The sequence below is a fragment of the Gardnerella sp. DNF01189 genome (assembly GCF_049244195.1).
GTDB classification, from domain to species: Bacteria; Actinomycetota; Actinomycetes; order Actinomycetales; family Bifidobacteriaceae; genus Bifidobacterium; species Bifidobacterium swidsinskii.
Map to the genome: position 1 here is coordinate 576716 of NZ_CP058385.1, position 115343 is coordinate 692058.

Consider the following 115343-nt stretch of genomic DNA (forward strand, 5'->3'; position numbering starts at 1 on the left):
AATATCGCGCAAAGACAAGTCTTCCAACTGTTCAGCGCGCTCTTCTGCTGTCATATCGTCAATATCGCTCACAGTATCTTTAGTACCGTGTTCACGCTTCTTCAAAGCACTAAAACCTTCAGCCATTGCGCGTGAAACAATCAAAAATCCAGTGTGACCAATCATCGCGTGATCCGGGCGCACAGCCAAACCTTGAGCTTTCCAAGTGCGCTCCAATGTTTCTTGAATTTCTGGCTCAGTCCACATGCCACTTTCTCGCAAAGCTTCAGCCATGCGAGACATTTGCGTAGTAGTCGTAACATACGCAATAAGCACGCCTCCAGGCACAATAACGCGATGTGCTTGTTCAAGGCGATTCCAAGGGTCAAGCATGTCTAGCATAATGCGATCCACGCTGTGCGCATCTAAGGTTTTTGCAACAGAATCAAAATCGCCAGTAAGCAAATTCCACCATTCTGGTCGCTTTCCGTAGTACAAAGTTGCGTTAGATTCAGCAATTCGTGCAAAATCCGGGCGAAGCTCAATCGTAGTAAGCTTTCCGCACTCCCCAACTGCGTCCAAAAGGCTTAAGCTCATCGCGCCAGAGCCTGCCCCCGACTCCAAAACGCGCATGCCAGAACGAATATCTCCTAAAGCGATTACTTGCGCAATATCTTTCGGATACATAATTTGCGCACCCCTAGGCATAGAAAGCACGTAGTCAACCATGCGCGGCCGCATAACTACATAATCCCAGCCACCAATAGCGCGCGCCGCCTTCCAAGGTTTGTTGGACGATTTAGAAGGATCAACAATAGTTTGTTGCGTTTCGCGCTTTGCGCTAACAGTAGTAATTACAACGCCTTCGCTTTGACCAATCACGTCGTCGTGACAAATAAGACCGTGCTCAGTTTGCGTAACCCCGCCTGCAACAAGCTGTGCAGTAATTCGCTTACCTTTACGATCGGTGAACTGAATCTTCTCACCTACTCGTAACACTCCACTACGCGAATTAACTGACTGCACAAAACACCTCACTTATTTTTAGAGCACGATTTCTTAGCGCGACTTTTATTATTTCTACTATTATAAGCTCACCGTCGTAAGCGGCATAGCAGAATCGATTGCAAAATCAGGAGCAGAAGGACGAACCCCTGCTTCTACCAAATTCACGCCTAGCATTGCAACCATCGCACCGTTATCCGTGCAAAGCTTAAGCTCTGGCAAACGCACTTCAATTCCATGCTCCTTGCCGCAAGCCAACAAATGCTCGCGAAGCTGCGAATTAGCGGAGAATCCGCCACCAATCATAAGCGTTTTAGAACCGTACTGCTCGCAGCCCATCATAGCTTTTCTAGAAAGCACTTCCGCCACAGAATTAGCCAAAGAAGCACACACGTCATCAACTGGAATTTCAAGACCCTGAGCTTCACGCGCTTCAACCCAACGAGCAACAGCAGTTTTTACACCCGAGAAGCTGAAATCGTACGGATGCTCTTTGCCGGAACGACCTTGCGTTAAACCTTGCGGAACTTTCAAAGTATTCGGATTTCCAAGCCTTCCATGCCTATCAATATGAGGACCACCCGGGTATGGGAATCCAAGCAATCGCGCAACCTTATCAAAGCACTCGCCGGCAGCATCGTCCAAAGTTGTGCCAACAACGTCAATACTTTTAGCAATATCGTTCACGTGAAGAAGCGAAGTGTGACCGCCGGAAACAATTAAAGCAAGTACATCTTCCGGCACATCGCCGAATTGCAATTGCGTTACTGCAATATGCCCAATTACATGATTAATACCATAAATCGGCTTATTTGCAGCCCAAGCTAATGCTTTAGCTCCCGAAACTCCCACAGCTAAGCAGCCAGCAAGACCAGGACCTGCGCTTACTGCAATCGCGTCAACATCGCTTAAATCCATGTTTGCGTCTGCTAAAGCTTTAGAAACAACCGGCACAAAAGCTTCAGCGTGCGCACGAGAAGCAATTTCTGGAATCACACCGCCGTAGCGCGCATGCTCTTGCATTGAAGATGCCACCACATTTGACACCAGCGTGCGTCCGCGCACAATAGCTGCGGCAGTTTCGTCACAAGTTGATTCAATTCCCAATACGATTGCTTCGCTCATTTTATTCCTCGTTATTCCTCGTTATTCCTCAGTTCCGTTATTTTTTGCGGTTAGATCAGCACACATTGTGTACGCATCCACACCTTCCGGCTGATAGTAACGTTTTCGCAAACCCATTTTCTTAAAACCAAAACGTTCATACAACGCGAGCGCAGGAACATTGTCAACTCGCACTTCTAGCAGCATGCGTTTAGCACCAATTTGTTTTGCAGTTTTAATCATTATCAACAAAAGCTTAGAGGCTATGCTTTTTCGTTGATATTGTTTTGCAACGCCAATTGTCATTATTTGCGCGTCATCGCCGTCAAACCAGTAGCCAGCATACCCGCATAATGTATGCGTATTTTCGTCGATTTGAGCGTAATACGCGCGCATAGGAGCTTGCAATTCTTGCGAAATCATGCTCTCATTCCATGAGCCTTTGCCAAACAAGTCAGCTTCAATAGGCGCTATTTTTTGCGCTAACTCATCGCAAGTAAAATCGCACTTTGGAACTATATTGCAATTCTCGGCTACTGCTGGAAATTGAGAACGCGTTATATCAACAATCATAATTACTCAAATCGTTAAAACGCTTCTATTTCTCTTTTGCCTTATTCGCTTCACCAGAGCCAAGCACATGCTTAAGCGGATTTGGCACAGACACGTCCGGACGGCGCAAATACAGCGGTTCAACAGCTTTTACGTGCTCATCTTTATTTGCACATTCCAAAGAGCATTGCTCGAAAATTTGCAAGCCTTGCACACCCAAGTCAAGCGCGCAAACTTCTGCAATAACGCCAACATGCGCAATATTTCGCCAGTCTTCAACGTATTTTTTAGCACCGTGTCCGAGCACATCCACGCAATAATTTTCGTTAGTTTGTCTTGCTAAATACTCGTTTACGCGAGATACAACATTTTGCGGATAGTCAATATCCATATCTATTAGCGCATTTCCTTCGTCGTCGTACAAGGACATGTACACTTGACGACGGCGTGCATCATTTAGTGAAAGCACGTAGTGACGAATATTAGAGTCGCAAGAATCAGCATCATTCGGAAGATTTAGTAGAAAACCCTTCTCTATACTGCCATTTTTGCGAGCTTCTTCGAACGCGCCAGAACGCATCATCAAACTTTGAGGAAGAAGACTATCACACCCCAAAATTTCAGCATTATTTGCAAACGCAATCGCTTTTGCTGCAACTAATCCTGCGCGAAGTCCTGTAAAAGGAGCAGGACCTACTCCCACAACCACGCGTTTAATATCGGAAGGCTTAAACCCAGCGTCCTCCACAACTTTTGCAATATTTACTTGTAAACGCTCCACGTGAGTGCGAGAGTCGGTTTCAACAATCGGCTCATGGTCCACAATTCCAACAGTAGAGCCAAATGATGTGTCAATAATCAGCGTATTACTCATGTTCATTCCTCGAAGTCACGTACCAGACTAGCTTACTCGCTTAGCACAACTTGCGTTATTTACTGCGTTATTTACTTATGTATTACTCGCGTATTACTCTGCCTATTTCTTAATTACAATTTTGCAAGTCGATTAAGCCAATCCTTGCCAGCAGCTTTCAAAGTTACGATTCGCTCGCCATCGCTAGTAAAATCGTCTACTTGCGAAGAGTCAATAGGTCTTGCAATATGAACTTCTAAGCGCTCAGCAGCAAGCACTCCTGCCATTTGCTCACCCCACTCCATAAGCACAACAGTGCCGTCTCCTGGCTCTTCCAAAGCTTCGTCAAGTCCCAAAGATTCAAGCTCGTCAAGCAAACGCGAAACAGTATCTTGCCCCGGAGCAAAATCTTCGCCACCCAAACGGTAAGCGTCAACGTGAATTAGCGTCGCCGGCTTACCATCCGCAAAAGTGCCATGCAATTCGCGCGCAATCGTAAAAGTTGGAGACACAATCGGCTCACTAATTGAAAGCCCTGCGCCAAAACCTTGAGCGAACGTTGTTTTACCAGCTCCAAGAGGGCCAGAAAGCAGCAAAACGTCGCCTTCTTTAACTAGCTTTGCAACAGCTTTACCAAGCTCGCGCATATCAGTATCCGTAGGCACAGTACAAACTTTTTGCTGTTCTGACACCGTTTCTTCTTTCATACTTAACACAATCTTTCTAATTTGCAGTTCTTAATTTACGTTTCTTATTCACGATTCTTAATTTACGCTTTCTAATTTCCTCGAGACGCAATGAGCATAATACATTTTTCAAGCGCATAATTCGCGTCACTAGATCCGCCTTTGCACTGCTCATCCGCCCAAGCTAAAGATTGCAAACATTGAGAAACACCTGCACTATTCCATCCAGCAAGCTGACGCATTGCCATTTTCAGAGCCCACGGGTTTACTTTCGCTTCAGCACTAGAAATCGTGCCGTTGCGAATTGCCATTGCGAGCGCAATTACGCGTACTTTTGCAGCCAAAGCACCTATTAATGCTATGGCGTCAACTCCTTGAGCAATTGCAGTTCTTGCTGCAAGCACAGCAGAACCTGCATGACCTGCAACAGCTTTATCTGCAACAAAAAAGCCGGTAACTTGCGGATCTGCAACCAAGTATCGATCGACAATATCAAGCGTTATTGGATTATCGTCATAGTCGAAGCATAATTGCGAGCATAATGCTGCAAGCTCTCCCGTTTTACTTCCCAAAACTGACACAAGACGTTGTGCTGCTTGAGGCTCAACGCTTCGATTGTGACGCTCAAATATGCTCATAACGAAGTTGAGCTTGGCATCGTCTTTTTTAAGATCCGGCACTGTAATTGTGTTTGCGCCAGCTTTCGTAAGGCGCGTAATAATAGACTTTCCTTTAAGCCCACCTTCGTGACGTGCAATAACCCAAGTTGCAGAAGAGTCTACAAAATTATTTTCGCTATTTTCACTATTTTGCGCTTGTTTGCAGAAATTTTCGATTGCTTCCACTAAAGACTCGTCTGCTTGTTGCAAATTATTTATTATTACAATCGTTCCGTCACCGAAAAGCGAAGGACCTACAGCTTCGTCAAATGCGTACTGATCCGCAGTTGACGCATCAAGTTCAATAATTTCAGCATCCGGAGCACTTTTTTGAACTTTTTCACGCACATTTCGAGCATTTAGCTCGTTTAAGTAAGCGTCACCTCCAACTACCAGCGTAACTGGCATAACGCGTTGCGCGCGCTTATTATTTGCTGCCATAATGCTCCTTAAACCAACCAACTCTTAACCATCATAATATTGCATTCGAATATGCGTGCGTGTTTAGTATTACTCGAAGATTTGCGCGGCTTCACTTATGGTTCGCTTTGCAGAAGATTCCCATAATTGCCCGATTATGCTCATACGCTGAACGCAAGCTCGATTGTGAAAGACACGAAAAGCAAGCATAAAAACAGCAAATATTGCAACTTCTACCCCTGCCATCATCCACGCTCCAGCAGCACCCTTCATCCAAGGAAACACACCAAAAGCTGCTTCGTCACACCAATACGCGCACTTTTCCATAAAGCTTGTTCCAATTGATGAAGCTTTCGCAAAAATAAGCGATAATCCATCGTTAAAGCTCGCACAAACTAGCGAAATTAAGCCGAACACTGTTGCCCAATCCATAAGAGGCGCAACTATTAAGTTAGCTGGCACAGACATAAAAGACACTTCCGGTTGCATAAGAATTTGCACTGGCATAGTCCAAAATTGTGCAGAAAGCGTTATAGCTAGCGCAGAAGCAACACAAGATGGCATATATTTTGCAAACGTTTTAGAAATCGGCACTCCCATAACAACAATTCCCAAAGTTGCTGCGGAAGAAAGAGCAAAAGCATAGTCCCAAGCGTATGAGGGATTTACCACAAGCACGCCTATAACAGTCCAACTTAAAGCACTAGCTGACTGGTATGGTCGTTTACAACACCATACAACAGCGGATATTATTCCCATAATTAACGCTCGAAGCACAGATGCAGAAGGGTAAACTATTGCAGCCAAAGCAATTTGCAACGTAATTTGTATTAAAGATGTAGACCAACGAGGCAACAGTAATCGTGCGCAAAACTTGCGAATAATCATACTAAGTAGCAAAAAGTGCCCACCTGAAACTGCCATAACATGCATGATTCCAGCATGTTGAAAATGTTGACGCGTCATATTCGCATAAGTTTCGTCGACCGGCTCAAGTGAACTTGCATCCTCTACTGGCACATATTCTTGTCCAAGCATGCCAACAGTTACTCCAGGAACCAACATTCTGCCTTGCATATCGAGCTTATTTGTTACGTCATAAAACGATTTCCACAAATTACTAACAGCTTTATGCCAAAAGTCTGAGTCTTGTACAACATGCAAGTTTCGTTGAGTTTTTTCTACATGCAATTCAGGCTTACTACTATCAAATCTCGAAGCTTTCACGCTAACAGGAACGCTTAGGCTCGAACCATAGCTAAGTTGCTTGCATATTGGCGAATACGCATACAGTCGCGCTTGAACGTAACTTTTTTGCGCATCAAACTTATGCACTTGAACATTAGCTTGGCAATCTCCTTTAAAACTTCTAGACGAGCGCACAGGAGCAACTACTGTAAATTCTGCAAATCGCGCGCGCTCGGCATTATTTCCTTGAAAATACAGTGCTTTAGTAGGATTATTGCCGCGTATTTCTCGCATAATAACGTCACCAGATATCACATATTGAGTTATGTACGAAAGCATGCACGCAGCTACAAAAACGTTTATTATTACTAAAACTGTTCTGCGCCATATAAAAAACTTAAATTTTTTGCAAAATATAAAAATCGAAACTATAGTTGCATTGAATAAAACTATTGAAATGCAATAAATTATAGTAAAATTGCATAAGAATTTTCCAATTAAGCACCCAGCCCAGCACGCTGCAGCAACAGGAATCATACGAAAGTCACGACTTCCAGAAACGTTTTCTACTTTTTCTACGTTTTCTCGCATAATTCACCTATTTGACGTCAACATTCCCACGGAATTTATTCAAGGTTTTAGGTCCAATTCCTTTAATTTGCATCAAATCTTCTAAACTGCGAAAATAACCAACTCTTTTACGCTGAGCAATAATGCGCGCAGCAGTTTTGGGGCCGATTCCTTTTAAGGTTTGTAGTTGATCAAGCGTTGCAGTGTTTATATTGATTCTGCCAGTGTTACTTTGATGAGAAGCAGTATTCTCGTTGCTTTTGTCGCTTTTGTTATTACTGTCGCTTTTGTCGTTACTGTCACCTTTACTTCCTCTGTTGCCTTTACTGCCGCCGTTGCCTTTGCTTACGTCATCTCCGTCACTTCCGTCACCTCCGCTGTTTTCGTCGCTTTCATTACTTACGCTTTTTTCTTCATCATCATTTTTATTCTTATCTTTTACATTATTAAAAGAATACTTTTCGCGACTAGTATCGTCGTTTTCTATTGCAAACGCGCCTGCTTTTTCGTTCTGAACTCGTTGATATGTTAAGGATTGAGAAATGAGCATTGTCAGGCTTGCACAAAGAGCTGCAACTAGTATCAGCATTAAAGCAAGCGTATGTACAGGCTTCATGTGAAATCTAGGAGAAGTTTTGCTACTTATAATTTCTTCATCAAAAGAATTACAAGCTTTTTCGCAATAGTCGTCACTAAAATTTTTACCAAAATTGCTGTTAGAAAATTCTTCTAAAGACGTTGCAATTCGTCTCCGAGGCAAATCAGACGCAGGCTTATTAAACCTAAAATTATGCGCATAATTCTGCCCAAAATTCTGCCCAAAGTCTTCCATAAATCCCCCAACTCTTAAAGTTCTTAACTTAACTATTGGGCAACTTACTAACACTTCGCAACAAAAATACGCGCCTGTGGTTAAAACCTTTAACAGCCAAAGCGACTGAAGGAACGCTCGCGCGGTTAACGCGCTCGCTACGAAACTCGCGTTGGAAGTCCACTGGACTTCCAACTTAAGCGAGTTTCCGCATTGAAATGCCTACGCGCGCTACGCTTTGAGCGCTCCGGCAAGTCAATGCGCAGCTTAATTAAGCGACTTTAGTTGCACTTAGTAAAACCACGCACTTTACGTAACTTTCTGCACGAGTCTATGAGTTTTGTGTTGACGGTTAGCGTGTTGAGAGGCTGGAAAAATTGTGTTCAGTGCTAAAAGAGGACTGAGAAGCTACATTCTTTAAATATAGGCGAACACAATAAGCGTCTTTAACAACCAGAGCGCACGAAGGACGGAACGCACGCAAACACAAATTTTCCAGCCTCGTCAAAACCAAAAAACTAAATCAGTTACAAAACTCATAGACGAAACCCAAGAATAACAAAAAATGCTGTAAAGCGCGAAAAATCGCGCAATACAGCATTAATTAAGCCGAATCTTACCTCTCGTCTGGCACAATAGACACAATCTTCGGAGCCTTCACAATCACCTTGCGCGGAGCCTTACCGCCCAAGCGATCAGCTACAGCTTCTAGCGCAAGCTTTTCAAGCTCAGAAGCGTCAATATTTGGATCAACTTCAAGCTTTGCACGAACCTTGCCCTTTATTTGCACAACGGCAGTAACAGTATCCTCACCAACGTAACGAGCATCTGCAACAGGCCAATCTGCGTGAGCAATAGACTTATCATGCCCAAGCTTGCTCCACATTTCTTCGCAAATATGCGGCGCAATTGGAGCCAACATAAGAACCAGCGGCTCAACAGCTGCTCTCGGCACGTGAGGAAGCGAAGTCAAGTGGTTGTTAAGCACAATCAGCTTAGCAATTGCAGTATTTGGACGCATTGCTTCCATTTCCACAGTCACTTCTGCAATTGTGTTGTTAAGAATCTTCAACGTCTTCTCATCCAAAGCGTCGTCAGTTACCACGCAAGCTCCGGTTTCTTCGTTCACAACGTTACGCCACAAGCGCTGCAAGAATCGCATGCCACCAACAACGTTACGCGTGTTCCACGGACGAGACTCAGAAAGCGGACCCATGCTCATTTCGTACAAGCGGAACGTATCTGCACCGTAGTTTTCGTACATGTAGTCTGGGGTCACAATATTCTTTAAGCTCTTGCCCATTTTGCCGAACTCGCGGTTCACAGTTTCGCCATGCCACGTAAAGGTTGGCTCGCCAGTGCCGTTTGAAGCACCTTCTTCAACCTCGTCAGCAGGAACGTACTGTCCGCGCTCATCCGTATAAGCGTAAGCCTGAATCATGCCCTGGTTAAACAAGCGGTGGAATGGCTCAGCAGAATCCACGTAACCCAAGTCGTAAAGCGCCTTATGCCAGAATCTGGAGTAAAGCAAGTGCAAAACTGCGTGCTCTACACCACCAACATAAAGGTCAACGCCGCCAGAAACATGCTCTTTGCCTGGACGGTTTGTGCCCATCCAGTAGTCATATTCATCGCTGTCAACCATATGCTCAGCGTCGTTTGGATCCAAGTAGCGCATGTAATACCAGCAAGAACCAGCCCAGTTTGGCATAGTGTTGGTGTCGCGATAGTAGGTTTTTACGCCGTCACCAAGGTCGAGCTGAACTTTTACCCAATCCTCGTTTCGGCTCAAAGGTGCTTCAGGCTCAGAATTTGCGTCGTCTGGAGCGTAAGTTTTTGGCTGATAATCAGGAACGTCCGGCAATGCAATTGGAAGCTCGCTATCTGGCACTAAGTGAGCAACACCGTCCTCATCGTAAACGATTGGGAATGGTTCACCCCAGTAGCGCTGACGAGAGAACAGCCAGTCGCGAAGTCGGTAAGAAACTCTACCTTTTCCTACGCCTGCAGCTTCAAGCCAAGTCGTCACCTTTTTAATAGCTTCATCTACACGCAAACCGTTAATAGACAAAGCATCGCCAAGCTTATGAGTATGTTCTACTGCTGAATTAATAACAATTCCGTCGTGAGAAACAAACGGAGCTTTACCCTCGTAATCCTCCAACTTTTCTTCGGAATCAGGCAAAGGCTCAACAGTGTAAATTACTGGCAAACCGAATGCTTTTGCGAAATCATAATCGCGCTGGTCGCCGCCAGGAACTGCCATAATTGCACCTGTGCCGTAGCCCATAAGCACGTAGTCAGCAGCAAACAGTGGAAGCTTTGCTCCAGTTACAGGATTAATTGCATAAAGACCCGTAAACAAGCCTGTTTTTGCTCCTGCGTCTTCCGTGCGATCTTTAGCAGTCTTCGCGCGAGCTTGAGCTTGATACTCTGCCAAGCCTTCTTTAAGACTTGCGTAACCGCCCTTCCAGCCTTCTGGAACGTCCGCACCCCAAGCTTCTGGAACATGCTCAAGAATTGGGTGATCCACAGAAACAACAGCAAAAGTTGTGCCAAAAAGCGTGTCTGGACGAGTAGTGTACACTTCCAAATCGCGCGTTTCGTCATCCGCACATGGCACTTCAAAGTGCACAGATGCACCGTGAGATTCGCCAATCCAGTTTCGCTGCATAAGCTTAACTTTTTCTGGCCAATCAATAGTGTTCAAATCTTCCACCAAGCGGTGTCCATAATCGGTAATTCGCATGGACCACTGGCGAAGGTTGCGCTGGAATACTGGGAAGTTTCCGCGTTCAGACTTACCTTCTGCAGTAACTTCTTCGTTTGCGAGCACAGTTCCCAAGCCTGGGCACCAATTTACAGGAGATTTAGAAATATAAGCAATACGGAAATTGTTTAATACATCCGCTTGCTCTACTTTATTAAGCTCTTCCCACTTTTTGCCTGCAAAACCAGGAATTTCGCGCTTTCCGCTCTTAAACTCATCAACAAGCTCAGCAATTGGTCGAGCAGAACCTTTTCCGCCGTCTTTGCGCACAAAATCAGGGTTGTACCAAGCGTCATAAAGCTTGGAGAAAATCCACTGCGTCCAACGCACATAATTCGTATCAATAGTTGCAAAAGACCTACGATCATCAAAGCTCAAGCCCATGCGGTGCAGCTGCCTGCGCATATTAGCAATATTCGCCTCAGTGGTGATGCGCGGATGCTGACCAGTTTGCACAGCGTACTGTTCAGCCGGCAAACCAAAAGCGTCATAACCCATTGCATGAAGAACATTCTCACCCTTCATGCGATGGTAGCGGCTTACAACATCCGTTGCCAAATATCCAAGAGGATGTCCAACGTGTAAGCCTTTGCCGGAAGGATACGGGAACATATCCATTGCAAAGAAAGAAGGACGACCGTCAGCATTCCTGCCTTCGCCATCCTTCAAATTGCCCTTAACATTAGCGGCCCAAAATGTGCCCTGCTCGTCCCAGGTTTTTTGCCAGCGCTGCTCAATATCTTGTGCGAGCTGCGCGTTGTAACGAAAAGCTGGCTCAGCAATAGTAGCTTTGTTGTCAGCTGTTGCATACTGTTGATCGTTGTCGTTCATACCCTAGGACTATAGCGTCTAATATCGTCATTACGCAACACTTTTTACAAGTTTTGTTAAGAAAAATATGCTTTTTACGAAAGTTTTACTGTTTAATGCAATAAATTTATGCAAACAAGCTTTTTCATAAAATCCATTATTACAATAGTAAACAAAACAATAGTAAACAAATTATTATTAAATAACTTTTTAATACAAGAGGTTAAGAATTGAAAGTACCGAAGAATACACTACTACTTATTGCTTGTTTAGTTTGGGCAGCAGCAGGCTTTAATATTCTCAATATTGGGTTGTTAGCATACCAAAATTATTTGCAACCACTTAATTATGCTTTGTCTATTCTTGTTTTTGGCATATTCCAATTCCTAATTTTTGGCAAACTTGTAAAAAAGCATACTCAAAGAATTAACAGCTATGCGGAAGAAAAGCAGTTTTTCCTAAAATTCTTTGACGTAAAATCCTTCATAATTATGGCTTTTATGATGACAGGCGGAATTGCTTTGCGCGCAACTAACGCAGCTCCAGAACAGTTTATTGCAGTGTTCTACACAGGCTTAGGAACTGCACTATTTTTAGCAGGATTACTTTTTGGTTATCAATTTGCAAAAACGCTCTGCCCTGCACTTAAACACAAAGCATCTGATTGTGCTAATACTTCAGTAAAATAGTGAGCTTGGGAATAATTTAATTTATTAATAAATATTTTATTAAGTATGTAGCGCATGTTTCGTATGCGCTACTACGTTAAGAAGGCTTCTATGAACAACGCTGTATATAAGAAAAGTAGATTATACACGCCTGAGCGTTTCTTTGAATGCGAAGGTAAAGGCTTAAAATGGCTTTCTGAAGCTCACAAATATGGCGGTCCTAGAGTGGCTGAAGTATTTGATTGGGGAAACAGTTACCTTAATATTGAGCGCATTGACACTCACTCAGCAACACCAATGGCTGCATTTGAGTTTGGTGCATCGCTCGCTCATATGCACGATTACGGTGCAAAATATTTTGGTGAAGCACCAGCAAATTACGATGGCACATGCTATTTTGGACCTTTAAGTGATCCAGTTGAAATGCCAACTGGCACTTGGAGTAACGTTATTGACTACCTTGCGGACGGACGATTGCGTCCTATGGTTGAGCTTGGTATTGCTCGCGGAGAGCTTACTCAAAGCGATTTAGATCTTACAAACGAAGTTATTGATGCGCTGCCTGATTTATTAGGAAAAGCTGCAGAAGATAAGCCTGCTCGAGTTCACGGAGACTTGTGGAGTGGAAACGTGTTATGGACTAAAAGTTCAGACGGCGAACACACTGAAGCTGTTCTTATCGACCCTGCAGCACATGGTGGACACCGCGAAGAAGATTTAGCTATGCTTCATCTGTTTGGAATCAGCTATTTTAAGCAGATTTTAGACGGCTATCAGTCTGTTCATCCACTTAAAGCAGGTTTTGAGCAGCGCATGATTATTTGGCAGCTCTACCCTATTGCAGGACATTGCGTGTTCTTTGGTGGAGGTTACGTGAGCGAATACCGTAATATGTGCGAAAGTCTTATAAAAAGTTCTATAAGATAATTTTGCTCACTAAAATAGCAATGTAAGTATTTAGCACATGGCTATATACAATGTTAGAAGATAGTTACAAGTAGATCACATATAGACAGCAACAGATAGACCACGAAACGAGAGGTCACTACTATGATTCGTTTGTGCAACAGAACTATGCATCGTTCTTTAGTTATGCTGACAGCATTAGTTACGATGCTTTTTGTTGTTAGCTCGTGCGCAAGTTCAACAAAAACTTCTTTAAAATCTGAAAATAAAGAACAAGCGAATCACGGTAACGTTATTGTTTTTACTCCATCAGACGGATTAGCAATAACACGCAATAAGCCTCTAAGCACGTGGGACATATTGGTTCCAGAATTAATAAAATCGTTAAAAGATAAGGGATTTGACGATAATTCTATTACTACTAAAACTTCTTCTAGCCTTTCAGAACAAAGCCGCGATGTGCAAGATTATGTAGTAAATTTGCTAAGCTCATTGAACAATGCAAAACAGAATAATTCAGGAAAGCACAATTCTGTTTCTGAAAATTCAAAAATCAAAAAACAATTAAGTAAAACGACAATTGTTATAGCTCCATGGACTAGCAAAAACGGCAATAATAACTATGGAGATTATGCAACGTTGCCTGCGTCTAATTCTGAAAATACACAAAAATCAAATACTCAGGACTTAAATTTACAAAACGACGATAACTCTCAATCATCTAAAGATGAGCTTAATGCAGAAAAACGATTGGCATCCTCACTTCGCCTAGCAAAAAAGGCGGGAATCCACGTTGTTATGCTCTCACGACGTGTTAGCGGTTTCAAACCTGATGTGATGTTCCATTTATCTGACGCAAGAACCATTGGCGAAATTCAAGCAACAACTCTGATACAAAAAATCGCTCTAGATCGTGCAACTAAAGAAAATCCACGCTATATTGAAGTTCTTTTGCCATGTCACAATCAAAAAAATATTAATGCAAACAATAATAATCAACAAAATAACAGCGACGAAGCAAGCGAAGATGATGATTCTAACAACAATACGCATGCAAATAGCGAAACAGCATTCCATGATGATTTTGCTGAAGAAGCATTCGCTGGCATTTGGAAAGTTTTGAGACCATATTTTGCTTCTGGGACATTAATAAGCACTTCTGGAAGATTGAATGTGAATAGTAGCGAAAAAGACTGGACCAATGTTGCTTTCGACGCAGATGTAGCTGACTCTGTGAAAAATGAGTTAACAAAACGAATTACGAAAAGTACAAGTCTTTTTTCACACTCAAAGCATCGCGTTGATGGAATTATTGCGCTCGATGATCAAATTGCTTTACAAGCCGTACAAGTACTAAACAATCTCGGTTATGAAGGAAGCGCAGCAGATATAAACCCATCTTTCAATTTGCCGGACGTTATCGGAAACTTCATAGGGAAACGAGATCTTAATAAAAGACCAGTTCCTGCTCCAAAAGATTCTGCAAAGAAATCCGAAAAAGAATTACAACAACAGCAGAAAAAAGATGAGGAAGAAGAATCAGAAGCAAAGAAATGGCCAGTAATAACTGGTTATGGCGCGTACAAAAATATTATGCCAAACATTGTGAGCGGAAAGCAATGGATGACAACTATAGAAAATCATAAGCAGATTGTTCAAGATCTTACTGCTACTTGTTATTCTTTGAACAGAAACGGTAAACTTGACAAAAAAATCGCTACAGTGCAAATAAAAATTGAACACGGGGAAACTGTACCTACTGTTAACGAGCAATTAGTGGCAGTAAGCGCAACAAATCTAAAGTCACGTTTAATTGACCCAGGTTACGTATCATTAGCAGACGCAGGCTTGTAAATACAATTTTTGAACGCAAGTTATGGAACGCAAGTTGTGAAATATAAGTTGTGGAACGCAATCTGCAGCTTCAAGCTAACTTCAAGCTATATTCCCCACGAATTTACACACAGCTAACGTTTGCGTGGAGCATAAATAACGTGTTCGATAAGGTCGTTATAACGCTCTACAACAACTTGACGACGCGCCTTTAAACTTGGCGTAATCAAACCGTTTGCTTGAGTAAACTCATCTGGAACTATTTCGAACTTGCGAATAGACTCAGCTCTAGAAACTAGCTCATTTGCTTTGCTAACAGCACGTTCAACTTCTGCTCGCACAATACCGTTATGTGAAGCTTCTTTTAAAGACCGTACGGGGCATGCACCACGCGAAGAAAGCCAAGTATTTACTTCTGATAAATCGAGCGCAATAATTGCTGAAACAAACGGCTTCCTGTCTCCGATAACAACAGCTTGAGAAATAATAGGTGAAGACATTAATGAAGCTTCTAACGCATTTGGAGATAAGTTCTTACCGCCAGCAGTAATAATAAGATCTTTCTTTCTGCCTGTAATACGCACAAAACCGTCATCGTCTAAAGATCCAAAATCTCCAGTATGCAACCAGCCATTTACAATCTGCTGTTTGGTAAGCTCAGGATTATTATGGTAGCCTCTGCACACTGCAGGACTTTTAATACACAATTCACCATCATCAGCAATAGCAACAGATACACCCTTTACAGGCAAACCAACGGTACCAATGCGATAACCTGTCGTAGGATTCACCATAGAAGGAGCACAAGTTTCTGTCATTCCATAGCCTTCTAGAAGAGGCAAACCAATGCCATTAAAGAAGTGTGCAATCGACAAATCTAAAGGAGCACCGCCCGAAATAGCGTATGAAACAGAGCCTCCAAATACGTGTAGTAGTGGAGCATACACTAATTTTTTACATATTGAATGGCTAAGAGCGAGCATTGGAGGAACCATTGAACTAGACTGTTGAGCGCGAGACCATTCGCGAGCAACCTTAGATGCATAAGCAAAAATAAAACCTTTTACTCCTCTGCCTGCTTTTTGAGAAGCAGCATTGTAAATCTTCTCAAAAATGCGTGGAACCCCAAGAATAAATGTTGGTTTAAAAGTTTGAAAATCAGACAATACAGTTTTCAAATTACTCGTCAAACCAAGAGTTATATTTCCAGCAAAGCAGAACAATTGCATAAACCTAGCAAAAACGTGCGCAAGAGGCAAGAACAGCAAAAGACGCGGGCTGCCTTTTAACGCAATGTCTGGCATAGAAATAACACCTGATTTAGCAATAAAGACAAAATTGCTATGAGTAAGTTCAATTCCTTTTGGCTCACCAGTTGAACCTGAAGTGTACACAATTGTTGCTATGTCACTTCCATTAACAGCGTGCACTCGCTCATAAAATTCAGCATCAGTTACTGCTTTACCGTATTCAATGCACGCGTCGATAGCACCACGATTCATCACATATACGTCGTGAAGAGTAGGACATTCTTCTTGAACAGCCTCTACTTTCGGCAACATTTCAGGAGACTCCACAAATATTGAACATACTTGAGAATCTTGAACAATATGTTGTATTTGCAACGAAGAGCTTGTTTCATAAATTGGCACTGTCAATGCGCCTATAGACATAATAGCCATATCAAGAATTGTCCATTGCCATGAAGTGTGAGCAATAATTGACACAGCGTCACCAGGCATTACCCCTCTAGCAATAAAGCCTTTAGCGACAGCTATTACTTTATCTCTAAATTCTTGAGCAGTATATGACTTCCAAACGCCGTCAGCTCCAACGTATTCAACCAAAGAACCATTAGGATTGCGCTCTGCTCGCTCTTCTAGCAGTGAGAAAACATTAACATCTGTATCAATAGACTCATCAAGTGGACGAGAATATTCTTGCATATTAGCTCCTCTATCTGCTGAATTGATGTATATCTTTACTATACGCGATTTGCAAGCCCTCGCATATGCGAATATCTACAAGATTGTAATAAATTTTGTTCATTTATCTACAAATATCTACGATACAAATATAGTATTTTGCTTATTCCACAGGCTTAAGCACAATGCGACGCTTAACAGTCATTCTTTCAGGATTAGCATATGTACGATTTTTACGTTTTAAACCCCACTGCACACAAGTTGTGCCGCAATGGTCCGAACCTCCTTCGACATGTGCAAAATTCTGGCCTCTTTTCACAAAAACACCAACGCTAAACTTTGTTACAGCAGGCTCAAAAGTGGATGTCAGTTCACCATGCCTAATAGTCACAACTGATTTACCAGCGACTTTACCAGCAAAACTAATAACGCCATCTGCAGGCGCAAATAAAGGAGTCCCTGTGCTTGCAGCTAAATCTACGCCGCGATGCCCAGCCATCCAAGGTTTAGGCGGAGGATTAAAAGCTTTTACTATTCGTGCAGGTTTTACAGGCCATTGCATAGCTGACTTGCATGTTTTTTCGCTATAAGAGCCTTTAGAAAGAGCACACTTGTGGCAACATGTCACAGCAGATTCTACAACATAATATTTAAGATGATGACTATTTTGCGAAATTTCGGGTTGTAAAAACAGCGTATCTAATAAAATAACTGAGATTATAAAAATCCCCAAACAGGCAGATATTTTGTAATATAATTCATAATTTTTGCGAATACACATATATTCCCCATCCATATTTTTATAAAACGACTTTTATAAAAGTTTTGCAGCTAATTTGCGAAAATCATAAGCTTTTAAAGCATTGTGGATAAAACATATGCTTATAATCACTGTTTCGACACGCCAAAACACGCCATATTTGCATCTTTGAAAATTACGTGTAATATAAATGTCTTGTGCACAGCGCTTAGTTGAGTACAAGATATTCCTGCGTAGCTCAGTTGGCAGAGCGTTCGACTGTTAATCGAATGGTCGCTGGTTCAAGCCCAGCCGCAGGAGCCATGAAGCCACTGGTTTTCCAGTGGCTTTTTGCGTTAAATATTACGACTTGTATCCACAAGCAAAATCTTGATTGTTTAGCGCTCATGAGCGTGGCTAACATAAACATTTTGGCGTATTATATAAACAAGTTGCGTATTTAAATGCGCTAATGTTGAGCAGCAATAGATAACAGAGGACAAATATGAATCAACATAGCTCCGATAGTGTTGAAAAGAGTCAAAAGAAAAAGCTCATTATTCTCATTGTGGGAATTGTTGTGCTAGCTTTAGCTCTTGGCGCAGTTGGCACACTTTGGTATATGAAGCAGACTGAACGCACTAAAGCAGCTCGCAAACAGTGCGAAATAAAAGTTGCACAAGTTTCTAAAGCCAAAGCCGTATGGAAAAGTTTAGTACACAACAGCATAATAACAGATCTCACAAAAGGTGACTCTGATAACGCAAAAGAACTTGCTAAAATCATGAGCGAAAAGGTTCCTGACGCAGTATCTTGCACAGCAAACTCTCCTGAAGAACTTGGTTCCCAAAGCGTAGAAGCTTTAGCTGCTTCTGAATGGTATGCAGTCAAAGCAAAAAGAGTGCGCGAGTTGGCTGTTACATTAATCGATGAAAATAACAAAAAAGATAAAGACAAAGACAAGCAAGACAAAGAAACAAAGAAGCAAGAGATAAATGAGTCAACTGGAATTGTAATTCAGCGTTCAAATGTTGTCCCACCAAAGCCAAAGCCAACACCAGCGCCGAAGACAAATACTCAAGACACTAAGAAACAGAAAACTGAGAAGAATAAGAATAAAGACAAAGACAAGGAAAAAGACAAGAAGAAGGAGCAGGAACAGGAAAAGGAAAAAGACAAAGACAAGAACAAGGAACAGGAAAAGAACAAAGAAAAAGATAAGGATACAAAAGGCAGCGAAGACGGATCTGGCGACGGAAACCATAAAGGAAATGATGGTCAAGAAGATCCGAATGATAAAGCAAAAAAGGGCGACCAAGATCCCTCTGCTAAAGCGGACCTAATAGGACCGCCACCATCTCCAGAATCTCCACAAAAACCATAAAACATATTCCTCTGTTATCTGACTCAATGTAAAAGCTCCCAGTGATATACGCTGGGAGCTTTTACATTATCTAACTCTACATCGTAAACGATGTTGAACTTTATAAACTATTCGTTCATTTTGCTACTCGAACATGAGTTAAATCGACTTCTTCAAGAGGAATTACTCGAGTATGATTTTTAATCTTGTAGCCAATGTATAGAACGATAAATAGCGGCACGGACATGTACGTGATTCCAATAGCCTGCCAGTTAAGCGTTGCAAATGAATGCAAATCCTGACCAACAATAACAAGAATACATAAGAAGAACGCAACAATAGGACCAAACGGATACCACTTTGCTCGATAAACTAATTCATCTAAGGAATGACCTTGAGCCAAGTATGCTTTACGGAAGCGATAATGAGCTGCAGCAATACCAGCCCAAGCAATAAAACCAGTCAAACCACTTGCAGCAACCAGGAACATGTAAATTTGCGAACCAAAAATACTCATAAAGAAAGTAAATAAAGCAACTACAAATGTAGCAATCAACGCAGGAACAGGAATACCACGAAGACTTACCTTGCCAAATACTTTTGGAGCATTATCTTCTTTTGCGAGCGAATAAAGCATTCTTGTTGAAGCATACATGCCGGAATTTGCTGCAGAAATAACAGAAGTCAGAATCACTGCATTCATAACTGCCGCTGCAGCTGCAAGCCCTGCACGTTGGAACACAAGCGTAAACGGACTAATAGCAATATCAGTTACATCAGAACCAAGTAAGTTCTTGTCAGTATAAGGAATAATGCAAGCAATAACAAAAATTGCAAGAATGTAGAAGAGAAGAATACGCCAGAACACTTGCTTTACAGCTTTTGGAATACTCTTTTCAGGAGTTGCAGACTCTCCAGCAGTAATACCAATAAGCTCAGTTCCTTGGAAAGAGAAGCCTGCAATAGCGAACGCACACAACACTGCAGGAACACCGCCTGCAAATGGAGCGTCCTTATGAGTGAAGTTTTGCAAGAATGGCGCTTTGCCGCCAACAATGCCAACAATCGTAAGCGAACCGATAACAAGAAATACGATTACTGCCAACACTTTAATAATAGAAAGCCAATACTCAGTTTCTCCAAAGCACTTAACTGTAAGCACATTGATAACCAAAATAAGCATAAGAACCGACAGCGAGAAAATCCATATTGGCACTGTTGGGAACCAATATTGCAGAACTATTGCTGCAGTACTAACGTCCACCGCAACCGTAATAGCCCAATTAAACCAATAGTTCCAGCCCATTGCGAAACCTAGTGCAGGATCAATAAAACGTCCAGAATACGATGCAAACGATCCACTAATAGGCATAAATGTTGCCATTTCACCAAGGGAAGTCATAAGGAAGTACACCATAATGCCAATCGCACCATAAGCAAGCAAAGCACCACCAGGACCAGCCATATGGATTGTTGCACCACTAGCAACAAATAAGCCGGTGCCAATGCTGCCACCTAAAGCAATCATGGAAATATGTCGGGTTTTTAATCCTCGATGGACATCGTTATTTTGATGAGTATTCTGCTGAGTATTCTGTGCAGCAGTAGATGATAATGAGCTACTCATTTTTCCTCCTTTCATGACAATCAGAGGCAAAACAAGCAAGCAAAAGCAAGCGTGTCGATAGCTCTCCGCAGCGGATGCCAAATCACTGCGACAGTCCTTGGTATATTAAGCCAAGTCCCAGCTCACTACTTTTGGGATTAAGCAGTAAACTTCGGCGCTCTCCCCTTTTGTAAGCAATTAACGCTTTCCCTGGCTCATGCTTACTACTCTTGTCGAGCGCGACCTCTGGTCGATGGTGTTCATTATTAGTACGACTTGCAGACAAACAGTAAAAAATACGGCGTGGCGCATAAAAATTAAAAAATAATAACAAAAAACGCCACCCCAAAAAGAGGTGACGTTTAAAATTTGTGGAGCTAGGGGGATTCGAACTTGTTGGGATTCCGCCATTTCTTGTTTTCGTTGGTATTGCAACGATTATCGTTGATATTCCGCCATTCTTACGGCGTGTCACAAGCTTTCTGACTCCGGAAAACACGCGCGGATTGGGTATAATTGGTGTGTCGTTTGGTGTGTCGTTTGTGTTTCGTCGACTCATCAGTGATTAAAAGCAAGGAGCATAAAAATGGTACAAGAATTTGGGACGCTGAGCTATCGTCCCACGAAAGAGAATCCGACTAGAATAGTCGCACGATACCGTACACCAATGTACGCATTCAGCCTGTGGCAAAACTTACCTAAAGTGCAATCCAAGAGTTTCCCTATCCATCAGAAGCGCGCCGCAGAGGACTGGCTGAGAAAAGCAGAGTATGAGATAGAAGAACGAATATGGGTGCCACCTCAAGAGGTAAAAAGACGCGAAATAGCAGAACACACAACGCTAGACGCGTACTTTCCTGAATGGCTTGAAAAACGGCGCGTGCGCGGCAAACCGCTTAAAGATAGCACAAAATACGCGACAACGAAAACGTATGAGAATCATATTAAACCGGTGCTTGGTAGTGTTGCGCTCGCAGACTTGAGTACGCAAATGGTAAACGATTTTAGAGACGGCTTGGACGCGGCGCAACCGGACATGGTACGCAACACTATGAAAGTATTGCGCGCTATTGTAAACAGTGCGCTGCGACCGGATATTAACGGCAATCCGCCAATCTTGAAGAATAATCCGTTTACTGTTAGTGAAGCTAAAGTTGAGCGTCGCCATGAGATAACAATCGCAACACCTGAAGAAGTTAAAACAATATACAGTATGATGCCTGACTCTTACGCGCCTACTGTTCTGCTAGCTTCGCTTGGAGCGTTTCGTATTGGTGAGATTTGCGCGCTCAAGGTCAGTGATATTGATTTCAAGCATAATACGGTTACGATCAGTAGGACGCGCGCGACTACCCCTAACTCGACTGTGCTGACGACCGCACCGAAAACTGAGCATAGTAATCGTAGTGAGGTGATACCAGTCTCGCTGGTTGATGGTTTAAAAGAGTTCGTGAAAAAGCAAGAGTTAAGCAAGGATGATTGGCTGTTTCCTATGAGAACAGATAGGACAACGCCTATCCGTACGAATACGCTACGAGATTACTATGATAAGGCTAGGCTTGCTGCGAACCGTCCTGACTTGCATTTCCATGATTTACGCCATACGTGCTTGACGTGGCTTGCACAAAGCGGAGCGACTGTTAAAGAGCTAATGGATATGGCTGGTCATGCTGACCCGAAGATTGCAATGATTTACCAGCATGCGGCGGATGAGAGACGGCGCTCGCAAGCTGAAACGCTTGGCGGCAGGCTATTTGGAGAGTAATTATGTGTAGCTCGTCTACCGTGTGTAGAAGGAGTTTCCTACATCGTTGCGGCGATGTTTGTTAACTCGCTTGCCATGTGTAAGTGGAGACTCTAGGGTACGGCGTTAAAAACCGTGCCCTATTTTTATAAGTAAAGCGCGCTGGTAGAAAATGGGATAAAAACTACTAGCGCGCTTTGCTTGGTTTGAGAACCTATTCAATTATGCAGAGAGAAAGAGATAGATAAAAAAGATTTATCAGTTTCTATTATAGCATGTTTCGTGGTTTTGTTGTTGTGTTTCTTTGCGAGTGTCTGGAGCGTTGTGCCCGTATTTTACGAAGTATTGGCGTGGTGTGAGTCCTTCGTGTTTGCGTTTGAATTGTTCAATTTCTGGGTTGATTGGCTTACCGTACATTTCGTCCTCGGTTTCTTCTTGTAGCGGTGTGGTTTCTTCTTCTATTTTATCGTGTTCAATGGCTTGCTGCATTGTTTTTGTTTGTGTTTTGAAGAGTGCTAGTAGTGTTTCGTTTGGCGTGCTGTTCCCGGTTGGTGCCGTTGGTGCGGTTGGAGTAACCGTGCGCGCCGTATGTTTAGGCATACCGTTGTTGGGTTGCGGTTGAGCGTCCGGTGGCTTGTTGTCTAGGTTGAGCGCATACCGCACGTATTTTTCACACTCCCGGTTCTCGTCCTCGTCCCCTATGGTTAAAAGCCACACGGCACTACTACGCTTGCTGTACCTACTGGTTTTTAAACACTTCACAAGACCTTTAGCTTGTAGTTTTTTCATAACTCTACCAATGCGAATGCGCGCGGTTTCCTCTTTTCTCAAGTCGCGTGGCTCATTGCTTATAACGCTTACATTCTCAAGAGAATCAGCAATAGTCATGCCTAAAGATTTTGAGAGTTCACGCCATCCGTACATGTAAATTCTAGGCATCAGCTTTTTCTTTTTAGCCTTAGCATCAAGAGGATAATCAGCGGACGATAATGCTAATTCCATTAAGACCGTGTTTTCGATAGAGTTAAAAGAGGTTACTGATCCTCTTTTTGAATTAAAGATGCCTTGCCGCGTCAAAGTTCTGACGATTTGAGCGTTTCTTATTCCCATTATTGCTACGCTTTCCGCTTCCCCATGGCGTGTGGTAGACTACATGAGGAAACTTGTTGAGAGTTTCTTTTGCCCTATCGCAAAGGTGGTTTGATTTTGCGATAGGGTTTTATTTTTCCCGTACATTGATGTTACATATACTTAGTAAAAGAGCGCGTGAAATCCGTACATTGATGTACGAAATCCGTACATTGATGTTACATCAAGATGTAACTTTGATGTAACACCTTTGGGGTTACATTGATGTAACACCTTACATATATACATAACTATTACATATACTTTCATATACGCGTTTTCGCGCTTTTTAATTTTTCTCATCAATATTCTCCAACGCGTCTTCTGTTAGGTAAAGCTCGGCTTTGTCGGCAATATCGTTGATTGTTGTTCCTAACGCAGTCGCGATTTGGTATAGCTGAGAAACGTTTATATCACGCCTACCGTGGACTACTCTATCAAGCGTTGTAGGGGGTATGCCTGCTTTTTTAGAAAGCTCTTTAAGGGTCATGCCCTTTTTTAAGCGCTCATCTGTAATTGCTTTCGCAATCATTATATTTATTCTGTTCATGCTTTATATGTTACATCAATGTACGTGTTTAACACCCCCATTTGGGGGATATTTTTTAACAAAACACCACAAACGGCGGAATATCAACAATTAAATCAAGTATATAAAATTGTTGCTCTTCGTTTTAACACCCCCATTTGGGTGTGTCGTAACTTGACACACCCCCATTTGGGGGTATTATGAAAGTATGACAAACGAAGAAACAAACACATACATTGCACTTAATGTGCAAAAAGCATTAGAGAGAGCCGGCTACACCATTGCTGAAGCATCAAGGCAAACAGGCATTGCTGCTACCACATTGAGCCGCAGACTCCAAACACCAACAGAAAGCTCATTCAGAATGAACGAACTCATTGCGCTCGCAAATCTTACGAACCGTTCCCCAATAAGCTTTCTCAAAACACCAGCAAAGGAATAACAATGAGCGCGAAAGAAACAACCACAACAATAATCAACCAACACGCTAAAAACATCATCTACATAACAAACGTCAAAAACATAAACGAACTGGAAAACGAACCAAACGAGGAACAACAATGAACAACAAAATCAAAGAACTAAGAGAAAAGCGCGCCGCCGCTAATTTTGAAAAACATGTAGCGCTTTTTGCTAAACAAAACGCCGACGCAGATTACCGCGAAAAATTAGAAACCTTCAACAAAATAAACGAAGAACTAGAACAAGCCAAAGAAGAAGCCAACAATGACACCAGAAATTGAAAAAGCCACACAAGACTGGATAACAGCCGAACGCGAATACAACGAAGCCGAACAAGGCTTCATGGACATAAAAGACCAACTAACAAAACAAAACCTAGACGACGCCAAAGCAGAACAAAAGATAGAACAACTCAACAAACAGCTCGAAGAACTAAAAACAAAAGAATACAAACTCGCAGAACAAATAAGCATCGAACAGCGCAAAGCCTACAAAATCTTCGGAAACCTAGAAAGCAACTGGGACTACAAAATGGCGAAAAACAACCTCATAGGCGCAAGAGACAAACTCGACATCGCGCGAAACTACCTAGAACGCCTAATCGCAAAAGAAGCAGAAAATGACGCCACAAAACATTAACCACCTAATCGACGCAATAACCGCGGTTGTTGCCGGGCTAGGCATCTCAGGAATCTTCGCATACGTACTCTACCTAATCCTTAAAAACATAGACTAACCATGACACCGAAACAAACCCTCGCACGCGCAAAACAAATCGACCAACTCGCACAAAAAGAATACGAAAAAGCCGACAACCACTGGCTAACAGCAATAACAAAATACGCGCAAACCAAAAAACAATACGAAAACTACCCAAACTTCACAAACAAGAAAAAACTACAACAAGCCGAACACAAAAAACAGCAAGCACTAGACGAAAGAGAATACGCGATCAACAACGCGTATGAAGTAAGACAAAACCTACTACAAGCAGAAAAGGAAAACCAAAAATGAAACACCCATACACCAAACTACTAGCAAACACGATCGCATACGCTGCAAGCATCATCCTATACGCGCTCAACGCAGGCGGTAGTATCAACGGCTTAACAATCCTAAGCATCACACTCGCAACCATAGCAAGCATCAACCTAGTGCGCGCAATAACAACCATCACAGAAAGAACACAACAATGAGCAAAACCACGGCAACAATCAGCATTATCATCAGCATACTAATCGCCTTGAGCGGCATCACACTCGTATACGAAACCGTACACGATCAAATAGACAGTATCAACCTACCCATCGGCTTCTTCCTCATCCTCATAGGCGTTACCGCCAGCTTAAGCGTTTACAACGAATACATAGAACAGAAAGACATTCAATGTGTGAAAAACAGTACACAATCAAAGACATCATCCATCGTTTTGACAAACTTGAACAACGATTCGACAAACTCGAGCAACAAATCAAACAGCGAACAGTAGTTAAAAAAGCGTACACCATCAGCGAATTCGCCAAAGCCTACAACATGACCGAGTTGAAAACGCGTGAACTAATTCAGCGCGGAAAAATCAAAGCCACAAGCGATACAAACGGGCGCGGCACACGCTACCTAATAGACGCAAAAAGCATAGAAGACTGGTGGAGTAAACAACTCGGCAAACCAATCAAATAACAATTTTAAGCGCGTAAACGGCACTCTAGAAAAGACAGCAACCAGTTTTTTGTACCGTTTCTGGTTACTCAAGCCGCTAGAGGTGCGAAGTTCGACTCTTCGCACGCGCACAAAGGGCATGATGAATGGGGGACGCTCCATGTACTTAAACTCGTCAAGCTGCATCATGCCCCCATTATGAAAGGAAAACTAATGCTCATAACACCACAAGAAGTCCGAGACGCGCAAATAAGCACGCGCTTCTTCGGCACAGGATACGACATTGAAGAAACCGACCGGTTGCTCGACAACTGCGCGCGCACTATCGAAGTTGTTGGCGCGCACTGCGTCGAACTGCAGTCGGCACTGCTTACTATGAAACGCTTGCTTGAAGCGCATAACATTCCAATCCCACAAACAATCTGAGGTATAAAAAATGAGCAACAAACCAACATACGAGAAAATTCTCGCACACATAATTTTCGCGCTTATTCCTACTATTTTCTGCGCCATAGTATGCATTAGCACCGCGTTCACTCACGCTTTAGACGGCTGGTTACTCCCATGCGGAATATACATGGTATTCACGGCTATTCTTGAGCTAATTAGCGTGATTCTTAGTGCTGTTGTTGCTTATGTCAATAGTTAGGCATGGTGGTGAAAGTGAGCAACATCATGACAACGGACGAAGCATTAAAAGCATTCGTAGAAACATGTGACACGCCTGGCAAAACACTAGGCGAGATGACAAACGCATTCAAAGAACTAGAAGCAACCATTCCCCACCCTCTACAATGCAACTCAGAATTCGCTTACGCAACATTAAGCAAAAAAATCAGAATGTTTGCCGACTACATGAAAATGGAACGCGTTAAAAAATTCGTTAAATTTATCAACCTAAAACCGGACGAAACAGACGCGCGCGCTGAAACATTGCAAGAGATAAAAGAAACTTGCAAAACCTATCAAATAGCCTTAACGCTGGAAGCGAGTGTTAATCCGAATGAAAAATAAGAAACGCGTTCTCAAAGCGGCGAAGAAAATGCGTAAAGCATTAAAACAGCAGCACCAAAACCAGATAGGCGAAAGCGGCGTAATCGAATACTACACGCAGAAATACCAGAAAGCCTACAACAAACTACTCGACCTACTAATCGACTAAAGGAGGGAACGATGATTAGCACAGAGCTAGATGAAGCGTTAGCACAGCTTAAAAAAACAGACGGAAAACACGCGCAATTACAGAAAGAATACGATTCCGCACGAGCAAAATGTCAGCCACTCACACATGCCCAAGCTGAACTCGACAAAGCCAAACGCAAATACGAAGACGCACTCGACAAGTGGCACGAACTCGATAAACAATTCGATGATGAGCACGCTTGGCTTATAGATGCGATAGATGACGCGCTCAACAAGTGGTACGAAGTAAAACAACGCGTCAACGGAATAATCCGCAAACTAACTGGAGCAAACAATGACTAAAGAAATCACAGACTTGGAAGAACAATTAAGCAACCTCAGCGACCACGACTTATACGCGTTAATCGCCACACTAACCAAGTGGGAAAAACGAATCAAAGAAACACTAGACAAAGCCAAAGATGAGTACAAGCGGCAAAGAAACTCAGGCGACAGTGACGAACTACGATTCAACAACAAAACCGTAGGAACAATCAGCATAAGCAAAGGCAGTGAAGGTTACTACATTGTGAAAGACCCGAAAGCCTACGCCGCAATCCTCAAACAAATTCAATGGACTTTAGATGACGGGCGCGACGCATGGTACACAACAATAATGCCATGCCCCGAAGCTTGTACGCCAGACTTTCTCGACGAACTAATTCGCGCTCACGATGGAGAGATCCCTAAAGGTGTCGAATACAAGAATGGTAGAGGCTCAGTCACGACAGTGAAATTAGACCGTGACTATGCTAACTCACCACTCGAACTCAAGGGCATCATAAACCCAGTCACACTACAACTCGAAGCAGGCAAAAATGAGTAGTGAACTTACTATTACTCAAGACCAAACCGACTGGACGCAGCAGCAGGTTGCCGCGCTCAAGACGCTTGGCGTATCAAACGATGTTACGCAGGCTGACCTTGCTATTTTCCTCACGCAGTCCAAGCGCACCGGTTTAGACCCGTTCAGCCGCCAAATCTACATGATAGGGCGCAAACAGAAAACAGCTAACGGTTACGAGACCAAGCAGACGATTCAAGTCGGCATTGACGGTTTGCGTGCAATCGCGCACAGAGTAGCGCAACAATGCCACGAAGTTTTCAGCATGAGTGACACACTGTGGGCTGATAAAACCGGCGTATGGCATGACGTGTGGTTATCCCCCGAACCACCATCAGCCGCAAAAGTAAGCGTCAAGCGCGGCGGCGGAGTATTCAGTGCCGTAGCAATCTTCAAAGAATACGCGCCAATATACAACGGCAAACTCAGCGGCATGTGGTCATCAAAGCCAGCCTTAATGATAGCGAAATGCGCTGAAGCGTTAGCGTTGCGTAAAGCGTTCCCATCAGATATGAGTGGCATTTACACGGACGACGAAATGAGCAGAGCTGAGGATGTGTCCGCGCCAACAGTTGTTGAAACGTCCGCGCAACAGCAAGCAGAAACAATAAGCCACAGAAGACCGCAAATATCGACACAAGAGCAGAGAGAACAGATTTTCGCAATGCTTGCAGAAGCCGGAATCCGCGACAAGCTCAAAGCAATAAACTATTTGAAACACGCAGCTCACATTCCACCGACAAAACAGGAAGCAGAATTCCTAATCGCAAACCGTGAGACTGTAATTAAAAAAGCTAGTGCGTGGGTACGTGAGCAAAGCACGAAACGCACTCAAGAACTAGCCGAACAACAACAAAAAGAAAAGGAACAGTAATGGCTGGAGAAACCACAATAACAATCGTAGGCAACCTAACTTCAGACCCTGAGTTGCGCATGATCCAATCAACCGGCGCATCCGTCGCCACATTCTCAATCGCATCCACCCCACGCACATTCGATAAAAATCAGAATCAGTGGGTAGACGGTGCCGCATTGTTCATGCGATGCCAAGCATGGCGAGACTTGGCAGAACACATTGCCACAAGCCTAGCCAAAGGCATGCGAGTAGTCGCAACCGGTAGGCTCAGTCAGCGCACTTACGATGACCAAACAGGTACGAAGCACACGGTAGTGGAAATGACCGTCGACGAAATCGGAGCAAGCCTACGATACGCCACATGCCAAGTCACAAAAACAAGCACAAGCACAGGCTTTACAGGCTCAACCCCCCAAACGGCACAAGCATCAGCCGCACCACAAGCCAACGCGTGGACGCAAGCCGCACCAAGCAAAGACCCATGGGGGAACCCAGAACCCGACCCGGAATTCTAGGATGCAAAAAATGAAACTCACACTAGGTCAACGATTCAAAATCCTCTTCACCGGCAAAATATCCGTAACGCAACCAACTTTGACACATGATCGTAAGAGTACGAGAGTAAAACGCGCGTGCGGCAAATACGCAGAATTAGCTAAAAAAAGCCGTCAAACACCAACCGAATGGGTTCAAATCGCTGTAATGCCTTTAGGTAGTGCGCGCACACTCGCATCAAGAGTAAGACGCGGCGGAGTCGCAGCATTTCGCAAGCCACGCGGAGGAGTTTACGAAGCGCGCATAACACCATGCATGAGCGAATACGTCGTAGAAATGCGTTTTATACCAAACAAAAAGGAGAACAAGAAATGAAAGTAAACGAATACTATATCGATGCCATTAACGCTGACAAAGTACTGGACATACTAAAAACCAGCATAGAGCCAAAAGACAATCCACGACTCAACCTAACAAAAATTCGCTCACCATACAACGTCGCATACAAAATTGACTACACGGCGTACGTTTCAAAAGAAGAGTATAAGCAGATAAAAGCAATCGCAACAAACGAAACCTCCACCGACAACGAAACCAATTCGCCTAACTTTGCCGGGCTGCCAGAAAACGTGAAAGATGCTTTAGAAAAACAGTGCGCAATTTTTTTCGCTATCGCTAATCATGAGGACTGCGAAGAATGAGCAGGCAGAAACAGAAAGGCACGGCGTTTGAAAGCGCAATCGTAGAATACTTGCAAAACAATCTCTGCGATGACACTATCGAACGTCGCGCTTTAAACGGTACGTGCGACCGTGGCGACATCAGCGGCGTAACATTCTGCGGCAGCCGCATGGTACTCGAATGCAAAAACGAAAACCGCATGCGACTAGCCGAATACATGCGCGAAGCTGAAACCGAAGCCACCAACGATAACGCACCCTACTATGCGGTAATACACAAGAAACGCGGCGTAGGCATAAGCACAGCGCAAACCGTCGGGCAACAGTACGTGACAATGCCACTACACATGCTAGTAAGCATCATTTACGAAGCAAACTACTGGTGCGAAGAAGCACACGAAAACAAGGAAAACAAGAAATGAAAAAACAACACCTAACACAAGTAATCACCGGAGGGCACAACACAACCGCAATCCCAATATGGGCAAGGTACGGGCAACCTCACGCAATACCTACAATACCAATGCAAACCTACTTGTGTCAGCGTTTAAGCACAAGTAACGACTTGTACTCAAGCAATGACTTAAAACAGTACATGAACAAATTAACAGGCAGCACACAGCGAGCGAAGGCGAGCAAATGGTAGTAAAAAAGATGACTGATCTAATACGCAAATGGTATGCGGACGGAATGTCACTCAGCTACATATGCAAACAAACAAGATTAACAGAGCAGCAGATAAAAGCAATAATTAAAAACACGACAACCGCAGAAGAATGGAAAAGAACAATATTCAGCAACCACCGCTAGACCTAACGCGAGCATTGCGCGCGCTAGGATACACGCACCCGAGCGACCTAGACGGCGCGAGCGTAATCGCCATACGCACCAACGGTGAAATCGTCCACGACTACCTGCAAGGCGTGACAAACGCGCGCGCACAAGTAGTCACATGGCGGTTGCGCGGCAACGGCGAGCGCATCATGGAAAGCATACGCACAACAAGCGCATGGCGAACCATGCTGGATAGTAGTTGGAAAACAATAAACATACTGGAGAAATGATGAACGCAGTACAAGCTAAATTAACGGACTATGATGGATTTGTTGAAAAATTCAAGCCTAAACTAACCACAGACGACTGTTACACGCCGCCGCAAATCTATGAGATTATTAAGAATTGGGCGGTTGAAAGATACGGTTTGCAGGGGCGTACTATTTTGCGACCTTTTAAGCCCGGTGGTGACTATGAGGCGGAAGAGTATCCGGAAGGTTGTGTGGTTATTGATAATCCGCCGTTTAGTATTCTGAGGAAGATTAAAGATTTTTATATCACGCATAATGTTGATTTTGTGCTTTTCGCGCCAACGCTGACGCTTTTCAGCTCAACGGACAATGTGGTGAACTATGTTGTTGCTGATGCGCGCATTAAGTACCATAATGGCGCAGTTGTGAACACGAGCCTTGTGACTAATCTTGGCGATAATCTTATCGAAACCGCGCCAGACTTAAGACGCAGAATTATGGAGACTCAAAAAAAGTCAGGCACCAAATTAAAGCAGCTTATTAAATACGAGTACCCAGAAAATGTTGCATATACAGCCAGAATAAACATGTGCGTGCGCCATCGTAAAACATTTACATTAAAACGCAGTGAAGCGTGGCATATTAAAACACTAGACGCTCAAGCCACAACTAAAAAAGGTATTTACGGTGGGGGCTTTTTCATTAGCAGTAAAGCCGCGGAAAGACTCAAGCAATGCGAACAAAGCCCTCTAACAGAAGGCTGCACAAGCTCAGAGCACCCAACAAAATGGGAGCTAAGCGAGCGTGAAAAACAAATAATCAAAGTACTAGACGAACAGTCAGAAAAGAAACAACAATAATGGTAGTAAACGTAAGTCAGAAAGATAAGACAATTGAGCGCGTGCGTGAGCGCTTAAGTCAAGCGTACTGTGAGATAGCGCCACGCACGCCAGACAGTGCAATCCAATACTTGGACGCGTACGATGCGCTAATCCGCAAATACCTTACACAAGACTACGGATACAGTAACCCGAACATGCCACTGGAAGAACCAAACCACACGAAATAAGGAGAAGAATTATGACCACGCCAGATTATTACAAGTATGATGACGGTGAAACACATTTTGAATGCTTTGACATTAGCCGCTATTATTCAGGCGACTGGGCGCAAGTCATACAATACGTGTTCCGTTGGCAGAAAAAAGACGGCATCAAAGACCTAGAAAAAGCGTTAGCATGCGCAAAAGACGCACAAGCCAATGGCATAATTCCCAAGCCAATCACAAAAAGCCACATACTTCGCCGAACAATAAAAAGAAAACTTATAATTCTCAGTAAACAAGATTTTAGCAATGCCCACAAAGTGTGGGAAGGCATTATAATGCGCTACGACGCCACAGATGAGATTATTGCCGCGTTAGAAGAAATGATAAGGGACGCAAAAAATGTTGGATGACGATAGGCTGAAAATGCTCAGGGAAGCCATTCAAATCGACCAAAATATTCCCACAATTCTACACAACGAAGCAACAAGCGAATACATAAGCATTCCACTATGCTTAATCTACGGCAATAGCTACGAGAAAGCACTCGATAATCCATGGTGTTGGACATCGCACGCGCTAAAACAATGGCAAGATACAGTAAATAAAAGCATCGAAGAGTACAATAAGAAGAGCATCAATAAACAGAAAGAAAGGAACAGCTCATGATGGGCACAATAATGGTAATCAGCATAATACTATTCATCGCAGTGATGATATTTGGATTCGTTGCTTGGATCTACGACTTGCTCCATTGCAAACCACACAGCGAACTCGGGCAACGTATTCTACGACTCGATGAAAACAATAATCCAATCGAAGATAAGAAAAAATAGTAAAGGAAACGAATGCACGATAGTAGTGAACGCAGACTATGCCGCGAATGCCGCCACACTTACGCGAAAATAATCCGCGCGTTGCCAGCGCAGACTACTATCGTGCGTCAAATCGCTTATAAGCAGGTTAGGCTCACGCACCTTGGTCATACTCCGTCGCGTGGTATTCCACCAATGCCGTTGAACACTCGCGCGTTGAATCTCATTGACCGTATCCATGCACAGTGTTGTGTTGTGCTTGGTCAGATTGATGCGCGTTACGCGCAGTTGCCGCTTAACCCGGTGTTACGGTTGATGGTGCAAAACGTGAAAAAAATTCCGCAGTTGCCGGCGGCAGTCTACGACTTGAAAGAATGGCAAGCCATTGAGCGTGATTATGATACGCTCACGACCCCGGACGAAATTAAACACCCTATAGGGGTATGCCCGAAATGTAACATGCCAGCCGCGGCGCACACATGGGATAGAACCTACACGTGCGCACATTGCGGTTGTAGTAGTATTGTGACGGACATGGTAACAAAAGCTAAAAAAGCACTCAAAAACAATAGGGGGGGTCTTGGAATAAGTCCAAAAAAAGTCAAGAAAAACCCCGGTCATATATACAAGCCATCGAACAATTCACAGTGCTAACACACTACAAACAGCACAAAAACGTTTAAACAACAACCCATTATCAAAACATTAGAAAACTTTAGTCAAAACAATCCTAAACAAACTACTGAATTTTAAACATTCAAAAAATTACATAATTCGCCCACATCACACTCTAAAACAGTGCGCCAATCAGCCAGTAAGCCTTTAACGTATGCGCCACTAGCTTCTAAATGCCACACCAACGCGCCAATACCACCAACGCACCCAACCGTTGGAAACATTAGGGGTTCACTACACCCCACACTCTCCCCCCACCGTCCCCAGCCTTAACATGCGAACGTAGCTTATGATCCCAACAACAAGCAATACTAGAAAACACTTAACAAATACTCTAACTGTTAAAAATGCAACAACTTTTCACGCAAACAAACCAAAGCCATACAAGACAAGACACAATAGTAAAAACAGTACGCTTACCCTAAACTCGCTCGTTTATCAAAAGTACAGCACGACACAGAACGCAGCCATAATAACCAGTCAAAGCATTACGTGGCAAAAGAAAAAGCAAATCAAAATCCAAAATTTTCGCACAAAAATTCGTGAGATTATGCCATATATTTTTTTAATAAATTATGAAGCCCTTCAAAACCCCAAATCCGCCTTATTGTTAATGAGAATCATTATCAATAACTGAAAACGTTTGCAAAAAACATGATTATTGAGAAGATTCTCATTATCAATAAAAGCGAAAAGAGCCATCGGAAAGTCCCCTAATCCTTCGCGTCCTCACTAAGCTCACGCAGCAATGCTAAGCCCTCAACCTCAGACACGGGCAAGCACACGGGCGCATACGGACGGCGCGCCAGCCACTCGCGGATAGTATCATAACGCCATAGTGGTGTCTGACGTTTAAACCCTGCTAAAGCATCTGGTAGCGGCATGTCTGACGGCTTCACCGCGCCGCGCCTGTAATTCATGCGCGCATCAGTCAAATACTGACCAGCAACACGCTGCTTGACATCCATAAAGATAGCAATGTCACGCACGGTTAAATAGCAAGGTGCGTCCTTTTTTGCTCTAAAATCGTAGTTACTCATCGCACATTGGCTCCCAGTACTCTAGCGCGTCCGTCTCTACTTGTGCTTGTATCGCTTTGCGCGCCTTTCTAGCTCTTCTTGCGCCTTATAGCATCGCTCAAAAGCCGCGCGATTTTCTTCTATGATGCGCTTTTTTATGATCCGCATTTTTGCTCTAGCAGACCGCTGCGCGCTCTCTACCTATAGGCAAAATATAAAACGCTACCTCTTTACGACCAAAGACACAATCCCTCCATTCTTGCCGTACGCGCGACATGTCGCTCGTCTCTAAAATCCTTTTGAGTCCTTCCTTATAAGCTGCATTTATCCGCATTTTTTGTCCTTTCTTTTGATATGCTAAAGTGCCGCACGCCTACACGTGCAGCACTTACACTATTTTGCTATTTTAAAAGTTTTTGTAATTCTTCGGCTAGGCTTGTGCGAAAAGCCTTATCAAAAGCGAGCGCGCTATTTTCAGCAAGGCGCGTTTTAAGACTTTGCAAAGTGCTATTGTCTTGCTCTTGCTCTTGTGCCCACTTAATAAAGCTATCAAGCGCGTAGCCTAGTACTTGCGCGGCGTTATCTTCTAAAGAGTGCTTTTCAAGGTCAGCTTTACTGTATACGCGCTCAAAATCATCACCTTGTAAGAAAGACACAAAAGAAGGCAGATTGCCTTTTTTATCGTCCAAATCGTCTACGTCGTCTGCCCACTCGCAATCCTCAAGCCAGTAATATACAATTCTGCGCAGCTCATCGCCCCAGTCGGTCATGTAAAGCACAGGCATGTCATCCCCAGTGTACTTCGTAAAGTACCAGTAGTTACTAAAGCGCATCGCGGCGTTCCACACTTCCTCTTCTGTATATTTGCTCACGAGCTTAATGTCATTTAAAGCCACTGTAATAGTGGTGTCTGCGGATTCCTCACCTAAAGGCAAGGGCGCTAAACGCTCAATTGCGTACCCGACCTCGCGAAGAGCGTTTTTAGTAGTCTTAACTCCAGCTTTTTCCATTTCTTCGTACGTTGCAGGCTTGATATAGCGCAAGTGTTTAGTGTCATCTTCTTCTGCGTAAAGGTGGGACTCTTTGAAAATATCACGAGTCTCACTGATAATCTCATCACGCGCAAGCCAGCAGACGCGCGCGTCAACCTCATCCTCGCGCATCTGATACGCGTCGCTCAAGTCGTTTTGCAACGCCGCGCGCTCCTCGCTGTCGTCGCCATACGCGCTAATATCAACCCCTAAGAAAGCTGCTAAATCCTCTTCACTCAAGCCCTCAGCAGTATAATCAATATTTTCAAGATAAAGACCGTCGGTCGCATTGGTAAGCTTCCAGCTATCTTTAATGACTTTGTAAAAAGCCTTTTCATCAGGTGCGGACTCCAAATCCTTAAGGTCATCTAAAGTAACCATTTTTACTTTAATGCTTGTATCAATCATTTTATGCTCCTTTTTGCTTTACTTTTATACTACTCTGTTAAAAAAGTGCCTTAGCTTCCGCAGCCAGCTCTTCCTCGTCGCCTTCTTCATTAGAAAAAAGACTATCTCCCTTATCTTGTAGCTTCTTATAAAAAGCCTCCACTGCTGCGAGCGCTGCTTTCTCTTCGTCTAATCTTTCGCCTTTTTGTAAAACAACGCCATTGTCTAAAGTAAGGCAATCAGGCGCTACAAAATGGCTACGATGATACAAGCCATGCGCTGCGATTATGTCGCGTAACTCTGCGCACGCTGCTAGTGCGAGTTGTGGCATGATAGCAGCCCATGCGTTGCACACTTGCTCTCTGAGTAAATAACTATAGCCATTGAAGCTGAAGCCGTCCTCAGTCGCGAGCCAATGCTCACCACCGCTACACCTGATATACTCAGGCGGAACATCTACAGGCAACCACTCCGTGACCCTACGTGCAAAGCCTAGCATCTCATAGCCGAATCCATTATGCTCATCGCTCCACGCAAGAGGAAGGCAAGTTTTCATTGGAGGTGCGCCAAGCCATAGAGTATTCTCTAGCTCGTCCTTCATAATATAAGCGTATTCGTATTTGTTCATTAATATCTCCTTGTTTTGAGCTTTCGCTCTTTGTGTTGACGCTTTATACTATACGCACACCCTTGACTATAGTCAACCTCAGCGTGTCGCGTGATAAGGTAGAAAAGCCGTGACGCGAAGGGCGAGCTTTCCTTGTCGTCCTTGTTGACAATGACGCGCCACGGCACTTCTTACATAAGCTCCCACTCGATAGCTTGATACACTTGCGCAACCGCAAAAAGAATCGTGCCCCTTACCTCTTCATCAGCTACACTCTCCGGATGCCTCAAAACCCACCGAGAAAGAAAGAAAAGCTTTTCCCAAATCGGGCGAATCTGCGAATTACGTGAATTTTTTGAAGTCTTAAGAGCGCGCGCCAGCCTTTCCGCATACACGCTCACGCCACTAGCCATCCATTCCAAGCTGTCCGCATCGGTCTCAAATTCACCTTCCATGTAGCGCTCTAAGTCACTGCAATAATCTTCAATCCCTTGCATCTCGCACCCCCTAGCACACAACAGGGCAGTTAACAAAAGCAACAGCCAGAAGAACCATCATCGGCAAATAACGAGCGCAGAAAAGAGAAACAACGCCACGCAAGGCTTTGCGCCAATCGCTCCAGTCTGTCTTAAAAGCATCTGCCATAAAATAAGCAACATTCATCGCAAAAAGAATAGCGCAGAAATCCTGAGCCTGAATCATCAAAACCATTTTTATCTCCTTGTTTTGAGCTTTCGCTCTTTGTGTTGACGCTTTATACTATACGCACACCCTTGACTATAGTCAACCTCAGCGTGTCGCGTTCAAACCCGCCACATGATAGCATAGAGCAAAGCGATAATCATACCTATAACGAACCAACAAAGGGGACGGCTTTTATGCCGTCCCCTTTCTTATACCCATCGCCACCCCTAAAAAAGAAAAAGCAGAGCAACGCCGCGCACTACCCACCTATTACAACTCCACTAGCCCCCTAGCCCCCCCCTAGCACCACACCCACACACACAAAGCAAAGCAAAGCAAAGCGCACACAAGCCACAAAGAAAAAGCTTTATCACCCCAACCCCACTCACTCACACACCCTATATATAGAAAGAGGCACGCCCATGCTCAAGCCATGCCCTACCCCAGGCTGCCCCACCCTCATCCCCCCCACCACCCGAGCATGCCCCAAATGCCTAAAGAAGCTAAGACACACCACCAACGCAAAGCCCTACACTAGTGCAGGACATCGCAAAGCAAGAGCCAAGCTCCTCGCACTTCATCCTTACTGTCAATGCGAAGGATGCAAAGCACACAAAGGATTATGCACACAAGAAGCCACAATCGCTGATCACTATCCTTTAGAGCGTTTCGAGCTTATCGCAGAAGGCAAAAATCCTAATTCTTTGCGCTACATGCGTGCATTGTGCAAAAGATGTCACGACATCAAAACCGCGCGCACAAGACCAGCAGGAGCCGTGCTACAGAGATACCAATAAACACCCCATAAGACATTGCAAACGTTTGCAAAAAACACCCCCCAAATACCCCAAAAATCGGTAGGGGATAGGGGTATTGGGTATCGATTTCCAAAAGCGCTGCCTAACTCTCTTTTTGTTGCGCCGGGTTCAAAAGATTTGGCAAGAATGGCTTATTTTCAACGTTTTCAGCATTTAAGAGAGTGTTACTTTAATAATTACCCCTACCTTTTCTCTAAAAATCCCGGGAGTGTCGCCATCCGGCAAAAATCGTTGGAAACGTTAGCATTTTTGGAGGTTTTATGAGTTCTGGACGTGGTGGAGCTAGAGTTCGCAGTGGTCCCGCGCCTGACCCACATTCGCGCAATAGTTTGCGAAAAGGAGTTAAAGCTCTAGTACTTTCCGCTGATGGTTTTGCTGGCGAAATCCCTAAATTCCCCTTGCCGCAGTTTCGTGTTGTTGATTCTGAAGGAGTTAGGGATACTAATGGAGAAAAGCGTTTTGCTAGTCGCGAGAAGACTGTTTGGAGACATTTGTGGAGTTTGCCACAAGCTGAAGCTTGGAGTATGCCTGAGTATTCTTACATGTTTTTTGAGATTGCTTTATATGCGCGTCAGCTTGTGATTTGTGAGCAGGCTGGCGCGAGTGCTGCTGACCGTGGCTTGTTGCCGCGTTTTGCTGATCGCATTGGTCTTAGTGAAGCTGCTATGGCTGGTTTTGGTTGGAGTATTCGCCGTGATTCCGTTGTTGATTCTGCTCGCGATTTGAGTGTGATTGATGGTGTTCGCGTGTTACCTCGTCGTATGCGTGGTGGTGATGATGCTTAGTTCTGATAATTGGCATGTTGATTTTCCTACTCTTGCTGATGTTATTGATGCGTGGATTCAAGCGCATTGCAAACAACCTGATGGCTTTAATCGCGGTAAGCCATTTGTGCTTGCTGACTGGCAGTTTTGGTTGGCAGCGAACCGTTGGCGTATTCGCGAGGATGCTAAATTCGTGCCGCCTGAAGAGGTCACGACTGATAATCCTATGGTTTTGAATCAAGCGTTTACGTATCGCCAAACATTGTGTGTTGCTCCTCAGAAGACTGGTAAAGGTCCATGCGCAGCGGCATTTGTTGCTGCTGAAGCTGTTGGCCCTACTGTTTTTAACGGTTGGGCGAAAAAGGGAGATGTTTACCGTTGCTCTGATTGGGGTTGTTCTTGTGGTTTTGAGTATGCGTACTTGCCGGGCGAACCTATGGGTAGACCTCAACCATCACCTCTTATTCAGTTGACTGCTAACAGTGAAGACCAGGTACTTAACATGTATCGTCCTTTGAAAGCTATGGTTTTGCTTGGCTCTTTGAAGGAACGTTTGCGTGTGCGTGAGGGTTTTATTCGTGTGCTTAATGGTGATAGTGATGTGAGTGATGCGGCTGACCTTGACCGTATTGATATTGTTACTTCTTCTGCTCGTAGTCGTTTGGGTAATCCTATTACTGACGCTGAACAGGATGAAGCTGGCTTATATACGTCTTCTAATGGCATGGTGCAGGTTGCTCAGACTCAGCGGCGCGGCGCGGCTGGTATGGGTGGGCGCACTCACGCGTGGACGAACGCTTATGACCCTACTGAGAATAGCTACGCTCAGCAGATTGTCGAGAGTGGTGACCCTGACGTTTTTGTGTTTTATCGTAATCCGGATTTGGCTCCTGAGTTGAGACGTGAAGATGGTTCTTTGATGTCTTTTTTGAAGCGTAGTGAACGCCGCAAAATCCTTGAATACGTATATAAGGGTTCGCCTTGGGTTGATTTGGACAGTATTGAAGCTGAAGCAGCTAGCTTGCTTAAGACTGACCCATCGCAAGCGGAACGCTTTTTTGGCAATCGTCTTGTTCAAGGTGCTGGAGCTTGGATTGAGGAAGCACAGTGGGCTGAAGCTTATGGGGGGTATCAAGATTGAGTAAAAAACATGAGTTATGGCTTGAGAACCCCCCAGCAGGCACTAGCGTGTGTGGTGGTTTTGATGGTTCTGAAAATGATGATTTTACGTGTTTTAAGCTCGAAACGTTGAGTGGTTTTATTTTCACACCTCGCTATGGGTATGATCAGCGTCCTACGATTTGGAATCCTAAAGAGTGGGGTGGGCGTATTCCTCGTGGTGAAGTTATTGCTGCTATGGATGAGCTTGCTCACAAGTATAAGTTTGTGCGTATTTATTGTGACCCGGGGTTTAAGGATGAGATGAGTTGGGAATCTCAAATTGATGCTTGGGCGCGCGCGTATGGTGAGCGTGTTTTTGTTCCGTGGGTTATGAACGGTAGTAATCGTATCACGGCTGTTTATAAGGCGTTGCGGCGGTTTGAGGAAGATTTAAGCACACACCGTATTACGCATGATGGTTGTCCTATTACTAACGCTCATATTGTGAACGCGCGGCGTATCCCTAAGACAGCTGAAAGATACGGTCTTGGTAAACCTCAGCAGGATAGAAAGATTGATGCTGCTGTTGCAACGATTCTTGCACATGAAGCAGCGTGTGACGCGCGCATGGATGGTTGGGGTGAAGAAAAGCCGAATCTTATTTATTCGCCGTCTAATATGAGGAGACTTAGATGACACTTAATATTGATGATGTAAATGTGCTTCTTCGTAGGTTGTTGATGCAGGTTATTGGTCGTCAAGCAGATATTACAAAGCATGTTGAGTATTTTCGCGGACGCCGCGGTAAACTGCCGTTTACTAGCCGTGAGTTTAAGAAGTATATGGAGAATCGTTTTAACTCGTTCTCTGATAACTGGTGCTCTACCGTGGCGCAAGCGCCGGTTGAGCGTATTCATTTTCAAGGGTTTATTACGCCTGATAGTAGTGTTGCTCCTGATTCTTTGCATCGCGTGTGGCAGGATTCTGATGCTGACCGTGGTCTTAGTGAAGCGGCACTTATGATGATGGTTGCGCGCCGCTCATATGGGTTGGTTACTCAAATGGCTGACGGTCATGCGCGTATTACTTTTGAGAATCCTGATTCTTGCGCTATGGAGTTTGACCCACGTACAGGCGCGCCTACTGTAGGCTTAACTCTTGGTGGCGAAGGCTCTGACACTGGCGTACTGTATTTTCCTGACTGGTATGTGCTTGTTCGTAAAAATGCTGATATGGCGTTTGGTTCTACTGGCGTGGAGGATTGGGCGATAGACGAGTCTACGATTCAGCCTAATCCGCTTGGTGTTGTTCCTATGGTTGAGTTTCGCAATCAGTGTATGTTGGATCGTTCTCCTATTTCTGATATTGAGCAGGTTGAAGCTATGCAGGATACTGTGAATGTTATTTGGGCTTATCTGCTTAATGCTCTTGATTATGCTTCTATGCCGGCGCGTGTGATTCTTGGTGGGGAACGCTTGCAGGAGGCTGTTTATGATACTGATGGCAATCTTGTTGGTAGTCGCCCGGCTGACCTTGAAAAGCAGATGATGGATAGGATTTATCAGATTACTGGCGAGAATGTGAAGATTGCGGAGTGGCAGCCGGCTAATTTGGACGCGTTTTTGCCGGTTATTAAGAAGGCTGTTGAGCATATTGCGGCTGAGACGCGCACGCCGTCACATTATTTGCTTACGTCTACTGAGGTGCCAGCGACTGGCTATGAGGTTGCTGAAGCAGGTTTAGTCAATAAAATTCTTGACCGTATTTCTTATTTGCGCGCTGGCGTGAAGCAGTTATGTTGGCTCGCAATGCTTACTGAAGGAGATAATGATACTGCTTTGCTTGTGCGTAATAGTACTGTGAAGTTTGCTAATCCTCAGTATCGCAGTGAAGCGCAAATGATGGACGGGCTTATTAAGATGCGCCAAGCTGGTTTCCCGTTTGAATACGTTGCTGAATATGCTGGTTTGAGTCCTCGTGATGTTGAGCGCGTACTTATGATGCGCGAGAAAGAGATGAGTGACCCTACCCTTGAGAAGATTGCAGGTCAGTTGAAGCATGGTGCGTAATCTTCAAGCAGTGGACACGTTCCATAGGCGTGTGGCTGCGCGTGAAGCTGCTGCAGTGCGCGCAGCACGTCACGCGTGGAAGCGTGTGGATAAGAATGATATTCGTGGCTCTTGGGCGCGCATTAAGCAGCCTTTAGTGGACGTGTTAAGCAATGTGCAGGAACAGGCTGTTGATGCTGGCTTGGATGCGAATGTTGACGTAATGGCGGAGATTGCCCAATATTCAACGCCTGAAGCTCTTGTAAATTCTCACGCGTTTTCGAAGTACAGTGCTAGCGGCGTGGCTTTAGACGAGTGGGTTGATCGTCCGGCTATACGCACTCTTGAACTCATTAAAGAGGGTGTCAATGCTGAGGAAGCATTAGAGCGCGTTGGTGGCTTGTTTAGTTCTAGTGTTGCCACGAATCTAGCTGACGTAATAAGGCAAGCTCAGCAAGCGGATATTACTACTCGCAGGCATATGGGGTTTATTCGTTGCTGCAATGCTGATGCGTGTAAATGGTGCATCATACTGAGTGGCAAAATATACCGTTATAACACTGGGTTTGAGCGTCATATGAATTGTCACTGCTATCACTTGCCAGTCAACTTGAATGATGTCGGTTCTGTCATGGATATTGCGCCTACCCCGATAGAAATGTTTAACAGGCTTAGCGAAGAAGAGCAGAATAAAAGATTCGGCATTCTTGGTGCTAAGAGTATTCGTGCTGGTGCTGATATTGGTCAGATTGTTAATAGCAAGCTTGATAAAACTAGTATCACTAGATCCAGTCGGTCTTATTTCGCATTACAACTTAAAGACAAAGGTTTTACTCTCCCCTCTGCTAAAGACAAGTCGCGCAAAGCATTTAGAAGACTAACCGTTGATGAATGTTGGGCATCTGGGAGTCGTAAAGAAGCCATACAGCGACTTAAGGATAACGGTTACATTCTCCCCCGCGATTTTAGGTATGAGCACAGGAAAAACATTGGCGGATTGTGGGAGTTAAACCCAGCTGTTAGACGTGCTGAGCAGATTTATCAAGAAGCTGTTAAGAGTGAAGATTTAGCGCGTATTGCGCAGGCTGAAAAAGGGTTGCGTGAAGCGTATGAAAAGATTTCCGATTCCATGTCAAACGGCATGGGTTATAGGTGACGAAAGGTCAAGGAAAGGAGAAAACCATGCCAGATGGTGAAAATAATAACGATAATAATTCTCAGCAAGATGAGGAGTTGAAGCAGAATCCTCAATTGCTTTCTCAAGAAGAAGCTAATGAGAAATACAGGGCACAACAGCATGTCAATCGTGACCTTGAGCGCAAACTTAAAGATGCGTTGAAGCAAAACGATAAGTACAAGGGCATGGAAGAGCAGTTAGCAAAACTGCAAGGTCGTGAAGCTGAGTATCAGAAGGCTGAAGAGCTTGCGAAACTTCAGCAACAAGCTATTGTAAACGCTAATCAGCGTGTTCTTAAGAGTGAAATTCGTGCCGCCGCTGCTAGTGTGCTAGAGAACCCGGCGGATGCAACACTTTTCCTTGACTTATCAAAATTCACTGTTTCCGATGATGGAGAAACCAACTCAGAGGAAATTAATAATGCTTTGGGCGCGCTTGTTAAAGAGCGTCCATATTTGGCGAAACGCCAACCAAACACTGGTGTCGTGAGTACGCCTCCTAGTGGCGCGCGTGCTCAGACTGTTCAGCAGCTTACGCGTGAGCAGCTTAAAGGCATGACACCAAGTGAGATTGTGAAAGCTGAAGCGGAAGGCAGGCTTGACAACATTCTAGAAGGCAAATAATTACTTAAGGAGAAGATATGGCTATTGATCATTTTGTCCCAGAAATATGGAGTGCTAAGATTCTTAACACTCTTAATAATTCTCTTGTGTTTGCAAACCTTGCAAACCATGATTACGAGGGGGAAATCCGCGCCTACGGCGACACCGTACATATCACTGGTGTTGGTGATATCCAGATTCAGGATTATAAAAAGTATGGCGAGTTGACGATTCAGCCTGTTACTGATGTTGACGCTGGTGTGCTTAAGATTGACCAATCTAAGGCGTTTGCTTTTGAAGTAGACGACTTGGATACTGTTCAGTCACGCAAAGATTTGCGAGGTAAGTTCCAGGAGCGTGCCGCCTATAATCTTGCAGCAGAGGTTGATAAGTATGTTGGCAGCCTTATGGTTACGGCGGCGGCTGGTAAGGCTTTGAAGAAGACTTATACAAAGCCTGAAGACGTGTATGAAAGCATTGTTTCCCTTGGTGCAAGACTGAGCAAGCAGAATATTCCAACCACTGGCAGGTTCCTTGTGGTTGACCCAGATGTTTATGGAATGCTGCTCTTGGATGACCGTTTCGTTAAGAATACTGCTGTTGAGTCTGCAACATTACACAATGGTTTCGTTGGTAATGTGAACGGTTTCACCGTGTATCAGACTAATCTTATGCCAGGCAATACTGATACGAAGCATACTATGCTTGCAGGTTCTACTATTGCTACTACTTTCGCGCAGCAAATCTCTGAGCTTGAGCCAGCGCGTAGAGAGAAAGGCTTTAGTGACATTGTTAAAGGCTTGCTTGTATACGGTTCTAAGGTGATTCGTCCTGAAGCTTTGGCAACATGCGAACTCACTACAACTGGCTCCGTTTCTAGGACTGCCTGATTATGAGTTTGGCGACAGTTGACGATTGCCGCCGTTTCAAAGTGCAGGTTGACGGGCGAGAAGCCGAAGCTGAAGCACTATTAGAGGTTGCCAGTAGCAGTATTACAGCCGCTGCTGGCTCTCCTATTGTGCGCGGCACTCACACGGTTATATTGCCGGGTGTTGACCGCAAACGCCTACCATTACCGTTCCGTCCGGTTGTTCAAGTTGAATCAGTTCTCATTGATGGCGCGCTTGACACTAATTGGAAGCTTATTGGGGATTCCTTATACCGTGACAATGATTGGGCATCCCCTAATGAGCCAACTAGCGTACAAGTAACATTCACAGCTGGCTTTACGAACATTCCAGAGGATATTAAACGCCTTTGTTGTTCCATGGTTGCAGCAGGCTTAGCTCAAACTGAGAACGGCGGATTGCAAACACACACAGGCGTAGCGTATGAGCGCATTGACGACTATCAGATTGGTTACACGCAAGGTGAAAACGCTCTAATAGACGCAATGCAACTACCTGAAGCAACATGCAAAATGTTGCGCTCGCGGTTTGGTTCTCCCGGTTTGGCGGTGAGGATTATATGAGTGCTCTTAGCGTTGTACGTCGTGCTCAACAGGCAGCTGAGTGTCTTATGGTTGATACTGTGCTAGTGAAACGGGTAACGGGTTATGTGTTAGATGAGCAGACTGCTTTGCAGAAGCCATCGTATATGAAAGTGTATGAGGGCAAGTGTAAGTTGCAAGCTTACGATTCTAATGGTGCGAATAGTGCTAATAGTGCGAACGGCGTGAGGTTGAGCGATAAGGTGAATTATGGTTCTCCTATGCTTTCTTCTACGCAAGGTATTCACTTTCCTATGAGTGTGTCCGGGCTTGCCCCGGGTGACATTGTGGAAGTCATACATAGTGTCAATAAGGCTCTTGAGAATCGCGTGTTTAAGCTGGCTTTGAATACTAGTGCTAAAACGTTTACTTCAGCGCAACGCTGGGTATTGAACGCGAATCTTGAGACTGTAGAGGCGGTGGAGAATAATGTTTCGTCTTGAATCTTCTGAGCTTTCACGGTTCGCAGGTGCTTTGCATACGGCTTTTCGTGTGAAAGATGAGCAGGTTGAAAAAATTGTTGCTCACGCAGCACTCAATGTGAAGAAAGCTGTTAAAGCTGATTTAGCAAAATCAGACTACTGGTATTTTCGCGAAACGCCTATCACGTATGAGATTGAGAAAAAGTTTCATGAAGTTACAGCTACTGTAGCACCGTCAAAAGGCAGACCGGGTAGTGTTATTAACTTCGCTTTTTTTGGCTCTGAGCGTGGTGGTGGCACTCACAAATTCTATGAGTATGCTCAGCCTGAGTTTGACACGATGATTGAAGAAATGAGAAAGGTTGGTGTTGAAATATGACAACTTTTCTTGAAGCTCGAAAAGAGGTTTTAAGCATCATAAAACTACCCGACGGGTGGAAACGTTACGAGGACGGGCAAGCACCGTTGTCAAAAACCACTCTCCCACCGTGGGTAATTTTTACCGTCAAACCGCAAAACAGATTCCACTGTGAAGCTGGCGAAACGCGATTGCGATACGCGCTCATAGAAGCACGCATTGTAAACGCTTCACAGTTGAGCGTTGATTTGCTCGCTGAAAAACTCATAGACATGGTTGAAGCTGCAAAACTACAAAACATTGAGGGTATGAGCGTCTACAGGGATTCTGGCTCATACCCGGGAGATATGAAGAATCTCAGTCAGAATATGAATTATGTTGTGCGAGTCGTCGAATGGCGGTTCGCATTTAATATTTAGGAGACATTATGACAGTTGAAATTGCTAAAGTTCCAACACATCTTGCTGCTGGCTTACACCGTACTATTTGGGTGCCAGCTTCTAATGGTATTGCTGATATTCATAAGCCTACTGTGGCTGAATTGGAGAAAGCTGGCAATATTGATTTGAGTATTTACTTGGGTTCTCATGATGCGTTTAGTCTTGATCACTCGCAGGAAACTTTTAACGATGAGCGTGAAGCTTATGCTGTAGCTGGCAAGATTAACGGCATGGAAAAGTATGAGAACGGCAAGCTGCACGTTATTGATAACACTAACACTAAGGATGCTGAGAAGTACAACGAAGCTATTAAAACGCTCACTAAGGGTGCTCGTGGTTTCTTTGTGCGCAGGCGTGGTAAGAAAGCGTCTGAAGAGTTCGTGGCAGGCGATGTTGTTAGCGTGTTCCCGGCAACTATTGGTTTGAAAACTGCGTTTAAGGATAATCGACAAATGAGTTTGATTAACTTTGCCGCTGACCCATCTTCTTCTGATGAGGAAAGTGTTGTTGTGGATTCTGCTAGTGCTGTGCCTGCATCTTCTACTGTAGTGTCGAACTCAGCACAGTAGTAATAATTCTTTCTTGCCGGTTTTTGTGGTGGATTGGCAAGAAGTATAGGGGAAGCGCGTGCGAGTTTTTGTTCCTTTCCTCGCACGCGCCTTTACTTTCTAACACCACAACATACCCCACCCCCCTATTAATTGGAGTTTTATTATGCCTATTAAATACATTCAACCACAATTAACTGTTGATATCGTAACTGACCTTGTATCATTGCAAAAAACGCTCATGCTTACTCAAGAGCTTGTACTTATGCAGCAGGACGAAACGAACGCTATTCGCGATGGACGCTCAGCTGACGAAGTACTGGAAGAAATACATAAGACAAAAGAACTCGCAGACCGTAGCGTTATTACTATCACTTTACAGGGCTTAAACCACTCTAAGTGGAGTGAATACGTTATTAAAAACACAGAAAACAAAGAGGACGAAGATACTCCAACAATCAACGTTAAACAGGCTGCGCTTGAAGCGTTCCCGGCAATGATTGTTAAAGCGCAATACAAACTGAGTAAACGCAGTGTGAGTAATGATGATGTGAAAGAGTTATTGCCAAAGCTTGCTGACTCGCAGATTACAGACATTGTTACAACTATTCAAAATCTTAACGAACCAACAACCGCATTCCCAAAAGAATTAACGCAGCTTATTTAGAATATTTCCCTAGTCTCGTAGCGCAATTAAAAACTGCACGTAGGCTAGGGATTTCTTATAAGCGATTCTGCGGATGGCAGCCAACTGATGACGATCCTATCGAGTGGGATGAAACAGAACGCGCATGGATGCTCGCACTGGATGAGTATGAGAACACAGTTCTTTGCCCACTGTGCGGAATGCCGTCTAAGTTCTGCCATGATTATTTGAAAGTAAATGACACGTTTGAGCGCGCAAAAATCGAAACATGTTTCGTAAGTGCTATGCGTGAGCAGGCGATGGAAAAGTATTTGAAAGATGACCGTCCGGGCACTACGCGCTCGCAAACTACTAAGCTAGTGCCGTTTGGAGTTGAGGAGGAGTAAATGGCGCAAAACGAGAATATTACTATTCGCATGACCGCGGATATTGCTGACTACTCGGCAAAACTCCAAACGGCAGCACACTTGACTGGAAAGTTTGACAGTTTTGTAAAGAGTGCTGGTACTACTGGGGAAAAGACCGGTCGCATAATGAGGGCACTTGCTATTGGTGCTGGTGCAGTTGCTGTTGCTATTGGTGTTGATGCTACGCGTCGCTTTGCCGAGTTTGACCAAGCTATGGCGGCTGTTAGGGCTAACGTCACTGAGAATGTTGGAGAGTTAAAGAAGCTTGAGACAGCAGCGTTGGATGCTGGGCGCAGTGGCATGTTTTCTGCAACTAAAGCTGCTAATGCTATCAATGAGCTTGGTAAAGCCGGTGTGAGCGTTAAGGATATTATTGGCGGCGGTTTGAAGGGTGCTCTTGATTTGGCAGCTGCTGGTGAGATGAACGCTGCTGATGCTGCTGAATTGACGGCTTCTGCATTGAATCAGTTCGGGCTTGCTGGTTCTAAAGCGTCTCATGTTGCAGATTTGCTTGCAGCTGGCGCAAACATGGCACAGGGTGGTGTGCAAGATATGGGCGAGGCATTGAAGAACGTTGGTGTTAACGCTCACATTCTCGGAATGAGCGTTGAGGAAACTGTTGGCGCTCTAACACTGTTTGCATCTAAAGGTTTGGTTGGTTCTGACGCTGGTACAAAGTTTAATGCTATGCTTCAGAATCTTGTTGCACCGTCTATTCGAGCGCAGGGTACTATTAAGAAGCTTGGATTGCAGATTTATGATTCTCAAGGCAGATTTGTTGGCTTAGCGAGTGTTGCTCAACAGTTGCATGATAAGCTTGGGCATTTAACTCAGGCGCAACGAAATGCTGCTCTTGGACGTATTTTCTCTAACGCAGCATTGACAACCGCTAACACTTTGTATGAGCAGGGCGCAAAGGGTGTTGAAAAGTATACGAAGATGATTAACCAACAGGGGTTCGCGTCAAAAGTTGCTAACACTCAGATGGATAATCTCAAAGGTCAGCTCACTCGCCTTGGCAATGCGTGGGATACCATGCTTATTAAAATCGGCAGCGGCGGCAAAGGTATTATAAGCGGCATGATTGGGGCTGTTACCGGGCTTGTTAACGCATTCGCAGCCTTACCTCCTGAAGTTCAGCAAGCCGTCATTGCAATAACCGCGCTAGTCGGTATTGGTGCTGGACTGTATGACATGTATCGTAAAAGTTCTAGATATGGTGGCGTTGTTGCTAAGAGTTTTGACTTTATAGGCAGTAAAGCAAAGCGGCTATTTACGCTGTTGAAGAGCACAAAACTTGGTGCAGGACTTGAATCAGCCTTTAGGAGCTTAAGCAGTACTGCAACTGATACTTTTTCAAGTATTGGGTACAAGATTGCTGGGGCTAGTTCTGGGTTGAGTGTTTTTAAGGCTGGCGTTCTCGGATTAACTGCTGTCACAACAGGAGTTCTTGTTGCTGCATTAGCGGCAGCAGCGATTGGTTTTGTGATGTGGCAAGCTAAAGCTGATGCTGCCAAAAAGCAGACTGATGCACTAAAAGATACTGTGCGTAATAGTGGTGACGTATATCGTAAGCTTGCTGATGAATTAAAAAACGGCAATGATGGAGTCAGCTGGTTTACAAAAGGCACTCAGAATTTTACTGACGCTCTTAAAACTTGCGGCGTAAGCATGGACACGTTTGTTAGCGCAGTCAAAGGCAGCAAAACCGCTGTCACGTCTTTCAATAAAGCCTTAGATAAGACTTGGAAAAACTCTACTCCAGACAGGTTCGGCGGAATCACAAAACAATCTGTCAACATTCTTAAGGAAGCGTTTGATCAAGCAAAAAAGAGCGTTAAAGACGCACAAAACGCGATGAAAGAGGAACAAGCGCAGCAGAAAGCAAATGCGCTAGCTTCTTCGCAGCACGCGGACGCGCTCATGAAGGGCGCGGAAGCCGCAGCCAAAAACAGTGGTGAAATATTAAAAGTCGCTAAAGTAGAAGACATTCTTATAGCAAAATTCGGTGCTAGTAAAAACGCTATCAACGCTCAAGCAGAAGCCATCAACAATAATGTTGAAGCAATGCAAAAATACTACGGTTTCGCAATGGACGCTGACCAAGCACTCACAAACTTGGATAAAACAATACGCGAAAGTAGTAAAAGCGTTGCAGAAGCCGGTAAACATTGGATGGATAACACTGATGCTGCCGATAAAAACATGAGCGCGCTCACAAGCCTTGCTAAGCAAACATTCGAAACCGCTGAAGCGATGGCTAAAAACGGTGAAAGCGTTGAAAATGTAACCAAAGCATTCGACAAAGGCAGTGCCGCGTTCGTTGACCTTGCTCAAAAAACAGGCATGAGCAAGGATAGAGCAATTGCGCTCGCAAAAGCTTGGGGTATTAGTCATGATGCGCTCATGAAGCTGATTGGGGCTGCGAAACAGTCTAATGTTGAAGCAAAAGTTACCGCAAAAGACAACTTTAGTGAAGTGTTTAAAAAACAGAATCTATCTGTAAAAAACCTTAAAGGCGGTAAGTTTGAGATTACTGGCAACAACAAGAAGGCTCTTGATGCTATTGCTAAAGTATCAAAAGCAAAGCTTGACCCTAAAAAGCTGACTCTTACTCTTGATAAGAAACAGCTTCAGACCGCTCTTGATGCGGTTAAAAAAATGAAGCCGGTTGAAGTTAAGGCAAAAGTTAAAGCTGACACTAAGCAGGCTAAAAAAGCTATTGCGGATGTTAGTAAGGCTAAAGTGCCGGACAAGACTGTCAAACTCAAAGGTGATAAGCGTAATCTTGACTCGACTATGTCTAAAGCTAAAGCAGCTAAAGTGCCGGACAAGACTGTCAAACTCAAAGGTGATAAGCGTAATCTTGACTCGACTATGTCTAAAGCTAAAGCAGCTAAAGTGCCGGACAAGACTGTCAAACTCAAAGGTAATAAAACTGATTTCCAAAACAAGTTTAACAGCGCACAAAGCGCACGGTTAAGAGATAAAACTGTGTATTTTAGAGCGAACGCCAATGAGGTTTGGAGTGCTATAAATGCGATTAATAACGCTAGCGTACACGTCAATGCTCGAGTTCATCGCGCGAATGGTGGTGTCGTGTATGGTGCTGGTACTGGTACATCAGATAGTATTCCAGCGATGCTTTCTAACGGTGAGTACGTTATGACAGCCGCCGCGGTTCAGCGCATTGGCGTGAACATGCTTGACCGTTTAAACTACGGGAACTCTATTGCAGGATCTGAGAAACCAGCATCTAATACTGGTGGGGATATGCTCGTGAACGCTGTGAATGGGTTACGAAACGATATGCGCGCGTTAAACGACAGGCTGGTCGCGTCAGGGTGTGTGGCTAATTCTAACGTTGCTGAAGCAATGCGCAGCGTTTTTGACGATGGAGTAAAACTCAAGCTTGATGCTAACGGTCGTGAAGTAATGGCTGGGCTGCTTGCTACGCCTATGAGCCGAGAACTTTCTCACATGATAGATTTAGGAAGGTGAAAAATGAGTTTTGAAGGCGCAGTTAGAATTAACGGCTCCCCTATTGAAGAACTAGGCTTTTCAGTATGTTATCCGGGCATGCGTGTAAGCGCGCCTGAGCCTATAGTTAAATTTCAGCGCGTACCCGGCAGCAGTATTGCCGTGGACACGACGCTTCGCGACGAGGATGGTAACGCTCCGTTAAAAGAGCGTACTGTTACGCTAACAATGTGCACTATTGGGCATGTTGAAGATATTGCACGTATGCAAGCTAATCTTGCAGCGTTAACCGGAAGTCTTATGACTGTTCAGTGTGGGAGTTCTCCAACTTGGCGAGGGTATGCGACTTTTAAAAACTGGCAGCCAGTGTTCGCATTCGGCAATACGGCAAAGTATAAGTGTGATCTAGTTTTAACGGCTGAGCCGTTCGCGTACGGAGTTCCAACGACTGTGAGTGTTAGTGGTGATGTTCACATTGCTGTTGATGGTGACCGTCCTTGTTTCCCTCATTTTAAGCTCAAAGCAGCTAGTGACGAGGTTATTATTAACTGTTCTAGCTCGTCAAAACTTCTAACGTTTGAGGGGCTTTCTGACGGTGCAACACTAGAGATTGAGTCAACTCCGCAAGCACGAGTTGCAAGAATGAATGGGACTATTGTTGTTCCGACTTTGCAAAGTGACTTTTTCCCCCTCATACCGGGGATTGTGGATTTAAGTGTTACTGGTGCTAGTGGCGTGATGAGTTTCACGCCACTTTTTGTTTATGGAGTGTGATGTATGGAATTTTTCTGCAGCAAGTGTGACGGTACGCTGGTTGGTGTTCTTAATGGTGTAACTATGGCAAAACGGTGTCGTAGTGTTGACGGTTCTGACACTCTTGACATTACTTGCTCTAATTGTCCTGTTACAAAAGGTGACAGGATTGTTTTTACTGACGGTCAAGGCATTGGAGCTGAGTATTTAGTGCAGTCTGTGCAAGCTATTAGGGGTGAAGAACAGCCTACTATTACAATTCAATGCGCGAACAGTATTGCTGAACTTAACAGTGTTTATGTTGAGGATTTGCGTGGAACTGCGGCAACTGCTGAAGGTCGTTTTAAAGATTTATTAGCTGGCACACGGTGGGATGTTAAATATGTTGAAAATGGTGCGACTGAAACCGCTCAGGGGAACTACGCGTTTTATCACACTAATGTTCTTAAAGCATTACAAGCTACTTGTAAGACTTTTAACCTTGAGTTGTATACGAGTGTAGAGCTTGATGGAAATCATGTTGTTTCACGTAGCATTAATGCTGTTGAGCATCGTGGCGGTAAAACACCGGTGAAACGTTTTGAGTATTCGCGCGATTTGAAAAGCATTAAACGCACTATTAATTCTGCGAATGTTATTACACGCTTGTACGTGTGGGGCAAGAGTGTTAGTCAGGTGGAACAGAAAACAGAGAATAGTAAAACAGGTTTTGAGGACAATGAGGGGGTTGAATTATGAGTGGGTTTGATAATTGGAATCCGAATTACGTTCCTTATACTCCTCCAGCACAAGGTGGCGGCAGGAAAGCTAATGGTAGTGGTAAGAATTTTGATGCCGCTAAACGCAGGTCGGCACGGAAAGCACTGATAGCTCAGAATAAGGCTGAGCGTGCAGCACGTAAAGCTGAGAGACAACGGCGCGCTGCAGAACGTAAGGCTGCAGCAATTGTACGACGGCAGCAGGCTGCTATCAGGCGCGCTGAAAGGAAGCGCATATCAGAGCAGAAACGTTTAGAACGTTTACAAAACGCACAAATACGTAAACAAAGGGTTGAGGAGCAGCGGGAAGCTCGGCAGCAAAAACATCAGCTTGTTTTAGAACATAAGATTGAGCGCGAAAAAGCTCATCGCCTTGAGCAGGAGCGCCGCGCCGCATGTAAAGCGTTATCAGAGTTGCGTAAAAAAACTATGGGTGGCGGCGATACTCAATCTCGTGTGAGTATTGTTGATGTTAATAATGATTTACCATACGTTGAAGATGTTGCAGCTACTCGGCTATGGGGAGTTCCTGACGGGCTTGGAGGTATGCTGCCTCTTGATGGTGAAGTTATTTTTGATGATATTTCTGACGCTAACTTGTTATTTAAAAAAGGCAAAGAATGTTTAGATAAGCTGTCAAAACCTCAATTAACTTATGAAGCAGATGTGGTTTCGCTTGGTAAAATTGGGTTTAGTTCTGATGCTGTTGGCGTTGGTGACACAGTGCAAATTGTTGATGCTACGTTCACTCCTCCTATTCGTGTTGAAGGGCGCGTGTTGAAGATTGAGGAAGATTTACTTGATTCGGTTGATGCTACGCGTATTACGCTTGGTAATATTCACGAGTCTTACACACAGAAGCGGCGCGCTCAGGAGCAGAAGCTCGATGCGCTTATCGCTCAATCTGACGAGTGGAATGCGGTTGCTGATGGTAACAGTTTGTATGTTCGTGATCTTATTGGGCGTTTGAATGAGGTTCTTAATGCTCGTGGCGGTTATACGTATTTTACTCCTGATGAGGGTATTTTTGTTTATGATAAGAGCGAGGACGCTCATCCCACTACTGTTACTCATATTGGTGGCGGTTTTTGGCGTATAGCGGATTCTTTGAAACCTAATGGCGATTGGGATTGGAAGAATGTTTGTGATGGTCATGGACTGTTTGCTGACCGTATTTACACTGGTATTTTGAGTGACGCTGTAGGGCGTAATTTTTGGAATTTGGACACCGGTGAGTTCTCATTGCAAGCGTCGGTGAAGATTGGTGGCAAGACGGTTCAGCAGATTGTTGATGATAGTTCTGCTGGTGTAATTTCGAAGATGAACGAGTCACTAACCCAGGAAGCTATTTTCAACAAACTCACGAATGGCGGGCAAACGCAGGGTATTTATTTGAGTGGTGGCCACGTGTATTTGAACGCGTCTTATTTGAAAACTGGCTCGCTCAACGCGGGTTTGATTAAAGCTGGGCGCATTCAGGATTATGTGAATTCGAACTGGTGGGATTTGACAACGTCTACTATTCACATATCTCGTGGTGAGATTGGTGGCATGACGATTGCCAATAATAAGATTCACAATCGCACGCTATCTTTAGAAGAAAATGGCATGCATTTCATATCAGGCAATGACAAGTATGGTCGAATTGGCATTATTGATTACACGGATTCTCGGCGTAAAGTGCTTTTCTTTGGGTCGCAGCGCGATGACTGTTTGATTGGTTTTGGCATACAGTCTAATGGAGTCGGCAACTACAACGCAGCTTTAACTTACTCACCAACGTCTTTCGACACCTTGGAACAAGGGTTTAACTTCGGCACGGATTGTAATTTTGAGTATCATAAGGTTAGTAGAGCCGGGCTTGCTAGTGACTGTGTTTATGAGGATGGCGCGAATATGGATAGTCGAACTTTTTATTTGCCTACTAGCATGGACAAAGACGGTACAGCTAGAGAATGGGTACCGGTTACTTTTGGCTTTAGAAATGGCTTCGTCATTTAGAAAGGAGGTTGAGTGGTGGATATAAAAATTGTTCCTTCAGAGCCGGCTCCGGTGTTAGCGACACGAACTATTAAGACGGAGACGCATTATGCTATAGCGTCTACGGACGAGAGTCCTTGGCAAAAAGAAATGAATTTGAAGCTTGATGTGATTATGCGCGCGTTGGGCGTTGGGTTAAATGATAAAGAGAAAGGTAAGTCTGATGAATCCTGAAGTGAAACAAACTATTACGAATTTGCAGTTGATGATTGCGAATTTGAGTTTGGATAATGCGCGCTTACAGGCGCGCGTTTCTATTTTAGAGACTCAAGTTAAAGAAGTGAAAGCTGAGGAGACTGATCATGAGTGATTTTCAGAATGCGACTTGGAATGTGATTCAGCTTGATTATGCGAACGCGTTTATTCCTGACGTTAGGCTGAATGGCGGTGATGAGAATGGGCGTATTATCCGCGTGCAACTTCTTGATAATGGTGTGCCGGTTGATGATTCGACTGTTGAAGTGCTCTTATGCTGGAACAGGCAGCCGGGTGTGCTTATTGGTGACCGCGTGAAAATGGAAGCGAAGGATTCTGATGATGGTCGTATTTGGCAGGTGGCGGTGCCGGTTGCGGCTTGTCGTATGCCGGGCGTGGTGACTCTTGGTTTTGAAGTGAAACGTGATAAGACGATCGTTTGCTCGCGTAGTTTTACTGCTATTGTCGAGCAGCCGGTTTTTGATGCTGGTTCGCCTGAGGGTAAGTCTTACAGGCAGGAGCTTGAAGACGCGGCACAACAAGCAAAGGACGCTACTGGTAAAGCTAACGCTTTAACTGATAAAGTTTCACACCTGATTGAACAGAATGAAACAGTATCGCGGAATGCTCAAAATGCGGCTGATGCCGCTAATAATGCTATTAGCGCGGCACAACAGGCGGCACAACAAGCAAAGGACGCGGCAAGTGAAGCATCACAAGCTGCTCAAAACACTCAAAACGTGATTAGTCACGCTACTGAAGTTGTTCAACAGTGTGACGCTAGTAAACAGACTGCTGACCAAGCAGCGAAGCGCGCTGATGATGCTGTGAGTGGGTTAAAGCAAACTGTGCAGGATGCGGCAAGTGATGCGGCTAGTAAAGTGCAGCAGGCTGTTGAGCGCGCTAACAGTGCGACTCAAGCCGTGGACGCGGTTCGTGAGAAAACAGAAGCTGCAAACAAACAGACTGAAACCGATTTAGCAGCATTAAGAGAAGAGGTTGTTAAAGCTCAGCGCGCCGGGTTTAACGCGTCGTCTAGCGCGCAAAAGTGTGATGAAGCAGCACAAGCTTATAGGAACGTGTCCGGTGAGGCAGCTCAAGCTAAGCAGACTAGCGAACAGGCGGTTGAAGCGGCGAACAGCGCGCTTCATACGGCTCAGGAGTCTGCTACTGCTGTGGCTCAAGCTCAGAGCGTTCTTGACCAAGTAAAGGATGCTAGCGAGACTGCTAAGCGTGTGGTGAGTGCTGTTGAAGAGTTGAAGCAGACAAATAACGCGGCACTTGAAGCTACTCGTACGGCTAACGCTCAAGCGTCTGCAGCCGCTGATGCGGCTGGCAAGGCTAATAATGCTACTAGCACAGCCAACAGCGCAGCGCAAGCGGCGAATGATGCGGCTGGCAAGGCTACGCAGACTTTGCAAGAGTCTGAAACACGTTTTAAAGCTGTTGAACAGGCAGCGAATGATGCTAAAAGCGTGGCTGGTACGGCGAATAGTACAGCTGAAGCGGCGCGCTCTACAGCTGAGCAGGCTCAGAGCAAAGCTAACGACGCGGCGGGATCAGCTCAACGCGCTCAAAACACAGCTAACAGTGCTATTGAAGCTACTGATAACAATAAAAATCGCATTGACTCTATGGAGTCGGAGGTTAGTTCGTTAAAAAACTCTTGTAGCGCAGCACAGAGTAAGGCGAATGATGCGGCTCAGACTGCTAGTAAAGCACAGTCGGTAGCGGATAGTGCTAATAGTGCGGCGCAAGCAGCTGCTAGTAAAGCTGATAGCGCACAACAAGCAGTAAACAACATTCGCACACCAATAGTAAAACCCCAATCATTGACCGGTTACACAACCCCAAGTTCTTGGGATTGTACTCTAACAGATTTAAAAGAATTACCACATGGGGGGCATATTCTCATCTACCCACAAGCTGATGGTATTAAAGAGTACATGCGCCAGCAGCCAGAGTTCAAGATCGAAGAACAGAATGGTGTGCGAACAGGAAAAATAACTATAACAACTCACCAGAAGAATGATAACGGTTCTGCTCTCAAGCTTGTTTTTGTTTGGTTTGCGGACTAGGAGACTGGGATGACTGTTTTTCAAATGCCGTTTTATTCTGCGTATGAGAATAAGCTCATCACACCGGATTTTGAACCAATACCCGGGTGGAAGCCGTTCGCAAACTATGGTTCAAGCCCGGCGCAGATTATTGCTAATTGTGTGCGTAATAAGGATTTTAGTGTTCTACACGCTGATGATTACTTTGATGAGACTGTGAATGGTACGACTTACCGTTGGACTATTGCTGAGTTTAACCACTACGGGCGCGGTGAAGCGTTGCTTGTGCCGGATAAGCTGATGCCAGACAATATGAAGTTCTCAGACGTAGATAATCTTTATATTGACTCTACATTGGATTGGAAGCTTAAAGATTTTTATCGTGTGATGCCTGATTCTTTGAAGCCTTACGTGCTTAAAATGAGCTTGCCATGCACGAACGTTAAGGGCACAGTAGACTACTTTGATGAGCATGTATTCCCACCGTCTGAGATTGAAGCGTTCGGCAAAGCGAAGTATTCTAACGAGTCCTCTAGAGTTTACACGCAGTGGGCTTGCTTTACTGATAATCGCAGTCGCATACGCTCAAACCGATGGTATTGGTTGCGAAGCACGCACGCCAATAGTAGAACCGCGATTCCGGCTGTCAACACTGATGGTTCATACGCGCCCGCTAGAATCAGCGCAGCAGGCGGCATGCTCCCGTGCTTCTGCATCGGGTAGCCGTAGGCTATGCGCATCTTTAATTCTAGGGGTCGCCTTCGTGCGACTCCGAAGCATGAACGCGTATTATAAGCAGCTCAAAGCGAAAAATGAGACACTTTAGGACAAACTGGACAAAAACTGGACAAACTGGGACTTTTGGTACTAATTAAGGTACTAATTTCAGAAACTACGGTAAAAGTACAGTAAGAGTCCAATAAGGACAAAAACTGGAAAGTATGATACGTTCCGTCCGAATCCGTCCGAAACCGTCCGAAGAATCCGAATTTATCCGAAACCACTCGACTACAATACGCACGATTAACTCACGATTAATCGAAGTAGAAACCGCGGAAAACCAACGTTCAATAGAATTTTTCGCACGATTAACTCACGATTAGATTTTGAACATGTCGGAATTTTTGACAAGTTCACTTTTTAGCCACGCAAACAGCGTGGCTTTTTCAATATCCAAAGGAGGAAGAATATGGCATTAAACGGCATTGATGTATCCTGGTATCAGCGCGGCATTAATATCGCAGCAGTACCAGCTGATTTTGTCATCGTTAAAGCCACCGAAGGCGCATGGTATACGAACCCGTGTTTTCATGCTCAAGCAGACGCAACGCTAAACAGTGGCAAACTGTTGGGCATTTACCACTATATTAGTGGCGGCAACGCTCAGGCTGAGATGCAATACTTTGTGAACGCGGTAAAGCCTTATATTGGGCGCGCAATACTCGCACTCGACTTTGAAAGCGGCAGCAACAGCGCTTACGGCGATACAGCGTACTTACAACAGTGTGCGCAAACAGTTTACAATCTTACTGGCGTGCGTCCTCTTCTTTACGGCAGCCAATGTGACTACGGTAGGTTAGCTCGAGTAAGCAAAGCAACAAACTGCGGACTGTGGATAGCACAATACGCTAACTCCGCTCACACAGGATATCAGAGCGAGCCTTGGAACGAAGGATCTTATAGTTGTGCAATACGCCAATATTCTAGTGCTGGAGCGTTGCCAAACTACGGCGGCAACCTTGACCTTAACAAGTTCTACGGTGACCGCACGGCGTGGAATAAATACGCTCAATCAGACCATGCAACTCCTCCACCGGCACCGAAACCAGCACCAAAACCGGACGTGTCACCGATAGAGCACGACGGGGACATTAGCAGCTTTACTATGCACATTCCATGGGGTACGAACCAAGACCAGCGCATGGGGATCACACGATGCGGCAACGTTGTCACAGTGAATGGGTGCGGTTGCGTGGTTTGCGGCGGCGGCTCATGGATACACGCGAGAGAGCAAGTCCCTGAAGGTTTCCGACCAGTTTCTCTAGCAACAATCCACTTATCCGGCAATGGTACAGGAAGCATCATGGTAAAGCCAGACGGAAGCATCTGCTGGGATGGCGACGGTAAAAACTGTTTCACACACATCAACGCGACGTGGATAACCAAAGACAACCAGCCAAAATAACAAATAGGAGAAGAAAAGAATGAATGACGTTGAAATATTTTTCCTCGAGCTCGCAGGCGCAGTAGTGTTGCTCGATTTTATCAGCGGATTTGCAAAAGCAGTCTATACTCACAGCGTGGCTAGTAGCAAAATGCGCGACGGATTGTTCCATAAGTTCGCGTACGTGCTAGTTATTGCCGTTTGCATCCTGTTTGACTATGCACAAGCTAAAGTTGACCTCGGTACGCACGTTCCACTTGTGCTGATCGCATGTGCGTATATCGTCATTACAGACACTGTTAGTTTCTTCGAGAATGTTACAGCGTTCAACGTGCAGATTGCGAACATGCGAGTCGTAAAAGTTATCTTATCTGTTCTTGATTGTGTAAAAACTTATGTTGATGGGCAGGCAGACAATGCTATCAACAATGGGAAGCATGCAGCCGCAACCGAAACTGACACCGAGTTGGACGGGCGCGGCAAAGAGATGAACGACACGCCTACTGAAAATAAATAGCGTGCAGTATACTCAAAGTATTCTCTAATTGAGAATACAAGTTGAAAATTAGCAATTACCCCTCGCTTCATGCGGGGGGTAATTTTTTATACTTTTAAAGAATGGTATAATAGTAGTAAGCGTGTTGAAGCTCATTGCTGAGTGGTTTAACTCGCGCTAATTGCCTATAACTATGGTGATTTGGTGTGTCGTTTGGTGTGTCGTCACTGTAAGACACACGCTGAAAACGTTGGAATAAAGCCATTCTTAACAATATTGTGGAGCTAGGGGGATTCGAACCCCCGACCCCCTCCATGCCATGGAGATGCGCTACCAGCTGCGCCATAGCCCCGTTTTTACTTATGCCGTTCAAACGAACCTTTGATAGGTTACAACAAATAGCCGTTCTATCCAAATGCGGCGTGTCGAATTCAACTTACAAATTCCAAAAATCCTGCGAATTCTACTAACAATTTAGTCGCCAATTCGGCAAACCAATTCAAGAACCAATTCGAAAATTAGTTACCATTGGCACTTCCAGATTGATCACCATTACCAGGAGAAGTTACATTGTTTGAAGAACCAGTAGATCCCGAAGATCCAGCAGATCCAGCACCTGCATCAGAACTATCAGCACCCGATCCACTATTCCCACTAGCAGCATCACCTGAATTCGTTCCTGAATCATTGTTAGTATCACTACCTAAATCATTATCGGAATGACCACCTGTCGAACTATCTGCATTTTCATTGCCATGTTCATCATTTTCATCTTCATTACCATCTTTACTATCAGAATCATCATGAGATTTCTTATGGTCTTGATTAGTATTCGTATTAAGACGTTGCTTAGGTTGTGGTTGATTTTGCTGTTGCTCATGACTAATTTCTTCAGGCTTATCAATATTGTCTGTGCCTTTTCCTTGTGTAAACAAAAGAACAGCACCTGCAGTAACAATAACAGCCATAAGAGCACTTATAACAGCAACAACAATTGTTGTACGATGATCGTTTCTATTTTGGTAAGATCTAGAAGAGTAACCGTAGTTTTCACTAACAACCTTAGATAACGGCACCGGCTCTGGAATTGTGCCTTCCGACAGTTCCATGTCTTCTTCATGCTGTTCACGTAATTTCGACAATTCCAAAATACGCGTATTTTCTAATTCTGGATTACGGACTTGCGAACTAACAGTGCGTCCAAATCTTGCATCTTGAACAGCCATATTTTTGTCATCTGAAGGATCAGTATTACATTGCAACGAATTTGATGAATATTGCATATGAATATCATCTCCAATTCTTTTAGAATCAACATTCTCTAAACCATTTGAACGCACGCTAGAATCTGACACATTACTAAAATTAGACTGTTCTGTAGAAGTATTCGGATTTACTTCCGAAAGTTTACGCGATGAAGCGTGAATAACATTCTGATACAACTGTGATGCTACTGCTGAGACAATAGAACCAATAGCTACGCCAATAACTGAACCAGCAATACCAATTTTCGAAGCAAGTAAAAACGAAGTCACTGCAGCGAGCGATCCAGCTAATACTTGCGTAAACGATATGCCTTTGAAGAAATTCTTCACTTATGCACCTTAACTATTTATGCGAATATAATGCCAAAATGCATGGCAAATATGCAAATTCCACTACCAACATTATTACAACAATGATGGTATCACTCTACGCAAAAATTGCACAGTATTGCCAGAGCATTCTTACAACAAAATCACAAGTCTTATATACATAAAACTTAGCTACACAAAACTGAAATGCCTAAGACTTAGCAACCTCAAAATCTCTATCTTTATAAGAAAGCTCACAATTCGCTTTTTTATCACAATAATGCTCACCTAAGCTTGCAGTAATAATTGCAGCAAATATTAAAGCAAATCCCACAAAAGCCATGTTAGAAACATGCTCATGAAAAAGAACAGTAGAGAATAAAAGCGTGAACAAACTTTCAGTGCACATAATCACAGAAGCGTTTGCAGTAGAAAGATTCACCAAACTATAGTTTTGCATAATTTGTGCAACTACTGTTACTACTACTGTAAGGTAGAACATATTAGCAAAAATAGAGAAATGATCAGCAGCGTTAAAGTTTGGCAAAGGCTCACAAATAAGCGCACCAGCTACAAAAAGTACGCCTGAAACAACAAATTGCCCAAAAGTTAACGTAACTGGATTATATTTACGAGAATAATACGCAAGGAACGTAAGATTAAAAGCAAAAATTGCAGCACATAATAGAGTAAGAAAATCTCCATAAGACAATGTGAGCACAAGCATCCCAGGTTTTAATGCCACAAAACCTACTCCAGCAACGCACATAACTGCAGCAACTAATCCTAAAAGAGTTGGCTTTTTCTTGACGATTAACCAAGCAGAAAATGGCGTAATTACGCAATATGCTGCTGTCAAAAACGCGCTACGACCTGGATCAATTGAACGTAACCCTTCAGTTTGCAAAATTAAAGTAGCATAATACGTAATTCCAGTTAGTAAAGAAGGAACAATAAGCTTTTTTGTAAAAGTTTTACGAAGCGTACCGAAAAAAATAACAGCCATAATCGTGCAAGCGCCAACCATACGAACGCCCATAAGCCATTGCACAGGAAACACTTCAAGAGCATATTTTGAAGAAACATAGCTGCCACCCCAAATAGCAGCACAAATCAACAACATAATCTGAGCAGTATGAACACTTTTGCCTTGAGGCATGCCCGATTTATCCGAAAGCGGTTCAGCTATAGATTTAGCTGTTTCATATTTCACCTTCATAATATTCCCCTTCAACTATAAAAGTTGATTCTTTAAAATTTTTCTTTTATAAAGCGTTTTAGCTTATAAAATAGACAGAATAACCGTAAAATCGTGAAAAGTACAACTTTCTGGCGTTCCTTCGTAAAATTTCCGATATACGCTTCAGAAAACAGTGGCAATCAAGTATTTTGCTGTATAAATTTCGCCCACGAAACTATTGAAGAATTGGGTGATTTATATCACAACTTACAATTTTTTTACGCTACACGCTCGTATACACTTTTAAATCAGCGTAATGTAGCAATGTAGGCTTATAAATTGCGTACGAAGAAAGTGCGCAATCTTGTTAGGAAAGGAATATTATGGCAACTCTTAGCGCAGATATGAAAGAATTTATTGCGAATAATTTGGCTTGGATTGCAACAGTGAGCAAAGATGGCGAGCTTGATTTGGGACCAAAAATGTCTATGTTCGTACTCGACGACAACCACCTTGCCTACCACGAGCGCACTGCAGGTCAGCATTATAAGAACTTGCAAGACGGCAGCCAGCTGGTTGTAGCAGTTGCTAATTTGGCAGAAAAGAAGGGCTATCGCTTCCGCGGAACCGTTACCCTTCACACTGATGACGCGATTTACGAAGAGCAAGTGCGTGTGGCTGAAGAAAAAGGTACGAAGAAGCCGGCTGCAGTTCCAGTTATGGAAATCACTGAGATTCAGGACTTGACTTCTGGAGCTACTGCCGGCAAAACTATTGCAAAAGATTAGTGCATAGTTATTCAGTCGTGTGGATATTAGTGTGGTAGAGATTTGAGATTTTTCGCACTGAACGAAGGACGCTCGCTCGGTTAACGCGCTCGCTACGCTCTGAGCGCGAAAGCAGGTCGGAGCGCAAAACGCCGAATTAGTACGTCTATAGTAGGCGTCATACAATATCGAGTGGCGTTCGTCCTCAACGGCGAAGATGAACACCACTCAATTCTTTACTTGATTATTTAGTTGTAACTATTTTACTTGCTTTCTTTACGCAATGCTTGCAGTCTAGTGTTCATTTCTTCCGCTTTCTTCTTCTCGAAGTAATAAATTATTGCAGCAATCGCAATCGGGAAAATAACAGTGAACGCAATCCATCCGCAAATCACAGCTGGCTCATCTTTGAACGAAATCCACCCAACAATCACCGATACAATAAATTGAATAGCAATTGGTGGTACTAGTGCAAAAACGAACTTTGCAAGATTTGACATACGCTCATTCGACCAAAAAATAGCGAATACTCCATAGCTTATGCCTATAACAAACGTTGCTACAGCATAAGATGCAATTCTGTTTCCAACCGCAGTATTTGCTAACAAGCTCGACACAAAACTGATTGCAGTAAAAATAGTGCACCCTATGCCAATGCCATTAACAATGTTTTTTACCATTGTTTTACCAAAAGTTGTAACTTGCTTTTCCATAATAATCGTTTCCTTTTTAAGTATTAAAATCTTGTATTAAAAATTAGTATTAAAAAATTTTGATAGTTTTATATTCGACTACGCTTAAAACTACATTCCTAAGCGCTTTTTGAACCCTGCTAAGCATCTGCGACTAATCCACTCAACGCTTCCGTCGTCCATTTTTACGCTCATACTTCCGCCGAATCCTGGATCGACTCGAACAATGCGATTCAAGTTCACGATTGCGGATTTAGATATGCGCACAAACGACGCGAATTGCGGATTGTCGAAATCCATTAGGCGCTTGTAAGAAACGCACTCACCTTTATCACTGTGAATGATTACGCGCGAATTTTCAACGCAAATCATAATCACATCCGGCTCGTGCATAACAATAATCGAATCGTTAATATAACCGTATATGAATGGATTATTATTGCTTAATTTATCTGAAGTATTAATTTCAGTATTATTTTCAGCACTTCTTACATTTGCATCATTTGAGTCAATGCTTTGTAACTGAGCGATAATGCGCTTAAGCTCATCGTCAATATTGTGAATTGACAACTGAACTGACTGCTCTTCCTCAGGCGGAACAATAGCAATAGTTACTTTCATCAAGCCTCCTTTCCGTGCACTACTGTTAGCGTTTGTTAGCTTTTTGTTTTGTAATTTTGACTATACGGCACTGTAAATAGTCTGTCTTTACAAAATCGCTAAACGGTAGCTTTCGGTAATTAAGCGGTAAAAAGGAGATATTACGCAGATTAAGCCGCTCCCCAAATGCGAATAAGACGCTGGCTTGTAGGGTCAGCTGCAGGACCTTGATCATAAGCATCCAAACGCCAATGAATCGAACCATCCGCGTTAAGACTTGGAATTAAGCGCGCCCAGCGACCATTTCCCATGCCACCAATCGTTTTGTAAGAAGGATCTACTTTATCTAATCCAAGCAGCTTATGAACAGTTTGCGAAAGGCAAGAGCCATGCGAAAACACTAGCAAATCGCGGTCTGCGCCAGTTTTGCGAGTCCAATCTTCTACTGCAGTAGCAGCGCGCTCTCCTACTTCCTGCTTAGCTTCAGCACCATGACGAAGCTCCCCGCCTTTACCTTCGACCCAAGCTTTGAAATCTTCCGGCCACTGTTCGCTAATCTGCTGGCGATTCAAACCTTCCCACTCGCCAAAGAAACGCTCGCGCACACCATTTTCAACTTGCACATGAAGCCCAATCTTATCTGCAAAAGCATGAGCTGTCTGCTGCGCGCGAATAAGCGGAGAAGCAATCGCCACAAAACTCGCGTCCGCTTCTTCCGCTGTAATGCGCACATGCTCAGCGCTGTTCGGATCCTTTGGATCTTCTAAGTCAGAAGCACCAAAAAGCACGCGCAAAGCTTTTCCAGAGCGAGTTACCTGATCCATTCCAGACTCATCCAAAGCAATATCAATCATGCCTTGCAAACGGAACTGTGCATTATACGGAGTTTGACCGTGGCGAATAAGCATAACAGAGCGAGCAATTCCTTCGTGCGCACTATTAATGGAATTATTTACGTTACTCGCAACATTTTCTACGAAATCAACCATGGTTCGTACCGTACTTTCTTCTTATTATTCAGTTTTGCTAGAATCTTCAGTTTCGATAGCATCTCCAGTTTCGCTAGCATGCTCTGGCAGTTGCAAATCGATTGCTGGGCAATCATTCCACAGGCGTTCCAAGCGGTAAAATGCTCGTGCTTCCTCATGCATTACATGAACCACAAAATCGCCAAAATCAAGCAAAATCCACTGTGCTAATTCCAAGCCTTCACGAGATAAAGCCTTGCGCTTGTTGTCTTTCAAGTACAAGTCTTTTTCGATTTCTTCTGCAACAGCCAATACTTGACGCTCGTTTGAAGCAGAAACAACTAACATAGCATCCGTAATACCAAGCAAATCGCTTACATCAAAAGCCTGCTCGTTCGTTGCTTTCAAACGGTCTGCAGCAGCGGCAGCAATACGAATTGCACTAATTGAGCTTTCTAAAGCTGTCATAACGTTACTACTCCTTAATTCTCCAACAAACGCTTTTTAGCGTTCCCAAGCTGGCTTCCAATTTTCGACTACATACTGAGTATTTTCAGAGTACACCATAGAATCAGCCGGAACATCGTGACGTACCACCGATCCAGCGCCGGTAGTAACATCATCTCCCACAGTAACCGGTGCTACAAACAGGTTTCCTGCACCGACGTGAGCACCAGAACCAATCGTAGTATGATTCTTATGCACTCCGTCATAATTTGCAGTAATCGTACCGCCGCCAATATTCGTATGCTCACCCAAATCAGCATCGCCAATATAGCTTAAATGAGGTACTTTAGTGCCATTTCCAATATGAGCTTTCTTCATTTCTACGAAAGCTCCTGCCTTACTTTCCTCACCAAGTACGTTTCCTGCACGCAAATACGTCCAAGGACCAATGTTTGCAGCTCTACAAATATGCGATTCCTGTACGCGCGAACGTTCAACCACAGCATCCTCATCAATTTGCGCATCAATAAGAGTCGTGTAAGGACCAACTACAGCACCACTTGCAACCGTAGTACGACCTTGAAGGAAGCATCCAGGAAGCACAGTAACATCTTGTGCGAGCGTAACACTATCTTCAATCCAAGTAGTATCAGGATCGAGAATAGTTACACCTTCAAGCATCCATTTTTCGCACACACGCTTATTATGTGCTTTTGCGAGCGCAGCTAATTGCACACGATTATTTACGCCCTCTACAGTAAGCGGATCTGGAGCAGACATTGCACCAACATGACCAAACTTTCGAGCATGTTCCAAAGCATCAGTCAAATAGAACTCACCTTGAGCATTTTGAGAGTTAAGATCTGCAATTGCGTCACATAATACAGTCGCATCGAATACATATACAGAAGTGTTCACTTCATGAATAGCAAGCTCTCCAGCATTTGCATCCTTATGCTCAACAATACGCAAAACGTCACCGTTTGCTTCGCGCACAATACGACCGTATCCAGTTGCATCGTCTAATACTGCTGTAAGAACTGTTGCCACATTGTTATTATTATTGTGAAAATCAACTAAAGACTGCAAAGTTTGCGTATCAAGTAGCGGCATATCGCTTGCGGCAATCAGCACAGCTCCTTTTAATGCTTCACCAGTTTCGTTTTTAGCAATTTCGTTAAGATCTTTAATAGCACATTGCACTGCTCTGCCGGTTCCAGGAGTTTCGTCCTGATTTACAATATGCACATTTTCGTTATAGCTAATAGCAGCAGCAGCTACGCGTTCAGCTTGAGCATGCACAACTACAGCTAGTTTTTTAGGATTTACGCCATTCATGGCATCCATAACACGATTGAGAAATGTTTTACCAGCAAATGGATGTAGTACTTTCGGAGTTTCTGAACGCATACGCGTCCCATCGCCTGCTGCCAAAATTATTGCCGCAGTTACATCATGCTTTTCCACGCATACGCTCCTTATACTATTTTAATAAATTTCGCTGTATGTAATTCTATTACTTATTAGCAGCGTTCAAAACAAAAAACGCCACTCGATTCAACGAGTAGCGCTTCAAGTAAGCTCCCTCACCTGGATTCGAACCAAGACAAAGGGTTCCAAAGACCCGTGTGCTGCCATTACACCATGAGGGAACGGCGGAAAAACCGCCAAGTCACTATTATGCCATAATATCGAAAAACGTCAAATTGGCGTGCCGAAAAGCAAACCGTACGAAATCAATACTTAAGCAAATAAGAATCCTTGTCCGTGATGCTCAGGATAAGTGTCGAAAAGCTTAGCAACCGAACCATCCTCAAACACTGCTTTAATAGCGCTTGCAAGAAGCGGAGCAATTGAAAGAACAGTCAAACCATCCCAACGCTTCTCTTCTGGAATTGGCACAGTATCAGTCAAAACAACTTCCCTAGCACCACAAGACTTCAAACGCTCGACTGCGGGACCAGAAAGCACGCCGTGAGTTGCAACAACTGTAACAGACTTAGCTCCAGCTTCCTTCAACACATTGCAAGCTCCTGCAATAGTTCCTGCAGTATCGATCAAGTCGTCAACCATAACGCAATCGCGTCCAGCAACGTCACCAACGACGCGATTTGCAACCGTCTTATTAGGGCAAGTGATATCGCGAGTTTTGTGCACAAAAGCCAAAGGACCGCCACCTAAGCGCTGAGCCCACTGTTCTGCTACGCGAATACGACCAGCATCAGGAGACACAACAGTTACGTTTGCAAGATCATCGCGGAAACGATCACGTACGTAATCAACCAAAACTGGCATAGCAATCAAGTGATCAACAGGACCGTCGAAGAATCCTTGAGACTGAGCTGCATGCAAATCGACGCTCATAATGCGATCAGCACCAGCAGTCTTTAGCAAATCAAACATCAAGCGGCAAGAAATAGGTTCGCGACCGCGATGCTTTTTATCTTGTCGAGAATAACCAAGCAACGGGCATACTGCAGTAATTGAACGAGCAGAAGCCCTCTTCAAAGCGTCAATCATAATTAACTGTTCCATAATGGACTTGTTAACAGGATCACTGTGGCTTTGAAGCACGAATACATCTGTACCACGCACAGATTGCGTATAGCGAACATACATTTCACCATTAGCAAAATCGTATGCCGTAGTTTCAAGTACATCAATTCCAAGCTGATCAGCTACATCACGAGCAAGCTTCGGATGTGCGCGACCGGTAACGAGAACAAGGTTTTTATCTGGCTTTCCTTCAAGGACGATGCTCACCATATCTCCAAACATTAGTTCGCTTTAATTCGCGAAATGAACATAATCAATACTAACTTTTTGCACAGACGATAAACGACAAGCCTACAAAATCAATAATTACGCACGATATAAACCATGCTTAACTATGTATTGAACTACTCCATCTGGAACTAAATACCACACCGGCTCACCATGCTCAGCTCGACGACGAACATCAGTAGAAGAAATAGACAACGCTGGAATCTCTAAAATATCAACCGGCAAATGCGTAGAATCACAATGAACCATATCGTCACGATTCGCCGCAATACCAGTATCATTCGTATGCATTTGGCGAGGCATTAACGGAGAATTAGAATCTGCTAGCTTTTCTGGTCTCGAATAGCCAGGACGAGTAACAGCCACAAATCGAGCCAAATTCCACATTTCGCGCGCATTTTTCCATTGCATTATTTCAGCAATAGCGTCAGCTCCAGTAATAAAGAAAAGCTCAGCATCCGGATGCTGCGCGTGAATATCTTTCAAAGTATCAATAGTATAAGTAACTCCAGGGCGATCAATATCAACCCTAGAAACAGTGAACTTTGGATTTGATGCTGTTGCAATAACAGTCATTAAATAACGATCTTCTGCATTCGTAACTTTTTTATCAAGCTTAAAAACAGGCCTACCGGTAGGAACGAAAATAACTTCGTCAAGATCATAAACCCAAGCAACTTCTGAAGCAGCAACCAAGTGGCCATTGTGTATTGGATCGAATGTGCCGCCCATAATTCCAATGCGCTGACGCTCGTGCACATTGCCACGAGTAGAAGTACGTTTATGAACTGAATTCACAACCGCAGGAGGAGCCGCTTCTTTACCAGTAAACGCGCCATGAAATAGGTCAGACATGCGACGTTCTGCATCTTCGTGAATTTCAGGACTCATTCGCCTCAGATTCCTTGTCTTCCACTTGAGTTTCATTCACTAACCCAGATGCAACATTTGCGCTATCCGGATTAATATTGCCCATTTCTTCATCCCACTCATCTTTTACGACACGCTGGATTTCGGCAAAAGTTGGAAGAGGGAAATCTGGTTGATACGCACCACGAATTTTCGCTACAGATTCCGAAATTTTAGCAAGCATGGATGTCATGCCATCAATATCATGATCACGTTCTAATTCGCTAAACTTAATAATATTCTTTTCCATATTGCGAACATTTTTAAGAACATTATTAAACGAAGTTTCATCAGGAATAGTCACATCATTCGAATCAGAATCTGGCCAGCCCATCAACACTGCGTCAGCATACTCAAGCGATGAACGTTGCGATGCAGAAGCAATACCATCTTCAATTTGCACCAAAAAAACATATCGCACAATGGACAAACGTTCAGCAGCAACATCAAGCGCCTCAGCTGTACTCAAATTCACGTCATTATTAGGCATACTCTTACCTTACCGCCACGTAACTATTAAAACCAGTACTACTCGCGTATCTGCCCATCTCCGTAGCCGATCCATTTGGTTGTTGTCATTTCAAGCAAACCCATAGGGCCTCTCGCATGCAATTTTTGCGTAGAAATACCAAGTTCTGCGCCGAAACCAAATTCGCCACCATCCGTAAAGCGCGTTGAAGCATTTACCATAACTACAGCGGAATCAACACTTGCAATAAAACTTTGAATAGTTGAATAATCTTCAGCAATAATGGTTTCAGTATGGCCAGTAGAATATTTCGCAATATGAGAAGCTGCATCAGTATAATCATCTACAACTTTCACACCCATATTCAGCGACAAATATTCTCGCTTCCAATCTTCCTCAGTGGCACACTCAAGCTGCAATCTTTGAATATTAGCGGATTGCAAAATATCGTAAGATTTATCGTCTGCATGTAAAATTACATTATGCTCAGCTAAAGCAGCAGCGATTTTTGGCAAAAATTCTTGCGCAACAGCTTTATGCACTAATAATTTTTCAGCAGTATTGCACACGCCCACTCGTTGCGTTTTTGCATTAATAATAATAGGTATAGCTTTTTTAATATCAGCGCTTTTATCTACATAAATATGTACGTTTCCAGCTCCAGTCTCAATAACAGGGACCGTAGATTCTTGAACAACTGCTGCAATAAGATTTGCGCTACCTCTAGGCACAAGCACATCAATATGACCGTGAGCATGCATCATTGACGTAGCTCCGTCTCTTCCTAAATCATCAACAGACTGAATCAAATCAGCACTAAAGTTAGAATTTTTAAGAACCGATTGTATAACTTCAATACTCGCCTGATTCGTATGGAGAGCCGCGCTTCCACCACGCAAAATCGCAGCATTTCCAGATTTAATACACAAAGCAGCTACATCAATAGTTACGTTTGGACGAGCTTCGTAAATCATTCCCATAACGCCCATTGGAACTCGAATTTGCGAAAGTTTAATGCCATTAGGAAGAGTGTATCCGCGAACAACCTCTCCTACAGGATCTTGCAATTGTGCAATTTTTCGCACGCTTTTTGCAGAAGCTTGGATTCGCTCTTCGTCAAATTTAAGCCTGTCGAGCTTTCCAGCATCCATTCCTTTAGCTTCAGCTTCTTTAAGATCTTTTTTGTTAGCCTCAGCAATATTTGAAGCTGAAGATTCTAAGGCATCTGCCATTTTTTCGAGAAGCGCATTTTTTGCGCGAGTGTCTGCATGAGCAAAATTACGCCACGCTTTGCGCGCACAATCCGCACGAGCATTCACTAAATCATCAACAGACAACGTTTCCCCCCTATAGATTATTTGCCTAATCGCCAATTAATTAATAGTAAAACAAAAGCATTTATACATATGAGATTAGCACACGCCCATTCGCCCAGCACTTCAGGTACCATAATTTGATATAAGTTGTGTAAATAATTTACATAAATAATCTATGTAAGTAAAAAATATTCTCTATAAACAGACGGTTACGGAGTTATTATGGCATCAGATACAACTATTTTCCATAGCACTCGTTCGCTTAAGCCAACATGCACTTCAAAAGAAGCAATACGTAAAGGAATTGCTGAAGATGGCGGATTATTTGTAGCCGATAGCCTTGGTAGCGAGCGTTACGATATTTCTAAATTGCAAGGCAAATCGTATCAAGAAATTGCGCAAGATATTTTACAACTGTTACTGCCAGATTATACTTCAGAAGAGCTTTCTTCTTGCATTAAACTGGCATACGGCAATCAATGGGCTAATAACGCTATTACTCCACTCCAGCAGCTTGGAAACACTCGCGATTTTGTGATGGAACTTTTCCATGGTCCTACATGCGCGTTTAAAGACGTTGCTTTGCAAATGTTGCCACAATTAATGTCTCGCACTAAAACTCAACACGAAAACGAATCTGATATTGAAAAAAGCGTTATGATTCTAACTGCAACTTCTGGAGATACAGGTAAAGCTGCTTTGGCTGGTTTTGCTGATGTTCCAGGCACTTCTATGGTTACTTTTTATCCAGAAGGAAAAGTTAGCCGCGTTCAAGAATTGCAAATGACTACGCAGGTGGGCGAAAATGTGAAAGTTTGCGCAGTTCGAGGCAATTTTGACGATGCTCAAACTGGCGTAAAACAGATTTTCACCAATAGTGAGCTTAATAAAAATATTGAAGAATCTGCGAATACTGAATTGTCTTCTGCTAATTCAATAAATGTTGGACGACTCGTGCCGCAAGTCGTGTACTATTTTGCGGCTTATAAGCAACTTGTTGAGCGTAAAGCAATAGCTCTTGGAGACGAAGTTGAGTTTTGCGTACCAACCGGCAATTTTGGCGATATTCTTGCTGGATATTACGCAAAAATGCTTGGTCTTCCTGTAAAACATCTTATTGTTGCAAGCAATAGCAATAATGTTTTGTTTGATTTTTTGGTAAGCGGCACTTATAACCGTCAGCGCTCATTCCATCACACTGTTGCTCCTTCTATGGATATTTTGGTTTCTTCTAATTTGGAACGAATGCTTTATTACATGTGCGATAAAGACACGCGTTTAATACAAATGCTTATGAACGATTTACAGCAGTGGGGCGCTTTTGAGATTCCAGAAAATGTGCTTGCAAAGATTCGCTCACTGTTTGGCTGCGGTTGGGCAAATGAAGATCAAATTCGCGAAGCTATTTATGACTGCTGGAACAAGTACAAGTATGTGATCGACCCACATACTGCTTGCGGATTCTTCGTTATGCAAAATATTCCACATGACGAAAGCACACCTAGAGTATTGCTAAGCACTGCAAGCCCATACAAATTCCCTCGCGTTGTTGCTGAAGCTTTGAATATTGAGCATGTGCAAGATATGAATGATTTCAAATGCATGGACGCTCTTAGTAAAGCTACAGGAACTAAAGCTCCAAGCATGCTTAGAAATCTTGAAAATAAAACTCCACGCTTTAATGATGTTATTAATGTTGAAGATATGCCTGAGTATGTTTTAGCTCAAGCGCATAATTTCGCAAAATAATCATAAAGTTTTAAGCGAAAGAGGCTGGTTTACTTGTATAATCCAGCCTCTTTTACTATTCATTCGTTATTACTTTCGAATAAAGCTGCATACACTTCGTTAATAACGTTTAAATCATGACCTTTTCTTGCAGCTGCTGCGAAAAATCTTCGTCTTCGAACTAAAGGCTCAAGATTTCTCGTGCGCGAAGCCGTTTTGCGACCGAGTTCCCACGCTGCTTCAGTGAATACTCCAGAGTTTTGAGCAGAAGCTACATTTTGTGAAATAGCAGCAGGATCAACATTTTTACGCTGCAATTCCATTCGAGTAGCTCTAGCACCAAGAAGCCTCACTGCGCAAGAGCGAATCACCATTTGAGCGTATTGATTGTCATCAAGAAGATGCAATTCAAGCAAGCGATGAATAACCGCGTCAACAGCAACTTCCGTGTAACCTTTTTCTTTAAGCCTTTTGCGCATGTTCATCACAGAGCTAGGAGCATAATCTAAAAGCCTTAAAGCAGCTTCCCTGCAATCATCTTCACTACTATTGCAAAGTTCGTCGCTTAAATCACTTACTTTAGCGTTTTTTACATACGGCATGTTTTTTGTATTATTTTTTGCGCTTAAAAGTACTGACTTATGCGATATTTTTTTGCGAGTATGTGTCACTACACTATTACTTTCGTCATTTTCTTCAGCACGCTCTACTGGATGATCGCGAAGAAAATTCTCTACACTAATAGGCATATTGCATTCGCTTTACACTGTAATCTTATTATTACTTCGATTCGGATGACTTTTGTGCAGAATTTTTAGCTACAGAATCATCATCGAATTGATCTAGTTCAGAATCTTCAGCGAATTGATCTTCAGGATGCATTAAACCTAACGAAGCTTTGACTTTTTCGCTAATTTCTTCAGTAATAGCTGGATTATCTTTCAAGAATTTACGGACGTTTTCACGACCTTGTCCAAGCTGCTCACCTTCATAAGTAAACCAAGAACCAGATTTCTTAATAACTTCAGCTTGCAGTCCCATATCGATAACAGAACCTTCAGTCGAGATACCTTCTCCGTAAAGAACATCAAACTCAGCAGTTTTGAAAGGCGGAGCCATTTTATTCTTGACAATCTTAACTTTAGTTCGGTTGCCAACAGCTTCTTCGCCCTCTTTAATAGTAGAAACTCTGCGAATATCCATACGCACAGACGCATAGAACTTCAAAGCTTTACCACCAGTGGTAGTTTCAGGATTACCAAAGAATACGCCAATTTTTTCACGAAGCTGATTAATAAAAATAGCAGTAGTGCCAGCTTGTGAAAGAGCACCAGTCATCTTACGCAACGCCTGACTCATTAAGCGAGCTTGTAAGCCCACATGACTATCTCCCATATCGCCATCGATTTCAGCTTTAGGAACTAATGCCGCTACAGAATCAACAACAATAACATCTAACGCACCAGAACGAATAAGCATATCAGCAATTTCCAATGCCTGCTCACCATTATCTGGCTGAGAAACAATAAGAGCATCCGTGTCTACTCCAAGCTTTCGCGCATAGACAGGATCCAACGCATGCTCAGCATCAATAAATGCCGCTACCCCACCATTTTTTTGAGCATTTGCAACAATATGCAAAGCAAGAGTTGTTTTACCAGAAGACTCAGGACCGTAGACTTCAACTATTCGCCCTCTAGGAACACCGCCAATCCCCAAAGCAGTGTCCAACGCTAATGAACCAGTAGAAATAACTTCTACATCTTGCATAGGTCTATCACCTAAGCGCATTGCAGAACCTTTTCCATATTGTCGTTCAACATTGGCTAAAGCAGTTTCTAACGCTGCTTGGCGACGTGGATCTGTTTTATCCGCATCAATAAGGCGATTAATACTGCCTTTACTTTTTGTTTGCGCCATGTATGCTACTCCTTTCGCATGCCGTTATGTATCGAACGACCTTAGTTCCATACTAGATTCAAGTACAAGCATTTTTGTGCAATGTGGATAAAACATTTAATCCAAGCACTTAAACACTTAACTCAGCTTAAATCATCTCGACAAACATAAGTATACTACATATGCGAACATTTGTTCGATAGCGCGTGTCTTGATTACAACCCAACTACTTACAATCTTCGACATAAGCAATCAAGTCATTAGCTATTCTCAACAACTGAAATACAGTAGATTCGCGAACTTCTTGACGACTGCCAGATAATCTCAATTCAAAAACAAAAGCAGCACTTGATGGCGCAATTTTAGTTACGCTTTGACTTTCAATTTGAGCAAAATCATAATCATAGACGTTACTCACACAGCCATTTTCAAGTTCTTTACGAGCTACATCTTTAACAGAATCCACAACATCACTAACTTGAGGCAAAAATATTCCAACATAAACTAAACCTGCTGGTTTATTACCATCAGAACCAGGACCTGCAACACCAGTTGTAGACAAGCCAATAATAGGAAAATTTGCACAACACTCACAATCTTCCTCATACGCCCATCCACTGCCACGATATATTTGAGCAGCTCCAATCGCCATTTGAAAAGCAACATCCTGGTAAACCGCGCCTTCAGATTGTAAAAGATTAGAATTTACGCCAAGAATTTTGGATTTAGCATGAATATCATAAGTGACAGCAGATCCACAAAAAACTCGTGACGCACCAGGAACAGAAACAAAAGCATCAGCCAAAAGCCCGCCAGTTAATGACTCTGCTGAAGCAATATGCATTCCTTTAATAAAACTTTTTTCCAATAGATTCGCAGCTAAAGAAACTGTATTAAAACCTGAAGAATTATTCATAATACGCTCGATATGATTGTAGCTTACGATTTTCCAAAACATAAACCCTTTAGGGATAATCTATGAAAAACCGTAAGCTACAAACAAGAAGTTTAACTCGTTATATTTTATTTACTTCACAGGAGACAAAGGCACTGCATTTTTTGCATCATCAACTTGAGATTCGCTATTTGAAGAACCCTCAAAGAAAGCACTATAGACATACAAAACTGCAGAATAGAAAGCAAAGCCCAAAGAAATACCAAGCAAGCCAAAAGCAACTGCATAGTAAGAAACCATCCAAGAAGGCAATGGATTAGCATGAAGAGTTGCAACAAGAGGTGCAATAATCATTGCAATACCAATCGACTGCGTAAGAGTCTTATATTTTCCTGCAGAGGATGCAGCAATTACCCTTCCACGAACATTAACAACATAAATTCGCACAAGAGTAATGGCAATTTCGCGAATCATGAACAAGATGGTTATCCACCAATAAATTTCGCCGAAAACAGAAGCAATAATAAGCGCAGCTAAAATAAGAATTTTATCCGCAATTGGATCAAGCAACTTACCTAATTCTGTAACCTTATGATATTTACGAGCCATCCACCCGTCAAGCTTATCCGTAGAAGCAGCTACAACAAACAGCACAAACGCAGCCCAACGCAACGAAACTGAATCAAAACCCCATATACCTGCTTTCAAATATAAAACAATAAAAACAAGCGAAAGCAAAATACGGATATAAGTCACAATATTCGGAGCATAATTCCAGCCAACAAAAAATGATGACTTAGCTTTTTTCTTCATACACATAACCTTCATTCTACTGCAAAGTAAAAACTTCTAGCACATCACACAACTTGGTACTGCACATAACAATACAATATCTTATAACGAATCTGACTCACCACGAATAAAAGCCAAAACTTTTGGCAAATCTTCCGGCTGAACCAAAACTTCGCGAGCTTTAGAACCTTCAGAAGGTCCCACTACTCCTCGAGATTCAAGCAAATCCATCAATCGACCTGCCTTTGCAAAGCCAACGCGCAACTTGCGCTGAAGCATTGAAGTAGAGCCAAATTGCGAGCTAACAACAAGCTCTGCAGCCTGAAGCAACTCATCCATATCGTCGCCAATATCGCTAGTTTTAAGCTTGCTTTGAGCTTGAGCATCAGCTTTTTGAGCCATTTGCTCAATATCTTCACGATACTTTGGCTTGCGCTGCGTGCGAACATACTCAACAGCCTTACGAATTTCAGATTCACTCACCCACGAACCCTGCACACGCTGAGGCTTAGCAGCACCCATTGGAAGGAACAAAGCGTCACCTTGACCAATCAAAGTTTCCGCACCAACAGTATCGAGAATAACCCTGGAATCCGTTGCAGATGAAGTAGCAAAAGCCAAGCGAGAAGGAATATTTGCTTTAATCAGGCCTGTTACAACATCAACAGACGGACGCTGAGTAGCGAGAACTAAATGCACACCTGCAGCTCGAGCAAGCTGAGTAATACGCTGAATAGAACTTTCCACATCGTTCTTAGCAACCATCATCAAATCAGCCATCTCATCTACAACCACAAGTAAATACGGGTATGGAGCAACTTTTCGCTCAGATCCAGCCGGAGCATGAACCTTTCCTTCACGAACAGCCTTGTTGAAATCTTTAACATGACGGAAACCAAAGAATTGCAAGTCATCGTAACGAGCATCCATCTCTTTAACAACCCATTCAAGAGCCTGCGCAGCCTTCTTAGGATCTGTAATAATCGGAGTAAGCAAATGCGGAATGCCAGCATAAGCAGAAAGCTCCACGCGCTTAGGATCGACCATAATCATGCGAACTTGTTCAGGAGTTGCTCTCATAATAATCGAAGTAAGCATTGAATTAATGAAACTCGACTTACCAGAGCCGGTAGCGCCCGCAACAAGCAAATGCGGCATTTTATCGAGAGCTGCAGTTACGAAATGACCTTCAACATCTTTTCCAACGCCTGTAAGCATAGGATTAGGGTCATTCATAGCTTTTTGCGAGCGCAGAACATCTCCCAAATGCACAATTTCGCGGTCGACGTTTGGAATTTCAATACCAATAGCAGACTTTCCTGGGATTGGCGACAAAATACGCACATCCGTACTAGCTACAGCGTATGCAATATTTTTTTGCAAATTCGTAACTTTTTCAACTTTTACACCAGGACCAAGCTCAACCTCGTACTGCGTAACAGATGGGCCTCTAAGGAATCCAATAACGTGAGCGTCAACGTCAAACTGTTCGAAAGTAGAAGTTAACGCGCGAATAACGTTATCGTTTGCTGGAGTTCTCGCAGCATGAGGCTTGCCATGAGCTAAAAGATTCAAATCAGGGAGCTTGTAAGGTTCAGAGGAAGAATCAAAAGAAGGCTCATTATTATTGCCAGCACCACTTTCACTGCCGGCAGCATTTTCATCATCTGAATCTTCCTGATCCCTGCGATATTGATCCATACGTTCAGCTGGAATACTTGACCACGGATCGCTTGCAGATAAAGAGGAATCACTCATAGGAGCTTTTGGCAATATTTCTTCAGGAACAGGCTTTGATGAAGATGAAACACTTCTAGGTGTAAGTTGACTCGAATTATTATCAGCATTTTCAAATTGAGAATTATTTGCAGCATTATTATCTGAAAAGCTGCTCACAGTTCTTGCTTTACGAGGTTCAACTCTTTCAAGATTATCTGCACTATTACCGTGAGAAGCAGCATGCGAAAATGCATCATCGCCGGCGTATTCGTCAAGCAATTCCCCATTATTATTGCTGTTTTTACGCTTAAAGAATGATTTAAACAGTTTCAATACAGAAGACATTTGAGAAGATCCGCTATTATTTTTAGACGATTCTTCATTGTGAGTTGGCACGCCATCTGCAAATTCCAAAGAATTGGTTTTGCTTTCAGAATTATCTTCTTCAGAGTTTCCTAAATCTTCAGAAGACTTTTTACTGTTATATTTAGCAAAAATAGTAACAACACTTTGAGCTATATCAGTTACATGAAGGTGAGCAATCATTAATATCGAAAAAATAGTAGCTACTACAAAAATAATAATTGCAAAAATACGAGAAAGACCCCACGATAGCGGAGATCCGAGCACAAATCCTAATAACCCACCTGACTTCTGTACAGTGTCTAAATTAAACGCTTTTCCGCGAGGTGCAGAAGAAATATCAAGAATTGAGCAAACAGACAACAATAGAATAATAAATCCGCTAATAACACGAGGATTACCAGAGCCAGCTCCACTGTTACGCATCAACCTAAAAGCAACAACGCTTAACCACACAGGCAGAACAACGCTCATAATTCCAAGCAAACTAGAAGACACAAAATGGAGACCTACTCCAATAAATCCACTAACTCTAAACCATTCTGATGCGCAGAACAAAATCGCAAGAACAAGCATAACGAAGCACAAACCATCCCTGCGATATGCCTCATCGTATTCTCCAACACCAAAAAACGAGCGCACTAACTTTCCTAAAGTTCTAGGCACAAACAGGAGAATTGTCTCCCACAATGGTTCACTAGGTGAAGCCTTACCAGCCATAAATACTCCTTCTGTGCATTACTTCATTGCGCACGCACAATTTAAGTCGGGAAACACCCTAACCATATCAGTTTACCCTATGTACTGTTTGGCTTGAAGGGTTACAAAACTAACAAAAAACGGCTGGTCAATTACCAGCCGTTTAAGTGGGGTGGCTAACGCGGCTTGAACGCGCGACCTTCTGAACCACAATCAGATGCTCTACCGACTGAGCTATAGCCACCATGCGCGTGAAAACATACATAATCACACAACAAAGGGATACTATACACGATTTTCTAGATTTCCGCCAGAGCAACACACTTCGGCGCGTCGTAGTAACAACATCAATTATTCGACAATGGCAAATGCAACAATGGGTGTATGAGTTTTTCTGAGCAAAATCAGCGCATTTTTGGCGTAACTGCAAATAGCAACAACACGACAGCACTTCTTCTTGGCTCAGGCGAGCTTGGTAAGGAAATTGCGATTGAGCTTATGCGATTAGGCGTGCTAGTATGCGCTGCCGATAGCTACAAAAACGCTCCTGCAATGCAAATAGCTCACGAATACCACGTGCTAGATATGTCGAATCCGCAAGAATTGCAAGAACTTATTTCCAATGTGAATCCTGACATTATTATTCCAGAAGTTGAAGCTATTGCTACTGAAGTTTTGAAAGATGCTGCTAAAAAGAATATTCAAGTCGTTCCTAGCTCAGATATTGCCGCGATTGCAATGGATCGCGAGCGCTTGCGTAGAATTGCGCACGAAGATTTAGGACTGCCTACTACACCGTATTGTTTCGCTTCATCTTATGAAGAGTTAGAGGATGGAGCTAAAAAAGTTGGCTATCCTTGTGTAGTTAAACCTGTTATGAGCTCTTCTGGTCATGGTCAGTCAATAGTTCGTAGTTCTGAAAATTTGCTCGCAGCTTGGAATGAAGCTCAGCATGGCAGGCGTGCAGCAGCTGAGCATGAAAATGAGTGTTCACGCGTTATTGTTGAAGCTTTAGCTCCGCTTGATTATGAGCTTACAGTACTTACAATAAGCTCTTGCGCAGGAATTACTACTTGTGAGCCGATCGCTCAGTGTCAGCAAGACGGAGACTATAGAGAATCTTGGCAGCCTGCAAATATTCCTGAATCGATCCGCACTAATGCGAAAGATATTGCAAAGCGTGCTGTAGAAAGTTTGACTGATATTGCGCAAGAAGCTGGCGAAACAGGTTGGGGCATTTATGGAGTCGAACTATTTGTATTAAAAGATGGCTCACTGTTATTTAACGAGCTTTCACCTCGCCCACACGATACTGGCATGGTAACTATGATTTCACAGCACTACAGTGAATTCGCATTACACGCATTGGCTATTTTGGGAGTCCCAATTACAGCTAACTATACTGAACTTTCTTTGAAAAATAATGAAGTTGCAGCAAGTCACGCCATTGTTATTAAAGCGGAAGGATCTGTTGGTTTTACGAATATTGCTCAAGCTTTGCAATCTGGCGAAAATCATCGATGCAACTTGCGTATTTTTGCTAAGCCTTCTGTGCATGGTCACAGACGAATGGCAGTTTCTTTAGCTACTGGATTAACGCAGGAAGAAGCTAGAGAAAATGCGACACGCATCGCCATGTTGCTAAAAACTACACAAACAAATGCTTAGATACATTGAAAATTAAGGCATAAGAGTTAAAAAAGATAATAATTTACGGTATGCACGAAGGGAAATTTTGTAGGTAACAATTGTTACGCTAATCGTGCTGGCAAAGGTCAGGTAAACCTACAAATATTGTTGGTTTGCGCCTACAACTGTGAATGCACATAAGAGAGGGCATATCATGGAAAAACTTGAGAAGTTGTACGAAGGCAAAGCCAAAAAACTGTATGCTACCGATGACACCAATGTGCTATGGGTTGAATACATGAACCAGGCAACAGCTGGTAACGGTCTGAAGAAAGCTCAGATTGCAGGTAAAGGCAGTTTAAATAACCGGATTACTTCGTTACTATTCCATTTACTTGAGGCGCGCGGCGTAAAAAGCCACTTCCTCGGACGAATTTCCGATACTGAACAACTTGTAAAGCGTATGCGCATGTTCCCACTGGAAATTATTATGCGAAATACTGCTGCAGGTTCTTTTGCAAAACGTTATAGCGTTAAAGAAGGAACACCTTTAAAGAAGCCATTGTTGGAGTTCTGCGTAAAGTCCGACGAGCTTGGCGATCCATTTATTAATCCAGAAGGCGTTGTAGCTCTTGGATTAGCAACAGATGAAGAAATGACGGAAGTCACTCGTCAAGCTCATGCTGTTAACAATGCTTTGTTGGATATTTTCTCCAAGATTGATGTTCAGCTTGTTGACTTCAAGATTGAAGAGGGCGTAGACGCGCAAGGTAATATTCTTCTCGCTGATGAAATAACTCCTGATACTTGCAGACTTTGGGATAAGCGCAATGCTGGTACGAATGAGGTAAGCCATTTGGACAAGGACTTGTTCAGACGCGATTTAGGCGACATCATTCCTGCTTATGAAGAGATTTACGATAGGCTTGCATCTTTAGCTCAAAGCGAAGGCTTGGATGTCTCTGTGCGCAAACCTGACGATTGCGTAGAACGATAATGATTGTTGTGGCTCGTACCTTTAGGGGGTGCGAGCCACATGCATTCTTAATGTGATTTTGAATAATTTAATATTTATAATTTAAAACCAATACAACAATAAACACTGCATTCATACCGCACATTCAACAAGGTAGGTTTCTCGTGGTATTTCGCGTATATGTGGAAAAACGCACTGGTTTTGACGTTCAAGCGCAACAGCTTTTACATGAGCTTAGGGAGATTCTTGGCATAAGCGCGATTACTTCCGCAAGAATTATTAACCGTTATGACGTTGAAGGTATCAGCAAAGATTTATTCGACAATGCTGTGCAAACAGTATTAAGCGAACCTCCAGTTGATAATACTTACGATTACTTGCCTATTGAAACCGACGAGCACGTATTTGCTGTAGAATTTTTGCCTGGTCAATTCGATCAGCGTGCGCAATCTGCTAGCGAATGCATTCAACTTATTAGTCAAGGCGAACGCCCAACAGTGCGCACTGCTAGAGTAATCGCTTTAAAAGGTGATCTTGACGAAAAAGCACTAAACGATATTAAACACTACGTTATTAATCCTGTTGAAGCGCGAGAAGCTTCACTTGATGAGGTAAAAAGTTTACAGCGAGAAGCAGTTGTACCATCTGATGTAGAAGTAATTAGCTCATTTAACGATTTAAACGAAGCTGGATTACAAGACTTTATTAATACTCGCGGTTTGGCAATGGATTTGGCTGACGCAAAGTTCTGCCAGAAGTATTTCCGTGAAGAACATAGAAATCCTACTATTACAGAAATTCGCGTTATTGATACGTACTGGTCCGACCACTGCCGTCACACGACTTTTGGCACCGAGCTTACAGATATTTCTATTGACGATAACACTGTTCAAGAAGCATTTAGCCGTTATCTTGATTTGCGAAAAGAACTAAATCGCGAAAATAAGCCTGTTTGCCTTATGGATATGGCAACTATTGGCGCAAAATACTTAAAGCATACCGGCGAGCTTAAAAATTTGGACGAGTCAGAAGAAATCAACGCTTGCACAGTAAAAGTTAAAGTGGACGTAAACGGTCACGACGAAGATTGGCTATTCCTGTTTAAAAACGAAACACATAATCATCCTACAGAGATTGAGCCTTTCGGTGGAGCTGCAACTTGCATTGGTGGCTGCATCCGTGATCCTCTTTCTGGACGCTCCTATGTGTATCAAGCAATGCGCGTAACTGGTGCTGCAGATCCACGCACGCCTATTAGCGAGACTTTAAACGGTAAGCTTCCGCAGCGAAAAATTGTAACTTCTGCTGCCGCAGGATACTCTTCTTACGGAAATCAGATTGGTTTAGCTACTGGCGAAGTACACGAGTTATACCACCCTGGTTATGTTGCAAAACGTATGGAGGTTGGTGCAGTTGTTGCCGCTACCCCAGCCGACCATGTGCGCAGAGAAACTCCAGCTCCTGGCGATGTGATTATTCTTCTTGGCGGACGCACTGGTAGAGATGGCATTGGCGGCGCAACTGGCGCTTCTAAAGCTCAAGATGTTGAAAGTATTGAAGAGTGCGGAGCTGAAGTTCAAAAAGGTAATGCTCCTATTGAGCGAAAACTGCAACGACTTTTCCGACGCAAGGATGCTTGTCAACTTATTAAGCGTTGCAACGATTTCGGCGCTGGCGGCATTTCTGTCGCAACTGGCGAAATTGCCGACGGCTTAACTATTAATCTCGACAAAGTTTCTAAAAAGTACGAAGGTCTCGACGGCACTGAGCTTGCTATTTCTGAATCTCAAGAGCGCATGGCTGTCGACGTTGCATCAAGTGATGCTGAAGAATTTTTGAAGTATGCTCGTGAAGAAAATCTTGAAGCAGAAATAATAGCGACTGTTACTGAAGAAGCACGAATGCGAATGACTTGGCGTGGAAAAACCATTGTTGACTTAAGCCGCGCATTCTTGGCTTCTAATGGCGCTGCAAAACAGCAGATATTGCATATTGAAAGTGGAGAATCTTACGAAACTCCATGGCAGAATCAGTCAGATTTGCCGTTAGAAAAGCGCATGCATAACTTAGTTTCGGATATTAATATTGCTTCAAATAAAGGCTTATCTGAACGATTTGATTCTACTATTGGCGCTGCTACTGTACTTATGCCTTTTGGCGGTCGTCGCCAGCTTACTCCTGCTCAAGCCATGGTTGCTAAATTCCCAGTATTTGGCGAAACAAACACAGCTTCCGCAATGGCTTGGGGCTTTAATCCGTATTTGATGGAAAAGAATCAGTTTACTGGAGCTTATGTTGCGGTTGTTGAATCATTGGCAAAGCTAGCAGCTAGCGGTTTCACTCGCGAACGTGCTTACTTGAGCTTGCAAGAATATTTTGGCAAGCCTCACGATATTCCAGAGCGTTGGGGAAAGCCAGCTGCAGCAGTTCTTGGTGCTTTAAGTGCACAGCTTGATTTTGGCGTTGGAGCTATTGGCGGCAAGGATTCCATGAGCGGCAGTTTTGAGAATCTGGATGTGCCACCAACTTTGATTTCGTTTGCTGTTTCTACTGGAGATGCACGTTTAACTGTTTCACCTGAATTTAAGGGTGTAAATCATAAAGTTATACGTATTGCTCCAAAATATAAATCCGACGGAATTACTCCAGAAAAAGAAAGCTTCCTGAAAGCACTAGAGATTGTAGAAAATATTACGAAAAACAAGCAAGCTCTTGCTATATCTACTCCTGGCTACGGTGCTAGCGCAGAAAGCTTATTCAAAATGACGCTTGGAAATCATATTGGTCTTAAATTATTCAACAATTTAAGCGACGATGATTTATTTAAGCCAGCATATGGAAACTTCTACGTTGAGCTTAAAGAAGACGCTGAAGTTCCGTCTTTAGCGAATACAAGCTTGGTTGACGTTGAGATTGTTGGCGAAACAACTGAAAATTACGCGATTACTTCATCGAATGGCGAAGAAATTGATTTAAGTGATTTGCAAAAAGTTTGGGAAAGCGAACTTTCCTCAATCTTCCCGTATAAAAAGCCTGGCGAGATTGTAGAAACTATTAATAACGAAACTAATGTTTCTACTACAAACCACATGCACACAGGAAAACTAAAGCCGCTTTCGCATCCTCACGTTATTATCCCAGTTTTCCCTGGAAATAATTGCGAATACGATACTCAAGCTGCTTTTGAAAAAGCTGGAGCAGACGCTCATACGCTTATTATTAATAATTTAAGCGCAAAAGATATTGCACAATCAGCTGAGAAATTGGTTGAAGAGATTAAAAAGAGTCAAATTGTAATGATTCCAGGAGGCTTCTCTGGAGGGGACGAGCCGGACGGTTCTGCAAAATTCATTACAGCATTCTTTAGGAATCCAGCAGTAACAGACGCAGTTCGTGACTTGCTTAATAATCGTGACGGTTTAATGCTTGGAATTTGCAACGGCTTCCAAGCGCTTATTAAGCTTGGTCTTGTGCCTTTTGGTGACATTATCCCAATAAATTCCGAATGCCCAACTCTTACCTACAACACTATTGGCAGACACCAAAGTAGGATTGTTCGCACTAGAATTGCTTCAAATCTTTCACCATGGTTAGCAAATACGCAAGTTGGAGACATGCATACTGTTGCAATTTCTCATGGAGAAGGTCGTTTTATTGCTACTAACGAAGTTATGGAAAAGCTTATTAACAACGGCCAAGTAGCTACGCAATACGTTGATAGCAATGGCGTTCCAAGCATGAGTTTGAATGTGAATCCAAACGGATCGATTATGTCCGTTGAAGGAATTACCAGCCCAGATGGTCGAGTTTTTGGAAAAATGGGACATTGCGAGCGCGCAGGTCGTGACTTGTATGTCAATATTCCTGATTTCCACGAGCAACCATTGTTTGAAGCTGGCGTTGAATATTTCACTGCATGAGCTTTAGTTTACAGTTGCAAGACTTGTATCAAAATAACTACAAAATTCGACGATTACAATCATCGATTATTAGGGGGGTATGAATGTCTGCAGAACTTGAAGATATTCACGAAGAATGCGGCGTATTTGGTGTGTGGGGTCATCAAGATGCAGCTAGGCTGACATATTTTGGACTTCATGCGCTACAGCATCGAGGACAAGAAGGTGCCGGCATTGTATCTAACGACAATGGCAAATTGCATGGGTATCGCGGATTGGGATTGCTAACTCAAGTATTTAGCAATGAACAAGTTATGGATCGTCTTACTGGAAACAGGGCTATCGGTCACGTGCGATATGCTACTGCAGGTTCTGGAAGCGTTGATAACATTCAGCCTTTCCTATTCCGTTTCCACGATGGAGACGTAGCTCTTGCTCATAACGGAAATTTGACAAATTGCACTAGCCTACGTAATTCCTTGGAAGATAAAGGCTCAATATTCCACTCAAATTCTGATACTGAAATATTGATGCATTTAATTCGCCACTCCAGTAAAGCAACTTTTATGGATCGCCTAAAAGAAGCTTTACAAACTGTTCATGGCGGTTTTGCTTACTTATTGCTTACTCAAGATGCACTAATCGGAGCGACTGATCCAAATGGTTTCCGCCCTCTTTCGCTTGGTCGTATGAAGAACGGCGCGTACGTGCTTGCTTCTGAAACTTGTGCGCTTGATATTGTGCGAGCAGAGTTTATTCGCGATATTGAGCCTGGCGAAATCATTGTTATTAATGACGATGGCTACACTATTGAGCAATATACAAAGCACGTGCAGCATGCAGTATGCTCAATGGAATTTATTTATTTCGCTCGCCCAGATTCTAATATTTACGGTATTAATGTTCATTCTGTACGAAAGCGCATGGGTGCACGTTTGGCTAAAGAATCTCCTGTTGAAGCAGATATGGTTATTGGAGTTCCTAATTCTTCACTTTCTGCTGCTGCAGGATACGCTGAAACAAGCGGAATTCCAAACGAAATGGGATTGATTAAAAACCAGTATGTTGCACGCACTTTTATTCAACCGACGCAAGAATTACGCGAGCAAGGCGTTCGTATGAAACTTTCTGCTGTTCGTGGTGTAGTTGCAGGAAAACGCGTTATCGTTATTGACGATTCGATTGTTCGCGGAACTACTTCTAAGCGCATTGTGCAATTGCTTCGAGAAGCTGGCGCTAAAGAAGTGCATATGCGTATTTCTTCCCCTCCGCTTAAATATCCTTGCTTCTACGGTATCGATATTCAAACTACGAAGGAACTTATTGCAGCAAAGCATTCAGTTGAAGAAATTCGCGAGTATATTGATGCTGATTCCTTAGCATTTTTGTCTTTAGATGGATTAGTCGAGTCGATTGGATTAAAAAAGCCTGCTCCTTATGGCGGTTTGTGCGTTGCTTACTTTAATGGCGACTACCCTACTGCACTAGACGATTATGGCGAAGAATTCTTGGCTTCCCTTACTCCTGAAGAACGCGAACATTTGCAAGAAGTAAGGAAGCACAGTAAATATTCACACGAAAATCTTATATAACTTAATAACTTGATTATTTATTAATTAAATTGTTCATTGCAATTTATAAATAAAACTTAAGAAAATACTTATAACATTGTTACGAAAGGAACCAATATGCCACACGCATATGAAGAAGCTGGCGTAAGCGTAGAAGCAGGATACGAAGTAGTACGTCGTATTAAATCTCATGTAAATCGCACAAAGCGCCCAGGCGTTGTAGGCGGCATTGGCGGATTTGGCGGCTTATTTGATTTGGCATCTCTTGGTTACAAAGAGCCAGTGCTGATTTCTGGCACGGATGGCGTTGGAACCAAGCTTGTGATTGCAAAAATGATGAATAAGCATAACACTATTGGCATTGATTGCGTTGCAATGTGCGTAAACGATATTGCAGCTCAAGGTGCCGAGCCGCTTTTCTTCCTCGATTATATTGCATGCGGAAAAAACAATCCTGAAATACTTGAGCAGGTAGTTTCAGGCGTTGCAGATGGTTGCGTGCAATCAGAGACAGGTTTAATTGGCGGCGAAACTGCTGAAATGCCTGGAATGTATGACGAAGACGAGTACGATCTTGCAGGTTTTGCAGTAGGCGTTGCAGAACGTTCGAATATTGTTGACGGCTCCACTATTACTGCCGGCGACGTGCTTATCGGACTTCCTTCTTCAGGAGTTCATTCAAATGGATTCTCTCTTGTTCGCAAAGCTTTGTTTGAAGAAGCAGGTTTTAGCGTTGACACCAAGCTAGATGAGCTTAATGGCAAAACACTTGGCGAAGTTCTTCTTGAACCTACTCGAATCTACGTAAAAGCTTTAAAGCCACTTTTTGCAGAACATCTTATTAAGGGAGTTGCTCATATTACAGGCGGCGGATTTATTGAAAATGTTCCACGCATGTACGCAGATGATTTGGCTGCAAAAATTGATACCACTAGCTGGAGCGTTCCACCTATTTTTGGAGTTATTGAAAAAGCTGGAAAAGTTGCTCACGCTGAAATGTTCAACGTTTTTAATATGGGTATTGGCATGGTTTTGGCAGTTGACGAAAACAAAGCAGACGAGGCAATGCGAATACTAAAAGAGCATAACGAAACCGCTTATATTATTGGCAAAATGGCTAAGCGCGAAAACGTTGCAGTCGAATTGTTGTAATCCACAAAACAGCAAAATTTTAAAGCAATAAAGGATCAAAAATGAAAGTTTTAGTAGTTGGTTCTGGCGCTCGCGAACATGCTATTGCACACGCGCTACTTAAAGGAGAAAGCGTTGAAGAAGTAACTGTTGCTCCTGGAAATCCTGGTATTGCAGCAGATGGCATTCAAACTGCAAACATAAGTCAATCAGATCATGACGCTCTTATTAAGTTCGTTAAAGACAATAATTACGATTTTGCGTTCATTGGTCCTGAAGTTCCCCTTATGAATGGCATTGTTGACGATTTTGAAGCGCATGGAATTGCCGCTTTTGGTCCAAACAAAGCCGCAGCTCAAATTGAAGGCTCTAAAGATTTCGCAAAAAAGCTTATGGCTCGTCACAACGTTCCAACTGCCTCCTACAAAACATTTGACGCTTTGGAGCCGGCACGCACATACGTTCTTGAGCATGGTGCTCCAATTGTTATTAAAGCGGATGGTTTGGCTGCTGGAAAAGGCGTTACTGTTGCTATGGATGAGCAAACAGCAGTTGATGCTTTGGATGATATCTTCGTAGATCATCGTTTTGGTCAAGCTGGAGCAAAAGTTGTTATTGAAGAATTTTTGCAAGGTCAAGAGTTTTCGCTTATGAGTTTTGTAAGCGGAACTGATTTTTGGGTTATGCCTATTTCTCAAGATCACAAGCGTGCTTATGACGGAGACAAAGGACCAAATACTGGAGGCATGGGAGCTTATAGCCCTGTGCCGCAAATTAGCGACGAAACAGTTCAGCGTGCTATCGACGAAATTGTGCGCCCAACTGTTGAAGGACTAGCTAAAGAGGGTACGCCTTTTACCGGCGTGCTTTATGCTGGCTTAATTGATACAGCAACAGGTCCTAAAGTTATTGAGTTTAATGCTCGCTTTGGAGACCCAGAAACAGAAGTTGTGCTTCCTCGCCTTACTTCAGATTTTGGTGAAGCTATATGGAATATTTTGCGACATAAAAGCCCAACTTTTACTTGGAAAAATAACGGTGTTACGCTCGGCGTAATTATTGCAAGCGAAGGCTACCCTGGCACTTTAGTTACTGGAACTCCTCTTCCTCAAATTCCTGTTGACGAAAATCAAGGTCAACACGTGTATTATGCAGGAGTAAAAAGCGATGAAGAAAGCGGCAAACTTCTTACTTCTTCAGGTAGAGTAGCTCTTGTGCAAGTGCATGGAGATGACGTAAAAGACGCTCAAAACAACGTCTACAGCATATTAAATAAGCTTAATCTTCCACACATGTTCTTTAGGCATGATATCGCATCTAAAGCCTTAAAATAGTTTGTTAATTGATATAGTTTTCATTAACAAATTGCAAATCAATAAGCCCCTCGCTATTTGAAACATACTATGTATCAAATACAAACGAGGGGCATTGTAATAATCAAACTAGCTTTTAGCGCGGTAATTTCAGAAAATCAGTATTACGCAAATAATGCTTTCCAGCAGTAATATCGTATTGTATTAAGCGATAGTCATGAAGAAGTTGACGTGACTTCTTATCCATCTTAGACAAAATCATAGGATTACCATCGTTATCCAAATAAATTGATTGTCCCTCAGGAATTCTATCCCAGCCTTGAATAGTATTTACAACAGGAGGCTCCATAGCGCTCACATGCTCATGTAAACAAGTTAAGAAAGCAAGATACGGAGAAACTTTAGCGTTCATATGTAAAGCAGCCTGAGAAATAAAGAAGTTAGGTGAAGAATACTTATTAGTACGATCTACATCTTTACTTGTATTAGAATGCTCTACATTTTTGTTTGAAGATTTTTTCTCACTACGCTCTTTACGCTCCAAAGCAACTTTATTTGACCAAATAAAATAATCAGTCAAATGCAAAGACAATGAATTCTTTTCATCTGAACTTGCAGTGCCGTAAATTCCTGGCAAATGGTCACCATAAAACATAACAGTAATAGGCTTATTTAGTTTATCTAAACTCTTCAAAAACGCTTGTGTTGCCTCATCAGTGTGCTGCACACCCTTAGCATACGTTTCAATAGAAGTTTTTTCATCATCACCAAGATCAGCGGCACCATCTTTAGAAGACGCTTCGAATTCATTATTCGCATACCAATCCCTATAAGGCATATGGTTTTGCATAGTAACAATTTGTACGAACCTAGGTTGCTTATGCTCTTTAATCTTTTCTAACGCACTCTTATATGCTGATGCGTCAGAAACATACGGTGATTTATCTATAACATCACGGTGAGCAATAACATCAGGTCCTTGCAATGCGTAGAACTTACTAAATCCAAACTTTTTGTAATTAGTAGCGCGCAAATACATGCTCGGCTCATACGGGTGGAAAGCTATAGATTTAATAGAATTACGAGAATCATCCCAATATTGATTAATAGTTGGAGACCATTGAGCATTAGGAACCAACTGCTGATACGGACTCGTCATTGAAGGATCAAAATTAGCCATGCTCAAACCAGTTAAAGACATGTACTCTAGATTTGCAGTACCGCCACCATAACCAGAAGAAAGCATCAAACCACTATCCGTATGCTTCTTTAAATTGCTAATAAATGGTATTGGATTCTTGTTCAACTTCAAACCAGGAACACGAGTAGGATCAGAGAACGATTCAGACAAGATAAGAATAAAAGTATTATCGTTCATATTTGTTGTACGAGAACGATTTATACGTTTAGCTTCATCGTTATAACGCTTGTATACAGCCTTCATAGTTTCTTCACTGTAATCAGCCGGCCTATCCATAATTTTAGGATTTACATTACGCAAAAATGCCACAATAGCACCATTGCGTTGAGCGTCATAAACAGAATCCCACATAGCAGGACTGTCACCAAGCATTTTAGAAAAAACATTAGCCGAAGAGTCAACTGTGCCAACGCCGCCAATATACCAGCTTAAATTCCCTATTAAAATCAACGCAATTGCAACACGAATACCAGCAGAATAACGCCAATCTTTAAATCGCACAATCTTTCCATGATTTGTATCAAATATGTGTAAGCAAACAGTTGTAACTAAAAGCAAAATAAAAACGCCTAAAGCAACACCAATGACCATAGGAGCATTATCTGGCAAAAATGAAGCGACATTACCAGTGTTACTTTTTAAAAAGTTTAAGTCCGCAGGAAGAATAGTTTCATAACGAACATTTACTTTCATATATTCAATAACAGCAATAAGCAATGAAACACTTAGAATTATTGCACTTGATATCCAAAATCGGTTACTAATCAAAAGAATTAAACCGTATATCATCGCAACAACGAGCGCACTAAGAACAATAACGAAATTAAGTTCTTTCCAGGTTTTAGTTATTAATCCCCAACGTCCACCAGACATTGCAGAAGTCATCTCAACTCTTCCAGCGCGCTGCACACCCATTTGCACAATAATTACCGACATGCCGTCAATAACAAAGAAAAGAAATGCATACAGCCAATACGGAACTTTCAAGCGCAAAAATGACTTCATACTATCCTCAATAAATCACACACGTACTAATTATTACTAATAATGTGCAAGTTTACTTATTGCTATCGTCATAAATTTTTAACAATGCATTGAAACAAGAAAAAATAGCAATTTTAATACTTAGGACTGATTACAATATATGTTTCGTTATTTATTATTTAAATAGAATAAATAATAAAAAATAAAACAAATATTGAGGAAAATTTCAGATACTAGCATTACATTACTAGGTTGGGCAATTACTGTGCGTACATGTCGCTTAGATTAGTAACTGGTACGCAAATTAGACTAGAAAGTATAGGAGTCAAACATGCTGCAATTGGCAAAAGTGAGTCTTTTGCAAGGATGGCTACCAGTAAGCCTTTTTAGCGTAAATGGTATTTCTTTAGTCTTGTTGCTTTTTATGAAAACAAAACGCGGCAAGAAAATGTTCCACTTACTAATACAACTTGCAATAGGTGTCATAACATTTTTTGTCGGTGGAATAATTGCTTGGCTTATTTCTGACGTGTTTCTTGTATTCGAAGTAAGTCTTGGATGGCTCGTTATTTTTTCTATTGCATGCGGCTTCGGGCTTATAGGTTTTGCAGCAACAGCATTTGTTTTCTTACACAAATGGAGAAAACTAGTTGCAGTAATAGCTATTATCTTGACGTTAGCAAGCACAGCTCTTCATGTAGACATGATTTATGGGGAATACACGACAATAGGTTCAATATTTGGAATGGGTGGTTTTCCAAAACTAGAAGTTAATAAGCAAAAATCCGCATCCTCTAGTATTAAACAATGGAGAGAGTTAGCAGCACAACAAAAACTGCCAAAACTGCCTAAAAAAGGTATTGTTCGTTCAGTTTATATCCCTAACACTGCTTCACATTTCAATGCCAGAATAGCAAACGTATACTTGCCACCTGCTGCACTTGTTAAAAAACCACCAAAACTGCCAGTTATGGTCATGTTTGCAGGACAACCTGGTAGCCCTAATCACTTTTTTGCAGCAAGCGATATTGCAAATACTTTAGACAATTACGCGAAAAATCACTACGGTCTTGCACCTATTGTTGTAGCCCCTGACCAAAATGGTGAATCTTCGCATAATTCTCTGTGTGCGGATACACATGTGTTCGGCAAAGCAGAAACATATTTAATTAATGATGTTCCTAAATGGATACGCAAACATTTGCCAGTAAGCAAAGATCCTAAAATGTGGCTTATGGGCGGCTTCTCACAAGGAGGCACTTGCTCAACGCAACTAGTTCCATCTCACCCTGATATATTTGGAAACATTTTTTCTGCCGGAGGGGAACTAGAACCAACATATAAGAATCGCCAAGAAACAATTAATCATTATTTCAATGGAAACACATCAGAATATGAGCGACATATACCTAGCGTGATAATGCGTAAAAATGCTCCTTTGAAACAAAATTATTACGCTATTGCGGGCTCATGGGATACTAAATCTCAAGCGAATCAGGCAACCATCGCACTAAGCGCACATCGCGCTGGAATGAATGTTATAACCATGCTTTCTCAAGGCAATGGTCATGATTGGCACACAGTAAAAGCTGGATTAAAAATAGCAATTGATCAATTCTGCAAAAAAACAGGTATTTCAAGCACTGCACCAAAACTTAATACCTACCAAAATGTACAAATTCTTATCAACCAGCAAGTGAATCGAGACTAATATGATGCTGTCTTTCTTTCATAAACGTTGTAAGAAAAATGATTCTGATTCTAAACATTCAGCAATTCGGCATACAAAAATATTGATGCACGATTTCATAACCTGGATGCAACATAAAGTTTTTGCATTAACGCTTACATGCATTTTTATTGTTATAAATTGCATACACTGGCTCGTATTAGCACTTATGCATTTTTATACTTATGGCACAAGCGCTACTCTTGCACAATTGTTTATGCGACATCATCATTCAAAAGGTCCAAGCCTATTCTTCGGGCACGGAAACGTCACAGAGCTGCTGATAAAAGTGTGCCATTCGCTTATTTTCGTAAATAATATGCCATCTCTTATGGTTAATTGTTTACTTGTTGCCGTACTTATTGGCGTTGCAGAAACTCGTATAAGTAGACTTAATATTATTTATATTGCAATATTTAGCACACTTGTTGGCATAATTGTAGGATTAACAATCATAGGTAATCTTTCAATCATTATTCGAAACATGCATTGGATTACCAAGATTCCTATTCGACTATCTCCATTCACACTGTTTATTGGCGCTTTTATGGCTTCTGCATCTTACGAATCTATTTTGTGGCGCAGAAGAACTTTAGTAATTGGATACGCTACTACTTCAGCAATGCTTCTTTATAGTGGAAATCCAGGCGATTATTGCACTATTATTGCAGCCCTTACAGGACACATCATCGGCAATATTATGAGCAAAACAAAAGGCGTTAAACGAAGTGTAAACTGGTGGGAAGGTACAGATTACGAAATTCGTAGGCTTTTTGCAGTAGCTCAGAGCATTATTGCATTAGGTCCAGTGTTGGCATTATCTTCACGCTCTCACGCAGGAATTCTTACTACTCTTGGTTTGTTTATGTCACCGCAACTAGGCTCTAAGACATGGCTTACGCGATGCATGACAAATTACAGCACAAATAATTGTTTTCTTCATTCAGGTCTACATCACGCTGCAATTGGCGAATTATGGATTCGCATTCTATTACCAAGCATCACACTGATGATTATTGCGTGGGGAATGTTACGAGGGCGTAGACTAGCTGCATTAACTTCTATATTTATAAACGCACTGACTGTGCTATATGCAGGAATGTATTTCACTGTTTTGCCTTTAATTGCCACAAAACAAAATATTTTGGAACATCAACATAATGCTGTTGCTGTTGCTTTTATGCTTACCGCTCTCCCACCATTATTGCTTACTATTTTGTTGATAATTAATTTAAAGCATTTTTCTGTTCATACGAGCAAACTACAGGCACGTTTGGGACTAATAGCAATTTTTATAGCATTGTATATAACTGGTGCTGGATATGTTGCTTTTGGTCTTATGATACCTGAAGAATTTACTCCATCTGCTGATATTTACCACTTATTGCGAGATTTACCAGGGCGCTGGATGCCTATGGGATTTGGAAACAGATCTAACGCAATGCTTCGCACTGAAACACCCCTATCTTCTTTACTAGCACAAAGCGTGGGCGTGATATTCTGGACAATATTGTTTATTGTCTGCTTTACGTGGTTCCGCAGCAGCATCTCTACAAGCGAAAACGATAGAAAAAAAGCAAGCTCATTAGTAGAACTTGGTGGAAACACAATGAGCTTTATGACGACTTGGGCGAATAACCATTATTGGTTCTCTCAAAGCGGGCAATCTGCAATTGCCTATAGACTAAATTACGGTATTGCGCTCACTCTTACAGAACCTTTTGGAGATGAAAAAGAGTATTCACAAGATATTCGAGGATTTATTAAATTCTGCGAACAAAATTCGTGGTCTCCAGCATTCTATGCTGTGCACGATAAAACGCGTCAAGAACTAGAAAAACTTGGATTTACTTCTATTAAAGTCGGAACAGACATGCTAGTAGACCCTAATACTTGGCAGACGCGAGGGAAAAAATGGCAAGATATTCGTACAGCTATAAACAAAGCAAAACGAGATGGAATTGCCGACGTACTTACAACTTATAACGAAGCCTCTTGGGACGTACGGCAACAAATTGTAGAAATTTCAGAAGAATGGGCAGAGTTAAAAGCTCTTCCAGAAATGAAATTTACTCTCGGAGGACTTGACGAACTTCAAGATAGCCGCGTCAAAATTTTATACGCTATTAATGAAGACGGCAGGGTACTTGGAGTAACAAGCTGGATGCCAACGTATAGAAATAATCGAATTATTGGTTGGACACTTGATTTTATGCGTCACCGCACAGATAGTCCTAATGGGATTATGGAATTATTAATTGCTAGAATGGCAGAACGTTTAAGAGATGAAGGATTAGAAAACCCAGACTGTTCTGTAGAATTTATGAGCCTTTCTGCAGCACCTCTAGCTGGCATAAACGAAGACATATTGAACGAAAATGGTCAAAAATCTTCTAACGTTATTAATCATGCGCTAGAAATGATGTCTGACATTTTGGAACCAGCTTATGGGTTCAAATCGCTATATTTCTTCAAGAAAAAATTCCAGCCATCCGCAAGTTCCGTATATGTTTGCTATATGGATTCTGCAAAATTAGCTCAGATTTCACTAGCTGTAACTCACGCCTATTTACCGGAAGCTAATCCTAAACAAATACTAGAAATGGTAAAATCGTTGCGACCAAAAAGCAATGAAGCGAACAAATAATTTGTTAAGTTTTAGATAAACTTCGGCGAGTTCTCCCTAGTGTTGCGTAAAGTAACAAGTGCACGTCAGGGAGGTTCATCGTGTCAGAAGTAAAGCCAACCGTCGCTGTCGTAATGGGATCCTCAAGTGATTGGGAAACCATGCGTCATGCTTGTGAAATTCTAGATAAATTCCAAGTTCCGTATATGAAACGAGTTATTTCCGCACATCGTACACCGGAATTAATGGCAGATTTTGCGCATAATGCTCGCTCAAACGGTTTCCACATTATTATTGCTGGAGCCGGTGGAGCCGCCCACTTGCCTGGCATGATTGCGGCACAAACCACGATTCCTGTTATTGGAGTGCCAGTACGCTCGCATGCGCTATCAGGCTGGGATTCATTGCTTTCAATAGTACAAATGCCAGGAGGTATTCCTGTTGCAACTACTGCAGTTGGAAACTCTGGTGCGACAAATGCTGGATTGCTTGCTGTAAGTATTCTAAGTACAACTGATAATCGTCTTGCTAAAGAACTAGCAGAATATCGCAATGAACTAAAAGAAAAAGTCGAGGAATCAAATGCCAACCTTATCTGAAGTAACTAATGGTGCTGTTGAACGTTTAATGCCAGGATCCACTATTGGAATTATTGGCGGCGGCCAGTTAGGGCGCATGATGGCTATTGCAGCTCGCCATATGGGTTTTCGTATTGGTGTTCTTGACCCTACGCTTGACTGCCCTGTGTTCCAAGTAGCAGATTTGCAGGTTGAAGCTAATTACGACGATCCTGAAGGCTTACGTGAGCTTGCTGAACGTTGCGATGTATTAACTTACGAATTTGAAAATGTTAACGCAGACGCACTTGATAAAGTTCGTCATTTAACCGCAATCCCACAAGGAACTGACCTGTTACGCGTAACTCAAGATCGCGTCAGTGAAAAAACGTTCATTAATAGTCATAAAATCGAAACAGCTCCGTGGCGTGAAGTAAATAATTTGGACGACTTAGATGCTGCTATTGACGAAATAGGCTTGCCAGCAATTCTTAAAACTCGTCGCGGCGGCTACGACGGTCATGGTCAAGATGTTTTGCGCACAGAAGAAGACGTTGCTAACATTCACCATCGCTCGGATCGCGGAGGAAAATTCCCTCCTTCAATTCTCGAGGGTTTCGTCGATTTTGCTTTTGAAGCATCAATCTTGGTTTCTGGAAATGGTAAGGATTTCGTAACTTATCCTCTAGTAAAAAACGTGCATCACAATAGTATTTTGCACATGACTTTAGCTCCTGCAGTAGTTGATCCTGAAGTTGAAAAAACAGCTCACGAATTAGCTTTGCGCTTAGCTAAAGGATTCGAACTAGCAGGAACATTAGGAATCGAGCTTTTCATCACTAAAGATAATCGCGTAGTAGTAAACGAACTTGCTCCTCGCCCTCACAATTCCGGGCATTATACGATTGAAGCTTGCGATATGGATCAATTTGAAGCACATATTCGCGGTATTGTTGGTTGGCCTTTAAAGAAGCCTAAGCTACTTTCCCCTGCTGTTATGGTAAATGTTCTTGGGCAACATGTGGCTCCTACACGTTCGCTGATTTTGGAACATCCAGAATGGCATATACATGATTATGGAAAAGCTGAAGTTCGTAAGAATCGCAAAATGGGTCATATTACTGTGCTATGCGATAATCCTGTTGACGCTGCTGCAGCATTAGATGCAACAGGCTGCTGGGACGACGAGCTAGACTAAAAACGACGAAAGGATGCGAAATGTCTAGTGAGCCTATGCGTAGACATACAAAACAAAAAGAAATAGTACTCTCCTACTTACGCGAGTCTCGTAATTTTGTTTCTGCACAAGATTTGCACCGAATACTCGCCAAAGACGGGGAGATTATTGGCTTAGCAACAGTGTATCGTCAACTTAATTCTTTAACTCAAAGCGGCGAAGTAGATACCGTGCGCTTTAATGGACAGCAATTATTCCGTATTTGCGATGAAAATACTCATCACCATCATTTAGTGTGCGAACGTTGCGGAAAAACCGTCGACATTGAGCCGCCTGACGACGAAGGATGGATTCATAAAGTAGCTGAATCTCACGGGTACACTGTGGTGGATCATACGCTAGAAGTATTTGGCTTATGCGAAAGCTGCCGCGAAGAAGATAAGTAACCTGTACGCGTCTTTAAGACACGTACAGGTTGGTTTCTGCGCTAGTAACGCTCAATGACGTTTTTTCGTTACTGACGCAGTCAGCGTACTGCACAAGTAACACTCAATACCGTTCTTTCGTTACTCCTGCAGATTACGTTCTGCGCGAATAACGTATTTTTACGTTCTTGTCGTTACTGGCGCAGATGAGTACTCTCACATCACCCTTTATTCCACATATTCATTTTTTAATTTTATTAATAAACAAATAATCCTCAATTTTATTGAAACTATGCTTTTGTAGCTTATTATATTCTGTTGCATTCAACTTAAATTTTGTATATGACTTTTACTTGCTATTTTTTAAAAATAAACCCTCTCGTTTTCCTATGTGCAAAAGCGTTTTCTTCAAACTTTTTGGAGTAATCTTTTTGATGGAATTAAATAGCAATTCTTTTTCTTCATCACTAATTGTCAAATCCGTACAATCATTTATAAGAGACTTCTTTTTAAAAATAGCTTTCACGATGTTCAAAGTATTATCATTTTTCTTAGCTTCTTCTAAAGATTTATTGACATCTTCATCCCTATAAATGATAGACAATGCACTCAAATCACTTCCTATAGTTCCAACGATTTTAACCATGTGCTCATACTCATCTTTATTGTATGGATATAATCTGCAGAGATACTTACAAGCTCCAATTATTGTTGCGTGATTACCTATAGCCTTAGCTCTTGCCAATAAACTTCTAAGTTTTCTTTTTGCACGTTTCTTTAAAAATGGAATTTTACAGTCTATTGCCAAAGACCTAAGTTCACATTCTTGTGCAATGACTTCGTTACTCTTATACAATTCTTCATCACGAATAAACATGCTATTCACAAGTGCAAAACGAATCCTAACTAAAAGCAATAAACCGTATTTTCTTCTTAATAACGGAACTTTTAAAGAAAGGCTCGATGGAACACGCATTTGCAACGAAGACACATATTCGATTTTTGAATCTGCTAAATATTGGCGCCTGTCTATAGATGACAATCCGTATTTCTTTGCTGTTTTCTTTAGTTCTTTCGCAAGTTGACGATATTTATCAAAATCCGCACTTTCTCTTGCAAGGGAAATCCTCGCTTTTAGCAATATAATTCTTTCTTTACTAGTTAATGAATTACAATCATCATCATCGTATTTTTCAGACAACTTTTCAATCATACATTTCAAATCTTTATTTTGCCCAGTTCTTTGCAAAAGCAACATCCAGAATATTTCTTTATTAAAAGATATATTTTTCGCATCAATGTTTGACTCAATTTCTTTTAAAAATTTTTCTTTTTCTTCTGTAGAAACTGAGCTGTCCTTAGTTAGTTCACGAATATGATCAACAATATCACTGCCGCCATCAAAAGTTGATAACACATTCATCAACTCATCTTTCATATTGGATGGATATCCTGTTATCTTGACTACATTATGCAATGATGAAGCATTTTCTTCTGTTAGCTTATCAATTTCAGATTCTTTAGGATTTCCAACCGTCCAGAAAAATTTTCTGTCCTCATAATGACTATTTCGCAAAATCGGAAAATAATCCACATCTCTTCCGCTATATCCCCAAATACACACGTCATGCGTCTTAATATTACTTTTTACATAATCTGCAAAATCGCTTTTTTTGGAAATACCTGGCATTGTTGTTGCAATATCATCTTTTGTTACTATATTCCCTGAATTTTCTCTTAAATTTCCATGCAATTTACAGATTACTACTTGTGATTCAAGTGATTCATCAGTTGGACAATCAACATAAACAAGATGGGGCAGTCTAAGCTTTTCGCAAGATGATTCGAACATTTTATCATAATTCATGGTAAAAATTGGAACCTTTGCAAAATATGAATAAGCTACTATGAAATAATGTATTATATTTGGTTGCGGTTCATAGTCCTTCGTGAAATGATCTTTTTTAAGACAATTCCACATTTCTAAAACACGGTCATCCCCTGTACATTCCAGTAGTACTGAATAAAATAGCTCTGGTTGAACTATTTTACAAATATAATCTTTACGAGACATTTCTTTTTGTGGGACACACCAACCACATTTATCAAATTCCATCAAGAATTTATCACAAGTATGTTGTAAGACATCATCAACTTTTGCAACCCCAGATTCAATGCTGATTCCTGATCCAGTAAAAAATAAACCTCTTTCTTTCATCAAACAATCAAGCAATTCTTCTTTATCTTTTTTATTACTATCTTCAAATACGATATCATTCACCATCACAATCTCCTTTGAGAAAATTTTGACAATAATCTAAATATTTTAATTTTTATGAAGAATACAAAATCTATAAAAACTTCAATGTTACATATCTAAAACGTGAATTATACTCACTACTTTATTTTTCGCAAAAGTTTATATATTTATATATGTATTACAACAATGTTTGGGCTGTGCCTTATAACACAGAATATCCAGAAGCTCAGCTTTACACACTTTTGGAGTTATAGCCCAAGCTCGGTTATAAACCAAAGGTGTGTAAAAAATCTTGTCTTAGACCTTGTAATGCAAGCGTTTTGCTGTAATCGAATCTGTTTTCTGCACATTCGCCGCTAGGAAAAATGTTTTCCAAATCTGCGAAAAGCGACAGAAACTTTACAGCGTTGTAAAGAAAAATGTCGGAAAATCCCCGGCAAATGTTCCACAAAATGTCCGATAAGGCAGACTAAGCTTGCGTTGAAAGCACACAGTGCTTTCAACCATAAGCAAGCTAGGCACTCTGAAAAATCTTGAAATGCACTATGCTATTTCAAGATTTCATCGTGCCCCCGACGCGACTCGAACGCGCAACCAACGGATTAGAAGGCCGTTGCTCTATCCTTTGAGCTACAGAGGCAAACAAATGGTTATTATACCAAAAAACTGTTATCAACGCGCCATAAAATTATAAATATCAAACGTTTATATAAAAATTGTTATTCAATAATCCACGCAAGTGACATCAACACTGCAAGAAAGAACACATTGACAATAGTATACGTGAGCAAATAACGCCCACGGTAATGCGAATACTGGTGCGTAATTCCCTTATAAGAAATAAGCGAAGCCATAGAAGCAATCAAAGTACCCATTCCACCAAGATTCGTGCCAATAATAAGAAGCTTCCACTGATCACAGAATCCAGAAAGCAGAATTGTCGTTGGTACATTACTAATAAATTGGCTTGAAGCAATAGAAACTTCCATCGGATGCGCACCAACCCACATTTGCGCAAGATCGCTAAATCCAGAAACTCGGCGCATATTGCCAATAAAAACAAAGAACATAATAAACGTGAGTGGCAAAGCCCAATCTAAAACACGGAATACGTGGCGGTCGCAAACAAGAAAAGCTGCAACCATAATAAGCACCATAATCCAGTCAGGAATCCATCCACTAACACCACACAAGCAAACGACAAACAGCAAACTATAAACAGCAACACGCCAGCGAGTAAAATTCATGCCGTAACCCATAACACGAATTTCATCAGGCTGCGGATGACCATGCGAAGGAGCCAACACGCTTTGTTCAATATCGTCACCATGCAAACCTGCAAACTGGTCAACTGTGCGCGACTTAAAGAATACGAATGCAAATACGATCATCAACAGTGCTGCTGTAATCGTATAAGGAGCCATAATCTTCAAAAAATCTTGCGTAGACATATGAGTCAACGCCTTTAAATACAGATTGTGAGCATTGCCAATAGGAGTGAGCATACTTCCAACATTGGCACCAATGGTCATAAGCGTAATTACAAGAATTGACTGCTTTTCAGCATTCGCCATTACGAGCACAGATAGTGCAAAAGGCACAAAAGTAACCAAAGCAACGTCGTTCGTAATCCACATTGCTGAAAAGAATGTTAACGACATAAGCACGAGCACCAAGCCGCGCTCAGTGCGCACATGCCTTAGCAAACGCGCACCAATAGATCGAAACACACCAATGCGCTGGAATCCGCACACAACCATCATAAGACACACTAATTGCGAAATAGTGTTGACATGAATATAACTCAAATATTGCGGATCTGGAGGTACAAAAAAACAAGAAATAACCGCTAAAATTGCGGCAACAATAAGAATGGTTTCACACTTGACCAGATTCAACAGCCAGCGCTTCATCATTCCTCCGTAACGCAATAGACACAATGGTTCTATTGTACTAGAAACCCAGTCCTACAATCAGGTTAAATTCCCGACAAAATCGTTGCAATAACAATAAATTAGCAACTATTAATAGCGTGATTTAGCCTAAAGTAGCTAACACAAAATTCCGCCCTTTTTTATGACACGCGCATCGCAAAAATTGCGTTTAAAGACAAGATTGCGTATATCATATTAAAACAAAGAATTTGTTGTCTACACAAGAAGCGAATTATGGCAGAAATAAACAAAACAGAAGATCAGAAGCTTGAACAAAAACTTGCTCGTCAAAAGCATCTTCGTGAAAACCACAAGCGCAATACTGCAGATTTAGTTGTTGAATGCTTGGTAAACGAAGGCGTTGAAGCAGTATTCGGTATTCCAGGTGAGGAAAATATTCCGCTTCTTGAAGCAATTGAGCGCGATGGACGCATTCGTTTTGTGCTTACTCGCCACGAGCAGGGTGCCGGTTTTATGGCAGCAACATACGCTCATATTACTGGAAAACCGGGCGTATGCTTGGCAACTCTAGGTCCTGGCGCATTGAATTTAACGCTTCCTGTAGCTCAAGCAAACGCAAGCACTACACCGCTTGTAGCGATTTGCGCACAAGGTAATGTTTCTAGGCTTTATAAGGAATCTCACCAAATTATTGATTTGGTTGCGCTCTTCCAACCGATTACGCAATGGTCTTCTATGATGCTTGCTCCAGAATCTGCGCCGGAAATGGTCAGAAAAGCTTTCTCTATTGCCGGTCACAACCGTCCGGGAGCCACGTGCCTTGTTATTCCGGAAGATATTAGCGAAATGCCAGCACCTGACGACGCAAAACCTCTTCCACTTCCTCATCCTCTGCATATTATGCCAGCGCCCGACACTATTGAAGAAGCTGCTCAAATTATTAGTAAAGCAAAGCAGCCTATTATTTTAGCTGGAAATGGTGTTGCGCGATCTCACGCAGAAAATCAGCTTCTTGCGTTTGCCGAGCAGCTTAACGTGCCGGTCGCAACTACTTTTGAAGGAAAAGGCGTTTTCCCAGATAATCATCCGAATGCGCTTGGAGTCGTTGGATTTATGCATCGCGACTACGAAAACTTCGCTTTTGACACGGCTGATTTGATTATTGCCGTAGGTTTTTCAATTCAACAATTTGATCCTAAGAAAATCAACCCGAATATTGATAAAACTATTATTCACATCAATACTTTTGTGGAAGATACCGACGCGCACTACCCTACTGCGCTGAACATTATGGCGAATATTGGCCAAACGCTTAAAACTCTTACTTCGGTATTAAAGGATCGCAAAATTACTTTCGACGTAAGTCACCCTCGTATTCGACAACTTCTTACGGAAGAATTACATTCTTGCGAAAACGACGAAAGTATGCCAATGAAACCTCAGCGCGTAGTTTACGATATTCGCCGCGCTGTTCCTGAAGGAACGAAGGTGCTTGTAGATACGGGCGCTTTGAAAATGTGGATGGCTCGCTTGTACCCAACTATGCACCCGAATACTTGCATAATCGACAACAGCCTTTCTACTATGGCTTGGACACTTCCGGGCGCTGTTGGAGCTTCGTTTATTCGAGATAATTCCGGCAAAATGAACGCGAAACCGGTTTTGGCTGTGATGGGCGACGGAAGCTTTATGATGAACGTGCAGGAAATTGAAACTGCAGTGCGCGTTGGCAGCCGAATGGTAGTTCTTGTTTGGGAAGATAACGCTTATGGCTTAATTAAGTGGAAGATGGAGCTTCATGCAGGCGAGCACGAATACGTTGATTTCCATAATCCGGATGTGCCAAAACTGGCTGAAAGCTTTGGCGCGCGCGGTCATGCTGTTAAAAAGCCGGAGGATTTGTACAACATGTTGCGTGAAGCGCTGGATCAGGAAAACGGTGTCGATGTGATTTCTTGCCCAGTCGATTACAGCGAGAATATGAAGCTTATTGAAAAGCTCGGCGATATTGACTTTAGTAACTGAGTTTCAATAAATTTTTGCAGACAAAAGGCTACGTAATCACACTAGATTACGTGGTCTTTTGTTTGTTAGTACAGTTTTGTACAAAAGATTGCATGAAAGGCTACATGATTTGCGATTGTAAGTTTTTGCGAGCAGCTTCCATTGAAGTAATTTTTCCTAGAAGCTCAAGCTTTTCCTGACCATCCTTGAGTTTCGCCATACGCACTCTAGCAGCACCGATTCTACGCATATAACCGATATCAAGAAGGCGAATAAGCAGCTCGTTTGCATACTTACTTTCTGCACTCGTAGCTTTCCGCAAAAAATCTGAAGGAGATCCGTTCGAAACTTGCTGATTCTGTCGATTGCCGGTATCTTCCAATGTATCCGCAGGAGAAGGAAGCGGCAACGGCATTACAGAAAGTTCTGTAATAACGGATTCAAGCAAAGGACCTGCAGCTTTTGTCATCATGTGCAGCCACAATCCTTGCGAAACATTGCCAACTGGCAATCCACCTGCAGCTACAAATGCCTGAAACAGCGTACGAAATACTGGTGTAATAAAATTATTCAAAGTCAATTGCGCAAATAATTTTTCATCAAAAGCAAGCGGAACTTGCAAAAGTAACGCCATAAATTGTTGTTCGCACATAAATACAGCATCATCCACACGATAATAATGCTGATTTTTAGCAGAACTTTTAATAATTCCCATGCGAGAAGCTTTAAAACCTGCATTACGATCGTCATGAATTTGCTGACCAAAAGGCGGAATAACGTTATGCTTTTGCGCATAAGCATCGTCGTCACGCACTTTCAAACGTCTACGCGCAGACTCAACTTCATTGCGCATAACAGCTAAATCAACGCCAATTGAGCGCACGGCTTTGCGCATATACAAGTCAAGCAGCGAACGGTCTCGAATTTGCGCAATAAGAGGAGCGACAGCCTTTATAGCGCCCATTTGACCAGTAGTGTACGAAGTCTCAAAACGATTAATTACTGTGTCAATAACGAAATCGTATAGCGGACTTGCATGTGCAACAAGCGAACGCACAGCGTCGTCACCGCGCTGAATACGCAAATCGCAAGGATCGAGATTATTGTCTGCTACAGCAACAAAAGTTTGCGTCAAAAACGCAGAATCCAAACCAAAAGCGTGTAGCGCAGCCTTTTGACCTGCAGCATCACCGTCGAAAGTAAAAACGATGCGCGAACTTACAGACTGTCCATCTACCTTCAGCGGACCAACAAGCTGAATTGCACCCAAAGAATCGTCTGCAATAAGGCGGCGCACAATTTTTGCATGCTCAACGCCAAACGCAGTTCCGCAAGTTGCAACTGCAGTATCAATACCAGCTAAATGGCATGCCATAACGTCCGTGTAGCCTTCGACAATTACAACTTGACGCTTTTTTACAATATTTGCTTTAGCTAAGTCAATTCCGTACAAAACTTGCGTTTTTCGATACAGTGCAGTATCGGGAGTGTTAATATATTTTGCGCTAATGGAGTCGTCGTCATAAAGCTTTCTTGCACCAAAGCCAAGAGTTCGACCAGTCGAGTCGCGAATAGGCCAAGTTAAGCGACCGCGGAAATAGTCATATATTCCGCGCTGACCGAGTCTAGCGAGACCAGCATCAAGAAGTTCTTGACGCGTAAAACCTTTATTTGCCAAATATCTAACTAAATTATCCCAGCCTTTAGGCGCGTAACCACAAGAAAAACGCGCACTTTGTTGCGGAGTAAAGTTTCGCCCTGCAAGTAATTCGCGCGCAGGAGCTGCCTCTTTAGTGCCGAGATTTGAAACGAAAAACTTTTGCGCTTCTTCATTTGCTTCTAAAAGCCTGGCTCGTTTAGAACCGCGCGCTTGAGAATCATTATTTTGCTCCTGCTTATAATGCATCTCAATGTGATAACGATCTGCTAAAAACTCGACCGCTTCACGAAAATCAATATTCTCTTTTTGCTCAACGTACTTAAATACATCGCCGCCAGCGCCGCAACCGAAACAGTGCCATACTCCCAAGCTTGGTCGCACACTAAAACTTGGCGTTTTTTCATCGTGGAATGGGCAAAGACCTACAAAAGTGCCAGTTCCGGAAGGCTTAAGCGTCACTGTTGCAGACACAATGTCATACAAATCTGCCGCAGCGCGCACGCGCTCAATGTCTTCTTTCACAATCATTCCAACCATGCTATCTAGCTTATCGCAAATCTGCGGCGAGTGGTAAATTTCTTCGCCAGTGCTGGAAACTCCTAGTGGATTCGTTAGCACAAAGCCGCGTGAAGAGTTGTAGCAGAACCGTCTGTAAGACTTGCTACTTGGTCGATTGCAACACGAAGACGCTCATCATCGTTAGTGCACTCGTTCCAATCTCCCACGAATACTTCCTCCATTGCATCGTGCGAGCGCGGCGACTTGCTCATAAATACTTCTACTAAATCTGTCAAAATTTTCTGTTCGCGCTTATAAACTTCACGCTCTCGAGGGGCGATTATAAAGTGCACAGCTAAGCTTTTCAGCATCACAATTTCGTAGGAAGTATTTTCCGGAATCACAAGGTTTGCTCGGTAGCGAACAAGCGGACCGTTGCCATAACGCTCACGCGTAGCGTGCTCAACAGAGCTTGCAAAACGACCAATAAGAGCACTAGTAATATTTTTCAACTGCGCTAGCGCTCGACGAGAACCGTCGAAAGAATTAGGAAACATGTGAAGCGAGCGCAAACGTTTCAAAGCATCCAAAAGTTTATCTACATCCCAACGCTCACCATACCATGCGTGGGTTTCTTCAATAACTTCATCTACAACTTTTGAATCTGCAACTAAAGCCGGATTAAAAGCGCCGGTTACAATCGCATCCTCAATATCATGCACACTGTAAGCAATGTCGTCTGAAAGATCCATTATTTGACATTCCATTGGTTTTGCTTCGCATGGAGCACCAATTTTCAACCATTCAAACACATCTCGATCATCCGGATACACGCAGAATTTCAAATCACGCTCGCCTTTATCGTGTGCTTTTGCTTCTTCTAATCCCCACGGATACTTCACTGCAGCATCTAATGCTGCGCGCGTAAGATTTACTCCTGCACTACTGCCGTTTTCACGAAAAACTTTCGGTTCCAAGCGCGTAAGTAAGCGAAGAGTTTGTGCGTTTCCTTCAAATCCACCAATATTTTTCGCTAATTCTGCGAGCGCGCGTTCCCCGTTATGGCCAAATGGTGGGTGCCCTAAGTCGTGCGATAAGCAAGCGCAATCAACAACATCTGGATCGCATCCAAGCATTGCTGCAATTTGTCTACCAATTTGCGCAACTTCCAAAGTATGTGTCAAGCGAGTGCGAGCAAAATCATCCGAGCCTGCAACTAAAACCTGGCTTTTTGCACCCAATCGACGAAGAGCAGACGAGTGTATGATTCGCGCGCGATCTCGTTCAAAAGGCGTTCTCACACGAGTGTGATGAGGCTCACTCGCCCAGCGCTCGGTATCATGCAAATCGTATTCGCCAACGATCTCATTATCCGATGCAATTACTTCGTTGCACATACAGCACCTCTTTTATTTGCAATTAAGGCTATTATTAACCTTCTAAAACAAGCAGTAACAAGCTATATAAGACTTTTTGCGTCCAGTTTTGCAATATCGCTAGAAGATAGCACTTCGTAAGCGTTGCGGTAAAGCCGCGGCACGCGAGCGCCAATTCCAGTCATAATTTCGTAGCTGATTGTTCCTGCAGCTTCTGCCCAATCGTCTGCAGTAGGCTCAGCAAATTTCACGCCTCTTCCAGGTCCAAAAAGCGTTACAGTATCGCCTTCTCGAACGCCTAACTCTGAAGCATCTCCTTTTAAATCAACTATGAACTGATCCATACAAACTCGCCCAGAAACGTTCAAAATTCGCGCACCTTTATTGGTTTCTACTCTAACTGGTCCGCCCGGCTTATCAATATGACGAGCACCTTGCATATCAAATCCAGAGGCAGAACGCAAAATTCCGTCAGCGTAACCAAGCGGCACAATAGCAGTACTCGTATTATTTGGAGTTAAATACGTACGCCCGTAGGAAATTCCATGCCCTTCTTCTACAGCTTTTACAGTGCCAAGTTGCGCTTGAAGCGTCATAGCTGGTTGCAATCCATAAGTTTGCGAATCCCCCATTGCAGGATCCGGCTCGTATCCGTACAAACCAATTCCTGGACGAACAAGTTCAAAACGAATTTCAGGACGGTTAAGCGTTGCAGCAGTATTCGCTAAATGGCGGATTTTAGGTGCTAAACCAGCTTCACTCATGCGATTTGTAAACCCGTGGAATTGTTGGATTTGCCGGTCGGTTGCATCTACAAATTCTGGAACGTCCGGCGAATCTGCCACAGCTAAGTGACTCCATTGACCAATAACCTCAATTACACCTTCGCTCGCATACTGCTTTAACTTTACTAAAGCGGCACTAAAACCTTCTGGCGTAAAACCGTTTCGCCCAAAACCAGTATCGACTTTTACGTGCACGCGAGCAGACTTTGCTAAATTACGTGCAGCAAAAGCTACAGCATCAAGAGAGTCAATAGAGCCTACAGAAATATCGATATCTGCTGTAATCAAATCTGCAAATCTCGTAGTTGGAGCACTAGTAAGCCAAGTGAGAATATGACAACGGCTAGAATCAATACCAGCTGCACGCAAACGTAACGCCTCGTACGGTTGAGCTGTGCCAAGCCAAGTAGCACCTCCAGCTAAAGCCGCGAGCGCACTAGGAATAAGCCCGTGACCGTATCCATCTGCTTTTACGACTCCCATAACTTCCGGCGCATTCTGACCAGGCTGCAAATCTTGCAAAACGCGCGCAACCAAAGTGCGCATATTGTCTCGAAGCGCCTTCAAATCAACAATTACCTGCCCGGGGTATACGCTTAACGCGCGAGCATAGTTTGCTTCTAACATTGCCGCATTACTTGCACTATTACTTACCGCATTACTTAAATCTGTACTCATAACTCACCTAACCGATTTAGTATGCTTTTAATGCTACATGCTCTTTTGCATACTCTCTATAAGCTTTTAAGAACACATGCGCATTCATATGACATGATTAAGCGTTTGCAACCATTGGTATGCAATACGTACTGCACTGTGTGCGCGATCTGGAATAACAACCAACCCACAACGACTAAACCCTGCACGCGTAATTACTTTTTGCATAATTACGTTATCTGGATGCGTGTCAATGCGTACATTATTATAGTTTTGCTGCACCCAATGCAAGCACGCTGTTGCCATTTTTGGTTTTATTCCCGAAGATGCTAAGCGGTGAATTGTTACATAGGGGGAAATATCATCAAGCCACGCACCGTCAATACTGGCATACACTTCATCAACACCTTCGCATAATGCGAATTGCGCTAGAATACGCTCGTTATGCGATTCTGGGTCCTCGTCAACAATCAAATAGAAACGTTTTAAACGAATATCCTCAATAACACTTGAAACAAGTGGAAAACTATTCCCCCACTGATGAGGATTGCCTGTAACACGCATAAATTTGCGAGCATTTTCATAAATATGCTCAATATTTCGCAAGTCACCAAGAGTTGCTTTTCTCAATGTTATATCTTCCATGTCAACCTCTAAAAAGAAAGCAAATAAAACTACGCAAAATTAGCTAATTATTACTTACACAAGTTTGCGCTCAAAAGGATCCGAACTAATTCCCTTCGCTAGAATATCTTTACACCATTGACTAGCACCAAATAAACTGTGGTCTCTATAGTTGCCGCAAGATTCAATAGTTGTTGCAGGAACATCATCCCAGGTGGCATTAAACGCAATAAACTCAAGAGATTCCTTTAAAGCGCGCGCCACATCTTCTGTGCTATGTTCACCCCAAGTTAGCAGATGAAAACCAGTTCTGCAACCAAAAGGTGAGCAATCAATATAGCCATCAATACGCTCGCGAAGTAACACTGCAATCATATGCTCAATTGTGTGCAAAGCTGCAGTAGGAATCGCTTCCTCATTAGGCTGCGTTAAACGAATATCATAGTTGGAAATAACATCCCCATTAGGACCTTTTTGCGTATTGATATAGCGCACATAAGGTGCTTTTACTTTAGTATGATCTAGTTCAAAACTTTCTGGTCTAGGTCTAGACGCATCCTGCTTATTCATAAGTATTCCCTTCGCTTAACTACACAATAAACAACGTACTCTTTACGTACTAAGTACTTCTATAGTAGACGGTAGTTGCCTAATTAGTTGAAAGATTTATTAGTTGAAAGATTTATTTACATGATTGCTGCGTTTACAAGAGCACGAGTATAGTCATTTTGTGGATTATTGAGCACATCATTTACACTGCCACATTCCACAACTTTTCCTTCATTAAGAACAATAACTCGCGTTGCTAAATGCCGAATCATACCCAAATCATGACTTACAAATATGCATGACATGCTTTTACGCTCGGAGCGAATGGACGCAAAAGCGTCTAAAATGCGAGTTCTTTCAGCAACGTCAATTGCACTCATAGGCTCATCAGCAAGCAAAACTCGAGGATTATTGATTAATGCGCGAGCAATACAAACACATTGCGCTTGACCACCAGAAAGCTCGTGAGGGTGACGTTCCAAAAAATCTTCAGGCTTTAAGCCTACTAATTTCAACATTTCGCAAACACGCTGCTCAATAGTTGCATCGTCTAATTTAAGCGATTTTCGCCATATTCTAAGAGGCTCAGCAACACTTTTTTGAACTGTCCAGTGTGGATCCAATGCAGCAAACGGATGCTGAAATACAAGCGACGATTCGCGTCTCATAAGCGTACAAGCATTTTTATTTACTTCTAATAAATTTGCATTATTTACGATTTCACCGCAATAAGTAACGTTACCTTCGCAAAGAGTTTCAAGCCCCAACATAGCGCGTATAAGAGTTGTTTTGCCGGAACCAGATCCGCCAATAATCGCCAAAGATTCGCCAATATTAAGATTTAAATCTACACCGCTTAACACTTCAGCACGAGTTTTTGCTCGACCTAAAGTAACGTGAATATTTTTTGCATTTATAAGCGAATTTTCTTCACTGTTGCCAATATGGGAATTAAATTTCTTAAAATCAGCGTTTTCAGAATCAACGTTTGCAGAACCAGTATTTGCAGAACCCACTTTTGCAGAATCTAAATTTTTAGAACCCAAATTTTGCGCTCTAAAAGTCAACTTTTTAGCAGCACTCACTAATTGTTTAGTAGAAGAAATACGCGGATTATCAAGCAAATTCTTAACATTTTCACTATCGACCACACGCCCAGAATCGAGCACATAGCAACGATTAGCAGCATGCGAAAGCACAGAAAAATCGTGCGTTACAAAAAGCATTGAAGCGCCCATATCATCTACAAGTGAAGCAAGCATTCGCACAACTTCACTTTGTGTAACCGAGTCAAGCGCAGTAGTAGGCTCATCAGCCAAAATCAAACGCGGAGAGGTAATCAAAGCTGTAGCAATACCAACTCGCTGCTGTTGACCTCCAGAAAGCTCAAACGTTCGTTGAGATGCGAGATTTTTCGACAACCCTACTTTTTCAAGCATCATGCATACTCGATTGTGAATATCGTCATCATCTAGATTGTAATGTATTCGCAAAGGCAAAGAAATTTGTTTTTCAACGCTTAACATTGGATTAAGTGCTCTATTAGCTTGCTGAAATACTACACCAACGTATTTTCCACGAATAGAAGCTAAATTTTCATCTTTTGCTTTCACTGTTTGAAGATTGCCAAGCATACAAGAGCCTGAAATTTCAGCATTTGACGGCAATAATCCAGTTATAGCTCGAATTAGCATAGATTTGCCAGAGCCAGAAGAACCAACTAAGCCAACACGCTCACCGTCAGAAATCTCAATTGATACGTTGTCAAGAATTAGTTTTCCGCCAAGTTTTAGCGTGAGATTTTGAATATTTAAGCTCATTTTTCCCCTACTTTATTCGTACTTTTTGATGAAGGATCTAAAACTTTGCGCAATACGTCACCAAAAAGATTAAGAGCAACAACAACTACAGTCACAATCAAACCTGGCCAGACAACCGATAAAGGATTTACGTGAATTAACGAAACAGAAGTAGCCAACACGCGCCCCCAGCTAGGAACTCCAGCAGGAACTCCAATACCCAAGTATGTTAAGCCACTTTCAGCCAAAATAACAGTTCCTGCAGAAAGAGAAAGCTCAACAAATGCAACAGGAATAATATTTGGTAAAACATGATGAATAAGAACATATTTACGCGATGAACCTTGCAAAACAGCTGAAGTCACATAATCAGATTGCAACGCAAGCTGCGCACTCGGCCGTACAATACGTGCTAAATTCAAGCCATAGCCAGTTCCACAAGCAATAACAATCACAACAACACTAGCTCCAAACGGAACTGCAAGCATAAGCGCAATTAAAACAGTTGGAATAGAAATCAATGCGTCAACAGACATAATACTTATTGTGCGAACAATTTGTGAACTAGAAATCATAAAGCTCAAAACAATAAACCCAACACAAGCAGCAACTAGAACAGTAGAAAAAACGAGAATCAGCTCAATTCTTGAACCTGCCATAAGCCAACTAAGCATATCCGAACCAGTGCCGTCCGTACCAAGCCAATGCGAAAAAGACGGCTTCTGCCATACTTTAAAACCGTTAGTTTCTAAAAGTGAGTACGGAGTCCATAAAAGCGAAAGCAAAGCAACAAAAAACCATATTGCAAACGTTAAACACACAAATTTACCGAAAGTAGCATTCCATACGCGCTTACATAAAGTAGATTTTACTTTGATACTTTTTTTAGACATATTGCACATAAAAACTCCCTTATTCGCATGTTAGATTCAACAATAGGAAATTAATTCAAACTATCTTTAGATAACCTAGGATCAAGTAGTCGGTGCGTAATGTCAACTACAAAGCCGATTAGCAAGAACAATGCAGCAAGCATAAAAAGCTCACCTTGCACTGCAATTAGATCGCGCAAACCAACATCTCGAACCATTCCCGTACCAATACCAGGTAAGGAAAACAGGTTTTCAATAACCATCACACCCATAACCATATGAGCGAAAGTTAAACCAATAACAGATACGAGTTGAGGAAGAGCAAGTCGCAAACCAACACGCCACACAACTTGTTTGCGAGTCATTCCGCAAGCCATAGCTTGAGAAGCTACTTCACTTTTAACAATATTTTCAACAGTTGCAGCAGTGTAACGCATAAAACTAGAGCCAACAATAAGTCCGACTGTAAGAGCCGGAATAAGAAGAGACGCAAAAGCTTCAGGAAATTCGCTCCAGCCATCTGTAGGGAAACCTTGAGTTGGCAGCAAGCTGAACACGCCAATACCGCGTCCTAATAGCAAAATAAGTAGCATGCAACCCCATAATGCTGGAACAGAGCCTGCTGTAATAGCCAAAAAGCGCGTAATTGCCTGTGAAAGTTTGCCTTCATGAGTAATTTGCAAACATCCAAGTGAAATACCAACTACTAAAGCAATAAACAGACCCAAAAGAATCAGCGGAAAAGTAATAGAAGCACGCATCGCAATAGTTGAACTTACAGAACGGCCAGTCAACATAGACACACCAAAGTCACCGCGGAAAACACCACAAATCCAGTCAACATACTGCGTAAAAAGTGGTTTATTAATACCAAGTTCTGCTCTAAGCTCCTCTACTTTTCCGCGAGGAGCGTTTAAGCCGGCCATAACTTGCGCAACATCGCCTGGAAGTACACGTAACGATATGAAAATAACTACAGAAATGCCAAGTAAAGCAAGAAGAAACAGCAATACTCTGTAGCAAATCATACGAAACATAAAATGCCTACTTTCTATGTTCTTCTAGTCGAAACACACCACAAATACACAAATTCGGACACTAGTGCAGTTTGCGCGCTGCGCGAGTGTCTTATTTTGCCCATTTTGGGACACTCACGCAGATTACATACTGCGCGAGTGTCTCTGATTAGTGGTTTTCGGACACGCGCGCAGTTTCATTTCTACATTAGAAACTAGATGGCGACTAGCAAATAAAAATCAACTAAGTCG

General features: G+C 42.7%; 109 protein-coding genes, 5 tRNA genes and 1 riboswitch (2 of these 115 running past the window's edge). Of the genes, 63 read left to right on the forward strand and 51 right to left on the reverse strand.

From position 1 onward, the window contains the following. From HXT41_RS02345 to leuS, 9 genes are all read right to left on the reverse strand, one after another. Positions 1 to 1005: the 5' portion of a tRNA (adenine-N1)-methyltransferase gene (locus HXT41_RS02345; protein ID WP_076002925.1), read on the reverse strand. The gene continues 132 nt to the left of window position 1, outside the view; 1005 of the gene's 1137 nt are visible here — the first part of the coding sequence; it begins with the start codon at positions 1003 to 1005; its stop codon lies off the left edge, out of view. A 60-nt stretch (positions 1006 to 1065) separates the two neighbouring features. Next, positions 1066 to 2109, reverse strand: coding sequence for a tRNA (adenosine(37)-N6)-threonylcarbamoyltransferase complex transferase subunit TsaD (tsaD, locus tag HXT41_RS02350; protein ID WP_076002926.1), 1044 nt, complete (start codon positions 2107 to 2109; stop codon positions 1066 to 1068). Positions 2110 to 2130: 21 nt separating this feature from the next. Then, positions 2131 to 2661, reverse strand: a complete 531-nt coding sequence (gene rimI, locus HXT41_RS02355; RefSeq protein WP_012914280.1) for a ribosomal protein S18-alanine N-acetyltransferase — start codon at positions 2659 to 2661, stop codon at positions 2131 to 2133. Positions 2662 to 2686: 25 nt separating this feature from the next. Beyond that, positions 2687 to 3514 (reverse strand): tRNA (adenosine(37)-N6)-threonylcarbamoyltransferase complex dimerization subunit type 1 TsaB, encoded by an 828-nt coding sequence (tsaB, locus tag HXT41_RS02360; RefSeq protein ID WP_012914281.1) that lies wholly within the window; start codon positions 3512 to 3514, stop codon positions 2687 to 2689. 113 nt (positions 3515 to 3627) lie between these two features. After that, a complete protein-coding gene (gene tsaE, locus HXT41_RS02365) occupies positions 3628 to 4200 on the reverse strand; it encodes a tRNA (adenosine(37)-N6)-threonylcarbamoyltransferase complex ATPase subunit type 1 TsaE (protein WP_012914282.1) in 573 nt (190 codons plus the stop codon). A gap of 71 nt (positions 4201 to 4271) precedes the next feature. Beyond that, complete coding sequence (gene holA / locus HXT41_RS02370) at positions 4272 to 5279, reverse strand: DNA polymerase III subunit delta (protein WP_116994669.1); 1008 nt, start codon at positions 5277 to 5279, stop codon at positions 4272 to 4274. Positions 5280 to 5348: 69 nt separating this feature from the next. Beyond that, entirely contained in the window at positions 5349 to 7037 is a 1689-nt protein-coding gene (locus HXT41_RS02375; RefSeq protein ID WP_421788782.1) for a ComEC/Rec2 family competence protein, read from the reverse strand. Between the two features lie 7 nt (positions 7038 to 7044). Next, on the reverse strand, positions 7045 to 7848 hold the full coding sequence (locus tag HXT41_RS02380; RefSeq protein WP_102155081.1) for a ComEA family DNA-binding protein: 804 nt from the start codon (positions 7846 to 7848) through the stop codon (positions 7045 to 7047). A gap of 595 nt (positions 7849 to 8443) precedes the next feature. After that, a complete protein-coding gene (gene leuS, locus HXT41_RS02385) occupies positions 8444 to 11428 on the reverse strand; it encodes a leucine--tRNA ligase (RefSeq protein ID WP_004108262.1) in 2985 nt (994 codons plus the stop codon). Between the two features lie 209 nt (positions 11429 to 11637). Here leuS and HXT41_RS02390 point away from each other — a divergent pair, with 209 nt between their 5' ends. The 3 genes from HXT41_RS02390 to HXT41_RS02400 all read left to right on the forward strand — a co-directional run bounded on the left by HXT41_RS02390 (position 11638) and on the right by HXT41_RS02400 (position 14835). Next, on the forward strand, positions 11638 to 12096 hold the full coding sequence (locus tag HXT41_RS02390) for a hypothetical protein (RefSeq protein ID WP_116994666.1): 459 nt from the start codon (positions 11638 to 11640) through the stop codon (positions 12094 to 12096). Positions 12097 to 12186: 90 nt separating this feature from the next. Further along, positions 12187 to 13002, forward strand: a complete 816-nt coding sequence (locus tag HXT41_RS02395) for a fructosamine kinase family protein (protein WP_421788783.1) — start codon at positions 12187 to 12189, stop codon at positions 13000 to 13002. Positions 13003 to 13125: 123 nt separating this feature from the next. Further along, positions 13126 to 14835 carry a hypothetical protein gene (locus HXT41_RS02400; protein ID WP_421788784.1) on the forward strand — a complete coding sequence of 570 codons (1710 nt, stop codon included), beginning with the start codon at positions 13126 to 13128 and terminating at the stop codon, positions 14833 to 14835. A 113-nt stretch (positions 14836 to 14948) separates the two neighbouring features. Here HXT41_RS02400 and HXT41_RS02405 read toward each other — a convergent pair whose 3' ends face one another. Then, the gene (locus tag HXT41_RS02405; RefSeq protein WP_116994664.1) at positions 14949 to 16760 is read right to left on the reverse strand and encodes an AMP-dependent synthetase/ligase; all 1812 of its coding nucleotides are present in this window, start codon (positions 16758 to 16760) and stop codon (positions 14949 to 14951) included. 142 nt (positions 16761 to 16902) lie between these two features. Further along, complete coding sequence (locus HXT41_RS02410; RefSeq protein ID WP_012914292.1) at positions 16903 to 17520, reverse strand: M23 family metallopeptidase; 618 nt, start codon at positions 17518 to 17520, stop codon at positions 16903 to 16905. Positions 17521 to 17726: 206 nt separating this feature from the next. Here HXT41_RS02410 and HXT41_RS02415 point away from each other — a divergent pair. Beyond that, positions 17727 to 17802: transfer RNA gene (locus HXT41_RS02415), tRNA-Asn, on the forward strand. A gap of 181 nt (positions 17803 to 17983) precedes the next feature. After that, positions 17984 to 18862, forward strand: a complete 879-nt coding sequence (locus HXT41_RS02420; RefSeq protein ID WP_410310346.1) for an ATPase — start codon at positions 17984 to 17986, stop codon at positions 18860 to 18862. A 115-nt stretch (positions 18863 to 18977) separates the two neighbouring features. On the opposite strand, the gene HXT41_RS02425 is transcribed toward HXT41_RS02420, so the two are convergent. Continuing rightward, positions 18978 to 20369, reverse strand: coding sequence for an amino acid permease (locus tag HXT41_RS02425; RefSeq protein ID WP_162861137.1), 1392 nt, complete (start codon positions 20367 to 20369; stop codon positions 18978 to 18980). A gap of 149 nt (positions 20370 to 20518) precedes the next feature. Further along, positions 20519 to 20705, reverse strand: a riboswitch (Lysine riboswitch). A 328-nt stretch (positions 20706 to 21033) separates the two neighbouring features. Between HXT41_RS02425 and HXT41_RS02430 the strand changes: the two genes are divergently transcribed. Beyond that, positions 21034 to 22212, forward strand: a complete 1179-nt coding sequence (locus tag HXT41_RS02430) for a tyrosine-type recombinase/integrase (protein ID WP_041160504.1) — start codon at positions 21034 to 21036, stop codon at positions 22210 to 22212. A gap of 237 nt (positions 22213 to 22449) precedes the next feature. Here the strand turns inward: HXT41_RS02430 and HXT41_RS02435 are convergent, their stop codons facing one another. Together HXT41_RS02435 and HXT41_RS02440 are read right to left on the reverse strand one after the other, a co-directional pair. Next, the gene (locus tag HXT41_RS02435; RefSeq protein ID WP_421788785.1) at positions 22450 to 23301 is read right to left on the reverse strand and encodes a hypothetical protein; all 852 of its coding nucleotides are present in this window, start codon (positions 23299 to 23301) and stop codon (positions 22450 to 22452) included. Positions 23302 to 23608: 307 nt separating this feature from the next. Beyond that, a complete protein-coding gene (locus tag HXT41_RS02440; RefSeq protein ID WP_041160506.1) occupies positions 23609 to 23869 on the reverse strand; it encodes a helix-turn-helix domain-containing protein in 261 nt (86 codons plus the stop codon). A gap of 187 nt (positions 23870 to 24056) precedes the next feature. Here HXT41_RS02440 and HXT41_RS02445 point away from each other — a divergent pair, with 187 nt between their 5' ends. The 19 genes from HXT41_RS02445 to HXT41_RS02535 all read left to right on the forward strand — a co-directional run bounded on the left by HXT41_RS02445 (position 24057) and on the right by HXT41_RS02535 (position 33565). Beyond that, entirely contained in the window at positions 24057 to 24290 is a 234-nt protein-coding gene (locus HXT41_RS02445) for a helix-turn-helix domain-containing protein (RefSeq protein WP_012914298.1), read from the forward strand. 118 nt (positions 24291 to 24408) lie between these two features. Further along, positions 24409 to 24591: a hypothetical protein gene (locus HXT41_RS02450; protein WP_119522692.1), complete on the forward strand. Its 183-nt coding sequence runs from the start codon at positions 24409 to 24411 to the stop codon at positions 24589 to 24591. After that, entirely contained in the window at positions 24575 to 24949 is a 375-nt protein-coding gene (locus HXT41_RS02455) for a hypothetical protein (RefSeq protein ID WP_421782641.1), read from the forward strand. Before HXT41_RS02450 ends, HXT41_RS02455 begins: the two co-directional genes overlap by 17 nt. Positions 24950 to 25048: 99 nt before the next feature. Continuing rightward, complete coding sequence (locus tag HXT41_RS02460; RefSeq protein WP_288231167.1) at positions 25049 to 25324, forward strand: hypothetical protein; 276 nt, start codon at positions 25049 to 25051, stop codon at positions 25322 to 25324. A gap of 372 nt (positions 25325 to 25696) precedes the next feature. Next, entirely contained in the window at positions 25697 to 25990 is a 294-nt protein-coding gene (locus HXT41_RS02465; protein ID WP_421782643.1) for a helix-turn-helix domain-containing protein, read from the forward strand. A 192-nt stretch (positions 25991 to 26182) separates the two neighbouring features. Further along, entirely contained in the window at positions 26183 to 26395 is a 213-nt protein-coding gene (locus HXT41_RS02470) for a DivIVA domain-containing protein (RefSeq protein WP_119522682.1), read from the forward strand. 249 nt (positions 26396 to 26644) lie between these two features. After that, positions 26645 to 26983, forward strand: coding sequence for a hypothetical protein (locus HXT41_RS02475; RefSeq protein ID WP_119522680.1), 339 nt, complete (start codon positions 26645 to 26647; stop codon positions 26981 to 26983). Further along, entirely contained in the window at positions 26973 to 27131 is a 159-nt protein-coding gene (locus tag HXT41_RS02480; protein WP_288231165.1) for a hypothetical protein, read from the forward strand. The genes HXT41_RS02475 and HXT41_RS02480 overlap by 11 nt, the downstream gene beginning before the upstream one ends. Before the next feature lie 11 nt (positions 27132 to 27142). Further along, the gene (locus HXT41_RS02485; RefSeq protein ID WP_421788786.1) at positions 27143 to 27454 is read left to right on the forward strand and encodes a hypothetical protein; all 312 of its coding nucleotides are present in this window, start codon (positions 27143 to 27145) and stop codon (positions 27452 to 27454) included. Then, entirely contained in the window at positions 27447 to 27977 is a 531-nt protein-coding gene (locus tag HXT41_RS02490; RefSeq protein WP_119522676.1) for a hypothetical protein, read from the forward strand. The genes HXT41_RS02485 and HXT41_RS02490 overlap by 8 nt, the downstream gene beginning before the upstream one ends. Then, positions 27970 to 28869, forward strand: a complete 900-nt coding sequence (gene bet, locus HXT41_RS02495; protein WP_421788787.1) for a phage recombination protein Bet — start codon at positions 27970 to 27972, stop codon at positions 28867 to 28869. Before HXT41_RS02490 ends, bet begins: the two co-directional genes overlap by 8 nt. Then, a complete protein-coding gene (locus HXT41_RS02500) occupies positions 28869 to 29366 on the forward strand; it encodes a single-stranded DNA-binding protein (protein ID WP_119522672.1) in 498 nt (165 codons plus the stop codon). Before bet ends, HXT41_RS02500 begins: the two co-directional genes overlap by 1 nt. A gap of 10 nt (positions 29367 to 29376) precedes the next feature. Further along, positions 29377 to 29721 (forward strand): hypothetical protein, encoded by a 345-nt coding sequence (locus HXT41_RS02505; RefSeq protein ID WP_147396499.1) that lies wholly within the window; start codon positions 29377 to 29379, stop codon positions 29719 to 29721. After that, positions 29718 to 30047 (forward strand): hypothetical protein, encoded by a 330-nt coding sequence (locus HXT41_RS02510; protein ID WP_012914308.1) that lies wholly within the window; start codon positions 29718 to 29720, stop codon positions 30045 to 30047. The genes HXT41_RS02505 and HXT41_RS02510 overlap by 4 nt, the downstream gene beginning before the upstream one ends. Next, positions 30044 to 30448: a hypothetical protein gene (locus tag HXT41_RS02515; protein ID WP_012914309.1), complete on the forward strand. Its 405-nt coding sequence runs from the start codon at positions 30044 to 30046 to the stop codon at positions 30446 to 30448. Before HXT41_RS02510 ends, HXT41_RS02515 begins: the two co-directional genes overlap by 4 nt. A gap of 638 nt (positions 30449 to 31086) precedes the next feature. Next, positions 31087 to 31911, forward strand: a complete 825-nt coding sequence (locus HXT41_RS02520; protein ID WP_421788788.1) for a hypothetical protein — start codon at positions 31087 to 31089, stop codon at positions 31909 to 31911. A 220-nt stretch (positions 31912 to 32131) separates the two neighbouring features. Further along, on the forward strand, positions 32132 to 32509 hold the full coding sequence (locus HXT41_RS02525) for a hypothetical protein (protein WP_288231161.1): 378 nt from the start codon (positions 32132 to 32134) through the stop codon (positions 32507 to 32509). Continuing rightward, positions 32499 to 32765 (forward strand): hypothetical protein, encoded by a 267-nt coding sequence (locus tag HXT41_RS02530; RefSeq protein WP_119522664.1) that lies wholly within the window; start codon positions 32499 to 32501, stop codon positions 32763 to 32765. Before HXT41_RS02525 ends, HXT41_RS02530 begins: the two co-directional genes overlap by 11 nt. Positions 32766 to 32944: 179 nt before the next feature. Further along, positions 32945 to 33565 (forward strand): hypothetical protein, encoded by a 621-nt coding sequence (locus HXT41_RS02535; RefSeq protein WP_288231160.1) that lies wholly within the window; start codon positions 32945 to 32947, stop codon positions 33563 to 33565. Between the two features lie 734 nt (positions 33566 to 34299). Here HXT41_RS02535 and HXT41_RS02540 read toward each other — a convergent pair. From HXT41_RS02540 to HXT41_RS02560, 5 genes are all read right to left on the reverse strand, one after another. Next, positions 34300 to 34626, reverse strand: a complete 327-nt coding sequence (locus HXT41_RS02540; protein ID WP_288231159.1) for a hypothetical protein — start codon at positions 34624 to 34626, stop codon at positions 34300 to 34302. Positions 34627 to 35006: 380 nt separating this feature from the next. After that, positions 35007 to 36044: a hypothetical protein gene (locus HXT41_RS02545; RefSeq protein ID WP_288231158.1), complete on the reverse strand. Its 1038-nt coding sequence runs from the start codon at positions 36042 to 36044 to the stop codon at positions 35007 to 35009. 37 nt (positions 36045 to 36081) lie between these two features. Beyond that, a complete protein-coding gene (locus HXT41_RS02550; protein ID WP_288231157.1) occupies positions 36082 to 36651 on the reverse strand; it encodes a hypothetical protein in 570 nt (189 codons plus the stop codon). Positions 36652 to 36821: 170 nt separating this feature from the next. Continuing rightward, complete coding sequence (locus tag HXT41_RS02555; protein WP_288231156.1) at positions 36822 to 37127, reverse strand: hypothetical protein; 306 nt, start codon at positions 37125 to 37127, stop codon at positions 36822 to 36824. A gap of 10 nt (positions 37128 to 37137) precedes the next feature. Beyond that, positions 37138 to 37341, reverse strand: a complete 204-nt coding sequence (locus tag HXT41_RS02560) for a hypothetical protein (protein ID WP_288231155.1) — start codon at positions 37339 to 37341, stop codon at positions 37138 to 37140. A gap of 1051 nt (positions 37342 to 38392) precedes the next feature. Here HXT41_RS02560 and HXT41_RS02565 point away from each other — a divergent pair. The 24 genes from HXT41_RS02565 to HXT41_RS02680 all read left to right on the forward strand — a co-directional run bounded on the left by HXT41_RS02565 (position 38393) and on the right by HXT41_RS02680 (position 60098). Continuing rightward, positions 38393 to 38917 carry a hypothetical protein gene (locus tag HXT41_RS02565; protein ID WP_012914320.1) on the forward strand — a complete coding sequence of 175 codons (525 nt, stop codon included), beginning with the start codon at positions 38393 to 38395 and terminating at the stop codon, positions 38915 to 38917. Continuing rightward, a complete protein-coding gene (locus HXT41_RS02570; protein WP_244261705.1) occupies positions 38907 to 40037 on the forward strand; it encodes a terminase in 1131 nt (376 codons plus the stop codon). Before HXT41_RS02565 ends, HXT41_RS02570 begins: the two co-directional genes overlap by 11 nt. Positions 40038 to 40084: 47 nt before the next feature. Then, positions 40085 to 40693 (forward strand): terminase, encoded by a 609-nt coding sequence (locus HXT41_RS02575; RefSeq protein WP_012914322.1) that lies wholly within the window; start codon positions 40085 to 40087, stop codon positions 40691 to 40693. Further along, positions 40690 to 42066 (forward strand): phage portal protein, encoded by a 1377-nt coding sequence (locus tag HXT41_RS02580; RefSeq protein WP_421788789.1) that lies wholly within the window; start codon positions 40690 to 40692, stop codon positions 42064 to 42066. Before HXT41_RS02575 ends, HXT41_RS02580 begins: the two co-directional genes overlap by 4 nt. Further along, positions 42056 to 43201, forward strand: a complete 1146-nt coding sequence (locus HXT41_RS02585) for a hypothetical protein (RefSeq protein ID WP_421788790.1) — start codon at positions 42056 to 42058, stop codon at positions 43199 to 43201. Before HXT41_RS02580 ends, HXT41_RS02585 begins: the two co-directional genes overlap by 11 nt. 26 nt (positions 43202 to 43227) lie before the next feature. Further along, positions 43228 to 43845, forward strand: a complete 618-nt coding sequence (locus HXT41_RS02590) for a hypothetical protein (RefSeq protein WP_421788791.1) — start codon at positions 43228 to 43230, stop codon at positions 43843 to 43845. Positions 43846 to 43862: 17 nt separating this feature from the next. Continuing rightward, entirely contained in the window at positions 43863 to 44714 is an 852-nt protein-coding gene (locus tag HXT41_RS02595; protein WP_421788792.1) for a coat protein, read from the forward strand. Positions 44715 to 44716: 2 nt separating this feature from the next. Beyond that, complete coding sequence (locus HXT41_RS02600; RefSeq protein ID WP_421788793.1) at positions 44717 to 45295, forward strand: hypothetical protein; 579 nt, start codon at positions 44717 to 44719, stop codon at positions 45293 to 45295. Continuing rightward, a complete protein-coding gene (locus tag HXT41_RS02605) occupies positions 45292 to 45756 on the forward strand; it encodes a DUF6093 family protein (RefSeq protein WP_012914328.1) in 465 nt (154 codons plus the stop codon). The genes HXT41_RS02600 and HXT41_RS02605 overlap by 4 nt, the downstream gene beginning before the upstream one ends. Continuing rightward, positions 45743 to 46114, forward strand: coding sequence for a hypothetical protein (locus HXT41_RS02610; protein ID WP_421788794.1), 372 nt, complete (start codon positions 45743 to 45745; stop codon positions 46112 to 46114). The genes HXT41_RS02605 and HXT41_RS02610 overlap by 14 nt, the downstream gene beginning before the upstream one ends. Continuing rightward, positions 46111 to 46512 carry a hypothetical protein gene (locus HXT41_RS02615; protein WP_119522521.1) on the forward strand — a complete coding sequence of 134 codons (402 nt, stop codon included), beginning with the start codon at positions 46111 to 46113 and terminating at the stop codon, positions 46510 to 46512. Before HXT41_RS02610 ends, HXT41_RS02615 begins: the two co-directional genes overlap by 4 nt. Positions 46513 to 46520: 8 nt before the next feature. Continuing rightward, a complete protein-coding gene (locus tag HXT41_RS02620; protein WP_421788795.1) occupies positions 46521 to 47102 on the forward strand; it encodes a hypothetical protein in 582 nt (193 codons plus the stop codon). A 145-nt stretch (positions 47103 to 47247) separates the two neighbouring features. Further along, positions 47248 to 47748 (forward strand): hypothetical protein, encoded by a 501-nt coding sequence (locus HXT41_RS02625; RefSeq protein ID WP_119522524.1) that lies wholly within the window; start codon positions 47248 to 47250, stop codon positions 47746 to 47748. 128 nt (positions 47749 to 47876) lie between these two features. Continuing rightward, the gene (locus HXT41_RS02630; protein ID WP_049762331.1) at positions 47877 to 48113 is read left to right on the forward strand and encodes a hypothetical protein; all 237 of its coding nucleotides are present in this window, start codon (positions 47877 to 47879) and stop codon (positions 48111 to 48113) included. After that, positions 48114 to 51635, forward strand: a complete 3522-nt coding sequence (locus tag HXT41_RS02635; protein ID WP_416090873.1) for a phage tail tape measure protein — start codon at positions 48114 to 48116, stop codon at positions 51633 to 51635. Positions 51636 to 51638: 3 nt separating this feature from the next. Further along, on the forward strand, positions 51639 to 52388 hold the full coding sequence (locus HXT41_RS02640) for a phage distal tail protein (protein ID WP_012914334.1): 750 nt from the start codon (positions 51639 to 51641) through the stop codon (positions 52386 to 52388). A 3-nt stretch (positions 52389 to 52391) separates the two neighbouring features. After that, complete coding sequence (locus HXT41_RS02645; protein ID WP_041160520.1) at positions 52392 to 53105, forward strand: phage tail spike protein; 714 nt, start codon at positions 52392 to 52394, stop codon at positions 53103 to 53105. Beyond that, entirely contained in the window at positions 53102 to 55126 is a 2025-nt protein-coding gene (locus HXT41_RS02650) for a hypothetical protein (RefSeq protein WP_421788796.1), read from the forward strand. Before HXT41_RS02645 ends, HXT41_RS02650 begins: the two co-directional genes overlap by 4 nt. Before the next feature lie 12 nt (positions 55127 to 55138). Continuing rightward, entirely contained in the window at positions 55139 to 55339 is a 201-nt protein-coding gene (locus HXT41_RS02655; protein WP_041160521.1) for a hypothetical protein, read from the forward strand. Then, entirely contained in the window at positions 55329 to 55475 is a 147-nt protein-coding gene (locus HXT41_RS02660) for a hypothetical protein (protein WP_012914336.1), read from the forward strand. The genes HXT41_RS02655 and HXT41_RS02660 overlap by 11 nt, the downstream gene beginning before the upstream one ends. Further along, positions 55468 to 57438, forward strand: a complete 1971-nt coding sequence (locus HXT41_RS02665; RefSeq protein WP_421788797.1) for an alanine-zipper protein — start codon at positions 55468 to 55470, stop codon at positions 57436 to 57438. The genes HXT41_RS02660 and HXT41_RS02665 overlap by 8 nt, the downstream gene beginning before the upstream one ends. A gap of 9 nt (positions 57439 to 57447) precedes the next feature. After that, positions 57448 to 58140 carry a DUF6273 domain-containing protein gene (locus tag HXT41_RS02670; protein ID WP_421788798.1) on the forward strand — a complete coding sequence of 231 codons (693 nt, stop codon included), beginning with the start codon at positions 57448 to 57450 and terminating at the stop codon, positions 58138 to 58140. A gap of 466 nt (positions 58141 to 58606) precedes the next feature. Then, the gene (locus tag HXT41_RS02675; RefSeq protein ID WP_421788799.1) at positions 58607 to 59602 is read left to right on the forward strand and encodes a GH25 family lysozyme; all 996 of its coding nucleotides are present in this window, start codon (positions 58607 to 58609) and stop codon (positions 59600 to 59602) included. 19 nt (positions 59603 to 59621) lie between these two features. After that, positions 59622 to 60098: a phage holin family protein gene (locus HXT41_RS02680; RefSeq protein ID WP_119522535.1), complete on the forward strand. Its 477-nt coding sequence runs from the start codon at positions 59622 to 59624 to the stop codon at positions 60096 to 60098. Positions 60099 to 60356: 258 nt separating this feature from the next. On the opposite strand, the gene HXT41_RS02685 is transcribed toward HXT41_RS02680, so the two are convergent. From HXT41_RS02685 to HXT41_RS02695, 3 genes are all read right to left on the reverse strand, one after another. After that, positions 60357 to 60429 (reverse strand) — tRNA-Ala (locus HXT41_RS02685). 166 nt (positions 60430 to 60595) lie between these two features. Then, positions 60596 to 61672, reverse strand: coding sequence for a hypothetical protein (locus HXT41_RS02690; protein WP_064622000.1), 1077 nt, complete (start codon positions 61670 to 61672; stop codon positions 60596 to 60598). A gap of 190 nt (positions 61673 to 61862) precedes the next feature. Continuing rightward, positions 61863 to 62870 carry a DMT family transporter gene (locus HXT41_RS02695; protein WP_004108292.1) on the reverse strand — a complete coding sequence of 336 codons (1008 nt, stop codon included), beginning with the start codon at positions 62868 to 62870 and terminating at the stop codon, positions 61863 to 61865. 344 nt (positions 62871 to 63214) lie between these two features. On the opposite strand from HXT41_RS02695, the gene HXT41_RS02700 reads away from it, so the two are divergent. Next, on the forward strand, positions 63215 to 63619 hold the full coding sequence (locus HXT41_RS02700; RefSeq protein WP_004106472.1) for a pyridoxamine 5'-phosphate oxidase family protein: 405 nt from the start codon (positions 63215 to 63217) through the stop codon (positions 63617 to 63619). Between the two features lie 242 nt (positions 63620 to 63861). Here HXT41_RS02700 and HXT41_RS02705 read toward each other — a convergent pair whose 3' ends face one another. The 10 genes from HXT41_RS02705 to HXT41_RS02750 all read right to left on the reverse strand — a co-directional run bounded on the left by HXT41_RS02705 (position 63862) and on the right by HXT41_RS02750 (position 71804). After that, positions 63862 to 64311 carry a DUF3021 family protein gene (locus HXT41_RS02705; RefSeq protein WP_004108296.1) on the reverse strand — a complete coding sequence of 150 codons (450 nt, stop codon included), beginning with the start codon at positions 64309 to 64311 and terminating at the stop codon, positions 63862 to 63864. 90 nt (positions 64312 to 64401) lie between these two features. Further along, the gene (locus tag HXT41_RS02710) at positions 64402 to 64911 is read right to left on the reverse strand and encodes a LytTR family DNA-binding domain-containing protein (protein ID WP_004108298.1); all 510 of its coding nucleotides are present in this window, start codon (positions 64909 to 64911) and stop codon (positions 64402 to 64404) included. A 149-nt stretch (positions 64912 to 65060) separates the two neighbouring features. After that, entirely contained in the window at positions 65061 to 65879 is an 819-nt protein-coding gene (locus HXT41_RS02715) for a histidine phosphatase family protein (RefSeq protein ID WP_064621533.1), read from the reverse strand. Between the two features lie 24 nt (positions 65880 to 65903). Then, positions 65904 to 66326, reverse strand: coding sequence for a ribosome silencing factor (rsfS, locus tag HXT41_RS02720; RefSeq protein WP_102703175.1), 423 nt, complete (start codon positions 66324 to 66326; stop codon positions 65904 to 65906). A 36-nt stretch (positions 66327 to 66362) separates the two neighbouring features. Next, a complete protein-coding gene (gene glmU / locus HXT41_RS02725; RefSeq protein ID WP_410310345.1) occupies positions 66363 to 67772 on the reverse strand; it encodes a bifunctional UDP-N-acetylglucosamine diphosphorylase/glucosamine-1-phosphate N-acetyltransferase GlmU in 1410 nt (469 codons plus the stop codon). A gap of 114 nt (positions 67773 to 67886) precedes the next feature. Beyond that, positions 67887 to 67957 (reverse strand) — tRNA-Gln (locus HXT41_RS02730). Between the two features lie 91 nt (positions 67958 to 68048). Continuing rightward, positions 68049 to 69071, reverse strand: coding sequence for a ribose-phosphate diphosphokinase (locus HXT41_RS02735; protein ID WP_032837849.1), 1023 nt, complete (start codon positions 69069 to 69071; stop codon positions 68049 to 68051). Between the two features lie 96 nt (positions 69072 to 69167). Continuing rightward, a complete protein-coding gene (gene nadD / locus HXT41_RS02740; protein ID WP_064621531.1) occupies positions 69168 to 69980 on the reverse strand; it encodes a nicotinate-nucleotide adenylyltransferase in 813 nt (270 codons plus the stop codon). Further along, positions 69970 to 70488, reverse strand: coding sequence for a hypothetical protein (locus tag HXT41_RS02745; RefSeq protein ID WP_004108325.1), 519 nt, complete (start codon positions 70486 to 70488; stop codon positions 69970 to 69972). The genes nadD and HXT41_RS02745 overlap by 11 nt, the downstream gene beginning before the upstream one ends. A gap of 38 nt (positions 70489 to 70526) precedes the next feature. After that, a complete protein-coding gene (locus HXT41_RS02750) occupies positions 70527 to 71804 on the reverse strand; it encodes a glutamate-5-semialdehyde dehydrogenase (protein ID WP_103013846.1) in 1278 nt (425 codons plus the stop codon). Between the two features lie 201 nt (positions 71805 to 72005). Between HXT41_RS02750 and thrC the strand changes: the two genes are divergently transcribed. Further along, a complete protein-coding gene (gene thrC / locus HXT41_RS02755) occupies positions 72006 to 73532 on the forward strand; it encodes a threonine synthase (protein ID WP_102703179.1) in 1527 nt (508 codons plus the stop codon). A 59-nt stretch (positions 73533 to 73591) separates the two neighbouring features. Here thrC and HXT41_RS02760 read toward each other — a convergent pair whose 3' ends face one another. From HXT41_RS02760 to HXT41_RS02785, 6 genes are all read right to left on the reverse strand, one after another. Next, positions 73592 to 74260 (reverse strand): regulatory protein RecX, encoded by a 669-nt coding sequence (locus tag HXT41_RS02760; RefSeq protein ID WP_421788800.1) that lies wholly within the window; start codon positions 74258 to 74260, stop codon positions 73592 to 73594. Between the two features lie 31 nt (positions 74261 to 74291). Next, entirely contained in the window at positions 74292 to 75431 is a 1140-nt protein-coding gene (recA, locus tag HXT41_RS02765; RefSeq protein ID WP_103013845.1) for a recombinase RecA, read from the reverse strand. A 205-nt stretch (positions 75432 to 75636) separates the two neighbouring features. Continuing rightward, complete coding sequence (locus tag HXT41_RS02770) at positions 75637 to 76326, reverse strand: CinA family protein (RefSeq protein ID WP_199172878.1); 690 nt, start codon at positions 76324 to 76326, stop codon at positions 75637 to 75639. A 111-nt stretch (positions 76327 to 76437) separates the two neighbouring features. After that, the gene (gene pgsA, locus HXT41_RS02775; protein WP_076002943.1) at positions 76438 to 77118 is read right to left on the reverse strand and encodes a CDP-diacylglycerol--glycerol-3-phosphate 3-phosphatidyltransferase; all 681 of its coding nucleotides are present in this window, start codon (positions 77116 to 77118) and stop codon (positions 76438 to 76440) included. Positions 77119 to 77199: 81 nt separating this feature from the next. After that, entirely contained in the window at positions 77200 to 79899 is a 2700-nt protein-coding gene (locus HXT41_RS02780) for a DNA translocase FtsK (RefSeq protein ID WP_103013842.1), read from the reverse strand. Between the two features lie 147 nt (positions 79900 to 80046). Beyond that, positions 80047 to 80122 (reverse strand) — tRNA-His (locus tag HXT41_RS02785). A gap of 140 nt (positions 80123 to 80262) precedes the next feature. Here HXT41_RS02785 and purT point away from each other — a divergent pair. The 6 genes from purT (at position 80263) to purD (ending at position 90418) form a co-directional block, all read left to right on the forward strand. Continuing rightward, positions 80263 to 81546, forward strand: coding sequence for a formate-dependent phosphoribosylglycinamide formyltransferase (gene purT, locus HXT41_RS02790; RefSeq protein WP_103013841.1), 1284 nt, complete (start codon positions 80263 to 80265; stop codon positions 81544 to 81546). 175 nt (positions 81547 to 81721) lie between these two features. Continuing rightward, positions 81722 to 82504: a phosphoribosylaminoimidazolesuccinocarboxamide synthase gene (gene purC / locus HXT41_RS02795; protein ID WP_103013840.1), complete on the forward strand. Its 783-nt coding sequence runs from the start codon at positions 81722 to 81724 to the stop codon at positions 82502 to 82504. Between the two features lie 143 nt (positions 82505 to 82647). After that, complete coding sequence (locus HXT41_RS02800; protein ID WP_103013839.1) at positions 82648 to 86403, forward strand: phosphoribosylformylglycinamidine synthase; 3756 nt, start codon at positions 82648 to 82650, stop codon at positions 86401 to 86403. A gap of 83 nt (positions 86404 to 86486) precedes the next feature. After that, complete coding sequence (purF, locus tag HXT41_RS02805) at positions 86487 to 87974, forward strand: amidophosphoribosyltransferase (RefSeq protein WP_004105975.1); 1488 nt, start codon at positions 86487 to 86489, stop codon at positions 87972 to 87974. Between the two features lie 96 nt (positions 87975 to 88070). Then, complete coding sequence (gene purM / locus HXT41_RS02810) at positions 88071 to 89105, forward strand: phosphoribosylformylglycinamidine cyclo-ligase (RefSeq protein ID WP_103013838.1); 1035 nt, start codon at positions 88071 to 88073, stop codon at positions 89103 to 89105. Positions 89106 to 89146: 41 nt separating this feature from the next. Further along, on the forward strand, positions 89147 to 90418 hold the full coding sequence (purD, locus tag HXT41_RS02815; RefSeq protein ID WP_103013837.1) for a phosphoribosylamine--glycine ligase: 1272 nt from the start codon (positions 89147 to 89149) through the stop codon (positions 90416 to 90418). 115 nt (positions 90419 to 90533) lie between these two features. On the opposite strand, the gene HXT41_RS02820 is transcribed toward purD, so the two are convergent. Further along, positions 90534 to 92603: an LTA synthase family protein gene (locus HXT41_RS02820; RefSeq protein ID WP_076002951.1), complete on the reverse strand. Its 2070-nt coding sequence runs from the start codon at positions 92601 to 92603 to the stop codon at positions 90534 to 90536. A 310-nt stretch (positions 92604 to 92913) separates the two neighbouring features. Here HXT41_RS02820 and HXT41_RS02825 point away from each other — a divergent pair, with 310 nt between their 5' ends. The 5 genes from HXT41_RS02825 (at position 92914) to HXT41_RS02845 (ending at position 99117) form a co-directional block, all read left to right on the forward strand. Further along, positions 92914 to 94293 carry an alpha/beta hydrolase gene (locus HXT41_RS02825; RefSeq protein ID WP_012914357.1) on the forward strand — a complete coding sequence of 460 codons (1380 nt, stop codon included), beginning with the start codon at positions 92914 to 92916 and terminating at the stop codon, positions 94291 to 94293. Between the two features lies 1 nt (position 94294). Beyond that, positions 94295 to 96958, forward strand: a complete 2664-nt coding sequence (locus HXT41_RS02830) for a bifunctional lysylphosphatidylglycerol flippase/synthetase MprF (protein WP_081378942.1) — start codon at positions 94295 to 94297, stop codon at positions 96956 to 96958. A 113-nt stretch (positions 96959 to 97071) separates the two neighbouring features. After that, a complete protein-coding gene (gene purE / locus HXT41_RS02835; RefSeq protein WP_217430584.1) occupies positions 97072 to 97536 on the forward strand; it encodes a 5-(carboxyamino)imidazole ribonucleotide mutase in 465 nt (154 codons plus the stop codon). Continuing rightward, complete coding sequence (purK, locus tag HXT41_RS02840; protein ID WP_004108378.1) at positions 97520 to 98692, forward strand: 5-(carboxyamino)imidazole ribonucleotide synthase; 1173 nt, start codon at positions 97520 to 97522, stop codon at positions 98690 to 98692. The genes purE and purK overlap by 17 nt, the downstream gene beginning before the upstream one ends. A gap of 20 nt (positions 98693 to 98712) precedes the next feature. Next, complete coding sequence (locus tag HXT41_RS02845; protein ID WP_004106002.1) at positions 98713 to 99117, forward strand: Fur family transcriptional regulator; 405 nt, start codon at positions 98713 to 98715, stop codon at positions 99115 to 99117. A 328-nt stretch (positions 99118 to 99445) separates the two neighbouring features. Here the strand turns inward: HXT41_RS02845 and HXT41_RS02850 are convergent, their stop codons facing one another. The 3 genes from HXT41_RS02850 to HXT41_RS02860 form a co-directional block, all read right to left on the reverse strand. Beyond that, positions 99446 to 101380, reverse strand: coding sequence for an SIR2 family protein (locus HXT41_RS02850; protein ID WP_103013835.1), 1935 nt, complete (start codon positions 101378 to 101380; stop codon positions 99446 to 99448). A 543-nt stretch (positions 101381 to 101923) separates the two neighbouring features. Then, a tRNA-Arg gene (locus tag HXT41_RS02855) sits at positions 101924 to 101996 on the reverse strand. Positions 101997 to 102075: 79 nt separating this feature from the next. Next, positions 102076 to 103269 carry an SLC13 family permease gene (locus HXT41_RS02860; protein WP_064621705.1) on the reverse strand — a complete coding sequence of 398 codons (1194 nt, stop codon included), beginning with the start codon at positions 103267 to 103269 and terminating at the stop codon, positions 102076 to 102078. A 255-nt stretch (positions 103270 to 103524) separates the two neighbouring features. Between HXT41_RS02860 and HXT41_RS02865 the strand changes: the two genes are divergently transcribed. Further along, complete coding sequence (locus HXT41_RS02865) at positions 103525 to 105276, forward strand: acetolactate synthase large subunit (protein ID WP_116994659.1); 1752 nt, start codon at positions 103525 to 103527, stop codon at positions 105274 to 105276. Between the two features lie 100 nt (positions 105277 to 105376). Here HXT41_RS02865 and dnaG read toward each other — a convergent pair whose 3' ends face one another. The 9 genes from dnaG to HXT41_RS02910 all read right to left on the reverse strand — a co-directional run. Then, positions 105377 to 107533 (reverse strand): DNA primase, encoded by a 2157-nt coding sequence (gene dnaG / locus HXT41_RS02870; protein ID WP_421788801.1) that lies wholly within the window; start codon positions 107531 to 107533, stop codon positions 105377 to 105379. After that, complete coding sequence (locus HXT41_RS02875; protein WP_076002958.1) at positions 107527 to 108810, reverse strand: deoxyguanosinetriphosphate triphosphohydrolase; 1284 nt, start codon at positions 108808 to 108810, stop codon at positions 107527 to 107529. Before HXT41_RS02875 ends, dnaG begins: the two co-directional genes overlap by 7 nt. Before the next feature lie 62 nt (positions 108811 to 108872). Then, entirely contained in the window at positions 108873 to 110252 is a 1380-nt protein-coding gene (alr, locus tag HXT41_RS02880; RefSeq protein WP_421788802.1) for an alanine racemase, read from the reverse strand. Between the two features lie 84 nt (positions 110253 to 110336). Continuing rightward, the gene (locus HXT41_RS02885) at positions 110337 to 110876 is read right to left on the reverse strand and encodes an N-acetyltransferase (protein WP_421788803.1); all 540 of its coding nucleotides are present in this window, start codon (positions 110874 to 110876) and stop codon (positions 110337 to 110339) included. Between the two features lie 54 nt (positions 110877 to 110930). Next, complete coding sequence (locus HXT41_RS02890; protein WP_004118906.1) at positions 110931 to 111425, reverse strand: S-ribosylhomocysteine lyase; 495 nt, start codon at positions 111423 to 111425, stop codon at positions 110931 to 110933. Between the two features lie 116 nt (positions 111426 to 111541). After that, positions 111542 to 113224: an ABC transporter ATP-binding protein gene (locus HXT41_RS02895; RefSeq protein WP_116440489.1), complete on the reverse strand. Its 1683-nt coding sequence runs from the start codon at positions 113222 to 113224 to the stop codon at positions 111542 to 111544. Then, complete coding sequence (locus HXT41_RS02900; RefSeq protein ID WP_421788804.1) at positions 113221 to 114105, reverse strand: ABC transporter permease; 885 nt, start codon at positions 114103 to 114105, stop codon at positions 113221 to 113223. Before HXT41_RS02900 ends, HXT41_RS02895 begins: the two co-directional genes overlap by 4 nt. A gap of 41 nt (positions 114106 to 114146) precedes the next feature. Continuing rightward, positions 114147 to 115112 carry an ABC transporter permease gene (locus HXT41_RS02905; RefSeq protein ID WP_410310335.1) on the reverse strand — a complete coding sequence of 322 codons (966 nt, stop codon included), beginning with the start codon at positions 115110 to 115112 and terminating at the stop codon, positions 114147 to 114149. Positions 115113 to 115331: 219 nt separating this feature from the next. After that, positions 115332 to 115343, reverse strand: partial view of an ABC transporter substrate-binding protein gene (locus tag HXT41_RS02910; protein WP_410311083.1) — the final stretch only. Its footprint extends 1680 nt past the window's final position; the window shows 12 of its 1692 coding nt (coding positions 1681-1692); its start codon lies beyond the right edge, outside the window; the stop codon is at positions 115332 to 115334.

What these genes read in the sequence shown, in the direction of transcription:
- tsaD (WP_076002926.1), bottom strand. Translation starts at nt 2,109, where the DNA reads ATGAGCGAAGCAATCGTATTGGGAATTGAATCAACTTGTGACGAAACT.
- rimI (WP_012914280.1), bottom strand. Translation starts at nt 2,661, where the DNA reads ATGATTGTTGATATAACGCGTTCTCAATTTCCAGCAGTAGCCGAGAAT.
- tsaB (WP_012914281.1), bottom strand. Translation starts at nt 3,514, where the DNA reads ATGAGTAATACGCTGATTATTGACACATCATTTGGCTCTACTGTTGGA.
- tsaE (WP_012914282.1), bottom strand. Translation starts at nt 4,200, where the DNA reads ATGAAAGAAGAAACGGTGTCAGAACAGCAAAAAGTTTGTACTGTGCCT.
- holA (WP_116994669.1), bottom strand. Translation starts at nt 5,279, where the DNA reads ATGGCAGCAAATAATAAGCGCGCGCAACGCGTTATGCCAGTTACGCTG.
- HXT41_RS02375 (WP_421788782.1), bottom strand. Translation starts at nt 7,037, where the DNA reads ATGCGAGAAAACGTAGAAAAAGTAGAAAACGTTTCTGGAAGTCGTGAC.
- HXT41_RS02380 (WP_102155081.1), bottom strand. Translation starts at nt 7,848, where the DNA reads ATGGAAGACTTTGGGCAGAATTTTGGGCAGAATTATGCGCATAATTTT.
- leuS (WP_004108262.1), bottom strand. Translation starts at nt 11,428, where the DNA reads ATGAACGACAACGATCAACAGTATGCAACAGCTGACAACAAAGCTACT.
- HXT41_RS02395 (WP_421788783.1), top strand. Translation starts at nt 12,187, where the DNA reads ATGAACAACGCTGTATATAAGAAAAGTAGATTATACACGCCTGAGCGT.
- HXT41_RS02400 (WP_421788784.1), top strand. Translation starts at nt 13,126, where the DNA reads ATGATTCGTTTGTGCAACAGAACTATGCATCGTTCTTTAGTTATGCTG.
- HXT41_RS02405 (WP_116994664.1), bottom strand. Translation starts at nt 16,760, where the DNA reads ATGCAAGAATATTCTCGTCCACTTGATGAGTCTATTGATACAGATGTT.
- HXT41_RS02410 (WP_012914292.1), bottom strand. Translation starts at nt 17,520, where the DNA reads ATGTGTATTCGCAAAAATTATGAATTATATTACAAAATATCTGCCTGT.
- HXT41_RS02420 (WP_410310346.1), top strand. Translation starts at nt 17,984, where the DNA reads ATGAATCAACATAGCTCCGATAGTGTTGAAAAGAGTCAAAAGAAAAAG.
- HXT41_RS02425 (WP_162861137.1), bottom strand. Translation starts at nt 20,369, where the DNA reads ATGATTGCTTTAGGTGGCAGCATTGGCACCGGCTTATTTGTTGCTAGT.
- HXT41_RS02430 (WP_041160504.1), top strand. Translation starts at nt 21,034, where the DNA reads ATGGTACAAGAATTTGGGACGCTGAGCTATCGTCCCACGAAAGAGAAT.
- HXT41_RS02435 (WP_421788785.1), bottom strand. Translation starts at nt 23,301, where the DNA reads ATGGGAATAAGAAACGCTCAAATCGTCAGAACTTTGACGCGGCAAGGC.
- HXT41_RS02440 (WP_041160506.1), bottom strand. Translation starts at nt 23,869, where the DNA reads ATGAACAGAATAAATATAATGATTGCGAAAGCAATTACAGATGAGCGC.
- HXT41_RS02445 (WP_012914298.1), top strand. Translation starts at nt 24,057, where the DNA reads ATGACAAACGAAGAAACAAACACATACATTGCACTTAATGTGCAAAAA.
- HXT41_RS02450 (WP_119522692.1), top strand. Translation starts at nt 24,409, where the DNA reads ATGAACAACAAAATCAAAGAACTAAGAGAAAAGCGCGCCGCCGCTAAT.
- HXT41_RS02455 (WP_421782641.1), top strand. Translation starts at nt 24,575, where the DNA reads ATGACACCAGAAATTGAAAAAGCCACACAAGACTGGATAACAGCCGAA.
- HXT41_RS02460 (WP_288231167.1), top strand. Translation starts at nt 25,049, where the DNA reads ATGACACCGAAACAAACCCTCGCACGCGCAAAACAAATCGACCAACTC.
- HXT41_RS02465 (WP_421782643.1), top strand. Translation starts at nt 25,697, where the DNA reads ATGTGTGAAAAACAGTACACAATCAAAGACATCATCCATCGTTTTGAC.
- HXT41_RS02470 (WP_119522682.1), top strand. Translation starts at nt 26,183, where the DNA reads ATGCTCATAACACCACAAGAAGTCCGAGACGCGCAAATAAGCACGCGC.
- HXT41_RS02475 (WP_119522680.1), top strand. Translation starts at nt 26,645, where the DNA reads ATGACAACGGACGAAGCATTAAAAGCATTCGTAGAAACATGTGACACG.
- HXT41_RS02480 (WP_288231165.1), top strand. Translation starts at nt 26,973, where the DNA reads ATGAAAAATAAGAAACGCGTTCTCAAAGCGGCGAAGAAAATGCGTAAA.
- HXT41_RS02485 (WP_421788786.1), top strand. Translation starts at nt 27,143, where the DNA reads ATGATTAGCACAGAGCTAGATGAAGCGTTAGCACAGCTTAAAAAAACA.
- HXT41_RS02490 (WP_119522676.1), top strand. Translation starts at nt 27,447, where the DNA reads ATGACTAAAGAAATCACAGACTTGGAAGAACAATTAAGCAACCTCAGC.
- bet (WP_421788787.1), top strand. Translation starts at nt 27,970, where the DNA reads ATGAGTAGTGAACTTACTATTACTCAAGACCAAACCGACTGGACGCAG.
- HXT41_RS02500 (WP_119522672.1), top strand. Translation starts at nt 28,869, where the DNA reads ATGGCTGGAGAAACCACAATAACAATCGTAGGCAACCTAACTTCAGAC.
- HXT41_RS02505 (WP_147396499.1), top strand. Translation starts at nt 29,377, where the DNA reads ATGAAACTCACACTAGGTCAACGATTCAAAATCCTCTTCACCGGCAAA.
- HXT41_RS02510 (WP_012914308.1), top strand. Translation starts at nt 29,718, where the DNA reads ATGAAAGTAAACGAATACTATATCGATGCCATTAACGCTGACAAAGTA.
- HXT41_RS02515 (WP_012914309.1), top strand. Translation starts at nt 30,044, where the DNA reads ATGAGCAGGCAGAAACAGAAAGGCACGGCGTTTGAAAGCGCAATCGTA.
- HXT41_RS02520 (WP_421788788.1), top strand. Translation starts at nt 31,087, where the DNA reads ATGATGAACGCAGTACAAGCTAAATTAACGGACTATGATGGATTTGTT.
- HXT41_RS02525 (WP_288231161.1), top strand. Translation starts at nt 32,132, where the DNA reads ATGACCACGCCAGATTATTACAAGTATGATGACGGTGAAACACATTTT.
- HXT41_RS02530 (WP_119522664.1), top strand. Translation starts at nt 32,499, where the DNA reads ATGTTGGATGACGATAGGCTGAAAATGCTCAGGGAAGCCATTCAAATC.
- HXT41_RS02535 (WP_288231160.1), top strand. Translation starts at nt 32,945, where the DNA reads ATGCACGATAGTAGTGAACGCAGACTATGCCGCGAATGCCGCCACACT.
- HXT41_RS02540 (WP_288231159.1), bottom strand. Translation starts at nt 34,626, where the DNA reads ATGAGTAACTACGATTTTAGAGCAAAAAAGGACGCACCTTGCTATTTA.
- HXT41_RS02545 (WP_288231158.1), bottom strand. Translation starts at nt 36,044, where the DNA reads ATGATTGATACAAGCATTAAAGTAAAAATGGTTACTTTAGATGACCTT.
- HXT41_RS02550 (WP_288231157.1), bottom strand. Translation starts at nt 36,651, where the DNA reads ATGAACAAATACGAATACGCTTATATTATGAAGGACGAGCTAGAGAAT.
- HXT41_RS02555 (WP_288231156.1), bottom strand. Translation starts at nt 37,127, where the DNA reads ATGCAAGGGATTGAAGATTATTGCAGTGACTTAGAGCGCTACATGGAA.
- HXT41_RS02560 (WP_288231155.1), bottom strand. Translation starts at nt 37,341, where the DNA reads ATGGTTTTGATGATTCAGGCTCAGGATTTCTGCGCTATTCTTTTTGCG.
- HXT41_RS02565 (WP_012914320.1), top strand. Translation starts at nt 38,393, where the DNA reads ATGAGTTCTGGACGTGGTGGAGCTAGAGTTCGCAGTGGTCCCGCGCCT.
- HXT41_RS02570 (WP_244261705.1), top strand. Translation starts at nt 38,907, where the DNA reads ATGATGCTTAGTTCTGATAATTGGCATGTTGATTTTCCTACTCTTGCT.
- HXT41_RS02580 (WP_421788789.1), top strand. Translation starts at nt 40,690, where the DNA reads ATGACACTTAATATTGATGATGTAAATGTGCTTCTTCGTAGGTTGTTG.
- HXT41_RS02585 (WP_421788790.1), top strand. Translation starts at nt 42,056, where the DNA reads ATGGTGCGTAATCTTCAAGCAGTGGACACGTTCCATAGGCGTGTGGCT.
- HXT41_RS02590 (WP_421788791.1), top strand. Translation starts at nt 43,228, where the DNA reads ATGCCAGATGGTGAAAATAATAACGATAATAATTCTCAGCAAGATGAG.
- HXT41_RS02595 (WP_421788792.1), top strand. Translation starts at nt 43,863, where the DNA reads ATGGCTATTGATCATTTTGTCCCAGAAATATGGAGTGCTAAGATTCTT.
- HXT41_RS02600 (WP_421788793.1), top strand. Translation starts at nt 44,717, where the DNA reads ATGAGTTTGGCGACAGTTGACGATTGCCGCCGTTTCAAAGTGCAGGTT.
- HXT41_RS02605 (WP_012914328.1), top strand. Translation starts at nt 45,292, where the DNA reads ATGAGTGCTCTTAGCGTTGTACGTCGTGCTCAACAGGCAGCTGAGTGT.
- HXT41_RS02610 (WP_421788794.1), top strand. Translation starts at nt 45,743, where the DNA reads ATGTTTCGTCTTGAATCTTCTGAGCTTTCACGGTTCGCAGGTGCTTTG.
- HXT41_RS02615 (WP_119522521.1), top strand. Translation starts at nt 46,111, where the DNA reads ATGACAACTTTTCTTGAAGCTCGAAAAGAGGTTTTAAGCATCATAAAA.
- HXT41_RS02620 (WP_421788795.1), top strand. Translation starts at nt 46,521, where the DNA reads ATGACAGTTGAAATTGCTAAAGTTCCAACACATCTTGCTGCTGGCTTA.
- HXT41_RS02625 (WP_119522524.1), top strand. Translation starts at nt 47,248, where the DNA reads ATGCCTATTAAATACATTCAACCACAATTAACTGTTGATATCGTAACT.
- HXT41_RS02630 (WP_049762331.1), top strand. Translation starts at nt 47,877, where the DNA reads ATGCTCGCACTGGATGAGTATGAGAACACAGTTCTTTGCCCACTGTGC.
- HXT41_RS02635 (WP_416090873.1), top strand. Translation starts at nt 48,114, where the DNA reads ATGGCGCAAAACGAGAATATTACTATTCGCATGACCGCGGATATTGCT.
- HXT41_RS02640 (WP_012914334.1), top strand. Translation starts at nt 51,639, where the DNA reads ATGAGTTTTGAAGGCGCAGTTAGAATTAACGGCTCCCCTATTGAAGAA.
- HXT41_RS02645 (WP_041160520.1), top strand. Translation starts at nt 52,392, where the DNA reads ATGGAATTTTTCTGCAGCAAGTGTGACGGTACGCTGGTTGGTGTTCTT.
- HXT41_RS02650 (WP_421788796.1), top strand. Translation starts at nt 53,102, where the DNA reads ATGAGTGGGTTTGATAATTGGAATCCGAATTACGTTCCTTATACTCCT.
- HXT41_RS02660 (WP_012914336.1), top strand. Translation starts at nt 55,329, where the DNA reads ATGAATCCTGAAGTGAAACAAACTATTACGAATTTGCAGTTGATGATT.
- HXT41_RS02665 (WP_421788797.1), top strand. Translation starts at nt 55,468, where the DNA reads ATGAGTGATTTTCAGAATGCGACTTGGAATGTGATTCAGCTTGATTAT.
- HXT41_RS02670 (WP_421788798.1), top strand. Translation starts at nt 57,448, where the DNA reads ATGACTGTTTTTCAAATGCCGTTTTATTCTGCGTATGAGAATAAGCTC.
- HXT41_RS02675 (WP_421788799.1), top strand. Translation starts at nt 58,607, where the DNA reads ATGGCATTAAACGGCATTGATGTATCCTGGTATCAGCGCGGCATTAAT.
- HXT41_RS02680 (WP_119522535.1), top strand. Translation starts at nt 59,622, where the DNA reads ATGAATGACGTTGAAATATTTTTCCTCGAGCTCGCAGGCGCAGTAGTG.
- HXT41_RS02695 (WP_004108292.1), bottom strand. Translation starts at nt 62,870, where the DNA reads ATGAAGGTGAAATATGAAACAGCTAAATCTATAGCTGAACCGCTTTCG.
- HXT41_RS02700 (WP_004106472.1), top strand. Translation starts at nt 63,215, where the DNA reads ATGGCAACTCTTAGCGCAGATATGAAAGAATTTATTGCGAATAATTTG.
- HXT41_RS02705 (WP_004108296.1), bottom strand. Translation starts at nt 64,311, where the DNA reads ATGGAAAAGCAAGTTACAACTTTTGGTAAAACAATGGTAAAAAACATT.
- HXT41_RS02710 (WP_004108298.1), bottom strand. Translation starts at nt 64,911, where the DNA reads ATGAAAGTAACTATTGCTATTGTTCCGCCTGAGGAAGAGCAGTCAGTT.
- HXT41_RS02715 (WP_064621533.1), bottom strand. Translation starts at nt 65,879, where the DNA reads ATGGTTGATTTCGTAGAAAATGTTGCGAGTAACGTAAATAATTCCATT.
- rsfS (WP_102703175.1), bottom strand. Translation starts at nt 66,326, where the DNA reads ATGACAGCTTTAGAAAGCTCAATTAGTGCAATTCGTATTGCTGCCGCT.
- HXT41_RS02735 (WP_032837849.1), bottom strand. Translation starts at nt 69,071, where the DNA reads ATGGTGAGCATCGTCCTTGAAGGAAAGCCAGATAAAAACCTTGTTCTC.
- nadD (WP_064621531.1), bottom strand. Translation starts at nt 69,980, where the DNA reads ATGAGTCCTGAAATTCACGAAGATGCAGAACGTCGCATGTCTGACCTA.
- HXT41_RS02745 (WP_004108325.1), bottom strand. Translation starts at nt 70,488, where the DNA reads ATGCCTAATAATGACGTGAATTTGAGTACAGCTGAGGCGCTTGATGTT.
- thrC (WP_102703179.1), top strand. Translation starts at nt 72,006, where the DNA reads ATGGCATCAGATACAACTATTTTCCATAGCACTCGTTCGCTTAAGCCA.
- HXT41_RS02760 (WP_421788800.1), bottom strand. Translation starts at nt 74,260, where the DNA reads ATGCCTATTAGTGTAGAGAATTTTCTTCGCGATCATCCAGTAGAGCGT.
- recA (WP_103013845.1), bottom strand. Translation starts at nt 75,431, where the DNA reads ATGGCGCAAACAAAAAGTAAAGGCAGTATTAATCGCCTTATTGATGCG.
- HXT41_RS02770 (WP_199172878.1), bottom strand. Translation starts at nt 76,326, where the DNA reads ATGAATAATTCTTCAGGTTTTAATACAGTTTCTTTAGCTGCGAATCTA.
- pgsA (WP_076002943.1), bottom strand. Translation starts at nt 77,118, where the DNA reads ATGAAGAAAAAAGCTAAGTCATCATTTTTTGTTGGCTGGAATTATGCT.
- HXT41_RS02780 (WP_103013842.1), bottom strand. Translation starts at nt 79,899, where the DNA reads ATGGCTGGTAAGGCTTCACCTAGTGAACCATTGTGGGAGACAATTCTC.
- purT (WP_103013841.1), top strand. Translation starts at nt 80,263, where the DNA reads ATGAGTTTTTCTGAGCAAAATCAGCGCATTTTTGGCGTAACTGCAAAT.
- purC (WP_103013840.1), top strand. Translation starts at nt 81,722, where the DNA reads ATGGAAAAACTTGAGAAGTTGTACGAAGGCAAAGCCAAAAAACTGTAT.
- purF (WP_004105975.1), top strand. Translation starts at nt 86,487, where the DNA reads ATGTCTGCAGAACTTGAAGATATTCACGAAGAATGCGGCGTATTTGGT.
- purM (WP_103013838.1), top strand. Translation starts at nt 88,071, where the DNA reads ATGCCACACGCATATGAAGAAGCTGGCGTAAGCGTAGAAGCAGGATAC.
- purD (WP_103013837.1), top strand. Translation starts at nt 89,147, where the DNA reads ATGAAAGTTTTAGTAGTTGGTTCTGGCGCTCGCGAACATGCTATTGCA.
- HXT41_RS02820 (WP_076002951.1), bottom strand. Translation starts at nt 92,603, where the DNA reads ATGAAGTCATTTTTGCGCTTGAAAGTTCCGTATTGGCTGTATGCATTT.
- HXT41_RS02825 (WP_012914357.1), top strand. Translation starts at nt 92,914, where the DNA reads ATGCTGCAATTGGCAAAAGTGAGTCTTTTGCAAGGATGGCTACCAGTA.
- HXT41_RS02830 (WP_081378942.1), top strand. Translation starts at nt 94,295, where the DNA reads ATGATGCTGTCTTTCTTTCATAAACGTTGTAAGAAAAATGATTCTGAT.
- purE (WP_217430584.1), top strand. Translation starts at nt 97,072, where the DNA reads ATGGGATCCTCAAGTGATTGGGAAACCATGCGTCATGCTTGTGAAATT.
- purK (WP_004108378.1), top strand. Translation starts at nt 97,520, where the DNA reads ATGCCAACCTTATCTGAAGTAACTAATGGTGCTGTTGAACGTTTAATG.
- HXT41_RS02845 (WP_004106002.1), top strand. Translation starts at nt 98,713, where the DNA reads ATGTCTAGTGAGCCTATGCGTAGACATACAAAACAAAAAGAAATAGTA.
- HXT41_RS02850 (WP_103013835.1), bottom strand. Translation starts at nt 101,380, where the DNA reads ATGGTGAATGATATCGTATTTGAAGATAGTAATAAAAAAGATAAAGAA.
- HXT41_RS02860 (WP_064621705.1), bottom strand. Translation starts at nt 103,269, where the DNA reads ATGAAGCGCTGGCTGTTGAATCTGGTCAAGTGTGAAACCATTCTTATT.
- HXT41_RS02865 (WP_116994659.1), top strand. Translation starts at nt 103,525, where the DNA reads ATGGCAGAAATAAACAAAACAGAAGATCAGAAGCTTGAACAAAAACTT.
- HXT41_RS02875 (WP_076002958.1), bottom strand. Translation starts at nt 108,810, where the DNA reads ATGTGCAACGAAGTAATTGCATCGGATAATGAGATCGTTGGCGAATAC.
- alr (WP_421788802.1), bottom strand. Translation starts at nt 110,252, where the DNA reads ATGAGTACAGATTTAAGTAATGCGGTAAGTAATAGTGCAAGTAATGCG.
- HXT41_RS02885 (WP_421788803.1), bottom strand. Translation starts at nt 110,876, where the DNA reads ATGGAAGATATAACATTGAGAAAAGCAACTCTTGGTGACTTGCGAAAT.
- HXT41_RS02890 (WP_004118906.1), bottom strand. Translation starts at nt 111,425, where the DNA reads ATGAATAAGCAGGATGCGTCTAGACCTAGACCAGAAAGTTTTGAACTA.
- HXT41_RS02895 (WP_116440489.1), bottom strand. Translation starts at nt 113,224, where the DNA reads ATGAGCTTAAATATTCAAAATCTCACGCTAAAACTTGGCGGAAAACTA.
- HXT41_RS02900 (WP_421788804.1), bottom strand. Translation starts at nt 114,105, where the DNA reads ATGTGCAATATGTCTAAAAAAAGTATCAAAGTAAAATCTACTTTATGT.
- HXT41_RS02905 (WP_410310335.1), bottom strand. Translation starts at nt 115,112, where the DNA reads ATGTTTCGTATGATTTGCTACAGAGTATTGCTGTTTCTTCTTGCTTTA.